We start from the raw sequence: 114,396 nt of genomic DNA, 5'->3' as shown, positions 1-114,396 counted from the left end.
AAGACCGTCAAAGACAGCCAAGCGGTTCATAATCGCATTGAAACCGACAGAAGATTATGATATTGTATGTCTTAACTTATGCGGGACTTGTATAAGGACAGCTCAAAAAAGCTGTCCTTTTCACCCATATGCGGATCAGAAAGAGGGAATGAGCATTGTTCTTACATGGCACAAGCAGACAAAACAAACTAGGTCATCTGGAAATCGGAGGTGTGGATGCCCTGTATTTAGCGGAGCATTACGGCACGCCTCTTTATGTTTATGACGTGGCTTTAATACGTGAGCGCGCTAAAAGCTTTAAACAGGCATTCATTGACGCGGATTTAAAAGCGCAGGTCGCATACGCGAGCAAGGCGTTTTCCTCCGTTGCAATGATACAGCTTGCTGAGCAGGAGGGGCTCTCACTGGACGTTGTATCCGGCGGAGAGCTGTTTACGGCGGTTTCGGCTGGTTTTCCGGCTGACCGGATTCATTTTCACGGCAATAACAAAAGCAGAGAAGAATTGAAAATGGCGCTCGATCATCAAATCGGCTGCATCGTCGTTGATAATTTTTATGAAATATCCTTACTCGCGGAACTGTGCAGCAAATCAGGGCGCACCATGGATGTGCTTCTGCGCATCACCCCGGGGGTAGAGGCGCATACGCATGATTATATTACGACCGGACAGGAAGATTCCAAATTCGGCTTTGATCTGCATAACGGGCAAATAGAAAAGGCGATTGAGCAAGTGCTGCAGTCAGACCATATCCATCTTCTCGGTGTTCACTGCCACATCGGATCACAAATTTTTGATACGGCGGGCTTTGTGCTGGCCGCAGAAAAAATCTTCGCAAAACTGAGTGAATGGAGAGAATCTTTCGGTTTCGTCTCTGAAGTGCTGAATTTAGGGGGCGGCTTCGGCATCCGTTACACGGAAGAGGATGAACCTCTTCATCCTGCCGTCTACGTTGAAAAAATAATCGAAGCGGTAAAAGAAAACGCAGCGCTGCATGCTTTTGACATTCCGGAAATTTGGATTGAACCGGGACGCTCGCTCGTCGGCGACGCCGGAACGACGCTTTATACCATCGGCTCGCAAAAAGAAGTTCCCGGCACCCGTAAATATGCAGCGGTTGACGGAGGCATGAGCGACAATATCCGTCCTGCGCTTTATCAGGCCAAATATGAAGCCGTTTCGGCAAACAGAATCGGAGAACACCACGACACGACGGTGTCCATCGCGGGTAAGTGCTGTGAAAGCGGAGATATGCTCATCTGGGATATAGATCTTCCGGAAGTGAAAGAAGGCGATCTTCTCGCCGTCTTCTGCACGGGAGCATACGGGTACAGCATGGCTAACAACTACAACCGCATTCCGCGGCCTGCCGTCGTATTTGTGGAAGACGGCGAAGCGCATCTTGTCATTAAAAGGGAAACTTATGAAGACATCGTAAAGCTGGATCTGCCGTTTAAGACGGGGGTCAAACAATAAATAAAAAAGAGACCGGGACAATGGAGTCCGGTCTCTTTTTTGTCTCAGCTGTTTGAAGAAGTTGATCCGCTGTCTCCTGTAAATACAGACACGATCGCATTCCAAATTGAAGCGAAGAAATCAATGACTTTTTGGATAAAGCTTTTGCCTTCATCGGATTGAATGAATTTTGTGATTTTGTCTTTTGCCTTATCGAGCTGATTGCCGACTTGGCCCCAATCAATCTTGGCATTTTTCATTTTATTAAACAATGAAACTAACTGGTCTTTTTGAGCGTCAGTCAGTGTAATGTTAAGGTTTGATGCCGCATCATCGACTTTTTTCTCGATTCCTTCTTTTGTATCGGGCACACCGTTTTTCGCGAAATCGTCTTTAATGTTTGCGATAAGCGCGGAGGCGTTTTTATCTCCGATTTTTTCCCCGAGATTTGAAGTTGTGACAAGCTCTTGGTTGGCGACCTGTTTTACGTCTTCTGAAATCGCTTTGTCTGATGACACTTCATACGCCTTAATGATTCCTGTCAATGCGGCGGTTCCTGATACCTCAAACGGCGCCGTCACGTATACTTTTGCATCTTTCACGCCTGCTGTCATCAGGGCGTTTAAGTACATCTCATCCGTAATGGAATCAATATTATGGGTTTGGACGTCAAGTCCGGACCCTTTCTTTTCCACCGTGATGGATGATGAAGAAATGGCTCTTGTGCCGATTTGGGCATTCGATATATATTTTCCCAGATATTCATGTTCTTCTTTATTCGTGACCGTCACCTTTGTCGCGTTATCAGGGACATTTAATTCGTCAAGCACTTTCTGACGGTCTGCGTTTGACAGATCTGCCCCCAGTGTGACGATAACATCTCCGACTGCGGCATCGGCCAGGCTGATTTTCGGTATTGTGCACAATACTGCGGCCGCCGCCAGCAATCCAATCCACATTTTTTTCAAAGCGGTTAACCTCCTTCTTTTCACAAATGCCGTTTTGAAGCGGTTTGTGAGGGACTGCGTGAAGCAGTTCCGTTACATAGACGGCTGTGAAGCTGTTCTGGTTTCATTTTCTTTCTTTGGAAGCGGGGAGATTCGTTTTCCGGCTGAAGGTGTGGTATAATAGCCGCGAAAAGAAGAGCAGACGCATCTTCCTTCAAAAGAATATCAAAAAGAAAGCCGGCTTACAATTGAAATTCATATTGAAGAAGGCTTTGACAAAAAACATATGGAAGTAGGAATGAGAATGAAAACTGGTTACATCGAAATGGAGAACGGCAGCAGAATCGAATTTGAACTTTATCCGAATGAAGCGCCTAACACAGTCGCTAACTTTGAAAACCTGGCGAATACAGGCTTCTACGACGGCGTTATTTTCCACCGCGTGATTCCGGGCTTTGTCAGCCAAGGCGGAGATCCGACTGGGACAGGCATGGGCGGAAGCGGAAAAACGATCAAATGTGAAACAGAAGGCAATCCGCATAAGCACGAAGCCGGTTCTTTATCAATGGCGCATGCCGGTAAAGACACGGGTTCAAGCCAATTCTTCATCGTACATGAGCCGCAGTCGCATTTAAACGGCGTTCATACTGTATTCGGAAAAGTGACAAGCGGTTTAGAGCACGCGAAAAACATGTCTAACGGAGACAAAATGAAAGAAGTCCGTGTAGAAGGTTAATGACGGAAAAACCCGCCTTTTGGAGGCGGGTTTTTTTATGTATATGAAAATTCTCATGTGTAAATCATGAAAAAATACATATATGAACTTCGGCAGTCACTCTGGTATAGTGTAAAAGACCGATTACAAGAATGAAAAGAGGTAAAAACGTTGGTTCAATTGGCAACCGTTTTATTTGTCATTATCATTATCGCACTTATTTTTTGGTTCAGGCTGAAAAAAGGAAACAGGCCGATTAAAGGCGGCGGCTTCGGCATCATTCTCCCGCTTTTGATTATCGCCGTCATTTTTTCATTGAGCATCAGCCAGCTCATGAATATCCCCGGAAAGCCGTTTCATCTTCCCGCTGTTTGGGAGCTCGCCATCGCCGGGCTGTTAGGCGCAGTATTTGGCTTCATCATGCTGTCGCAAACCGCATATGAAATCCGGGAAGATGGCTTTGTGTACTCTAAGCGGAATAAAAACTTTAAATATGTCATTATCGCGATTATTGCGATCCGTATCGTACTCAGTCAATATTTCAAAAACATTGACGCGACGGAATTTGCCGTTTTAACAATGGAGCTTGCTTTTGTGTATTTGTGCATTTGGCGGATCGGAAGCTTCGTAAAATACCGTAAAATCAGCAGATCCGGCTTATAAAATGAAAAAAACGGATGAGGTGCGGGGCTTATTTGCCCTCTGTGCGGGGATTCATGGTAAAATAAAAACGACCATGGCTAATGGGAGGAAATCACTTGAAATCAGAAAAAGAAAAAACTTCTAAAAAAAGCGCCGTACTTGATTGGGCGAAAGCCATTATCATCGCTGTCGTTCTCGCATTGCTCATCCGCAACTTTTTATTTGCTCCTTATCTCGTTGACGGAAGATCAATGGAACCGACGCTGCATGACCGCGAGAGAATCTTTGTCAATATGACGGTCAAATACATAAGCGACTTCAAACGCGGACAGATCGTCGTTCTGAACGGAGAAAATGAACATTATGTCAAACGGATTATCGGACTTCCCGGCGACACGGTGCAAATGAAAAACGACCAGCTGTACATCAACGGCAAAAAAGTGTCCGAACCGTATTTAGCGGCAAACAAGAAAAAAGCGAAGCAAGGCGGCTATGACCGGCTGACGGAAGACTTCGGCCCGGTGAAAGTGCCGGACGACAAATATTTCGTCATGGGTGATAACCGCAGAGAATCTATGGACAGCCGCAACGGCCTCGGTCTTTTTACGAAAAAACAAATCGCGGGCACATCAAAATTCGTCTTCTTCCCGTTTAACGAAATCCGCAAGACGAAATAAACCGTACGGCAGTTTTCTTTATGAGAAAACTGCTTTTTTTATATAAATTAATCTCCCCACCCACAAAAACAGAACATAAATTCGTATATCTATTTAATAGATAGAAAGTTTTACAGATACATGAAACATCTTCCCTTGACGAAACGTTATATGAATAACTCACGCAGGGAAGAACGGTTTTCTATTCATGAAAAAAAGGAATATGACATAGTAATGAATAGATTGATACGGCTGGAGGTAGAAAAATGGGAAGAATTAAAACAAAAGCAGCCATTTTACTTGTACTGCTGCTGTTATTGGCGGGCGGTTTTATGGTCATAAACGATATTGAGCTGAAAGACGTGCCGACGGCTATCGGACAAACCCTGTCTCAGGAAAAAGAAGAATATACAGTGAAAACATATAAAATTACGAAAATAGAAGGAACCGAATACCACGGCACGGCAGCAAACGGCACAAAAATCATTTTTAACGGCGACAAGCTGAAGCAGGATCTCTCCGATGTGAAAAAAGGAGATAAGATTAAAGCGTATTTCAGCAAATCAAACCGGATTGACGGCTTATTGAAGGTTGTTAAAGTAAACGAATAAGTAAAGGCGCCTTTTTTGGGAAAGGGGCGCTTTTTATTTTTTCTGAAAAAGCAGGTGCAAATTCATTGCGCCTGCCGCAAAGGATGTTATAATAGCGGATAAGGACAAAAAAATATTGATTGTATCCTTCGGGGCTGGGTGAAAATCCCGACCGGCGGTAATAAGGCGTTTTGCGCTTTACAGCCCGTGACCCGTATGCATCTGTATACGGTGGATTCAGTGAAAAGCTGAAGCCGACAGTGAAAGTCTGGATGGGAGAAGGATGAGAGAAGCTATGCAAAAATAATCTTACTGTATAGTCTTATTTCCTATGGATTAAAACTGGCAAAGCCCCGAACTGTGTAAACATTCGGGGCTTTTTTGACGCCAAATTGCGTGGAAGAAGGGAGGGATAACGATGGAAGAATATTATATGAATACGGCAATAGAGCTTGCCAGACGCGGTGAAGGGCAGACGCAGTCCAATCCCCTTGTCGGTGCTGTCGTCGTCAAAAACGGCCAGATCGTCGGAATGGGCGCCCATTTACAATACGGAGAAGCCCATGCGGAAGTGCACGCGATCAATATGGCAGGCAGTCACGCAAAAGACGCAGATATGTATGTGACGCTGGAGCCTTGCAGCCATTACGGAAAAACACCGCCATGCGCCGAACTGATGATAAAGTCGGGGATAAAAAGGGTATTTGTCGCTATGACGGATCCAAATCCGCTAGTCGCCGGAAAAGGCATCAGAATGCTGGAAGCAGCGGGCATCGAAGTGAAAACGGGAATTCTCAGGCAGCAGGCAGAAGAGCTGAATAAAATGTTTCTTCACTTCATGAGGACCGGACTTCCGTATGTCACCTTGAAAGCGGCCGCAAGCCTTGACGGGAAAACAGCGACTGAAACCGGTGACAGCAAATGGATTACTTCAGAGGCGGCAAGGCTTGATGCCCAGCAATACAGGAAATCGCATCAAAGCATTCTTGTCGGAGCAGGCACAGTCAAAGCCGATAATCCGAGTCTGACTTGCAGGCTCCCCGATGCGGTCAAGCAGCCGGTCAGAGTCATTCTCGATACAAAGCTGACCATTCCGGAAACGGCAAATGTGGTCACTGACGGCGCCGCGCCGACATGGATATTTACGGCCAAAGACGTTGACGTGCAAAAGAAAGAGCGGCTGACCGCACTCGGAATAAAAGTCTTTTCGCTTGAAACAGACCGCATTCACATTCCTGAGGTGCTCAGCATTCTCGCTGAAAACGGCATAATGTCCGTTTATGTGGAAGGCGGCGCATCCGTACACGGAAGTTTTGTCAAGGAAGGCTGTTTCGAGGAGCTTCATTTCTATTTCGCCCCTAAATTAATCGGAGGAACGCTTGCTCCCAGCTTGATCTCCGGTGAAGGTTTTCAATCAATGAAAGATGTCCCCCATTTACAATTCACACAAATCACCCAAATCGGGCCGGATATAAAATTGACGGCCATACCTAAAGACGGAAAGGATGGTGACGATGTTTACAGGAATCGTTGAAGAAACAGGCACGATCCAAGCAATCAAAAAGACAGGCCTTTCCATGGCATTAACCATTGCCGCTTCAAAAGTGACAAGCGATGTGAAACTTGGCGACAGCATCGCGGTAAACGGCATCTGCCTGACCGTAACCGGATTTTCTGATAATCAATTTACGGTTGATGTCATGCCGGAAACCGTAAAAGCCACTTCGCTGAACGGCTTGTCAAAAGGCAGCAAAGTCAATCTGGAAAGAGCGATGTCCGCCAACGGACGCTTCGGCGGCCACTTTGTATCCGGGCATGTGGACGGAACGGCGGAAATTACCCGGATCGAGAAAAAAAGCAACGCGGTTTATTACGATCTGAAACTTTCGCCTGAATTGACGAAAACGCTCGTCTTGAAAGGTTCAATTACGGTAGACGGGGTGAGCCTGACGATTTTCGGTTTATCAGACGAAATCGTGACGGTATCTGTTATTCCGCATACCATCTCAGAAACGATTTTTCAGACGAAAACAGTCGGCTCGACCGTAAATATTGAGTGTGACATGATCGGCAAATACTTATACCGCTTTTTGCACAAAACGGAACAAACGAAAAGCAATCAAACGATCACAGAAGCTTTTTTAAGCGAGAACGGCTTTTAGAAAGGAAGATCAATATGTTTCATCCAATAGAAGAGGCGTTAGAGGCGCTGAAAAAAGGTGAAGTCATCATCGTTGTCGATGATGAAGACAGAGAAAATGAAGGAGATTTCGTAGCGCTCGCTGAGCATGCCACACCTGAAGTGGTCAATTTTATGGCGACCCATGGGAGGGGCCTGATCTGCACGCCGCTTTCTGAAGATATTGCCGCCCGGCTGGATCTTCACCCGATGGTCGATCATAATACGGACTCACACGAAACCGCGTTTACGGTCAGCATTGACCACAGACTGACAAAAACAGGAATCAGCGCTCAAGAACGTTCTTTTACGATTCAGGCGCTGTTGAACGAGGAATCTGTGTCTGATGATTTTCAGCGTCCGGGCCACATTTTTCCCTTAATCGCAAAAAAAGGAGGCGTCCTGAAGCGGGCGGGCCACACGGAAGCAGCCGTTGACCTTGCAAAAGCATGCGGCTCTCAAGGAGCGGGCGTCATTTGTGAAATTATGAATGAAGACGGCACAATGGCCAGAGTGCCGGAGTTATCAGAAATCGCCAAACGCCACCGACTGAAAATGATTACGATAAAAGACTTAATAGAATACCGTTACAACATTACGACACTTGTGAACCGAGAAGTTGACATTACGCTGCCGACTGACTTCGGCACGTTCCGGGTTTACGGATATACAAACGAGGTTGACGGAAAAGAACACCTCGCCTTTGTTATGGGTGATGTCCCGTTTAGCAGCGAACCCGTTCTTGTCAGAGTGCACTCAGAATGCCTGACGGGCGATGTGTTTGCATCCCACCGCTGTGATTGCGGGCCTCAGCTACATGCCGCGCTTGCGCAAATTGCCGAAGAAGGCCGAGGCGTCTTATTGTATTTGCGTCAGGAAGGAAGAGGAATCGGTTTAATCAATAAGCTGAAAGCGTATCGATTGCAGGAAGAGGGGTATGACACGGTTGAAGCGAACGAAGCGCTCGGCTTTCTGCCTGACCTGCGCAACTACGGGATCGGCGCCCAGATTCTCCGCGATTTGGGGGTTCAGCATATGAAACTTTTAACCAATAACCCCCGGAAAATCGCCGGCCTTGAAGGATACGGACTGAGCATTTCAGAACGGGTGCCGCTTCAAATGGAGGCGGGTGAGCATAACAGGAATTATTTACAAACCAAAATGAACAAACTCGGACACTTGCTTCATTTCTAAAACAAATCTCACAAAAAAGGATGGATAACATATGAATATCATACAAGGTAACTTAGTAGGAACAGGACTTAAAATCGGAATCGTCGTCGGCAGATTTAATGAATTTATTACGAGCAAGCTGTTAAGCGGAGCGGAAGATACATTGCTTCGCCACGGTGTAGAATCAAATGACATTGACGTTGCTTGGGTGCCGGGAGCGTTTGAAATCCCGTTTGCGGCAAAAAAAATGGCGGAAACGAAAAAATACGATGCCGTTATTACACTCGGCACGGTGATCAGAGGAGCGACAACGCATTATGACTATGTCTGCAACGAAGCGGCAAAAGGCATCGCTCAAGCGGGCACGGCGACGGGCGTCCCGGTTATCTTCGGTATCGTAACGACTGAAACCATTGAGCAGGCGATCGAACGCGCAGGAACAAAAGCCGGAAATAAGGGAGCGGATTGCGCAGTATCCGCCATTGAAATGGCGAATCTAAACCGTTCATTTGAATAATTTGTTGAAAAGCGTTTAAAACAGCGGCGAAAATGATATAATGTGAGGAAACGGATCGCCTTTATTCATCCGTTTGCTAGGACATGAATGGACATTTTGGATATAGAGGGGTTTTTATGTTAATTCGTTATAAAAAATCGTTTGAAAAGATTGCAATGGGTCTTCTGTCATTTATGCCGAATGAAAAAGATCTCAAGCAGCTTCAGCAGACAATAAAGGACTATGAAACGGATACTGGCCGCCAGCTCTTTCTTTGGAAAGAGGATGAAGATATCGTCGGAGCGATCGGAGTTGAAAAAAAAGACTCAGAGGTTGAAATCCGCCATATCAGCGTGAATCCTTCTCACCGCCATCAAGGAATCGGAAAGCAAATGATGGACGCCTTAAAACGTCTGTTCAAAACGGAGGCACTCGTTCCGAATGAATTAACGCAAAGCTTTTTTGAACGCTGTCAACATCAAAAAGATCAGGATATTTCATATAATAACTGACAAATGCTCCCGGAATCTTCACGGTTTCGGGAGCTGTTTTTATGCAGAAAAAGCAGGGCTGTCCGTCAGCCTCTGCTTTTTTTTCTTCTCTCCATTTCCCGTTCGCGTTCCTTAATGACATCCGTCCTGTCCCGCAGGCGGTGTTTATGAATAAGAAAGGTATCTGATACGCCGGCCTGCCCCCATGTATAGCCTTTGCGGCGGCATTCGGCAAGACACGCTTCTTTCAGAGTGTCATCTGTAATCGGCAGCATAATACTTTTGTACGGCCGGCCGGCTTTTATATCGTCTGACAGCGATTCTATCAGCTCTATCAGCTTTGGATGGCTGAGGCCGAGAGAGCTGACAGCCTGTTTTTCAGCCCTCAGAATGCGTAAGCTGTTGGCGATCAGCCGTTTCGCCCCGGCTTCATTTCCCCTCCGCTGGTGATACAGAGCGACGGCTAGCTGAATCAGGCCGACCCAATGAATGCTCCGCTCCTCAGGCGGGCTTTCTTTCCAATATTCTTCTAACAGTTCATGACACTCAAAATAATCTCTTGATGCGTGAAATTCGGCCAAAAAGCCGATATAAGCTTTTGGATACAAGCCGCTTCCTCCTTTTGCTAAAACCAGTGTACCACAGCGTTATGAAAAGGAAAAAAAGAGCGGCTTGGTGTCTGAAACGTGAAGAACTAGCAGATATAAGATGCCCCTACGACAATAAGCAAAATAAACAGAACGACAATTAATGCAAAACCTCCGCCGAAACAAGCTCCGCCCATCTGAAATCAGCCTCCCTTTGTTTCATGTTTACACGGCTATCATATGTGCATCCGCCTTTAAAGGTATAGGCGTATACCTTCTTTTTTCAGTATTTTCTAAATAACGAAGCACAATTAGAAAAGTATTGGACGAGAGCATTTCGGTGGATTATACTAAAGGGTAGCCAGTTTTTCCGGCAATGAGAGTGATATTGAAAATGGTGAGATAATGGTAGAATATCAAGTGAAAATTGATACGTTTGAAGGCCCATTGGACCTGCTGCTTCATCTGATTAACCGTCTTGAAATCGACATATACGACATACCCGTGGCAACCATTACTGAACAATATTTATTATATGTACATACAATGCAAGTGCTTGAACTTGATGTCGCCAGTGAATATCTGGTCATGGCGGCGACGCTTCTCAGCATTAAAAGCAGAATGCTGCTTCCAAAACAAGAGGAAGAGCTGTTTGAAGATGAAATGCTTGAAGAGGAAGACCCTCGGGACGAACTGATTGAAAAGCTGATTGAGTATAGAAAATATAAAACCGCTGCGAAGGATTTAAAAGAGCGGGAAGAAGAAAGACAAAAGTCATTTACAAAGCCGCCGAGTGATTTAAGTGAGTATGCAAAAGAAATCAAACAGACGGAGCAGAGGCTGTCGGTGACCGTTTATGACATGATCGGTGCGTTTCAAAAGGTGCTTCAGCGTAAAAAAATCTCGCGGCCGAAAGAAACCACCATTACAAGACAGGAAATACCGATTGAAGACAGAATGAACGAAATCGTAAAAAGCTTAAAGACGGCGGGAAGAAGAATCAACTTTACGGAGCTTTTTCCTTCTCGGCAAAAAGACCATCTCGTCGTGACGTTTTTAGCCGTTCTGGAGCTGATGAAGAATCAGCAGATTATCATCGAACAGGAAGAAAACTTTTCAGATATATACATTACGGGGAGTGAATCCATTCATGGCGCTTGATATCGTGAATTGGAAAGCGATTGTGGAGGCCCTGCTGTACGCGGCGGGTGATGAAGGGCTGACCAAAAAGCAATTGGTGACGGTGCTTGAAATAGAAGAAGCGGAACTGGCCGGAATCATGGAAGAAGTGGCCGCCCAGTACAAGGAAGACGGCAGGGGCATTGAGCTGACCGAATATGCGGATACGTATATGCTTGCAACGAAAAAAGAATTCGTGCCTTATTTGAAAAAATTAATCGAGGTGCCGTCAAAGGGACTGTCACAGGCTTCTTTAGAAGTGCTGGCGATCGTTTCATACAAGCAGCCGATTACACGGGCGGAAATTGAAGATATCCGGGGCGTGAAGTCTGAGCGGATTCTGCACAGTCTCGTGTCAAAAGCGCTGCTGTGTGAGGTGGGACGCGCCGACGGTCCCGGCCGGGCGATTTTATACGGCACGACCCCGGTATTTCTTGAACAATTCGGCTTGAAAACACTGGACGAGCTTCCGCCTCTTCCTGAAAATGCGGAAGAAGACGTTCTCCAGGAGGAAGCCGACTTATTCTTTGAAAACTTCAACCAAACTTTTGAGGATATTAAATAATAACGGTTTTTCATCATACGATAATAGGGAAAGGCCATTGATGAATAACGCAAATTGACGAAGTACAAGAGAGGAAGGAAACGAACGGAAATGGGAAATTCGATTGTGAGGGCCCATACTGAAGAAACTGGTGAATTTTTAGCCGAGGTTGTCACGATGGTCAACAGTTATTTAAATCATACGACATTACCGGAAATGCAGGCTTCTGGAAAGGCGGATGAGGCATACTGCCGCGACGTGCTCAGTGTGCTGAGAAGGATGACGGTCTTTTGCGAAGGCGCCCAGGAAGCCTGCCGCCGGCTCTTAATGCAGGAGCCGTTTCATGAGGCGAGAGCGGAAAAAACGCTGTATAAAGTGTATCATCAGTGCGTGGAAGAATTTTTCATGCCGAAAAAGGATACGTGGTACGAAAACAGCCGCGCCGCTTATACAGGCCAAAGTGCGATTGAATTTTATCAGCATGTGCCCGATTCGCTGCGGAGCCTTCTGCTTTCACTGAGCAGTGAGTTTCTGCGCATGCGTGAAGAATTGGCGCAATATGAAGCATCAGGCTCGAATATGGTATCATCCAGATAAAAAACTCTCCCAAAAGGGAGAGTTTTTTTACGTAAAAGAGATGCAATTGGTATTCATAAGTCATGGACATGCGCATAAACTTGTACAAACCCACAACAAGGACGTGAGCATTCATGCGCTTTCTCAAAAAAGCTGCCGTATTTCTTTTGACTTTTGTTATTTTGTTTTCCATTACAGACGGAAATACGGCACATGCCCAAATACATGTCAGCGCAAAAAGCGCAATTATTATCGACGGTGCATCAGGCAGGGTGTTGTTTGCTAAGGACGAACACCATAAGCGGCGGATCGCGAGCATTACGAAAATCATGACGGCGGTGCTGGCGATTGAATCAGGGAAGATGGAAGAGATGGTGACGGTTTCGCCGAATGCCGTAAAAACGGAAGGCTCAGCCATTTATCTTCAGCCGGGACAAAAAGTGAAACTGAAAGATCTCGTTTACGGGCTTATGCTGAGGTCGGGAAATGACGCCGCTGCGGCCATTGCTGAATATGTCGGCGGAAGTCTTGACGGTTTTGTATTTATGATGAACCAAAAAGCCGAGCAAATCGGAATGAAAAATACAAAATTTCAAAACCCCCACGGGCTGGACGACCATGAAAATTTATATTCAACGGCGTATGATATGGCCCTTTTGACTAAATACGCGATGAAGATCAAGGAATACCGGACTGTTTCGGGCACCAAAGTGTATAAAGCGGAAACGATGGACCGGGTATGGAAAAATAAAAACAAGCTTCTGACAGGGCTTTATCGTTACAGCACAGGCGGAAAAACGGGTTACACAAAAATCGCGAAACGGACACTCGTTTCGACGGCTTCAAAAGACGGAACGGATCTTATCGCAGTCACCATAAATGATCCGGATGACTGGGATGACCATATGAATATGTTTAATTATGTCTTTGAGCACTATAAAACCTATATCGTCGCCAAAAAAGGCGGCATCCCGAAGCTGAAAAAGACGTTTTACGGAAAACACGCTTTTATTTCCCGGGATGTCAAGTATTTGTTAAAAGAGGATGAGATCGATGATGTGAAAATCAGCACAACCTTAATAAAACCGAAAAAAGCCTGGAAAAAGGATGCTTCTCTCATTCCCGATGTCGTCGGCCGGATGACTGTTATGCATGATGGGAAAGTGATCGCCAAGGTCCCCGTCTATTATGAAAACGAGCACCTTAAAAAACCGAAAAAGCATTTCATTGAAACGTTTACGAGCCTGTTTATGAGCGCGGCGGGCGGTTCAGCATGGTCAATTTAATCTGGGTCTGTCTGACGGTAATCGGACTGGTCTTTGCGATGTTTAACGGAACCTTGCAGGATGTGAATGAAGCGGTTTTTAAAGGAGCGAAAGAAGCGGTTACGATCTCGTTCGGATTAATGAGCGTCCTCGTGTTCTGGCTCGGCCTGATGAAAATAGCCGAGCAGTCCGGCCTTTTGGATATATTCAGCAGAATGTGCCGTCCGTTTATTTCTAAGCTGTTTCCTGATATCCCCCCTGATCATCCGGCAATGGGATACATCTTATCAAATCTCATGGCAAACTTTTTCGGGTTGGGAAACGCGGCGACGCCCCTCGGCATTAAAGCCATGGAGCAGATGAAAAAGCTGAACGGAGGCAAGTCTGAGGCCAGCCGTTCCATGATTACCTTTTTGGCGGTAAATACTTCGAGCATTACATTGATACCGACAACCGTCATTGCCGTCCGCATGGCTTATTCGGCGAAATCACCGACCGATATCGTCGGACCGACCATCTTAGCGACTTTAATTTCGGGTATCGGCGCGATTTTCATTGACCGCTACTTCTGGTACCGCCGCAAAAGAAAAGGGAGGTAAGCGAATGGAAATGGTGAATTGGCTGTCTTTAGCCATGATTCCGATTATTATCGCCGGTATATTGATATACGGCACGATCAAAAAAGTGCCGACTTATGAATCATTCGTTGAAGGCGGAAAAGAAGGAATTGAGATTGCGTTTTCCATCATTCCGTATTTGGTCGGGATGCTTGTGGCGATAACCGTATTCCGGGCCTCGGGCGCGCTTGATTTTGTCATGGGGCTCTGCAAGCCTTTCTTTACGGCGCTCGGCATTCCCGCAGAGGTCGTACCGCTTGCTCTGATCCGTCCGATTTCGGGTACGGCGGCGCTCGGCATGACGACGGATTTGATCGCCGTGTACGGGCCTGATTCATTTATCGGCAGACTGGCCTCGGTCATGCAGGGATCGACTGACACGACGCTGTATGTCCTGACTGTGTATTTCGGGGCGGTCGGCATCAAAAAAATGGGGGATGCTTTAAAGGTTGGTCTTCTTGCTGATTTGATCGGGGTGGTTGCATCAATCATCATAGTTACGTTATTATTTGGAAGCGCCTGATTGAGGCGCTTTTTATATATCAGAATAATGCTCCTTGAAAAAGCTTGTTTGTTCAAGGGGAAAAAAGTAAGATTATACTTGAGGTGAACGACATGGAAAGACTGCAAAAAGTTATTGCTCATGCCGGCGTGGCATCACGCAGAAAGGCAGAAGAGCTGATAAAAGAAGGAAAAGTAAAGGTGAATGGAAAAGTAATAACAGAGCTCGGCGTAAAAGTAACCGGTTCTGATCAGATTGAAGTAAACGGATTAAAGGTGGAGCGGGAAGAACCCGTGTACTTCCTGCTTTATAAACCGAGAGGAGTGATCTCAGCTTCTGATGACGATAAAGGGCGGAAAGTGGTAACCGATTTTTTCAAAGAAGTGCCGCAGCGTATTTATCCGATCGGAAGACTTGATTATGATACGAGCGGTCTTTTATTACTGACAAATGACGGCGAGTTTGCCAACAAACTCATGCACCCGAAATACGAAATTGATAAGACGTACGTCGCCAAAGTGAAGGGGATTCCTTCCAAGGAACTTCTGCGGAAGCTTGAGCGCGGCATTCAGCTTGAAGAAGGCAAGACAGCGCCGGCCAGAGCGAAAATGCTTTCTCTGGACAAAAGAAAGCAGACGAGCATTATTCAGCTGACAATTCATGAAGGACGGAACAGACAGGTCCGCCGCATGTTTGAGGCGATCGGTCATGACGTGCTGAAGCTCAAACGTGAAGAATACGCCTTTTTAGATTTAAGAGGCCTTCACACAGGAGACGCAAGAGAATTGACGCCGCATGAGGTGAAAAGGCTGCGGGCTTTAGCTGAACACGGTAAAAACGCTTTCTAATTTTCACATAACCTTCAAAAATTACAAAACGCGAAGATGATATAATTGAATGGATTTGCAGGCAGGGGAGGGGAGCAGTGTACAATGAACAAAAAACGGCGGCGTTTATTCATTCGGACCGGCATCCTTCTCATCTTACTCTGCGCGCTCGGATATACCGTCTATAATGCTGTTTACTCAAACGGCGAGCGTATATCTGAGGGGTCCAAAGCCCCGAATTTCGCGCTGAAAGATACAGAGGGCAGACTCATAGAACTGAGTCAGTTAAAAGGAAAAGGTGTTTTTCTGAATTTCTGGGGAACGTGGTGCGAGCCGTGCAAGCAGGAATTTCCCTATATGGAGAATCAATACAAGCATTTTAAAGACCTCGGTGTCGAGGTGATTGCGGTAAATGTCGGCGAATCAAAAATTGCAGTACATAATTTTATGAAAACATACGGCGTCAATTTCCCTGTTGCGCTTGATACTGACCGGCAAGTGCTGGACGCGTACAGCGTTTCGCCTATCCCGACGACATTTTTGATCAATCCCGACGGAAAAGTCGTGAAAGTGGTGACCGGCACGATGACAGAACGCATGGTTCATGACTATATGAATTTAATTAAGCCGGAGGCGTCTTCATGAAAAAGGCTAAATGTGAATGCGGACACGTGAATCCAGCCGGGACGGTATTGTGCGAGTCATGCGGAAAGCCGCTTGATGATCAACAGTCGCCGCTTGCCGATATGCGGTACGACGGCAGCGCAAGACGTTCGCAAACATATAACAAAACAATTGTAGATAAGGTATGGAATTTCTTTTCTTCCGTTAAAGTCGGAATATGGCTGATTGTCATTACTCTGGCGGCGTCGGCATTCGGCACGGTTTTTCCGCAAGAAGCTTATCTGCCGCCGGGCGCTCAGCCGGATACATATTATGAACAGCAGTACGGCACAATCGGCCAATTGTATTATCTGCTGGGGTTTCATCACCTGTACGGTTCATGGTGGTATATGCTCTTGATCGCATCAATCGGCGTATCACTTGTCATCTGCAGCCTGGATCGGGTGATTCCGTTGTACAGGGCGCTGAAAAACCAAGGCGTTCAGCGGAATCCGGTCTTTTTAAGACGGCAGCGTCTATACAGCCGGACAGAAACTGAGCTGAGCGGAGATACGGCTGATGGCATCAGAACACGATTGAAAAAAAAGCATTATAGAGTGCGGGAACAAGAGGGAAGTATTCTCGCAGAAAAGGGCCGTTTTTCAAGGTGGGGCCCCTACGTTAATCATATCGGCCTGATCATTTTTCTGATCGGAGCCATGCTGAGATTTGTACCCGGTATGTACGTCGATGAAACACTCTGGGTCCGTGAAGGCGAAACCGCCCAGATTCCCGGCACCGACGGCCAATATTACTTAAAAAACAACCGGTTCACCATGGAGACGTATAATAAAAACACTGAGAAAAAAGTATTCGCCGATGCCATTGACAGAGCCGGAAACGGCAAAGTCGCAAAATCCTTCACAACGGATGCGGTTTTGTACAAGAGGGAGGGCGACATCGTATTCGGTGAAAAGCCAAAGCTTAAAAGAGTCAAAGAAAACGATATCCGCGTCAATGAACCGCTGCGGTTTGACTCCTATTCTGTGTATCAGGTGGACTATAAAGAAAACCAGCTCGATCAGATGGTATTCCAGCTGATCGACCAAAAAACAAAACGGTCATTCGGCAAACTGAAGATCAATCTTCTTGATCCTGACACGGACTATGATCTTGGTAACGGTTACAAAGTGCAGATCGCCAGTTATCTTCCCGATTTTTATTTTAATAAGGACGGAGAACCGAGCACGAAAACAAAGGTCCCAAACAATCCGGCTTTCGTCTTTAAAGTCACGGCTCCTGACAAGCCGAAAGGGGAGAAAAGCTTTGTTGCGATTCAGCAGACTGTTGAAGGTTCCGCAAATAACAAGTACAAATTAAAATTCGACCATGTGGAAACGAAAAACATTACAGGTCTCACCGTCAGAAAAGATTTAACCTTATGGGTGCTTGCCGTCGGGGGCGCGATCTTTATGATCGGTGTCATTCAAGGGATGTACTGGCAGCACAGAAGGATCTGGATCAAAACCGGTGACAGCGAAGTGCTTGTGGCAGGACATACGAACAAAAACTGGTTCGGTTTGAAAAAGGATATCGGATATGTTCTTAGCGGGACGGAGATTAAAGAACCGGCCGATCAAAAAGAACTGGTCAAAAATCAGGCCTAATGAAAAAGGAGTGGTGTCATGGCGGAGCTGAGCGCAAATTTTCTTTATGCTGCCTTTTTGATTTATTTAATCGCCGTCCCGGTTTTCGGCGGCGCCATCCGGGGAACAAAAGGCGCAAAGGACGGTAAGGGCCGCTGGTCGGCTATCGGAATCACGTTAACCATTGTCGGATTTCTATGCCATCTCGCCTACTTCATTGCGAGATGGTCGGCAAGCGGACATGCGCCTGTCAGCAATATGTTTGAATTTACAACGTCATTCGGCATGATGCTTGTACTCGCTTTTATTATTATTTACTTTATTTACAGACTGCCGTCTTTAGGCATGTTCACATTGTCTGTCGCGCTTTTGCTGATCGCGTACGCAAGCATGTTTCCCGCCGATATTACGCCGCTTATTCCGTCATTGCAGAGCAATTGGCTGTACATTCACGTCACGACGGCGGCGCTCGGGCAGGCGATTCTTGCGATCAGCTTTGTAGCCGGCGTCATTTTCCTGTTAAAGCATGTCGACCAGTCCAGACCGGGCAAAAAAACGTTCTGGCTCGAGTTCATCATGTTTATTATCGTGACGACCGTGGCATTTATCGCCGTCACGTCTGCATTCCGGCTGGCGGACTACAAAGCCGAATTTAATTGGGTGGATAAAAAAGACGCCAAAAGCGTCATGATATATGATATGCCTGCGCTTGTCGGCCCGCATGAGGGAGAACTGCTTACAGAAGGCGCGATGAAGCCGTTTATTGAGCTTCCGGCTATTTTTTCAGGCAGAAAGGTCAATACGGTGATCTGGTCGTTTGGCGCGGGTCTCGTCTTATACGGCTCCCTCAGACTGATATTCAGAAAGAGAATCAGCGCTCTTTTAAGCCCGCTCGTCAAAAATGTGAATCTGGACTTGGTAGATGAAGTCGGCTACCGCGCCGTTTCTATCGGCTTTCCGGTATTTACGCTCGGCGCGCTTGTGTTTGCGATGATCTGGGCGCAGCTTGCATGGACGCGTTTTTGGGGCTGGGACCCGAAAGAAGTATGGGCGCTGATCACCTTTTTATTTTACGCAGCGTACTTGCACTTGCGGCTGTCGAGAGGCTGGCATGGCGAAAAGTCCGCGTGGCTTGCCGTCATCGGTTTCGCCATTATTATGTTTAACTTAATTTTTGTGAATCTCGTGCTTGCCGGACTTCATTCGTACGCATAGAGCCGAAAGCCGATACAGTTCTCAAGCAGCCGTACAGTTTGTTAAAATGATAGTAACAGAAGGAAAGCAGGGGGAAAACGATGGATCAAACAAATGAAACTAAAATATTAGTAGTAGATGATGAAGCCAGAATTCGACGCCTTTTAAGAATGTACCTTGAACGGGAAAACTATGTGATTGAAGAAGCGGAAAACGGTGATGAGGCCATTAAAATGGGGTTGGCATCAGATTATGATCTGGTGCTTTTGGATTTAATGATGCCGGGAACGGACGGAATAGAAGTATGCCGGCAGCTCAGAGAAAAAAAAGCGACGCCGATTATCATGCTGACGGCAAAAGGGGAAGAAGCCAACCGCGTCCAGGGGTTTGAAGCTGGCACGGACGATTATATCGTGAAGCCTTTCAGCCCGAGAGAAGTGGTGCTCCGGGTAAAGGCGCTCTTAAGAAGAGCTTCCCAAACATCCTATCTGACAGCCAATACGCCGACAAAAAATGTGCTCGTCTTTTCACATCTTTCCATCGATCACGATGCTCACAGAGTGACCGCGGACGGCACAGAGGTGAGCCTGACGCCGAAGGAATATGAACTGCTGTACTTTCTGGCAAAAACACCGGACAAAGTGTATGACAGAGAAAAACTTTTAAAAGAAGTGTGGCAGTATGAATTCTTCGGTGATCTCAGAACGGTTGACACTCATGTCAAACGGCTCCGTGAAAAATTAAACAAAGTATCCCCGGGAGCGGCGAAAAAAATTGTCACCGTCTGGGGAGTCGGATACAAATTTGAGGTAGGCGCTGAATGAAGTTTTGGAAAAGCGTAGTAGGAAAGCTTTGGTTTACCATTCTTTCACTCGTATTAATTGTTTTATTTATTTTAACGGTGCTGCTTCTGGAGTTTATAGAAAATTACCACGTAGAAGAAGCGGAAAAAGATTTAACGCAGCTTGCCGATAAAATTGCGGTCATTATAGAAAATCATGAAGACCAGCCGCTTGCCAGATCCATCACGTGGGAGCTGGCGGACAATTTAACGAGCATCGCGATCATTCAGGACGATAAGCATGTCTGGTATTCGCCCAATGACGATAATCATTTATCCTCTATTACATTGGAACAGATCAAACACGACCGGGATCTGCACAAGGCGCTGACAGATCGCAAAAAAGTAAGCAAACGCGCGGTGCCCAACAATGCCGGTTCGGATAACGAACGGCTGATCGTCGGAGTGCCGTATGAAAAAGACGGCAAAAAAGGCATGGTCTTTTTATCTCAGTCGCTGCTTGCCGTCAAAGATACGACGAAACATACGACACGCTATATTTTTCTTGCGGCGGGCATCGCCATCGTATTAACAACGTTTTTCGCTTTCTTCTTGTCCAGCAGGGTGACGTACCCGCTTCGGAAAATGCGGGAAGGCGCCCAGGATTTGGCGAAAGGAAAGTTTGATACAAAGATTCCGATTCTTACTCAAGATGAAATCGGGGAGCTTGCCATCGCCTTTAATCAGATGGGCCGGCAGCTCAATTTTCATATCAACGCGCTGAATCAGGAAAAAGAACAGCTGTCCAATATTTTAAGCAGTATGGCAGACGGAGTTATCACCATTAATATCGACGGCACCATTTTGGTGACTAACCCGCCGGCTGAACGCTTTCTGCAGGCCTGGTATTATGAGCAGAATATGAATATTAAAGAAGGCGATAACCTTCCGCCTGAGGCGAAAGAGCTTTTCCAAAATGCCGTGAGCACAGAAAAAGAGCAAATGATTGAGATGACGCTTCAAGGAAGGTCATGGGTTTTATTAATGTCGCCTCTTTATGCGGAATCACACGTCCGCGGCGCCGTAGCCGTGCTCCGTGATATGACCGAAGAGCGCAGGCTTGATAAGCTGCGTGAAGATTTCATTGCCAATGTCAGTCATGAACTCAGAACCCCGATTTCTATGCTGCAGGGATACAGCGAAGCAATAGTGGACGACATTGCAAGCACCGAAGAGGAGAAAAAAGAAATCGCGCAGATCATTTATGATGAATCCCTTCGCATGGGCCGGCTCGTCAATGATTTGCTGGATTTGGCCAGAATGGAATCCGGACATACGGGCCTGCATTATGAGACGGTGAATCTGCATGAATTTCTGGAGAAGATCTCCCGGAAATTCTCCGGTGTAGCGAAAGAAAAAGAGGTTTCGCTTACAGAAGACATTGCCGTGTCTCAGCCGGAGTGTGTTTTTGACGAAGACAAAATGGAGCAGGTGTTTACCAACCTTATAGATAATGCGCTGCGTCACACAGAGTCAGGCGGAAACGTTCATATCGCGGTTCAGACCGTGAAAGACGGTTTGAAAATCGATATTAAAGATTCCGGCTCGGGAATACCTGAAGAGGACCTGCCTTTTATTTTTGAACGTTTTTATAAAGCGGACAAGGCGAGAACAAGGGGCAGGGCAGGAACCGGACTAGGACTTGCCATCGTAAAAAATATTGTGGAAGCCCACGGCGGCTCAATTGCGGTGCACAGCAGCATTGACAAAGGAACGACATTTACATTTTATATTCCGACAAAAGTGCAGGATGGCGTCTGAAATTGACGAACAATCTTGTTCCATACGAAACACCCGCAGAACATGCGGGTGTTTTTGTTTATTTCTTCTTTAAAAAATTTAAGAATATGTTAATATAAATTCCCTTCCAAATTCCAGTTTCTCGTAATATAGTTGTAATGTAACTTTTCAACGCATTTTTACGACAAAAAAGTGAACGGAGGGGCTTCCCATGGAAGAAACCTTTCAGATATTATATGATTCATACCATCAAGATTTATACCAATTTTTATTTTATATGGTGAAAGATAAGACACAGGCTGAGGATCTGGCGCAGGAAGTGTATATCCGCGTCTTAAATTCTTATCATACTTTTGAAGGAAGAAGCAGTGAAAAAACATGGCTGTTGTCCATCGCGCGCCATGTGGCGATTGACTGGTTCCGCAAGCAGCAGACGATCAGACAGCGTATTATGGGTACGTTTGATTGGGATACACAAGATGTCAGAGATCAGCATTTGCTTCCGGACGAACTCGCCGTACAGCATGAAAATGTCCGGGAAATTTATACCGCGCTTGATCATTGCACTATAGATCAAAGAGCTGTTATTATCCTGAGATTTATTCAGGGATATTCCATTCAGGAAACAGCCGCCGCTCTTGGCTTCTCGGAAAGCAAAGTCAAAACGACCCAACACAGAGGGCTCAAAATACTTCGGAAACAGATGGAGCTTTTGAGGGAGGAGCTAATGGATGATGAAGTCATATTGGAACGAAGAAAGGGTAGAGGAGTTGTTAAGACAACTTCCGGCGGTTAGAGATCATCGTTCACCAGAGGCCATTTACCGGAATGTTGAAACGGGTAGACAGTACAGGAAAAAACCGGCCCGAAGCTGGGTTGGCCCCGCCGCCGCCGGCATCTGCGCATTGTGCATCGCTCTTATTATATCTCCTCACCTGATGACAAAAAATGATCTTACAGCTGACAGCGGTCAAGCTGAAAAAGCCAGTCAGTCAGCTGCTGTTAAGCCGGATCAGAAGACTTTTGTCGTTTCTAACGAAAACAAAAACAATTACATTACTTTGGCGTTTGCCGATTCAGATACATCCGCCGTCATTCCGGTCAGTTTTGAAAAAAAGAAGCCTGACGAATCGGTTTCAGAGGCATTCTCTGATGCAGAAAACTTAGAAGTGCCCGAATCTTTCCTTTCTGTTCCTCAGCTTTTGGACGGTGTGCAAGTAACCGCGGTTAAGAAAGATTTGCTTGTGCAGGTAAACGGACGGCTTTCAATCGAATCAGCTGCCGAAGCGGATTTATTGAAAAAGATGCTGGAAGAGACTTTGACCTGGAGTCCTTACGAGCGGATAAAATTGACAAAGATTCAAAACGGAGAAGGTCAGGATTTTTTTAAAGCTTCCGGCCTTTCGGCTGAGATGTCCGTACATAAGCAGGCCAACCGGGCGTATTTTTCTTACCGCGACAGTCTGGGACAAGAGTATCTCATCCCGTCTGAACAAACCTATTATTCAGTTTATCAGGCCATTGACGGGATGAAAACAACAGACGGGGACTCACAGACCGCGAGCGTTATAGAAGCAGATGCGATTGCATCGGTATCGGAAAGGGAATACGGCGAGCAGCTGCGGATCCAATTGTCCGAAAAACATAAAATTGAAGATTCGTTGGAAGGCATTTTAATGATTGAAGGGCTTCTGTTAACTGCGAAGGAATTCGGTTATTCTGAGGTGCTGTTCACACATGCACATACAAAGAAAATCGGCAATTATGATGTGACAAAACCGATCGCTGTGCCTGCCGCGCCTAATCCGCTTCCAAACCATTAAATGTAAAAAACCCAAAACATTCATATGTTTTGGGTTTTTTGTTTGTTACGGAAGGTCAATCAATTTAACTGAGACAATATCCTGAATGGAAGTCAGCTCATCGACGACTTTGTCATCTAAATGTTTATCAAAAGAAAGCATCATAATGGCTTCTCCGCCTTTTTCTTTACGGCCTACCTGCATGGTAGCGATATTGATATCGTTATCGCCGAGGATGCGTCCGACGCGTCCGATTACACCGGTCGTATCCTGATGCTGGATATAAACGAGGTGGCCGGCAGGATTTAAGTCAATATTAAAGCCGTTCAGTTCAACGATTCGTTCACCGAAGTGAGGGATATACGTAGCTGTTAACGTAAAGGTGCTCCGGTCTCCGGTCACTTTTACGCTGATGCAGTTATCATATCCTGTTTCATTGGAGGAAATCTTTTCGCTGAAGCTGATTCCGCGTTCTTTTGCTACACCGCCGGCGTTCACTTCATTGACAGTTGAGTCTACACGCGGTTTTAAGAAGCCGGACAGCAGGCTTTTTGTAATAAATGATGTTTCAAGTTTTGCGATGGTGCCTTCATATTGAATGGCAACATCCTTGACGGGTTCCTTCATACATTGTGACACGAGACTTCCGATTTTATCAGCAATTTGGTGATAAGGCTGAATTTTTTTGAATTCATCCTTCGTCATCGCAGGCAGATTGATCGCCGACATGACAGGCAGACCTTTAGCAAACTGCAGCACTTCTTCAGAAACCTGCGCCGCGACATTCAGCTGTGCTTCTTTCGTTGATGCGCCTAAGTGAGGTGTGGCGATCACTAACGGATGATCTGGGAGTTTTGACTCAACAGGAGGTTCCACTTCAAACACATCAAGCGCAGCGCCTGCGACATGCCCGCTTTCCAGCGCTTCCAAAAGCGCAGCTTCATCAATAATTCCGCCTCTTGCACAGTTGACCAGGCGGACGCCTTTTTTTGTTTTGGCAATGGTTTCTCTGTTAAGCAGACCTTTTGTTTCCTTTGTTAAAGGCGTGTGAACGGTAATGATATCCGCGCTTTCAAGCACTTCTTCGAATGTCCGGCTGTTCACGCCGATTTTGCCGGCTCTCTCCTCGGTTAAGAACGGATCGAATACATGGACAGTCATACCGAATGCTCTGGCGCGCTGGGCGATTTCGCTTCCGATCCGGCCCAGACCGATAATACCTAAAGTCTTTCCGTAAAGTTCCGCTCCGACAAAAGCCGTCCGGTTCCATTCCCTTGATTTGACTGAAATATTAGCTTGGGGAATGTGTCTCATTAATGAAGAAATCATCGCGAATGTATGCTCTGCCGTTGAAATGGTGTTTCCGTTCGGCGCATTTATCACGATAACTCCATGTTTTGTGGCCTCATCAATGTCGATGTTGTCTACGCCGACACCGGCTCTGCCGACGATTTTTAAAGAAGTCATCTTTTTAAACAATTCTTCGGTTACTTTTGTGGCACTGCGGACTAACAGGGCATCAAAGGTATGTAATTCATCTTCTGCATCCGCGACGTTTTTTTGAACAATTTCTATAAAGTCTGATTCCATCAGCGGCTTTAAGCCGTCATTGCTCATCTTATCTGAGACCAAAACTCGAAACATTGTTAGATTTCCTCCTAGTTTAGCTGACTAAATATCTGATAATTTATCATATTCTTAATTGAGTGTCAATGTGTATTGACGCAGTAAAGGAGAAAAGGAGGCCGATAATTCAGTTAAAATGGGCTTTATCAATATTTTATATAAAATTGAGCAGTTCTCTATACAATTACAATTTGATCATATATAATGTGAATAAATTCATAAGATCAATCTTCGGGGCAGGGTGAAATTCCCTACCGGCGGTGATGAGCGTCATGCTCTAAGCCCGCGAGCTGCTTCGGCGGCAGGATCCGGTGAGATTCCGGAGCCGACAGTATAGTCTGGATGGGAGAAGATGGAGGTTCAGCAGACGTTTTGATGCTTATATCTAACGTTTCTTTGCCAAGCCTTAGTAAGCTCCCGCTTTTTATTAAAAGCGGTTTTTTTATTGAGGTGCAAAAGAACCTTTCCTCTTTTCGAGAGATTTGATCGAAAAGGAGAGAGCATTGTGAAAGTAAAAAAATTAGTTGTCATCAGTATGCTTAGCAGCATTGCGTTTGTGCTTATGCTGTTAAATTTCCCGTTTCCGGGTCTGCCGGATTACTTGAAAATTGATTTCAGTGACGTTCCTGCAATTATTGCCATTTTGGTTTACGGGCCTGCGGCGGGGATTGCGGTTGAAGCGATTAAAAATATTCTGCAGTATATCATTCAAGGAAGCATGGCCGGCGTGCCTGTAGGGCAGGCAGCCAATTTTATCGCGGGGACGCTGTTTATTCTGCCGACGGCGTTTATGTTTAAAAAGCTCAAATCTGCTAAAGGACTTGCAGTGAGCCTGCTGGCCGGAACCGCAGCAATGACCGTGCTGATGAGTATTTTGAACTATATTCTCATCCTGCCAGCGTATACTTGGTTTTTACATTCACCGGCATTGTCAAACAGCCAACTAAAAACGGCGGTTGTGGCAGGAATTCTGCCGTTTAACATTGTAAAAGGCGTTATCATCACCATCGTCTTTACGTTCATCTTTACGAAGCTTAAACCTTGGATTGAACAAAAACGCAGCATCCAGACACAATAGCCGCTCCAAAGCGTCCGCTCTGTAAAACACAGGCGGGCGCTTTTTTGATTGTTTGATCACGCATAAAAATAAGACTCCGGCCGATAACAGCCGGAGTCTTATTCAAGAACTAAAAGCTCCTCTCACGGGGAGGGCTTTTTTATTCGTATTTCAGCGGGTCGCCTTCAAACGGCTCATCCGCAACTTTGATTGAATCAGTAGGGCATCCTTCAAATGCGTCAATCATATCTTCTTCCAGCACTTCCGGAACTTCGACGACACCTTTATTTTCGTCAAGTGTAACGAATGCAATGCCTTCATCATCATAATCATAAATGTCTGGTGCCGCAGCTCCGCAGGCGCCGCATGCAATACACGTATCTTTATCTACGATTGTGTACTTTGCCATGAAAAAAAACCTCCCAGATTGTTCGTGTTGGAACAAATGGTTTACCTTATATATTTTTTAAATATAACACCTATTCCTCTTACTTATTGTAATGATGTTAGTGTCAAATTTCAACAGAAAAATGATTGAGAATGCTTATCACATAAGGGATTCTCTTTAGCACTTCCCCCCAAAAGATGACTTTAAACGTCAAATTTATATGAAAATCTGTTAAAATAAAAAGAACCAAAAAACGAAACTTGTCACAGAAGAAATGTAGGTGTGTTTAGATTGGCGATAAACTACTTTGATACCGTGGTTCTCGACTGTCTGGACAAAATAGACGGCGAACGGACTCCGAGTGCTGTGTTTCATTTATTAAAAGGAAAAAAGTCGTCTCAAACCATTCAGGATGCCGGCTTGTTTCAGATTGCTAAATATTTCGGCATGGCTTCTCAGTGTGAACGCGGCGACATTGCGGATTCTATGCATAAACTCGCCGGGGACTCATACATTACAGCCGGAAAAGAAGAGGGAACGTGTAAAGTGACTGCACGCGGCGTTCAAAAGCTCGAACGGGCATTTGCCGAGCGGCCTTGGCCGAAGCATTGTCACGGCGCGAATTATCAAACGCCGGCCGTTACCTTGTGGAAGCGGCTTTCCCTGCTCATTCAAGTCCTGTCAAACAAAGAGCGCCAATGCAGTCAATATATCCCGGTTACAAACGATGTGCAGGTGCTGAGATGGGTCAAACGGTTCATGCGCAAAAACAGAGACGCCAAAGAGCTCTCCGTTCAAATGCATGACGCGCTGTTTCAGCTTCTGCAAGGCGTAAGTGAACGGCAGGCTCTTATTTTTGTCTATTCTTTAACATCTTTCGACAGAATCGGCAAAACGAATAAGCAGCTCGCTTCTCAGCTGAACGAAGACGAATGGTATGTGTCCGTCCAGTTTTGGGGAGCGGTACATTATGTTATTCAATCCCTTCCGCAATGTGCACATCCGGCTCTAGGCGAGCTGTTGTCCGATTTGCGGGCGGAAAGCGCGCTGACACAGTCTGCCAGAAAAACCTTGGAGCTTTTGGAAAAAGGGTTTCCGATTGAAAGAATCGCCGCGGTCAGAAATTTAAAAACCGCCACCATCGAAGATCATATTGTAGAAATATCACTGCATCAGCCTGCATTTTTTATAGAACAGTACATTTCTGAAGAGGACCAGCGTATGATAACGGCATTTGCAAAACAGCATCAAACGAATAAAATTAAACGGATTCGCGAAGGAATGCAGATGCGCTTCAGCTATTTTCAGATCAGGCTGGCGCTGGCAAAGACGGTGAAACAGCATGACTGAGCTCCATAAAGCTTTGTACCGGCACTTTGGTTTGCATTCGTTTAAAAAAGGGCAGGAAGAGATTATGACTAGCGTGCTCCAGAAAAAGGATACGATCGCCATGCTTCCGACCGGCGGGGGAAAATCATTATGCTATCAGCTTCCGGGTTACATAATGGACGGGCTCGTGCTGATTATTTCGCCGCTCCTTTCATTAATGGAAGATCAGGTGCAGCAGCTGAAAGCGAAAGGAGAAAAACGGGTTGCGGCATTAAACAGCATGCTGAATGCTGACGAGCGGCATTTTATTCTCAGCAACATCAGCAGGTACAAATTTCTTTATATGTCCCCTGAAGCCCTCTCGTCACCTTATGTGCTGAACCGTTTGAAAAACGTCCCGGTCAGTTTGTTTGTCATTGATGAGGCTCATTGCATATCAGAATGGGGGCATGATTTCAGGCCTGATTATTCAAAGCTCGGGCCCTTCAGGCAAGCACTCGGCAAGCCGCCTGTATTGGCGCTGACCGCAACAGCGACAAAAGAAACGCTCAGTGATGTGACGGACGTGCTCGGACTTGAGCATGCAGTGCGCCATCTATATTCTGTTAACCGGCCGAATATTCTTTTGACAGTTGAACACTTGGCTGATAATGCCGAAAAAATAAGCAGGATCACGGATCTCGTCAAAAAGCTTGAAGGCCCGGGCATCGTCTATTGTCCGACCAGAAAGTGGGCGGAAGAGCTTGCGGCTGAGCTGAACGAAAAAACGGGAAAGCGGACGGATTATTATCATGGAGGGATGGACACAGGCGACAGAATTTTAATCCAGCAGCAATTTATCCATAACCAGCTTGATTGCATTTGCTGTACCAATGCGTTCGGCATGGGTGTGGACAAGTCTGATATCCGCTTTGTCATTCACTTTTATCCTCCACAAACGGCTGAGGCCTTTATGCAGGAAATCGGCAGAGCGGGACGCGACGGCAGCCCGAGTGTCAGTATTTTGCTGAGAGCGCCTGGCGATACAGAGCTTCAGCAGCAGATTATTCAGACAGAAAGCTTGTCTGATTATGATCTGGAAGGCATTCTGGCCATCATCCGGGACGCCGGTACGAGCGATGAGCGAAAGCTTCGGGACGTTCTTATAAGTAAGGGCGTTCAGGAAACGCAGGCGCGAACGGCCATCCACCTGTATCTGCAGGGAAAAACCACAAAAGAGCAGCTGCAGGAAGAACTGACATACCGCGTGGAAAAGAAGCTGCATAAAATGAACCGCTTTTCGGCGTTATTGGAGCGGAAAGAATGTATAAGAAAAGCGCTGTTGGCATACTTTGATGAATCGTATGAGCCTGAAGATCAAACAGGACAATGCTGCAGCAGCTGCGGAGTTGATCTGGCCCCATACGAGCAAAAAGGAGAACAGAAAAACATGGAGCGGTTTGAAGATTGGAAGATGGAATTAGGCCGGATTTTCGGTTTAGAGTCTGCGGGTGAGTTGAGCTGAGACGGCAAAGCGAATTGATCCATCAGCTCTCAGACCGTGAGATTGTCATACAGCTTTATGTTACCCAATTGCTCATATTGGCGGCTTCAGCGGTTATTGGCTTTTTCTTTTTCACCGATGTTCACGATTTTTTAAAGCTTTGGCATATACGTGACGATAAAATCATATGGTACGGTGTAACTCTTGCCATCCTTGTCATTTTTGCCGATCTGGCGGTGATGAAATGGTGTCCTTCGCATTTATATGATGACGGCGGTATTAATACACTGCTTTTTAAGAACAGGCCGGTTTTGCACATTTTGTTTTTGACGCTTCTCATTTCGTTCAGCGAAGAGATTTTATTCAGAGGCGTCCTGCAGACACATATCGGTTTATGGGCCGCCAGCTTGATTTTCACCGTGCTTCATTTCAGATACTTGGCGAAGTGGCTTCTGTTTATTATGGTTGCGGGCATCAGTCTTTTGCTGGGGCTTATTTATGAATGGACCGGCAATTTATTCGTTCCGGTTACAGCGCATTTTATTATTGATGCGGTATTTGCCTGTCAAATCCGTTTTCAATATGTGAGGAGGGGTTTGCATGACGGAAATGTCAAGAGTTGAAAGAAGAAAAGCTCAGCTGCGTGCCGAGCAGCAGGTTGCCGCGGCCGCGGATGAACAAATTGAATATCTTGAAGACAGCCTCCCGACAAGACAATCTGTAAAAGAGGAGCGTAAAAAAAAGGAAGAGCAGGTGAAGGAAAAAACCAAAACAAAAACACCGCTGTTCACCTTCCTGACCGTCCTGTTTATTATTGTGACAATCGGTGTCTTTTTCGGTCTTCTGTATATGACGAACAGCAGCAGATTTGACCCGAAGGATTATGAAGATGTCTTCATAGATCACAGTGAAAGCGCGCCTGCCGTTACTCCGAAAGCGGACGTTCAGAAAGAAACATCCGAAACCGCTCTTTTAAAAGAGCCGGAAAAAAAGTCTGAGGCCAAAGAAAAAAAAGAAACGGCCGCATCTGAAAAAACGAAAGAAAAACCGATTGAAAAAACACCGAAAAAAACGGAAACGGCTTCAGAAAAACAGGTGGTGAAGCCGACAGAAACCGAATATGCGGAGGCCAAACAGCAGTCTCCGCCGGCTGTCCGTGAAAAAGCGGTTCCGGCTGCCGGCAGTGATCAAGCCGGAACCGTCCGGCAAAAAGTGCGGACCGTCCAGCATACTGTACAGCCGAAAGAAACGCTTTACCGCATTTCAATGAAATATTATAAAAGCCGGGCGGGCGAAGAAAAAATCCGCAGCTACAACGGGTTAAACGGAAACGACGTGTATACCGGCCAGGTTCTGAACATTCCGCTGTCCGAATAAATACATATTTTCACCGCAGCTTTCATATAGTGTACCAATGAAAACGGACAAGGTGTGAAGCGCATGGATTCTTTATGGAAGCAATTAGACCGATTTGCTGACGGACCGACGAAACAAATGCTTCAGGCACTGGTTAAAAGGAAATTAAAATACGAAAATTATGCCGCGCAATGCCGAAGATGGCAGTGGGCGTCCCTCGTTTGCTTTTCCCTGATGTGCGTACTGCTGATTTTTAAAAGCTTTAATGCCCCCCAAGCTTCTCCGCAGCTGATTCTGCAGGAAATATTAGGCCATACGGTTTATTTGTGCTGGATTATGGCTTCCGCTTTTGCGTATTGCACTTCTTATTATTTTAAAAAAAAGGAAGAAAAAGCTGAGGGTGAATTTCATAAACTGAGATGTGAAATTATCCAAAAAAGCACGGATTTATGGCCTCAGCCGGAAAAATGGCGGGCGAGAGAATCCGTTTTTCACTTGATGAAACATCGGTATGATATCAATCTTTATTTTGAAAGCAAATAAAAAGAGGCGTTTTCCGGAAAGGATAGAAACGTCTTTTTTTGTTTGTCCGTCTAATGTAAGACAATGACAGAATGGAGAGTGCATTTATGAAGCTTACAGCGGGAATTCTCGGCTCATTGGCGGGAGCGGCTGCAGTTATGGCGGCCGTCATGTACAAAACGGCAAACGGCAGCCATCTGAAAACACATACATTTACGCTTGATAAAATGAAAGGGATGAAGCCGCTCACCATCTTCTTTATATCTGACGTGCACCGCCGTTTAATTGATGAAAAGCTTCTCTGGGAAGCATCGGTTTATAAGCCGGATGCCGTTTTGCTCGGCGGTGATTTGGCGGAGGGCGGAGTTCCTTACGCCAGAATTGAAGAAAACATCAAGCGTCTGACGGCTCTTGCGCCTGTCATTTATGTGTGGGGAAATAATGATTACGAGGTCAGCCAGCAAAAATTGCTCTCTCTTTTAAGGGCATATAAAGTGATTCCGCTGAGAAATGAATCGGTTCAGTTTACTTATAAAGGGGAAACCGTTACGATCTGCGGCGTGGATGATATCCGGATGATGATGGATGATTACGAATCTGCGGTCAGACATACGGATGCAAACCAAGTAAATCTCCTGCTTTGCCATAACCCGGAAATCCATGAGCAGATGAATGAGTCTGACGGAATTGATGCTGTGTTCAGCGGCCATACGCACGGCGGCCAAATCCGTTTCGGCCGGTTCGGGCCGTATGAATTGGGAGGGACGGGAACGGTAAAGAAAGCGCATTACCTGATCAGCAACGGCTACGGCACGACAAAAGTTCCGCTGAGGCTCGGAGCGAAACCGGAGACGCATATGATTACACTGTGCGGACCTGATGAGCCGTTTTCCTGAAACAAACCCGGCCGTTCCGATAAAAAACGGCATTCTGCTTGTCTTCCCGCTGTACACGGTGTAAACTGATAACAAATTAAGAACCTATGACTCATTTATTCATATACTGTGTTATATGATTTGTGTGCAAGAAGAGGCAGGAGGGAACATTATGCGGCTTGAGCGTCTGAACTACAATAAGATTAAAATCTTTTTAACCCTCGACGATCTCACTGATCGGGGATTGACAAAAGAAGACCTCTGGAAGGACTCGTTTAAAGTCCACCAGTTATTTAAAGATATGATGAATGAAGCAAATACAGAGCTCGGCTTTGAAGCGAATGGTCCGATCGCGGTGGAAGTATATTCTCTTCAGGCACAAGGCATGGTTGTGATTGTAACGAAAAATCATGACGCGGACGCAGAAGATGACGAATATGACGATGATTATATCGAGATGCAGGTCAAACTTGACGAAAGTCCGGATATTATTTATCAGTTCCATTCGTTTGAAGATATCATTCAGCTTGCCGGGAGCCTTCATCGCATCGGGATTACCGGCGGAACCGTCTACCACTATGAGAACCAGTACTATGTAAGTCTTGAAGACCTCGGCTCCCGTTCTGCCGAAGGCGTTGTCGCGGTGCTGGCCGAATACGGGCATCCGGCGACGATCACGATTTACAGGCTCCATGAATACGGAAAACTCATCATGGACGGCAATGCTGTAGAGACCATCCAGAAACATTTTTCATAAAAAAGATGAAACGGCCGCTGTTTTCAGCAGCCGTTTTTTTTAGCGAAATAATGGAAAAATCATTGTCTTTCTCCTATGCACGGAGATATTGAAGGTGTATACTAGTCACTGAAAGGGAGCATGAGAGAAACAGAAGATTTTAGGAGGTTAACTCAAATGGCAGCCGATCGATTCACCGGTCATAATGAAGAAGACAAACATGATGTATTAAAATCAACCCAAACCGTAATACATAAAGCTCTGGAAAAATTGGGGTATCCAGAAGAAGTGTATGAACTGCTGAAAGAGCCGCTCAGATTATTAACGGTTAAAATTCCGGTTCGGATGGATGACGGGTCTGTGAAGATATTTACAGGCTATCGTGCGCAGCACAATGATTCCGTAGGTCCGACAAAAGGCGGTATTCGTTTTCACCCGAATGTAACTGAAAAAGAGGTGAAAGCACTTTCCATCTGGATGAGTTTAAAATGCGGCATTATTGATCTTCCTTATGGCGGTGGTAAAGGCGGAATTGTTTGTGATCCGAGAAATATGTCATTCAGAGAGCTTGAAAGACTGAGCAGAGGATACGTCAGAGCAATCAGTCAGATTGTCGGACCGACTAAAGACGTCCCGGCGCCTGATGTATTTACAAACTCGCAGATTATGGCTTGGATGATGGATGAATATTCAAGAATTGATGAATTTAACTCACCCGGCTTTATTACGGGAAAACCGCTTGTACTCGGCGGATCCCACGGCAGGGAATCAGCTACGGCAAAAGGCGTCACCATCTGCATTAAAGAAGCGGCCAAGAAAAAAGGCCTCGATATTCAGAACGCGCGCGTCGTCGTACAAGGTTTCGGAAACGCGGGCAGCTATCTGGCGAAATTTATGCATGACGCCGGCGCGAAAGTTGTCGGAATTTCTGACGCGTACGGAGGTCTTTACGATCCGGACGGTCTTGATATTGATTATTTGCTTGACCGCAGAGACAGTTTCGGAACAGTGACGAAGCTCTTCAATGATACCATTACGAATCAGGAGCTGCTTGAGCTTGACTGTGATATACTGGTCCCGGCAGCGATCGAAAACCAAATTACAGAAGAAAATGCTGACCGCATCAAAGCGAAAATCGTAGTAGAAGCGGCAAACGGACCGACGACACTGGAAGGAACGAAAATCCTGACAGACAAAGGAACGCTGCTGGTTCCCGATGTTCTGGCGAGTGCCGGCGGTGTAACGGTTTCTTATTTCGAATGGGTGCAAAATAACCAGGGCTTCTACTGGAGTGAAGAAGAAGTCGAAGAAAAACTGGAAAATATGATGGTAAAATCGTTTAATAATATTTATGAAATGTCCCAAAACCGCCGGATTGACATGAGGCTTGCGGCTTACATGGTCGGCGTGCGGAAAATGGCGGAGGCTTCGCGTTTCAGAGGCTGGATATAAACCAATCGTTTGCATAAACAAAAAAAATCTCCTATGATAATATAGGAGATTTTTTATATGAGTGGAAACTTATGATGGAAATGCCAAATCGCAGGAGTTGAAGGACATGACAGAAGAAAAAGCAATTATAATAGGCGGAGGTCCTTGCGGATTATCGGCGGCTATACATCTGAAGCAAATTGGCGTAAACGCCCTTGTGATCGAAAAAGGAAATGTCGTAAACAGCATTTATCACTATCCGACACATCAAACTTTTTTCAGTTCAAGTGAAAAACTGGAGATCGGCGATGTCGCCTTTATTACGGAAAACAGAAAACCGGTCCGAATACAGGCTCTCTCGTACTACAGAGAGGTTGTCAGAAGAAAAGAGCTTCGTGTAAACGCCTTTGAAACGGTGGAGCGCGTCACGAAACAAGAAGACGGCCGTTTTCTTGTTGAAACGTCAAAAGACCGCTATCTCACTCCGTTTTGTATTATCGCGACAGGATATTATGATCATCCGAATTATATGAACATACCGGGTGAAGAGCTTCCTAAAGTATTTCATTACTTTAAAGAAGGCCATCCTTATTTTGATAAAGATGTCGCGGTGATCGGCGGGAAAAACTCAAGTGTAGATGCGGCTTTGGAATTGGTGAAGTCCGGCGCGCGCGTTACGGTGCTTTACAGAGGAAATGAGTACTCCCCGAGCATCAAGCCGTGGATTCTGCCTGAGTTTGAGGCCCTCGTCAGAAACGGAACAATCCGGATGGAATTCGGCGCTTGTCTTGAAGAAGTGACGGAAGATGAGATCATTTTCCGCTCCGGCCGAAATGAGACGGTCAGGCTGAAAAACGATTTCGTATTTGCCATGACAGGATATCATCCCGATCACGGATTTCTTGAAAAAATCGGTGTGCAGATTGATGCAGAATCAGGCCGGCCGTTTTTCCGGGAAGAAACGATGGAAACAAATGTTGATGGTGTTTTTATTGCCGGGGTTATTGCAGCGGGAAATAACGCTAATGAAATTTTTATCGAGAACGGCCGTTTTCACGGCGGCTTGATCGCAAATGAAATTTCAAAACGGCTTGGTGCAGAGAGCATATGATCATTCATATGCTCTTTTTTTAGAAATTGGAAGATGTAAAAATATGAACAACATGGTACGATAGATATAGGAATATAAAGGAAAGAGGTTGCCTGATGTTTGCAATCATCTCTGCAGGAATTGCTCCCGGCATTGCGCTGTTAAGCTATTTTTATTTAAAAGATCAATATGACAATGAACCCGTACATATGGTGCTGAGGTCTTTTTTTCTCGGAGTTGTACTTGTGTTTCCGACCATGTTCATCCAGTATGTTCTTGAAAAAGAGCATGTAGGGGGAGGAAGCTTTTTCGTTTCGTTTTTGTCTTCGGGCTTCTTGGAAGAATCGGTGAAATGGTTTGTTTTGATGATCAGTGTGTACCCGCATGCTCATTTTGATGAGCATTATGACGGAATCGTTTACGGGGCCAGTGTGTCATTAGGCTTTGCGACGCTTGAAAATATCCTTTATTTATTCGGCCACGGTGTTGAGCATGCTTTCATCAGGGCGATTCTGCCAGTCTCCTGCCATGCGCTGATCGGGGTGATCATGGGGTTTTATCTCGGAAAAGCCCGCTTTTCGCAGAAAAAAGTCCGCGTGAAGTGGCTTGTGATTTCACTGGTCGTGCCTTCATGTCTGCATGGTTCTTACGATTTTATTCTTACCGCCCTCAATCATTGGGTATATTATATGCTGCCGTTTATGCTGTTTTTATGGTGGTTCGGGCTGAGGAAGGCAAAAAAAGCACGTTCCGTCAATATAATCCAAGTGTGAAGAAACCGCGCATCGCGTGCGGTTTCTTTTTTATGCCTTGACAGGGGATAAGAAGGAAACGTGCATAAAAATAACCTCGTGACAGACAATACGGATACACTTTAAATTTTGCTGGAGGAGGCTTGAAAAGATGAAGTGTAAAGGAGCGTTTATGGCTTGTCTCATTCTATTTTCATTCGCCGCCGCTATCTTCGATCATGAAACGGCCCATGCGTTTTCAAATCAAGTGATTCAAAGAGGCGCAACGGGTGATGATGTTATAGAATTGCAGGCCCGTCTGCAATATAACGGATTTTATAACGGGAAAATCGATGGTGTTTACGGCTGGACGACATACTGGGCCGTACGGAATTTTCAGGAGAAATTCGGCATGAAGCCGGTTGACGGCCTCGTCGGTGCGAAAACCAAGCAGGTGCTGATTTCAAAATCAAAATACTACCGCGAATATGTAATGGAGCAGATTCAAAAAGGGAATACGTTCACCCATTATGGCAACGTTCCTTTAAAAAACCAAACGAAACCGTCAGCCGGCGCCCAGAAGTCTGCTGGAACGAATAAGCCCGCTCAAAAACCGCAAAACAATACAGGCGGTCAGTCAAATCAAAAGCAAAATACGACAGCGGCCAATATGCCGGGCGGTTTCTCAAACAACGACATCAATCTTCTGGCGCAGGCTGTGTACGGGGAAGCGCGCGGTGAGCCGTTTGAAGGACAGGTTGCCATCGCCGCTGTTATTTTAAACCGTATTAAAAGCCCGTTATTTCCGAATACGGTGGCCGGCGTCATTTTCGAACCGCTCGCGTTTACCGCTGTTGCCGACGGCCAAATATATATGCAGCCGAATGAAAGAGCAAAAGAAGCAGTTCTTGATGCGATTAACGGCTGGGACCCTTCTGAAAACGCGCTTTATTATTTCAATCCTGATACGGCGACAAGCAAATGGATTTGGGGACGTCCGCAGATTAAACAGATCGGAAAACACATTTTCTGTGAGTAAAAGTACGAAAAATGAGGTGTTAACATGATTAGAGGAATCATTATCGCTGTTCTCGGTGTCGCGATCGCCGCAACCGGGTATTGGGGATATAAAGAGCATCAGGAAAAAGATGCGGTCCTTCTGCATGCGGAAAATAATTATCAGAGGGCATTTCATGAACTGACGTACCATGTAGATCAGCTTCACGATAAAATCGGGACGACGCTTGCAATGAACAGTAAAAAATCTCTGTCTCCGGCGCTCATTGATGTATGGAGAATAACATCTGAAGCTCATAACAATGTGAGCCAGCTGCCGCTGACTCTCATGCCTTTTAATAAGACGGAGGAGTTTTTATCCAATATAGGAGATTTCAGCTATAAAACATCGGTCCGGGATTTAGATCAAAAACCGCTTGATAAGAAAGAGTATACAACACTGAACAGCCTGTACAAACAGGCGGAAAACATTCAAAACCAGCTGCGCAGCGTTCAGCATCTCGTCATGAGCAAAAATCTGCGGTGGATGGATGTTGAGATGGCGCTCGCCTCTGACAAAAAACAAAGCGATAATACGATCGTCGACAGCTTTAAAACTGTCGAAAAAAATGTAGGCGCTTTTTCTGAAGACAGCACCAGCCCTACGTTTACAAGCGCAAACACAGAACGAAAAGGTTTTACGCATCTGAAAGGAAAACAAATTACAGAAAAAGAAGCAGTCAAAATCGCGCAAAGGTTTGCGCCTGATCATAATTATTCCATTAAAGTGGTAAAAAGCGGCCGGAAGACGAATCGGGACGTATACAGCATCCGCATGAAAGACGCCGACAGCAAGTCTTTTATCTATATGGATATTACCCAAAAAGGCGGACATCCGGTCTATTTAATTCAAAAGCGGGCCGTGAAGAAACAAAAGATCAGCCTCAATGAAGCATCTAACCGGGCCGTCGCGTTTTTAAAGAAAAACGGTTATGAAACAAAAAATCTCGAAATTGATGAAAGCGCGCAATATAACAACATCGGCGTCTTTTCTTTTATTCCCGTTGAGAAAAACGTCCGTATTTATCCGGAAGCCATCCGGATGAAGGTGGCGCTGGATGACGGTGAAGTCGTCGGCTTCTCCGCGCGTGATTATTTGGCGGCGCACCGCACGAGAACAATTCCGGCTCCGGCTTTATCGGCTGATGAAGCGAAAGCGAAGCTGAATAAAAATGTTGAAGTCCGGGAGACGCGGCAGGCATTGATCACGAATGAACTTGGCCAGGAAGTGCTTTGCTATGAAATGCTCGGGACGATCGGGAAAGACACATATCAAATGTTCATCAATGCGGACGATGGAAAAGAAGAAAAAATAGAAAAATTAAAAAGTGCAGAACCTATATATAAAGACCTATAAAAATAAAGGAGGAAAGGACTAAAAGTCTTTTCCTTTTTTTCATTACATGCTTTAATAAAAGCATAAATAATGAAAGAGTGAAGGCCCATGATAGCTGTCGGAGATTATATTTGGATTGAATACATAGAGAACAATGAGTTCAAAAAAGCGAGGAGTAAAGCAGTCAGTATTGAAAGCGGTGAACTGTACATCTCATATCCCGTCGATCTGGATACGGGACGGACGGTCTTTTTACACAAAGGGTTGGAGATAACAGCTGAATTTATGGGGAACGGCCAAGTGCCTTATCAATTTAAAACCATAATTAAAGGGAAGAAAAAAGATCCCATCCCGATGATCGGACTGGATATTCCCCCTAAGGAAGAAATGAAGCGGATTCAAAGACGCCGGTACGTCCGTGCAGACGCTGTATTGGATGTAGCCGTCAAAATGGAAGCGGAAAAAACCGCCTTTCAAACGGTTTCTTCTAATATGAGCGCCGGCGGAATTGCAGTTGTGCTGCCTGAACATATTTCCGCGGAACCGGGTGAAAAGCTGCATGTTTCGTTTTCTCTTTCCGAAAAGGAAAATACAGCGGATATAACGGCCGAGGCTGTTACCCAGCGGGTTTTTTATGATGAAAAGGCGGCGAAACGAAAAATGACGCTTGAATTTACAGACATCGACCCCGTGTCTCAGCAGCATATACTCCGATACTGTATGCGCGCGCAGCTGCAGCAGAGAAGAAACCGTCAGCCGGAATAAACTGCAGCGCACTTTTCCATACTAATCCTAATGGAGGTGCGCGTGTATGAAAACATTTGAACGTCTGCTGGTCAAATTGGTCTGCATTCAGCTCGTTATTTTGGGCGCGGTACAGTTTTTGCTTCATTATCAGCCTATTGAACCTTATATTTCGAAAGCTGTGAAATATGAAGGAGTGGATAAAATGGAGAAAAAAGAATGGATTGAAACGGTAAAGCGGTAAATCGTCTCAATTTTTTCGCCCCTTTTCGGACAGTTCATGATACAATCCATAGAGGAGTAAAGAGCAAGGAGAGAGATTATGGACAAGAAATTATCAATTGCAATCGACGGTCCGGCGGCTGCCGGAAAAAGCACCGTTGCTAAAATAGTGGCTGAGAAAAAATCATATGTGTACATTGACACGGGAGCGATGTATCGTGCCATTACATATACAGCGCTCAAGCAAAATGCCGATTTAACGGATGAAGCCGCGCTCACAGAGCTTTTGAAGCGTACGGAAATTGAGCTTGTATCCGCTCCGGAAGGACAAATCGTTCTGGTAAACGGTGAAGATGTAACAGAAGAAATCCGAAAAGACGAAGTCAGCAACCAAGTATCTATCGCTGCCAAGCATAAAGGCGTCAGAGAAGAAATGGTGAAAAGACAGCAGCAGCTCGGAGAAAAAGGCGGCGTCGTCATGGACGGCCGTGATATCGGAACTCACGTGCTGCCTGATGCGGAAGTGAAAATTTTCCTTTTGGCGTCCGTAGAAGAAAGAGCGAAGCGCCGATATGAAGAGAATAAGAAAAAGGGCTATGACGTGAATTACGAGACGCTCATTGAAGAAATTGCAAGACGCGATAAACTCGATTCAGAGAGGGAAGTTTCCCCGCTGCGCAAAGCGGATGACGCGGTTGAAATCGATACGACGTCACTGAGCATCCCTGAGGTCGCAGGAAAAATTCTGGAGATCGTTGAACAGAAATCACGTTAACATCGGGCGGAGCTCATTTTAATTTTTTTCAAAAGACAAGATGTTATTGCTTGACAAACCAGTCCTTTTATTAGAAGTTAATACTAATAAAACTTTTTATTGATCATTCAAAATCTTTTTTTGGATGATTCTTTAATACATATTCGGCTGGAAAGCGGACATTCACATGTTCAGCTTTCAAACCGTTTTAATTAAGCTGTGTAGGTTTGGACCAAGGAGGTTATTCAAATGACAGAGGAAATGAATCAAATTGATGTTCAAGTGCCAGAGGTTGGAGATGTAGTAAAAGGGATTGTGACAAAGGTAGAGGACAAGCATGTAGATGTCGAAATTATCAATGTCAAACAATCCGGGATCATTCCAATCAGTGAATTATCAAGTCTTCATGTAGAGAAAGCATCGGATGTCGTAAAAGTTGACGACGAGCTTGACCTGAAAGTAACAAAAGTGGAAGACGATGCTTTGATTTTATCTAAACGTGCCGTTGATGCTGACCGCGCTTGGGAAGACCTTGAAAAAAAATTCGAAACAAAAGAAGTGTTTGAAGCTGAAGTGAAAGATGTGGTGAAAGGCGGTCTCGTCGTTGATATCGGCGTTCGCGGCTTCATTCCCGCATCACTTGTCGAAGCTCATTTCGTCGAGGATTTCACTGACTATAAAGGGAAAACTCTCTCTCTTATCGTCGTTGAACTTGACCGTGATAAAAACCGTGTGATTCTTTCACACCGGGCTGTAGTGGAAAAAGAACAGACAGCCAAAAAGCATGATTTTCTCCAAACGCTTGAAGTTGGAAGCGTGCTTGAAGGAAAAGTGCAGCGCCTGACTGATTTCGGCGCGTTTGTCGACATCGGCGGAATCGACGGACTTGTTCATATTTCGCAGCTGTCTCATTCACACGTCGAAAAACCGTCTGACGTCGTGGAAGAAGGACAGGACGTAAAAGTGAAAGTATTGTCCGTAGACCGCGATAACGAGCGCATTTCTTTATCTATTAAAGAAACGCTGCCGGGACCTTGGAGCCGGATCGGCGAAAAGGTGAAGCAGGGAGATGTGCTTGAAGGAAAAGTGCAGCGCCTCGTAAGCTTCGGCGCCTTTGTGGAAATTCTTCCCGGCGTGGAAGGACTTGTGCACATTTCGCAAATTTCCAATAAACATATCGGAACGCCGCATGAAGTGCTTGAAGAAGGACAGACTGTTAAAGTGAAAGTCCTGGACGTTAACGAAAGCGAAGAGCGCATTTCCTTAAGCATGCGTGAGCTTGAAGAAGCGCCGAAAGCCGATCAGGAGGACTTCCGCCAATACCAGGCGAAAGAAGAGCCGAGCACCGGCTTCCAGCTTGGCGATTTAATCGGAGACAAGCTTAATAAATTAAAATAAATTGGTGATAAAACGTGACACGAGCAGAACGCAAAAGAGAACATATAAATCATGCGCTGTCTACCGGTCAAAGCCGGGAAACGGGGTTTGATGATATTACGTTTGTTCATGTCAGCCTGCCAGACCTTGCATTGGAAAAAGTGGATATCTCAACGAAAATCGGCGGACTCACAAGCAGTTCGCCGATTTTTATCAATGCGATGACAGGAGGCGGCGGACAGCTTACATACGAAATTAACAGATCACTGGCAAGAGCCGCGCGCAAAGCCGGCATGCCGCTGGCTGTCGGTTCGCAGATGTCGGCACTGAAAGATCCCGCTGAACGGTATTCCTACGAAATCGTCAGAAAAGAGAATCCGGACGGTTTAATATTTGCGAATTTAGGCAGCGAGGCGGACGCCGAGCAGGCGAAAAGGGCAGTTGATATGATTGAAGCAGACGCCCTCCAGATTCATTTGAATGTGATTCAGGAGATCGTCATGCCTGAGGGAGACAGAAGCTTTACGGGCGCCCTCAGCCGCATTGAGCGGATTGCTGATGGAGCGGGAGTGCCCGTTTTTGTCAAAGAAGTCGGCTTCGGCATGAGCAGGGAATCCGCACGGCGGTTATTTGATGCCGGGGCGGCAGCCGTTGATGCCGGCGGATACGGCGGGACAAATTTCTCTAAAATTGAAAATCTGCGCAGAGAGAAGGCGCTTCAATTTTTTAACACGTGGGGAATTTCTACAGCCGCAAGTTTAGCGGAAATCCGTTCGCTTTCCGCTGATCAATCCGTTATCGCATCTGGAGGGCTGCAAAGTGCGCTGGATGTCGCCAAATCGATTGCTCTCGGCGCATGCTGCGCGGGAATGGCGGGCACATTCCTGAAAGCTCTCACCTCAAAAGGAGAAGAGGGTCTTTTTGACGAGATGACGGCGCTTTTACAAGAGCTCAAAATAATTATGACCGTCCTTGGGTGTCAAACGGTCGCCCAATTGCAAAAGGCGCCTTTGGTTATAAAAGGTGACACACATCACTGGCTTTCTGAACGGGGAATTGACACATCCCGTTTCAGCAGACGTTAAAAGGCATGCGGACCCGCATGCCTTTTTTGCTTTACGATTTTCTTTTTCGGAATTCCCCGTTTTGCTCGAGGCTTGTCGCTCCTTTATGGTGAATCGAATCGTCGCGGTCCGATTCCACTCGGCGGGAGGCTTTCAGTTTTTTCTCCTGTCTGTCTTTTCCCATCATCATCCGCTCCTTTCAGGATAATTGGTTTAAAAAATGCGTTCCCGCTCCATACTGATCAAAGGAGGAGCGATTTATGGAACCGTTTTATTATTACTGGTCGATGTGGTTTTTATGGATACTTGCGACTTTTATTTTTGCCAAAACGAAAAGCCGTTTTTACGTATCAGTCTTTATTTTGACTAATATGATGGCAAGCATACATCAGATGACCGCTTATTTTACACTGAACGCGGCATATGTCATGTTTTTTGCTGCCGCATTTGTTTACGCGGGGAGTCTCGGCATGCATAAGCGGCTCCGTAATGTCCTGATTCATTTGACGGCTGCTGCAGCGTACAGCTTTATCTTTCTTTTTGCATTATATGATCCCGTTTGGTTTATCATAAAACCTGAGTGGGCGGCTGTCATACTGCTTACCGTTATTACGGTTTCTGTTGAGGGGCGATTTTCTGAGAGGCTTTGTCTTTTTGTTCTCGGCATGTGCCAGGGAGAGTTATTGTATTCGGCGGTCATTCACAAAATTGCAGGCGCGGCAGCCGTCGGCGGCTATCAATGGCTTTCAGGCTGCTCGGCGGGAGTGATTCTGCTTATCGGGCTGACTACCTATGAACAGCTTGCAGCGCGCATCAGCCAAAAAAGCAAAAAGCAGGGCAAAGGGGCCACCAAAATGTCTTGAAAACGGACGGAGACTGTTGCATGAATGCGAAACATTTCGAAGAATACATTGTGATCTCGGTGAAAACTGATATAATAAATGAGTTAAGCCCTTCTGTTGAAGGGTTCTTTTCATAGCGAAGATGATTTTTAATAACCGGTTGAACAATTTTTGTGAAAATGTAAGCGGCTGGATTGAAAGGAAGGGTACTATGGGTAAACCTGTCGTAGCCATTGTCGGAAGACCGAATGTGGGAAAATCCACAATCTTTAACCGGATTGCGGGTGAAAGAATTTCAATAGTAGAAGATACCCCCGGAGTGACGCGGGACCGGATATACAGTTCGGCGGAATGGCTGAATTATGATTTTAACCTGATTGACACGGGCGGAATTGACATCGGAGACGAACCGTTTCTGACACAGATCCGCCAGCAGGCCGAAATCGCCATGGACGAGGCTGATGTGATCATCTTTATGGTGAACGGCCGCGAAGGTGTAACGTCTGCGGATGAAGAAGTGGCAAAAATATTGTACCGGACGAAAAAACCGGTCGTATTAGCCGTTAATAAATTAGATAATACCGAAATGAGAGCGAACATCTATGACTTTTACGCGCTCGGTTTTGGAGAGCCTTATCCGATTTCCGGTACTCACGGTTTGGGATTGGGAGATTTGCTCGATGCTTGTGCCGAGCATTTTAAAAACATTCCCGAAACGAAGTATAATGATGATGTCGTTCAATTCTGTCTGATCGGCCGTCCGAATGTCGGAAAATCCTCTCTGGTCAATGCGATGCTCGGCGAAGAGCGGGTTATCGTGAGCAACGTGGCGGGAACGACGAGAGACGCTGTAGATACGGCATTCACTTATAACCAGCAGGAATTTGTGATTGTTGACACGGCGGGCATGAGAAAAAAGGGAAAAGTATATGAAACAACAGAAAAATACAGCGTACTTCGGGCATTAAAAGCCATTGACCGCTCAGACGTCGTCGGCGTGGTACTGAACGCTGAAGAAGGCATCCTTGAGCAGGACAAGCGGATCGCCGGATATGCCCATGAAGCAGGAAAAGCAGTCGTCATCGTCGTAAACAAATGGGATGCCGTTGATAAAGACGAACGCACGATGAAAGAATTTGAACAGAATATACGGGAGCATTTCCAATTTCTCGATTATGCGCCGGTACTGTTCATGTCGGCACTGACGACAAAGCGGATTCATACTCTCATGCCTGCGATTATTAAAGCGAGTGAAAACCACTCTCTCCGCGTGCAGACAAATGTCTTAAATGATGTCATCATGGATGCGGTCGCCATGAATCCGACTCCGACGCACAATGGCTCCCGTCTGAAAATTTATTATGCGACTCAAGTCGCTGTTAAACCGCCGAGCTTCGTTGTTTTTGTCAACGATCCGGAACTGATGCATTTTTCTTATGAACGCTTTTTAGAAAACCGAATCCGTGATGCTTTCGGATTTGAAGGTACGCCAATTAAAATATTTGCAAGAGCAAGAAAATAAAAAGGTGTGATACAGAGATGAAAAAAGTGGCAATGCTTGGAGCGGGAAGCTGGGGCACTGCACTTTCTTTAGTGCTGGCTGATAACGGACATCAGGTCATGATGTGGGGGCACCGTGCCGAATTGATCGATCAAATCAACGGGCTGCATGAAAACAAAGATTATCTGCCGGGGGTGGAGCTGTCAAGCTCTATCATCGGCACAGCTGATTTAAGCGAGGCTTTAACAGGAGCTGACTTCATCATTGTGGCGGTTCCGACAAAAGCCATTCGGGAAGTGCTGAAAAAGGCTCTGCCTTACATCCCGAAACAGTCGATCTTTGTTCATGTCAGCAAAGGAATTGAGCCGGATTCGCTTCTCCGCATTTCAGAATTAATGGAAGAGGAGCTGCCTGAGGAGTACAGAAAAGACATCGTTGTGCTTTCAGGGCCGAGCCACGCTGAGGAAGTCGGATTGAGACACCCGACGACTGTTACATCATCTTCAAAAAATATCGAGGCTGCAGAAGCGGTTCAGGATCTATTTATGAACCAGCATTTCCGTGTCTATACCAATCCGGATATGATCGGTGTTGAAATAGGGGGAGCGTTAAAGAACATCATCGCTCTGGCAGCGGGAATTACAGACGGATTGGGATACGGAGATAACGCAAAAGCGGCCCTGATCACCCGCGGTCTTGCTGAAATCGCCAGGCTCGGCACAAAGATGGGCGGAAACCCTCTCACCTTTTCCGGCCTGACCGGCGTAGGCGACTTAATCGTGACGTGTACGAGCGTCCATTCCCGCAATTGGCGCGCCGGCAACCTGCTCGGCAAAGGGTACAAGCTTGAGGCTGTCCTTGACAAGATGGGAATGGTTGTTGAAGGCGTGCGGACGACGAAAGCGGCGTATCAGCTTTCTCAAAAATACCAAGTGAAAATGCCGATTACAGAGGCGCTTCACCAAGTGTTATTTAACGGGCAGAAGGTAGAAACGGCCGTAGAATCTTTAATGGCCAGAGTGAAAACCCATGAGATGGAAGACTTGGTCAACACATTCGAAAACCGGGTGAAGTGACAATAACATGCCGTCTGCATATTCTGAAATGACGAAAGTCCAAAACGCGGAACTCTCCGGCTGAAATCGCTTAAAACATTTGCTGATTTAGGCAGAAGAGGATGCAGACGTACGCATCTACGCATACTATAGCATCGAAGTCCAAGAGAGTGTATCTCAGACGTATAGGTGAATATAGTCAACTTGACTGAAGCAAAGTCCCCCTCTTTGCTTCAGTTTTTTTTTGTTTTTTCAATAGATGGAAAACCTGTTGATCTTTTCAACATTTGTATATTAAAATGAAATATAACGCTTACAATGATGGGACGGGGGGCACGGACGTGAGTGTGGCATTGATGAAAATGTGGTTTGCGCTTGGTGCTATGGGATTAATGTTTGTTGCGGTGGCCTCTATTTATGTCAGCAGGTACAAAGTGAAAAACAAGCTGATCAAAGCAGCAGTTTCTTCGCTCGCTTATGCCTGTATGGTCATCTCGGGATTGATCGTGTTAATGGTCGTTTTCAGCGGGCCTGTCAATGAATAAGCAAAAAAGGGGGCGCGGAATGCATAAGATGAAAATGGCCGTCATAACGGCATTTGCGGTGCTTCTGCTGTCCGGCTGTCTGTATCCTGAAGCGGAAAAAACTGAAAATAAAGTATCTTACAAGCATCAGCTTCAGCAGGTTCAAGCGGCAGTGGATGAGTTTAAAAAAGCGAACGGCGGACTTCTGCCGATTCAGACCAAAGATATGAAAACACCGATCTATCAAAAATATCCGATAGATTTTAAGCGGCTCGCGCCCAGATATATAGAGGAGCCGCCGGCATCAGCTTTTGAAAGCGGAGGAATGTACCAATACGTGCTTGTCGATGTGGAAAATAAGCCGACCGTGAAGCTGATCGATCTCCAAATGGCGGAGGCAATCCGCGATATGAAGCTGCGTGTTAAAATGTATCAGGAAAAACATACATATCCGCCCTATGAGGATGCCGTTTCAAAAGGGCTGTTCACTTTAAATAAAAAGAAGCTCGGCATGAAAGACACTCCTTCAGTCAAAAGTCCGGTTTCAGGCACGTCTCTGCCGCTTTTAATCGGCGCTGACGGAGAAATCTATGCCGACTATCGCGTCGATCTCGCCCGCTGCCTGAAAGAAAACAAAAAGAAAATCAGACCGGGCGCGGAAATTCAGGATATTTTATGGAAAGAGACGCCTTTCGTCCCGGCCTTTTCAGTCACATACACCGTAAATGAAAAACAGGAACCCGTTTTTTTAGAAAGTAAAACGAAACAGGAATGAACCTTTCTCCCGCGCATACAAATAGGGAGAAAGGTTTTTTTGATTCCGATAGAAAAGATTGCCTGAAAATTTTCTAAAGATGTCATATTGAAATAGGACAACGTCATACACATATAGTGTCCTGTATTTGATTGAAGAATGGTGAATGAAAAATGATAAGGATAGGAAGTCCGGGAGGGGATCACTTGGAAAAGGTCGATATTTTCAAGGATATCGCTGAACGAACAGGAGGCGATATATACTTAGGAGTCGTCGGCGCTGTCCGTACAGGGAAATCTACATTTATTAAAAAATTTATGGAGCTTGTGGTGCTCCCGAATATCAGCAATGAAGCCGACCGAGCGCGGGCGCAGGATGAGCTTCCGCAAAGCGCAGCAGGAAAAACGATAATGACCACAGAACCAAAATTTGTTCCGAATCAAGCCATGTCCGTACATGTGGCGGAAGGGCTTGACGTCAATATCCGTCTTGTGGATTGTGTGGGATACACGGTTCCCGGTGCGAAGGGGTATGAAGATGAAAACGGCCCGAGAATGATTAATACACCATGGTACGAAGAACCGATTCCCTTTCATGAAGCGGCGGAGATCGGTACGAGAAAAGTCATCCAGGAACATTCCACAATCGGGGTCGTCATTACGACGGATGGCTCAATCGGTGATATTGCGCGGGGCGATTACGTAGAAGCGGAAGAAAGAGTCATTGACGAGCTGAAGGAAGTCGGCAAACCGTTTATTATGGTCATCAACTCGGTGAAGCCGTACCACCCGGAAACAGAAGCGCTCAGAGCTGAATTAAGCGCGAAATATGATATCCCCGTTCTCGCCATGAGTGTTGAAAGCATGAGGGAAACAGATGTGTTAAGCGTTCTCAGAGAAGCGCTTTACGAGTTCCCTGTGCTGGAAGTGAATGTCAACCTTCCGAGCTGGGTCATGGTGCTGAAAGAAAATCACTGGCTCAGAGAAAGTTACCAGGAGTCAGTGAAAGAAACCGTAAAAGATATCAAACGACTGCGCGACGTCGACCGGGTTGTCGGCCACTTCAGTGAATTTGAGTTTATCGAAAGCGCCGGATTGGCCGGAATTGAACTCGGCCAGGGTGTCGCAGAAATTGATTTATACGCGCCGGATCATTTATACGACCAGATTTTAAAAGAAGTAGTGGGCGTCGAAATCCGCGGGAAAGACCACCTGCTTGAATTAATGCAGGACTTCGCCCACGCGAAAAAGGAATATGATCAGGTTTCAGACGCGCTGAAAATGGTGAAACAGACCGGCTACGGCATTGCAGCCCCGGCCTTAACGGATATGAGCCTTGATGAACCGGAAATCATCAGACAGGGATCAAGATTCGGAGTAAGGCTGAAAGCGGTCGCCCCGTCCATTCATATGATCAAAGTGGATGTGGAAAGTGAATTCGCGCCGATCATCGGGACGGAAAAGCAAAGCGAAGAGCTTGTCCGCTACTTAATGCAGGACTTTGAGGATGATCCGCTTTCGATCTGGAACTCCGATATTTTCGGAAGATCATTGAGCTCGATCGTAAGAGAAGGAATCTCGGCGAAACTGTCGCTTATGCCGGAAAATGCGAGATATAAACTGAAAGAAACGCTTGAGAGAATTATAAACGAAGGCTCAGGCGGCCTGATCGCCATTATTTTGTAAGCTGAAGGACCTCTTCCTGAAACGGGGGGTCTTTTTTTGTCTTTTAGATACTGGAAATCAATCAAGGATTAGGAGGAAAAAAGCAAAAAAAGGAATATTTGTTCGGTAAAACACGCGAAAACCTTGACGAGCAAGGGATTGGGGCTTTAAAATGCTTGATATGGCTTTTTATATGTGTTACTCTACTTACAGAAAATCTTCACTTTGTTGGACAAACATTCCTCAAAGTGTCTGTTTTCTTTTGAAAAGCCGTTTACTTGTCTGTTCTTCCCTGCTTTGATTTTTTATAAGACAGGTTTAGAATCAGGCTGAACTGTGAAGAAATGATAATAAACTGCTGAATTGATACCCTTTTGGGAGGAGGTGAAAGGCATGAACAAGACAGAACTAATCAATGCGGTTGCAGAAGCAAGCGAATTGTCTAAAAAAGACGCTACAAAAGCAGTTGATTCTGTTTTTGATACGATTTTAGATGCACTTAAAAATGGTGATAAAATCCAACTGATCGGTTTCGGTAACTTTGAGGTGCGCGAGCGTTCTGCACGTAAAGGACGTAACCCGCAAACAGGTGAAGAAATCGAAATCCCTGCAAGCAAGGTACCTGCTTTCAAACCAGGTAAAGCTCTTAAAGACGCTGTTGCAGGAAAATAATTGTGAATATAGATCGTGTATGCATCTGATACATACACTTTGTTTCTTCACAGAAAAGCCCCTTGATAAAGGGGCTTTTCATATTTAAGCTGCCTCGGTCTCCGGGCAGGACTTTCGTTTTGCTTTTGGCGCGTCAAATGTGCTAGAATCGAAATTAAATGTATTCAATGGTGGAGGACACAGACAATGAAAGAAGTTAATAAAGAACAGATTGAACAGGCAGTTCGCCAGATTTTAGAGGCGATTGGAGAAGACCCGGACCGGGAAGGTCTTTTAGATACACCGAAACGCGTGGCGAAAATGTATGCGGAAGTATTCTCGGGGTTAAATGAAGACCCGAAAGAGCATTTCAAAACCGTTTTCGGCGAGGACCACGAGGAGCTTGTTCTTGTAAAAGATATCGCGTTTCATTCTATGTGTGAACATCATCTTGTTCCTTTTTACGGAAAAGCGCATATTGCCTACATTCCGCGCGGCGGTAAAGTGACAGGCCTGAGTAAATTGGCGCGTGCAGTGGAAGCCGTTTCAAAACGCCCGCAGCTGCAGGAGCGCATTACTTCAACGATTGCAGAAAGCATCGTAGACACCTTAGATCCCCACGGCGTCATGGTTGTCGTTGAAGCTGAGCATATGTGCATGACGATGAGAGGCGTAAGAAAGCCGGGGGCAAAAACGGTAACTTCCGCCGTAAGAGGTATTTTTAAAGATGACGCTGCGGCGCGTTCCGAAGTGTTAGAACATATTAAACGTGCGGATTAATTATGATAGAGGGTGCAGATATGAATTCAAAGCATTCAAGTGATTTTGTCGTCATTAAAGCGGTCGAGGACGGTGTGAACGTCATCGGTTTAACGAGAGGAACGGATACGAAATTCCACCATTCTGAAAAGCTGGACAAAGGTGAAGTGATTATCGCTCAGTTTACAGAGCATACTTCAGCCATCAAAGTGAGGGGCAATGCCCTCATCCAGACCGCTTACGGAGAAATGAACAGCGAAAAAAAATAAGCCGGCTGTTTCCCGCTTTTGCCAAATGCCCGCAAACGGCGGGAGAATACAGCCAATTTCTTTTTTTTATGCTATAATGATACCTGCGTATAATAATGACGAGTAAATCTCATACATATTAGAATAAATGTGAATTTGGGGACAAGGGTGATATTTTTGCAAGACATCTACGGAACTTTAGCGAATTTAAATACGAAATTAAAACAAAAGCTGTCTCATCCTTATTTAGCGAAACATATTTCTGCGCCGAAAATCGATGAGGATAAGCTTCTTCTTTTTCACGCTTTGTTTGAAGAGGCGGACATTAAGAACAACGACAGAGAAAATTACATAGTAACTGCGATGCTTGTCCAAAGCGCCCTTGATACCCACGATGAAGTGACAACAGCCAGAGCGTTAAAGCGAGACGAAAATAAAAACCGGCAGCTTACCGTACTTGCCGGCGACTATTTCAGCGGATTGTATTATTCGCTTTTATCTGAAATGAAGGATATCTATATGATCCGGACGCTCGCTACGGCAATTAAAGAAATCAATGAGCATAAAATCCGTCTGTACGATCGGTCTGTCAATGACTTGAACCAATTGATCGAAAGCATGGCGATTGTGGAAGCGGCCCTGTTTCACAGAGTGTCAGACCACTTTAATCTTCCGCGCTGGAAAGAGCTGGCGAGTGATTTTTTTGTGTATAAGCGGCTGATGAACGGCAATGCTATATTTCTCGATGTCATCGGCAATATTGTAAAGTCAGGGAAATCAAAGGCTGAAATACTGGAAGAAAGCTTCCGAAAGGCGAAGCAAAGCATTGAAACGCTGCTGCCGCTCAACTCACCAATCCAAAATCTAATGCTGAACCGGCTTAAAGCGATCAGCCAAGACAAAACATATCATCAGAAAGTGGAAGAAGGGTAATCAACATGCAGGAGTCAAAAGAACAGCGCGTACACGGCGTGTTTGAAAAAATCTATAAAAATTATGACCAAATGAACTCTGTCATCAGTTTTCAGCAGCATAAAAAATGGCGCGACAAAACGATGCAGATCATGAATGTGCAAGAAGGCGCAAAAGCGCTTGACGTCTGCTGCGGGACGGCTGACTGGACGATTGCCCTCGCAGAAGCTGCCGGAAAAAGCGGCGAAATCAAAGGGCTGGATTTCAGCAAAAATATGCTGAGCATCGGCGAGAAAAAACTAAAAGAGGGCGGTTACAGCCAAATTGAGCTTTTGCACGGAAACGCGATGGAGCTTCCTTTCGCTGATGATTCTTTTGATTTTGTCACCATCGGCTTCGGACTCAGGAACGTTCCCGACTATCTGACCGTGCTGAAAGAAATGCGGCGCGTCGTCAAACCGGGCGGACAGGTCGTATGCCTGGAAACATCCCAGCCGGAAATGATCGGTTTCAGACAGGCATATTTTCTTTATTTTAAATACATCATGCCTTTCTTCGGAAAAATGTTTGCGAAGAGCTATAAAGAATATTCTTGGCTTCAAGAATCAGCAAGAGAATTTCCCGGTATGAAAGAGCTTGCGCGTCTGTTTGAAGAAGCGGGCCTGACGAATGTCAAATACCATTCGTTTACCGGCGGAGTGGCCGCTACGCATATCGGCTGGAAATGATGAATATACAGATGTTTGGGTGAATGATATGAAATTTAAAATGGCCTATTCTTTTTTAAATGATGATATTGATGTGATCGAAAGGGAGCTTGAGCAGACGGTACGGTCTGACTATCCCTTGCTGAGTGAAGCCGGGCTCCATCTGCTTCAGGCAGGAGGCAAGCGGATCCGTCCTGTTTTCGTATTGCTTTCCGGCATGTTCGGCGACTATGACATTAATAAAATAAAATATGTTGCGGTGACGCTGGAGATGATTCATATGGCTTCCCTCGTCCATGACGACGTCATTGATGACGCCGAGCTGCGGAGAGGAAAGCCGACCATTAAAGCCAAATGGGACAACCGCATTGCCATGTATACCGGTGATTATATGCTTGCGGGCTCGCTTGAGATGATGACGAGACTGGATGAGCCGAAAGCCCACCGGATCCTGTCCAAAACCATCGTAGAAGTATGCCTCGGAGAAATTGAACAGATCAAAGATAAATATAATATGGAACAAAACCTCAGAACCTATTTACGCCGCATCAAACGGAAAACGGCGCTTCTTATCGCCGTCAGCTGCCAGCTCGGCGCCATCGCTTCGGGAGCTGATGAAAAGATTCATAAAGCATTATATTGGTTCGGCTATTACGTGGGCATGTCCTACCAGATTATTGATGATATCCTTGATTTCACTTCAACGGAAGAGGAGCTGGGAAAACCGGTCGGAGGAGATCTGCTGCAAGGAAACGTCACTCTGCCCGTTTTGTACGCGCTGCGTCAGCCTGAATTGAAAAATCAGCTGAAATTAATTAACAGCGAAACAACACAGGAGCAGCTCGCCCCCATTATTGAAAATATTAAACGCACAGATGCGATTGAAAAATCAATGGCCGTCAGTGACAGATACTTAAAAAAAGCGTTTGAAAAGCTGAATACGCTGCCGAGGGGACGTGCGCGTTCATCATTGGCCGCCATTGCCAAATATATCGGCAAACGGAAATTTTAAATCCTTTTACGAACAAGATGTGAACATTCTCTGCCCTGGATTGATTAATTGTCAGAAAGATGTTACGATTTCGGTGTGCAACTTGAAAGCCTATACATAATGATGGGGTGGAGAATCTTATGGAAAAAACTTTTATCATGGTAAAACCGGACGGCGTACAGCGCCAGCTGATCGGAGAGATTTTATCGAGATTTGAGCGTAAGGGCTTACAATTGGCAGGAGCCAAGCTGATGCAAGTTTCAGAACAGATGGCTGAAAACCATTATGCTGAACATAAAGGGAAACCGTTTTTCGGTGAGCTTGTGGAATTTATTACATCAGGACCCGTATTTGCAATGGTATGGGAAGGGGAAAATGTAGTAGAGATCACAAGACAGCTGATCGGAAAAACAAACCCGAAAGACGCACTGCCAGGCACGATTCGCGGTGACTACGGCATGTTTGTCGGCAAAAATATCATTCACGGTTCAGACTCCTTAGAAAGCGCTGAACGGGAAATTGACATTTTCTTTAAACAGGAAGAGCTTGTACCGTATCAAAAATTAATGGCCGACTGGGTGTACTAAGCCGTCAGCCTTTCTTTTTCTCTTGTTATGAAAAGGTTTACATATTTTAAGAAAGACAGAGGTTTCGCTGCCCTGTCTTTTCATTTCTCACAAATCAGCCTGCGGGCTGATTTTTTTATTGAAATCATACAAATTAGAAAGAAAACAGGCTATACTAGGACAAAAGACAGCGAGATTGGGAGAGAAGCGATGGAGTCTTACGACATTTTTATCACCAAGTGGAAGAAAATAACCGGTGTTGATTTATCTTTATACAAAGAAGCACAAATGAAAAGGCGGCTGACGTCCCTTTATGAAAAAAAGGGATTCAAAGATTTTCAGGAATTTGCCGCCGCTTTGGAGAAAGACAAGCTTTTATTAAATGAAACATTGGACAGGATGACAATCAATGTTTCTGAATTTTACCGAAATTATAAACGATGGGAAGTTCTTGAAACCTCAATTCTTCCGTTAATAAAGCATAACAAACCGTTAAAAATATGGAGTGCGGCCTGTTCAACGGGGGAGGAACCCTATACCTTGGCCATGATTCTCAATCAGCAGGCGGGTTTGGCCGGATATGATATATTGGCGACAGATATTGATGAAAAGGCGCTCGGCAAAGCCAGGCGGGGTATCTATCAGGAGCGGTCTCTGCAAGAGGTGCCGGCTTCCATAAAAAGCCGCTATTTCACCAAGCAGGCTGACAACAGCTATCAAGTAAAACAAGAGATTCAGAAAAACATCCGGTTTAAGCGGCATAACCTGCTTGCCGACAGCTATGAACAGGATTTTGATCTGATCGTCTGCCGCAATGTTTTTATTTATTTTACTGAAAAAGCGAAAGAAGAGCTGTATGTGAAAATGGCGGACAGCCTGAAAAAGAACGGAATCCTGTTTGTCGGAAGCACAGAACAAATTTTCAGCCCGGAAAAATTCGGCCTTGAAAGCACCGATACATTTTTTTATCAAAAAAGATAGAAGACATTTTATGAAAACTTGTGTTATAGTTTTACTTAAAAGCGTTAATGTGATGAAGGGAGAAGAACGAAATGAGATACTTAACAGCCGGAGAATCACACGGTCCGCAGCTGACGACCATTATAGAAGGTGTGCCTGCGGGGCTTTATATAACTGAGGAAGACATTAATTTTGAGCTTGCCAGACGCCAAAAAGGGCACGGGCGCGGACGGCGCATGCAGATTGAAACGGACAGAGCGAAGATTACGAGCGGCGTGCGGCATGCCCGGACACTCGGTTCACCCATTGCGCTCGTTGTAGAAAATAAAGACTGGACCCACTGGACAAAAATTATGGGTGCCGCACCGATTACAGAAGAAGAAGAAAGTGAAATGAAACGCCAGATCTCAAGACCGAGACCGGGGCACGCGGATTTAAACGGCGCCATTAAGTACAATCACCGCGATATGAGAAATGTGTTAGAACGATCTTCCGCGCGTGAGACAACGGTTCGCGTGGCTGCCGGAGCCGTCGCTAAAAAGATTTTAGCGGAGCTTGGCATTACAGTGGCCGGACATGTTTTGCAAATCGGCGGGGTAAAAGCCGAGAAGACCGCCTACACATCCATTGAAGATCTCAAGCGGGTAACGGAAGAATCACCGGTCAGATGCTACGATGAAGAAGCAGGCCGGCAAATGATGGCAGCCATTGATGAAGCGAAGGCAAACGGCGACTCAATCGGCGGAATCGTTGAAGTGATTGTCGAAGGCATGCCGGTCGGTGTCGGAAGCTATGTCCATTATGACCGTAAACTGGACAGCAAGCTCGCCGCTGCCGTTCTGTCGATCAATGCTTTTAAAGGGGTCGAGTTCGGCATCGGTTTTGAAGCGGCCGGCAAAAACGGCAGTGATGTTCATGATGAAATCGTGTGGGATGAAGAGAAAGGCTACACACGCGCCACAAATAGGCTCGGAGGATTAGAAGGCGGTATGTCGACAGGAATGCCGATTGTCGTCCGCGGTGTTATGAAACCGATCCCGACTTTATATAAGCCGCTGAAAAGCGTTGATATTGAAACGAAAGAGCCGTTCTCAGCGAGCATTGAACGTTCAGACAGCTGCGCGGTTCCTGCGGCAAGCGTCGTGGCTGAAGCGGCAGTGGCCTGGGAAATCGCAAATGCCGTCGTAGAACAATTCGGCCTTGACCAGATCGACCGCATTAAAGAAAATGTTGAAAACATGAAGAAACTATCGAGGGAATTCTAATGAAGGAGCTTGAGGTTCGGACGGCTTCCTCCGCATATCCCGTGTATATCGGTGAAGGCATCAGGAAACAGGCCGCTGCACTTTTGACTTCACTGAACAGGCCGCTGACAAAAATCCTGCTCGTCATCGACGCTGAAGTCGACCGGCTTTACGGTGATGAGATGTTCCGGCTTCTAAACGAAACATGGCCCGTAAAAAAAGTGATCGTCCCGAGCGGAGAAGAAGCGAAGTCTCTGAAAGAGTATGAACGGATTCAATCGGAAGCGATCGCTTTCCATATGGACCGCTCTTCATGTATGATCGCCTTCGGAGGCGGTGTGACGGGTGATTTGGCCGGCTTTTGCGCAGCGACTTTTATGCGCGGAATTGATTTCATCCAAATGCCGACGACACTGCTTGCCCATGACAGCGCGGTCGGCGGCAAGGTGGCCGTCAATCATAAACTCGGAAAGAATTTAATCGGAGCGTTCTATCAGCCGAAAGCGGTGATTTATGATACGGAGCTTCTGAAAACCCTGCCGGAACAAGAGCTGAGATCGGGTATGGCTGAGGTGATAAAACATGCGTTTATCGCCGATCACGCTTTTTTAGAAAAGCTTCTCACGCTTGATACGTTAAACGGACTGACAAGCGCTGAGCTGAATGAAATGATTTATAAAGGAATCTCAATCAAATCGGCCGTTGTGCGTGAAGACGAAAAGGAAGAGGGGATAAGAGCTTTTCTGAATTTCGGACATACGCTTGGCCACGCCGTTGAGGCGGAATACGGCTACGGCCGGATTACACATGGAGATGCGGTCGCCCTCGGCATGCAGTTTGCCCTTTACGTGAGTGAACAAGTTGCGGGATGCAAGATGAACAGAAAAGAACTCACGCAATGGCTGATTGGGCTCGGCTACCCGGGAAGCATCAGACAAGATATTGCAACATCGGTTCTCTCCGCCCGGATGATGAATGACAAAAAAACGCGCGGAGGCATGACTCAGTTCATCGTATTGAAGGAATTAGGCGAAGCGCAGGACTGTATGCTTTCAAAAGATGAGCTTGAAAATTTGCTGAACAAATGGCGAATGGAGGAAACAGCATGATGATACGCGGCATTCGCGGAGCAACAACGGTGGAACAAGACACCGAACAAGAAATTTTAGAAAAAACACAGCAGCTGCTTGAAAAAATCATTGAACAAAATGGATGCAAGCCGCAAGACGTCGTGCAGATCCTGTTATCCGCCACGCCAGACATCCATTCCGTATTTCCGGCAAAAGCGGTCCGCCGCCTTTCCGGGTGGCAGTACGTCCCGGTAACGTGCATGCAGGAAATGGATGTCGCAGGCGCTTTGAAAAAGTGTATCCGTGTCCTGATGACGGTTCAGACGGATACGCCTCAAGATGAAATCAAGCATGTCTATTTAGAAAAAGCCGTTGTGTTAAGACCGGATTTATCATTGACAAAAAATACTGACATGTAATACGATAAAAAAAGCTTAGAAATACACAAGAGTGTGTATAAAGCTTAGAAGTCAGTTGATGAAACAGTTGAGTTTAGAATAGGGTAGCAGAGAATGAGTTTAGCTGAGCTGAGATAAACACGTTTTTATTCTGCCCAAAAGAAGCCTTTCTTTTGGGTTTATTTCTTATACGCAAGACCCCTCTCACTCCTCATCTCATTCTCCTTACCGTAAGGAGGAGAATCATGAATTTACAATCGGATGTTTCTTTATTTTTAAAGGACAGTCTGACACACCGCACCATTCCAATCGCAGAGACTTTTACGGTCGATACGATCACACCCATTCAGATGGTTGAAAAACTGGACAGAAACATTACGTATTTGCTGGAAAGCAAGGATGAGTCGTCAAGCTGGTCAAGATACTCTTTTATCGGTCTCGATCCTTTTATCACGATTAAAGAGAGTCATCACACATTCACTGCCGCTGATCCGAAAGGGCTTACGCTGTTTGAAGCCGGAGATTTAAAAGCCGTGCTTGACTGGATGAATGAAAGCTTCCGCATTAAAACGCCAGAGCTTGATATCCCGTTTTCGGGAGGGGCGGTCGGTTATCTGAGCTATGACATGATTCCTTTAATTGAGCCTTCCGTGCCAAGCCACGCAAAAGAAACAGATTTAGAAAAATGCATGCTGTTTGTCTGCCGGAAAATCATCGCCTACGACCATGAAACGAAACAAGTGCATTTCATTCAATATGCGGCGCTTAACGGCCGGGAGACGGAAGAAGAAAAAAGGGCCGTTTTTAAAGAAAATTGCGCTGAGCTTCGCGAGCTTATCGGTATTTTGACAGAACCGAAAGATATGAAAGAGCCGTTTTTTTCAAAAGGTACATTTAAAACACCGAGCTTTGCCAATGTGACATCCAATAATACGAAAGAAGAGTTTATGGCCGGCGTTAATAAACTGAAAGAATATATAAAAGCGGGAGATATTTTTCAAGGAGTGCTGTCGCAAAAGTTTGAGATCCCGGTATCCAGACATTCCTTTGAGCTGTACAGGGTGCTCCGCATCGTCAACCCTTCACCTTATATGTACTATATTAAACTGCCGGACAGAGACATTGTCGGGAGTTCGCCTGAACGCCTGATCCGTGTGCATGACAGACATCTGGAAATACATCCGATCGCCGGAACGAGAAAAAGGGGAGCCGGAAAAGAAGAGGACGAACGCCTGAAAAAAGAGCTGATGAATGACGAAAAAGAAAAAGCTGAACATTACATGCTTGTCGATCTGGCGCGCAATGATATCGGCAGAGTCGCGGAGTATGGTTCCGTAACCGTTCCGGAATTCACGAAGATCGTTTCTTTTTCACATGTGATGCACATCATCTCCGTTGTAACCGGCCGTTTAAAACAGGGGGTCCATCCGGTTGATGCACTGATGTCGGCATTCCCGGCAGGAACACTCTCGGGCGCTCCAAAAATCCGCGCCATGCAGATTTTAAATGAATTAGAACCGACTTCCAGAGAAACTTACGGCGGATGTATCGCTTATATCGGATTTGACGGTTCGATTGATTCGTGCATCACCATCCGCACCATGAGTGTCAAAAACGGTACGGCGTCGGTGCAGGCGGGCGCGGGAATAGTCGCTGATTCCGTCCCGGAAGCCGAATATGAAGAGAGCTGCAACAAAGCGGGGGCGCTTTTAAAAACGATTCAAATCGCAGAAGACATCTTTTCTGGCGGGGAGGAGAAGACGGATGAACAAATTTCTGCAATCGTGCGTTAATGGCGGCACGCTGAAAACCGGAGAAGCCGAAAAGCTGATGGAAATGATGATGAGCGGAGACATGTCGCAGTCTGAAATCGGCGGAATCTTATCGGTATTAGCCCACCGCGGCGAAACGGCGGAGGAGCTCGCCGGATTTGTAAAAGTGATGCGGGCCCGTGTGCAGACGGCAGATGGCCTGGAGGATGTCGTTGATACGTGCGGAACAGGCGGAGACGGGATTTCTACGTTTAACATATCAACGGCAGCAGCGATTACAGCCTCTGCCGCCGGAGCCAAAGTTGCCAAGCACGGAAATCGTTCCGTGTCGTCTAAGAGCGGCAGCGCGGATGTGCTGGAAAAACTGGGTGTTTCCATTCAAGCCACCCCTGACAGTGTCAAACACAGTATTGAGACGAAGCAAATGGGTTTTTTGTTTGCCCCGCTGTTTCATTCGTCAATGAAGCACGTCGCCGCCGTGAGAAAAGAGCTGGGCTTCCGAACCGTGTTTAACCTGCTTGGCCCGCTCAGCAACCCGATGCAGGCGAAACGGCAGGTGATCGGCGTCTATTCATCTGAAAAAGCGCGCCTGATGGCAAGCGCTTTGGAACAATTTGAAGTCAGGCACGTCATGCTTGTGTCGGCGCGTGACGGGTTAGATGAACTGTCCGTCACAGCACCGACCGATGTCATTGAGCTGAAAAACGGTGAACGTCTGGAATATGCGGTATCACCTGAACAATTCGGTTTTAAAGAAGGTTCGCTGAAAGATATTCAAGTGAGCTCAGCGGAAGAAAGCGCGCATCTCATTCAGAATATTTTTGCAAATGAAGCTCCGTCGTCCGCTCTGCACATTACAGCCTTAAATGCGGGAGCGGCCATTTATACGGCAGGTCTCGCAAACGATCTGAAAGAAGGAGCAAACATCGCTTTAGAAACGATTCAAAACGGAGATGCCAAAAGGCAGCTCGAACGTCTGAAACAGAAAGAGGAAGAATTATATGCTTGATCAAATCATTCAGCAGAAAAAAGAAGAAATCAAATCCATTGTGCTGCCGGAAACCTGTCAAATTGAACGGAGATCTTTTAAGGAAGCGCTCCTGAATCCGAATCGTTTTATCGGGCTGATCGCTGAAGTGAAAAAAGCGTCGCCGTCTAAAGGACTGATTAAAGAGCATTTTGTTCCGGAAGAGATTGCGGCGGATTATGAAGCAGCCAAAGCCGACGCCCTTTCTGTTCTGACGGATACCCGTTTTTTTCAGGGAAGAAATCACTTTTTGACAGATGTTAAAAAAAACGTTTCTCTTCCCGTATTAAGAAAGGATTTTATTATTGACTCCCTGCAGGTGGAGGAATCGTACCGGCTCGGTGCTGATGCGATTTTGCTGATCGGTGAAGCGCTGGAACCTTCAAAGCTTCATGAGCTTTACCTGGAAGCACGTGAGAAGGGCATGGACGTTCTTGTGGAAGTCCATGATGAAACCGTGCTTGAACGAATTTTACAGGTGTTTCAGCCGGACATTCTCGGCATTAACAACCGGGACTTAAAAACGTTCCGTACTTCGGTTTCGCAAACGGAAAAAATAGCGCAGTTTGTGCCGGACGGCTGTCTGCTGGTCAGTGAAAGCGGGATCGGCTCTTTGGCTGACCTGCAATTCGTCAACAAGCACGGGGCGCAGGCTGTATTGATCGGAGAATCCTTAATGAGAGAGGATTCACAGCAAAAGGCGATCCGAGGGCTGTTCGGGGAGTGAGGGTATGAAAAAGCCTGAATTAAAGTACTGCGGAATACGATCGAAGCGTGATTATGAGCTTGCGGCAGCCTCAGAAGCGGATTACCTGGGATTTATTTTTGCCGCAAGCAAACGGAAGGTCACCCCGGCTGATGTCCGGAAATGGAAACAAGAGATCCGGACAGACAAGAAACATGTCGGAGTTTTTGTGAATGAAACGATAGAAAACATCGCGCAAACCGCTTCTGATCTGTCCCTTGACGTTATCCAGCTTCACGGTGATGAATCGCCTGAGGATGCCCGCCGTCTCCGTCCTCTTGTGCGTTCTGAGATATGGAAAGCGCTCCATCACGGAGAAAGCACGCTCCGTCAGATGGCTCAATTTGCATCTGCCGTCGACGGCTATGTCATTGATTCTTCAGTCAAAGGCATGAGGGGCGGCACGGGAATCGCGTTTTCGTGGAAGCGTGTCCCTTTGTACCGGGAGCAGGCTCAAAAAGCAAACAAGCGCTGTTTTATTGCGGGCGGCGTTAATCCTGAAACGATTACCGGCTTACTGAAATCACGCCCGTGCGGTATAGATCTTGCCAGCGGAATTGAAAAAAACGGACAAAAGGATCAAACACTGATCCGGCTTTTAGAAGAAAGGATGAACCATTATGTATCCATATCCAAATGAAATCGGAAGATACGGCGAATTTGGCGGCAAGTTTGTCCCTGAAACATTAATGCGGCCCCTCGAAGAAATCGAAACGGCTTTCAAAGAATTAAAGAATGATCCCGTTTTTCATGCCGAATATCAAAAACTATTGTTTGATTACTCAGGCAGACCGACGGCATTAACGTTTGCAGACAGGGTGTCGGAGTATTTGGGCGGGGCAAAAATCTATCTGAAAAGGGAAGATTTAAACCATACCGGTTCCCATAAAATAAACAACGCGTTAGGCCAGATTCTGCTTGCCAAAAAGATGGGCAAAACGAAAATCATTGCCGAAACCGGTGCGGGACAGCACGGTGTTGCCGCCGCGACAGCCGCCGCAAAATTCGGTTTTGAGTGCACGGTTTTTATGGGTGAAGAGGACGTTGCGCGCCAGTCGCTGAACGTATTCCGCATGAAGCTGCTCGGCGCAAAAGTGGTGCCGGTATCAAGCGGAAACGGCACGCTGAAAGATGCGACGAATGAGGCGATCAGATATTGGGTCCAGCATTGTGAAGATCATTTCTACCTAATCGGTTCTGTTGTAGGCCCGCATCCGTATCCTTACATCGTTCGCGAGTTTCAGAAAATCATCGGCGAGGAAGCGAAAGAACAGCTCCGCAAAGCCGAAGGAACGCTCCCGGATAAGGTTGTTGCATGTGTCGGCGGCGGAAGCAATGCGATGGGCATTTTTCAGGCCTTTTTAGACGAAGATACTGAGCTGATCGGCGCCGAGGCTGCCGGAAAAGGAATTGATACACCGCTGCATGCGGCAACGATCGCAAAAGGGAGGCTCGGGGTGATTCACGGTTCGATGACCTATTTAATACAAGATGCATACGGGCAGATTATCGAACCGTATTCCATTTCAGCAGGCCTTGATTACCCGGGGATCGGGCCGGAGCATGCCTATCTGCATAAAAGCGGCCGTGTAACGTACGAAAGTGTGACAGATGATGAAGCGATCGCCGCGCTGCGTCTGCTTTCTGAAACAGAAGGCATACTTCCGGCTATTGAATCTGCACACGCTTTAGCAAAAGCGTTTGAAATGGCAAAAGACATGGATAAAGATAAAATCATTCTCGTCAGTTTGTCGGGAAGAGGAGATAAAGACGTTCATACGCTGATGAATGTTTTGGAAAACGAGGTGGAGACACATGTTTAATCTGCATGATTCTGAAAAACTATTTATCCCTTTTATTACAGCTGGCGATCCGCTTCCTGACATTTCAGTTGAACTGGCAAAGTCATTGCAGAACGCAGGCGCCTCAGCCCTTGAAATCGGCGTCCCTTACACAGATCCGCTCGCCGACGGCCCGGTTATTCAGCGGGCTTCAAAACGGGCTCTGGAAAACGGAATGAATATCGTTAAAGCCATTGAACTTGGCGGCAAAATGAAAAAAAACGGCGTTCATATTCCAATTATCCTCTTTACGTATTATAATCCTGTGTTACAATTAGAAAAAGAACACTTTTTCGCTTTACTGCGGGAAAACGACATAGACGGTCTGCTTGTTCCGGATCTTCCGTTAGAGGAAAGCGCCCTTTTACAAAAGGCATGCAAAAAGGAGAACATCGCTTATATCTCGCTGGTTGCGCCGACAAGTGAAAACCGACTGAAAATAATTACTGAACAGGCCGGCGGCTTTGTGTACTGCGTATCCTCTTTAGGAGTGACAGGCGTACGCAGAGAATTCGATCCGTCTGTATACTCTTTTATCCGAAAAGTGAAAGAATTCAGCTCCGTTCCGGTTGCGGTCGGTTTTGGCATTTCAAGCCGCAGACAGGTTGAGGAGATGAATGAAATATCAGACGGTGTCGTTGTCGGAAGCGCGCTCGTTAAAAAAGTAGAAGAGCTTGAAACAAAGCTTGTGAACCCCGGCACAAGAGCCGATGCGCTTCTTGAATTTGAAGACTACGCAAAGACGTTCGGACGACTGTACAGTGTAAAATGAGGTGACTGGATTTGCAGATTAAAGAACAGCTGCGGCAGCTGAAACCGTATCAGCCGGGCAAACCAATAGAAGAAGTGAAAATGGAATACGGGCTTGAGAAAGTAGTGAAGCTCGCTTCTAACGAAAATCCGTTCGGCTGTTCACAGGCCGCTAAAGATGCGCTGCATCAGGAGATTGAGCAGCTCGCGCTGTATCCCGACGGTTACAGTGCCGCTTTGAGAACGCGGCTCAGTGAGCATCTGCAGGTCAGTGAATCTTCGATCATTTTCGGCAACGGCTCAGATGAGCTTGTGCAGATTATCTGCCGTTCTTTATTAAATGATCAGACAAACACGATTACCGCCGCTCCGACTTTTCCGCAATACAGACACAATGCGGTGATTGAGGGCGCTGAAGTGCGTGAAGTGCCGCTCCGCAGCGACGGTGCTCATGATTTGGATCGGATGCTGGAAGCAATTGACAGCAAGACGAAAGTCATATGGGTGTGCAATCCGAATAATCCGACGGGGACGTATACTTCGGAACGGGAATTAATTTCCTTTTTAGACAGAGTTCCTGAGGAAATCCTCGTTGTACTTGATGAAGCGTACTATGAGTATGTCACCGCCGAAGATTACCCTGAAAGCATTCCGCTTTTAAAGCAATATCCGAATGTCATGATCCTCCGCACATTTTCTAAAGCGTACGGACTTGCCGCGCTGCGCGTCGGATACGGCATTGCGGACAAAGCGCTGATCCGCCAGATTGAGCCGGCGAGAGAGCCGTTCAATACGAGCAGAATCGGTCAGGCTTCGGCACTGGCTGCGCTTGATGACCAGGCATTTATTAAGGAATGTGTCGAAAAAAATAAAGCCGGTCTTAAGCAGTATTATGATTTTGCCGAAACCCACGGTTTAACATGTTATCCTTCACAAACCAACTTTGTGCTCATTGATTTTAACCGCCCGGCAGATGAACTGTTCCAGGCCCTGCTGGAAAAAGGCTATATCGTCCGCTCGGGGCAGGCGCTCGGATTTCCGACAGCGTTAAGAATTACGGTCGGTACGAAAGAGCAAAATGAGGAAATTCTGACAATTTTAGCTGAAATATTATAAGAGGTGATCAAGCATCACCTCTTTGCTCTATTAAACTAGATGAAAAAGGAAATGAGTGAAATGAAGGATACTATATTGCTTGCGGGGATCGGGCTGATCGGCGGATCGATCGCATTGGCCATCAAAAAGGAGCATCCGCATAAACGGATTATCGGTGTGGATATTTCGGAAGAACAGCTCACTGCCGCGCTGAAGCTCGGGATTATTGACGAGCGGGCCGGCTCATTTACGGAAGGGGCGCAGCAAGCATCAGTTATCATTATCGCCACGCCCGTCGCCCAAACGCTGAAAATGCTTGATATGCTGGCCGCCTCGGGCATCACCCATGAACTCTTGATTACGGATGTGGGCAGCACAAAACAGAAAGTCGTCCGCTACGCCGACAAAGTGCTTCCGGCTCACTATCAATTTGTCGGAGGCCACCCGATGGCGGGGTCTCATAAATCAGGGGCAGCTGCCGCAAAAGAATTCTTATTCGAAAACGCGTTTTACATTTTAACACCGGGAAAATCAACTTCTAAACAGTCAGTAACGCATCTGAAGGAGCTTCTGAAAGCGGCAAACGCCCACTTTGTGGAGATGACGCCTGAGGAGCATGACGGCGTGACGAGCGTCATCAGTCATTTCCCTCATATCGTTGCTGCCAGTCTCGTACATCAGGCTCACCGTTCTGAAGAAGATTACCCGCTTTTGAAGCGTTTCGCGGCCGGCGGTTTCCGGGATATTACAAGAATAGCCTCCAGCAGTCCGGCGATGTGGAGAGACATTCTCCTTCACAACAAAGATAAACTGCTTGACCGCTTCAAAGAGTGGAAACGGGAGATTGACACGATCGAATCTTACGTAGAAAATGAAGATGCGGACAACCTGTTCGGTTACTTTAAAAAAGCGAAGGATTACCGCGACGGCCTGCCGATCCGTCAAAAAGGGGCGATCCCGTCCTTTTATGACCTTTATGTTGATGTACCCGATCATCCGGGGGTCATTTCGGAGGTTACGGCGATATTGGCTGATGAACAAATCAGCATCACCAACATCCGCATTATCGAAACGAGAGAAGATATTAACGGAATTCTGAGAATCAGTTTCCAGACGGATGATGACCGCAAGCGGGCGGAAATCTGCATTCAATCCCGCGCCAAATATGACACATTTTACGCTGACTGAGGTGGAAAACATTGAAAAGAGAAAAAGTGACATCTTTAAACGGTGAAATTCATATTCCGGGGGATAAATCCATCTCCCACCGTTCTGTTATGTTCGGAGCGCTTGCAGAAGGAACGACAACGGTAAAAAACTTTTTGCCGGGAGCCGATTGCCTGAGCACGATTGCCTGCTTCAGAAAAATGGGTGTCTCCATTGAACAGAACGGAAGTGATGTAACGATACACGGGAACGGCATTGACGCACTTTATGAGCCTGACAGCCTTCTTGATGTCGGAAATTCCGGCACGACCATCCGCCTGATGCTCGGCATTTTAGCCGGACGCCCATTTCACAGTACGGTAGCGGGCGATGAAAGTATTGCAAAGCGCCCGATGAAGAGGGTGACGGAGCCTTTAAAACAGATGGGTGCCGTGATTGACGGAAGAGCGGACGGAGAATTTACGCCGTTATCTGTAAGAGGCGGACAATTAAAAGGCATCGATTATGTGTCTCCCGTTGCAAGCGCGCAGATCAAATCTGCCGTGCTGCTTGCCGGATTACAGGCAGAAGGAACGACGACCGTTACCGAGCCTCATAAATCAAGAGATCATACAGAACGGATGCTGAACGCATTTGGCGCTGAGCTTGCGGAAACAGAGACGAGCGCTTCCGTAACTGGCGGTCAGCGGCTTCGGGCAGCTGATATTTTCGTACCTGGGGATATCTCTTCAGCGGCCTTTTTCCTCGCGGCCGGGGCTGCCGTTCCCGGAAGCCGGATTGTGCTGAAAAATGTCGGCCTGAACCCGACGCGCACAGGGATTATTGATGTCTTAAAGCAGATGGGGGCTTCACTCGAAGTCATTCCATCAGAAGCGGACAGCGCGGAGCCGTACGGAGATCTTGTTATCGAAACGTCAGCTCTGAAAGCAGCAGAAATCGGCGGAGAAATCATTCCCCGTTTAATTGACGAGATACCGATTATCGCCCTTTTGGCAACGCAGGCTGAAGGCACAACGGTCATTAAAGACGCGGCGGAGCTGAAAGTGAAGGAAACGAACCGGATCGACACCGTTGTATCAGAGCTCCGGAAAATCGGCGCAGACATTGAAGCGACTGAAGACGGCATGAAAATCCGCGGCAAAAAGACACTCGCGGGCGGCGTCAGTGTATCAAGCCACGGCGACCACCGCATCGGCATGATGCTCGGTATCGCCTCATGTCTGACGGAAGAGCCGATTGACATTCGTGATACAGATGCGATCCACGTCTCCTATCCGACATTCTTTGAGCATTTAGATCAATTAGCCAAAAAAGCCTGAAGACGATTCTTCGGGCTTTTTTCTTCGTGTGTCATAAAGTCTTGAGCTTTGACATAGCTTGTCTTAAACAGGAAAAATAACAGGAAGGGGGGATGCGTTTTCGTTACAGAAACAGCCGGATTAAACCGCGCTGTTTGCGTATAAAGATGGCGTCCCCTTTTTTGCCGTTTTCCTCCTCGCCATTTTTTGATAAACTATAATGCCGGGTGAAGCATCTTATTTGCGGGCAGACCCTGTCTGAATTATGATAAGAATAACCCGAATAAACCCTTTTCATTGGTTGATGAGGTATAGGAAAAGAAAGGACCGGTCTGATTTGAATACATTGATTCAAGATGCCATAAAATTAGTTGAAGCAGGTGAAACCGAAAAGGGACTCGAAGCGCTTTCAAAAGCTGAAACGCAGCTTCATGACGAAGACAAAGCCATTGCAGCCCAGCTCTACTATGAATGGGGAAACGCAGAGAAAGCGTTAACGCTGATCAGTGATCTGCATGACCTTTATCCGGATGAGTCTGAGCTGACGAATTTTTACGCCGAATTGTTAATAGATATTGATGAAGAAGAAAAAGCTCTTGAGGTGCTGGAGACGATATCACCAGAAGACCCGTCTTACGCGGAAAGCCTTCTTTTGATGGCTGATCTGTATCAGATGCAGGGCTTATTTGAAGTAAGTGAGCAAAAGCTGTTACAGGCGAAAGCAATGTTAAAAGATGAACCTGTTATTGATTTTGCTCTGGGAGAATTGTACTTTACCCAAGGGTCATACGCAAAAGCCGTTCCCTATTACGAAGAGACGGCAAAAGAGCGGAACGAAATCGGCGGTGTAAATGTTCATCAAAGGCTGGCCGAGTCATTGAGCGCGGCGGGTGAATTTGAAGAAGCGATTTCATGGTATGAAAAAGCGGCAGCAGAACATACAGAACCGAATACGATTTTCGGGTACGGCTTCACAGCCTATCAGGCGGGAATGGTCAAAACCGCCATTAAGCAGCTTTCTGATTTAAAAGGGCTTGATCCTTCTTATTCATCGCTTTATATGCCGCTTGCAAAAAGCTACGAGGCAGAGGGCATGTATGAAGATGCATTAAAAACCGCTAAAGAAGGTATTACTTACGATGAATACAATAAAGAGCTTTTTCTCTATGCGGCGAAAATGGCGTTAAAGCTCGGGAACGAAGACGAAGGCAAAAAGCTTCTTCAGGAAGCGCTGGCGCTCGATCCAGGTTATGTGGAAGCGCTCCATACGCTTTTAGCCGTCTATCATAAAGAAGAAAGCTATGAAGAGATTATTGATCTGATTCAGGAAGTCCGCGGCTACGGCGAAGAAGATCCGAAATACAATTGGTATTTGGCGGGCGCCTATACGGGTCTGGAGCAATATGACGAAGCGAAAAAAAGCTTCGAAGCTGCGTACCTCCATTACCGGGAGGATCGGGATTTCTTATATGAATACGCTCACTTCTTATTGGAAGAGGGTCTCCAGAAAGAAGCGCTGCCGCTTTTAAAACAAGTGCTTTCAATGGATGGAACAAACGAAGAGCTTGAAGAAACAATCTTACGGATAGAGGACGAATTTTTGAGATAAGCAGGATTTTGGACCATGCTTGCTGAATGTATAAGTGATGTCAGATTATACGATCGATAGAGGAGGGAATTACATGCAGACCCCTGTTTCTGTCAATGAAAAAAAGGATTTTATCCGTTGGTTTTTAAATCATTATCAGCTTAAACGCCGGGAGTGCGTCTGGATTTTAAATTATTTAATGAGTCATGATACATTAATGGAGAAGGTCCATTTTGTAGAACAAGCTGAATTTTGCCCGAGAGGCATTATCATGTCTACTCATTGCGTTGATGAGGTGCCGTTTAGGTTTTACAAAGAAAATGTCATGACCACGGACGCAGAAAAATCTTTTCACGACATCCGGCTTAATAAGCAGCAGGATTTATTTATCCAGCTGAATTTCCGTTCGGCTTACAGCTCGCCTGAATATGCTGCTGTTCTTGAATTAAATCCGCATCTGCCGAAAGAACTGTTTGAAAATAAACAGGATCAGGGGATGGCCGAAAAAATATTAGAACATGCCATATCCACTTTCCAGCGGGAAAAGCTGCTTAAAGATATCGACGAGGCGCTGGACCGCCACGACAAAGAAACATTTGAAAAGCTTTCCCGCCAATTGAATCAGCTCACATAAATGACAGCCTTGCAGAATATGCAAGGCTTGTTGCGTAAGGAGGAGGAACCAGACATGAGATGGAGGGCCGCTGATGCCGATGTCTATTTGCAATCTGCGGATTACATTGATACCGCTGTCATTCCGCTAATTTCCATAACATCTGCAGGAGGCTTAAAAGAGGCCGTTGAACAGGGGGAGAGCACCCAATTGCTTTCTGAAGAGCTTGAGCGCCAGTTGAAGGGACGGGTATATTTATTCCCCTCTTATACATATGTTGATATAGATCAATCACAGATCGCCCTGCTGCAAAAATTCAAAGAAGAGGTGATGACCAGCTTCCGGCATGCCTTGTTTCTGACGGCAGACGAAAAATGGAAGGACTCTGAAATAGGATCTGATGTCATCTACATACCTGCAGTCCCGTTTGAACATATGAAAGACTCTTTAAAGAGAAAAATAGCGGATGATAAGTGCGGGGAAATTTTGAACGTTTTGTTACAGAAGTGGAACAATTCCTAAAAACTCCAGACATCCCGCAAAACAGCCATTTTGCCTCTGTTGACCTTGCTGAAAGATTCATATATTATGAGGGTGTCAAATCTCAGAATTATTTTCTATTTTAGTTAATTTTTGGTCAATCTTTTAGGGGGGGAAGAGATGGGCGGAAAACAAGATATATCAAGAAGGCAATTTTTAAACTATGCGCTTACCGGCGTGGGGGGATTTATGGCCGCCAGTGCGCTTATGCCTATGGTCCGTTTTGCGCTGGACCCGGTATTAAAACCGACCGGAGATCAAAAAATGGTGCAGGTTGTCAGCGTCGATGAACTGACGAAGGAGCCGAAACGGTTTGACTTTAAAATTCATCAGGTCGACGCCTGGTACGAATCGGAAGAATCCAGGTCAGCCTGGGTCTACAAGCATGGCGATGAAATTATAGCGCTTTCGCCGATCTGCAAGCATTTAGGCTGCACCGTAAACTGGAACAATGATCCTAAAAATCCGAACAAATTCTTTTGTCCCTGCCATTACGGGCTGTATGAAAAAGACGGCACGAACGTTCCGGGCACGCCGCCGCTCGCGCCTCTTGACCGTTATGAGCAAAAAGTAAAGGACGGCTTTTTGTATCTTGGAAAAGCAAAGCCTAGGGGGGAAGGGTGACATGCTGAACAAAATTTATGACTGGGTGGACGAACGTCTCGATATTACGCCGATGTGGCGGGATATCGCCGACCATGAAGTGCCGGAACATGTGAATCCAGCTCACCATTTCTCGGCTTTTGTCTATTGTTTCGGAGGATTGACGTTTTTTGTAACCGTTATCCAAGTGCTGTCCGGGATGTTTTTAACGATGTATTATGTGCCGGATATTAAAAACGCGTGGGAATCTGTGTATTATTTGCAGAATGAAGTCGCTTTCGGACAGATTGTAAGGGGTATGCATCATTGGGGGGCAAGTTTAGTCATCGTGATGATGTTTTTACATACGCTGCGGGTTTTCTTTCAGGGAGCTTATAAAAAGCCTCGGGAATTGAACTGGATCGTCGGTGTTCTGATCTTTTTTGTGATGCTTGGTCTCGGTTTTACAGGGTATCTGCTTCCGTGGGACATGAAGGCGCTGTTTGCGACAAAGGTAGGTCTTCAGATTGCGGAGGCGACGCCGTTGATCGGAGCGCAGGTGAAAACCCTTCTTGCCGGCCACCACGATATTGTCGGCGCCCAAACGCTGACGAGATTCTTTGCGATTCACGTGTTTTTTCTCCCTGCCGCTTTGTTTGCGCTCATGGGCGCCCACTTTGTCATGATTCGCAAGCAGGGAATTTCAGGACCGCTTTAATACAGATCTGATATAAAAGGGAGGGGATGACATGCACCGGGGGAAAGGAATGAAGTTTGTAGGAGATTCAAGGATTCCGGCTGGAAAAAAACCGAATATACCGAAAGACTATTCAGAGTATCCGGGAAAGACAGAGGCGTTCTGGCCGAACTTCCTGCTGAAGGAATGGATGGTCGGAGCCGTTTTCCTCGTCGGATTTCTCGTTTTGACGATTGTGCACGAGCCGCCTTTGGAACGGGTTGCGGATCCGACCGATACGGGATATATACCGCTGCCGGATTGGTATTTTCTATTTTTATACCAGCTTTTAAAATATGAATATGCCGCGGGGAGCTACACCGTTATCGGCGCGATGATTATACCGGGGCTTGCCTTCGGGTCGCTTCTTTTGGCTCCGTTTCTCGACAGGGGATCTGAAAGAAGGCCGTGGAAGCGTCCGGTTGCGGTCGGCATGATGCTTTTGGCGCTTTGCGCTACGGTCTTTTTAACGTGGCAGTCAGTCGCGACGCATGACTGGGCGAAGGCGGAGGAGCAAGGGAAAATCAAAAAAGAAGCCGCCATTGATACCGAATCAGACGGTTATAAAGTATTTAAAGAACAGGGCTGTATTTCCTGTCACGGGGATAATCTTCAAGGCGGAGGCGCCGGTCCGTCCCTGGTCGATAACGGGCTGAGCCCGGAAGAAATTAAAAAGATCGCCGTCAAAGGGAAAGGGCAGATGCCAGCCGGTATTTTTAAAGGGAATGATAAACAGCTTGATCAGCTGGCGAAGTTCATTTCTGAAACGACCTCAAAATAACGTATTGTGAAGCGGACAATAGCAGGATATACTTTTATGAAAAGAGCTGACCGGATGTCAGCTTTTTTTGCATGATACATATTTTTTAAGGACTGAGAGTTGATGGTATTGAGGTGGATTTCTTATCTTTTAGGACGGCGCGGCATGCTTCTGCTTGCTCTTGCCGTTAATTTTATCGGTACCGCGTACGGCTATTATTGGTATTTGCCGCAGCTTGCGGACACGCCGTTCCGTTTTCTGATATTTGTGCCTGACAGCCCGACGGCGACATTTTTCTTCCTGTTCGTGCTTTTGGCATTTCTTATGAGAAGAAACGCGCCGCTGTTTGAAGCGCTTGCGCTTGTAACCCTTGTAAAATACGGGCTGTGGGCGGTCGGAATGAATATCTTTGTGCTGATTAAAATGGGGCAGATGCCTTGGGAAGGGTACATGCTGATTGCTTCACATTTCGCCATGGCGGTTCAAGGTGTTTTATACAGCCCGTATTTTCGGTTCCGGTTATGGCATCTTGCCGTTGCCGCTGTTTGGACGCTTCATAATGACGTCATTGATTATCTTTTCGGCATGATGCCTCGCTATTCAATGCTTAGTGCTTATATGCAAGAGATCGGCTATGCCACATTCTGGCTGAGCCTGTTTTCACTCGGTCTTGCATACGTTTTGGTGATTTCCAAAAGGCGGATAAAGCTTGACTTACACTGATAGAATCTTGGTCTAACCTTGTCCCGCTCTTCATATTCTGTAAAGAGAAGGAGTGGGAGGGACCTCTATGAAACGAAAGCTGACAATCTGTCTTTTGCTTGCTCTTATGTGTTTCATCACAACTGCTAAAGCTGAAGGTGAGGGCGGTCTCAAGGAACTGAACGACCTTTCGGATACCGTTTTCCAGATGACGAGGCATTCGCAGTATGATGAGGCCCTGCAAGTGCTTGGCTACTTTAAGAAAAAAATGACACACGTAAACTCACTGACCGGCGCCGAAGTCAGGCAGGTGACTCTGGGCTGTAATGATTTAGAGCGCGCCTTGAAACAGGCGGATGCCTCAGATTCCGAAAAAATTCGCGCAGCCGCTCAGTTCAGGCTTGTAATGGATGCGATGGAAGACCACTCCGATCCGCTGTGGGGTTCGCTTGAAAGACCGATTATGGCGACATTCAGCGCCTTAAAAGAAGATGTCAGCGGGAACGGAAGTGAGAATTTCAATGAAAAGTGGAATGAATTTATATCATTATATGATTTAATTTATCCCAGCCTGACAATGGATGTGTCGGCCGGCCAGCTTGATACGGTGGCGAAACATATCGAGGTGATTGAGCAGGAAGGGTTTCAGCAGATGACAAAAGGAACAAAGCTTGAGCGTCTGACGCTTCTGCAGCAGGATTTAAAACGTGTATTTGACAAGGTGGAGCGGGATGACGCTGATCCTTCGCTGCTCTGGGTCATTCTGACAACAGGCGGTATCATTATTACTGCGCTGACATATGTCGGCTACCGAAAATACAGAGCGGAAAAAAAGAAAGAGAAAAAGCGTGAATATCCTAAGTCTAAATAAACACAAATTGCTGTAAAGGAGCTAAAGCCAGTGAAAAAACTCATCCAGCAATTGGTTTCAAAACACCTCCCGCAGCCGATCAGAGGCAGAAAAGGGGCGACTGATGAAGGGCCGCGGAACCTCGCGCGTGACTTCCAGAATCCTGATATGCTCGTTCCGCCTTCAACGGATGCGGGAACGGTTCAAAACTTGAAATTCTCTTTTTCTGATACGCATATGAGGCTTGAAGACGGCGGATGGTCGAGAGAAGTGACGGTCAGGGAACTGCCGGTGTCCAAAAACATCGCGGCGGTGAACATGAGACTGAAACCGGGAGCTGTGCGGGAACTTCATTGGCATAAAGAAGCCGAATGGGGATACGTGATAAACGGAGAAGTCCGTTTAACCGCAGTCGACCAAAACGGGCGGAATTTTATTGACAACGTCAGCGAAGGGGATTTGTGGTATTTTCCTTCCGGCATCCCTCATTCCATTCAAGGGATGGAGCAGGGCAGTGAGTTTCTGCTTGTCTTTGATGACGGCTCTTTTTCAGAAAACAGCACCTTTTCTGTAACGGACTGGTTTGCCCACACCCCGCGCAGCGTGCTGGAGGCGAACTTCGGTGTTCCCGGATATGACTTGGCCTACATTCACAAGAAAGAGCGTTACATGTTCCAGCTGGAACCGCCTCCCCCGATTGAACAGGCAGCCGTTTCTTCCCCGGAAGGCACCGTTTTGGAGCCGTTCAGCTACAAGCTCTCCCGGCAGGAGCCTCTTGTTACCAGCGGGGGAAGAGTCAAGATCGTCGATTCAAAAACGTTTAAGGTGTCAAAAACGATTGCCGCCGCTCTTGTGGAAGTCGAACCCGGAGGCATGAGAGAATTACATTGGCATCCGAATACGGACGAGTGGCAGTATTATCTTTCAGGAGAAGCGAAAATGACGGTGTTTGCGGCGGAGGGAAGAGCACGGACATTTAACTATCAAGCGGGTGACGTAGGATATGTTCCTTTTGCGATGGGGCATTATGTCCAGAATATCGGTGACACCGTGCTTCGCTTTCTGGAAATTTTCAAAAGCGACCGTTTTGAAGACGTCTCCCTAAACCAATGGCTGGCACTAACGCCGCAGCGCTTCGTCGAACAGACGCTCAATGTCAGTCCGGCATTCGCCCGCCGATTGAAAAAGAAAAAATCACCGGTTGTCAAATGGAAACACGAACAGTAAAGGCGGCAAAAGCCGCCTTTTTATTATCGTCTGATCGGATTTTTATTTTCATCAAGCGTAAATCCTTCTCCGAGTACATCATGGACGTCGCTTACGGCAACAAAGGCGTGCGGGTCAACAGAAGTGATGACGCTTTTCAAAAGCACAATTTCGTTTTTCGGAACGACGCAGTAAAGAACGTCTCTGTCTTCTTTAGTGTATGATCCCTGTCCTTTTAAAACGGTGACGCCGCGGTCCATCTCATCTATAATCTTTTGCTGGATCAAATCGTTTTTCGAAGAAATAATCGTTGCCCCTTTTGCCGCATAGCCGCCTTCCTGTATAAAATCAATCAATCGCGCAGCGACAAAAACGGCTACAAGCGTGTACATCGCTTCCTTGTAAGAAAGATACGTAAACAAAGAAAGCAAAATGACGCAGGCATCAAAGGCAAACATCGTCCGGCCCATCGGGATTCCGAAAAACTTATTAATCAGCCTGGCGATGATATCGACCCCGCCCGTCGTGCCTCCGTATTTAAAAATAATGCCGAGACCCGCGCCGATAAATACACCCGCGAACAAGGCCGCCAGAGCTAAATCATGCGACAGCGGCATATGAATTTCGTAACGCTGAAAAATACTCAGAAAAACTGAGAGAGAGACGGTGCCGATCAGGGTATAGACAAACATCGTCCGGCCGAGCATGCGCCAGCCGATGAAAAAGATAGGAATGTTTAATACCAGGTTGGAAATAGAAGGGCTGATGTGGAATAACGCATATAAGAGCAGCGTAATGCCGGTAAATCCGCCTTCCGCCAAATTGTTCTGCATATTAAAGTGAACCAGTCCGAATGAAAAAACAGCGGCGCCGATTAAAATAAAGCAAATATTTTTGATTCTGATTTCTCCAAGCATTGCATCAAACCCCTTTTCCTTCCATTAGATTGCGTAAATATTATAGTGGATACAAAAGAAAACAGCAAACTGCCGTTTTTAACATTTGTCAAATGTACTTGAATTAGCTAACATGGAAGAGATGACAGGAGGTATTCGCACAGTGAGTGACAAAACGATGAAAGACTTACAAGCTGAGGTCGATGAATATATCGGCCAATTCAAAGAAGGCTATTTCAGCCCGCTTGCCATGATGGCCCGTCTCACCGAAGAACTGGGCGAACTTGCAAGAGAAGTCAACCATTACTATGGGGAAAAGCCGAAGAAAACGACGGAAAATGAGAAAAGCATGGAAGAGGAAATGGGCGACGTGCTGTTCGTCCTGATCTGCCTCGCCAACTCCCTTGATATTTCATTGGAGGAAGCTCATAACCGCGTGATGCATAAATTTAATACACGGGATAAAGACCGCTGGACGAGAAAAGAAGAAGGAAAGTAGGAGAAACCATGTCAAATGAAACCATTAAAGTCGTAATCGCCGGACCGAGAGGCAGAATGGGCCAAGAGGCCGTAAAACTTGCTGTCCGCACGCCACATTTTGAGCTTGTCGGCGCCATTGACCATACATACGATCAGCAAACATTGCGGGAAGTGATGTCAGCTGATTCAGATGCTCTTATTTATACGGATATCCGCGCATGTTTCCAAGAAACAAAACCGGATGTGCTGATCGATTTAACAACGCCTGAAATCGGCAAAAAACATACGAAAGCCGCTCTTGAACACGGCGTCCGTCCTGTTGTAGGAACGACCGGATTTTCCGAAGCGGATTTAGAGGAGCTTCAAGCCTTGACTGAAGAAAAAGGAATCGGCGCCATTATCGCTCCGAACTTTGCATTGGGCGCGGTGCTGATGATGAAATTCTCACAAATGGCCGCCAACTATTTTGAAGATGTAGAAATCATTGAGCTTCATCATGATCAAAAACTGGACGCACCGAGCGGAACGGCGCTGAAAACAGCGGAAATGATCTCAAGCGTCCGTACAGAAAAGCAGCAGGGTCATCCTGATGAAAAAGAAATCCTGCCGGGCGCCCGCGGTGCTGAATTAAACGGCATCCGCCTTCACAGCGTGCGTCTGCCGGGCCTTATCGCCCATCAGGAAGTCATGTTCGGCATGGACGGCCAAACGCTGAAATTGCGTCATGATTCCTATAACCGGGCTTCCTTTATGTCAGGAGTGAAGCTGTCAGTAGAGCAAGTGATGAAAATCGACCAGCTTGTGTACGGTCTCGAAAATATTATCGACTGAATCGGCAAGGGGGAGAATATCAAATGAAAATCGCTTTGATTGCTCACGATAAAAAAAAGCAGGATATGGTTCAGTTTACGACCGCATATAAAGATATATTGAGCCGCCATGAGTTATACGCGACGGGCACGACAGGCTTGAAAATCCAGGAAGCGACCGGATTGTCCGTTGAACGTTTTCAATCCGGCCCGCTCGGCGGAGATCAGCAAATCGGGGCATTAATTGCGGCGAATGCTCTTGATCTCGTCATTTTTCTGCGGGATCCGTTAACTGCGCAGCCTCACGAACCGGATGTATCGGCGCTGATCCGGCTGTGTGACGTATATGCGATCCCGCTGGCCACAAATATGGGAACAGCGGAGATTCTCGTCCGTACGCTGGACGGCGGGGCGTTTGATTTCCGCAATCTCGTGCGCGGAGGAGAGCCTAATGTCTGAACACGTTGATATTCTTGCGTTCGGCGCCCATAGCGATGATGTCGAGATTGGTATGGGCGGCACAATCGCAAAATTTACGGGGCAAGGAAAAACTGCTGTGATATGCGATCTGACCGAGGCCGAGCTGTCATCTAACGGAACGGTAAGTATAAGAAAAGAAGAAGCGGCGGAGGCCGCCCGAATTCTCGGCGTGAAAGAGAGAATCCAGCTTACGCTTCCTGACCGCGGGCTTTTGAAAAGTGAGGACAGCATCCGCCGGATTGTCAGTGTCATCAGAGCATGCCGGCCGAAAGCCGTTTTCATGCCTTATCCGAAAGACCGCCATCCAGATCACGGCAATGCGGCGGCATTAGTCGAAGAGGCGGTATTCTCAGCGGGAATTCATAAATATAAAGATCACCGGGAACTGCCGGCTCACAAGGCTCAAAAAGTTTACTATTATATGATTAACGGATTTCACCGTCCGGACTTTGTAATCGACATAACGGAAACCATCGATCTGAAAAAAGAAAGCCTGCACGCCTATCAAAGTCAGTTTATTCCTACGGCGCAGTCAGTGAACACACCGCTGACAAACGGTTATATCGAAATGGTGGAAGCGCGGGAAAGACTGTATGGCAAAGAAGCCGGGACGGGGTATGCCGAAGGTTTCTTTTCAAAACAGCTTCCCGTTTTGAATGATGATGTTTTTGGGGGCGGACAATGAGACCATTAAAAATAGGGATTACATGCTACCCGAGTGTCGGAGGCTCGGGTATTATTGCGACGGAACTCGGCAAGCTGCTTGCGGAAAAGGGGCACCAGGTTCATTTTATCACATCAAGCATCCCGTTCAGATTAAATACATATCATCCGAATATTCATTTTCATGAGGTGGAGGTCAACCAATACGCGGTATTTAAACATCCGCCTTACGACCTTTCACTGGCGAGCAAAATCGCTGAGGTTGCTGCAAGGGAAAATCTTGATATCATCCACGCGCACTATGCGCTCCCGCATGCAGTATGCGCTTATCTCGCCAAACAGATGCTAAAGCGCGACATCGGCATTGTTACGACGCTTCACGGTACGGACATTACCGTTTTAGGGTATGATCCGTCATTAAAAGATTTAATCCGGTTTGCCATTGAAGCGTCCGACAGAGTGACCGCTGTATCAACCGCGCTTGCCGGGGAAACTTATGATCTAATCAAGCCGGATAAAAAAATTGAGACCATTTACAACTTTATTGATGAACGTGTTTATCTTAAGAAAAATACAGAGAGTATAAAAGAGAAGCACGGTATTTCGCCGGATGAGAAAGTCGTCATCCATGTTTCCAACTTCAGAAAGGTAAAACGCGTGAAGGATGTGATCCGTGTTTTCCGTAATATCGCAGCCAAAACAAAGGCGAAGCTTCTGCTTGTCGGCGACGGACCGGAAAAGTGCGTCGCTTGGCAGCTTGTCGAGAAATACGGCCTGCAGGACCAAGTGCTGCTCCTCGGAAACCAGGACAGGGTGGAAGAGCTGTATTCCATCAGTGATCTTAAGCTCCTTCTTTCTGAAAAAGAAAGTTTCGGGCTCGTGCTTCTGGAGGCGATGGCCTGCGGCGTGCCGTGCATCGGAACGAATATCGGCGGAATACCGGAAGTGATTAAAGATCAAGTAAGCGGTTTTCTGGTGGAAGTCGGCGATATTCAAGCGGCTTCTGAAAAAGCGCTTGCCGTTTTAGAAGACAAACAGCTCAGCAAACGTTTGACTGACCATGCGCTGAAAATGGTGGAGACCGCCTTTTCTTCGCAACGAATCGTCAGTCAGTACGAACGGATTTATGATGAATTGGCAGGACCGGAGTGATCTTATGGAACAGGAATTTGTCAAAGCCCTCCCCATCCTTCACCATCTGATAAAGGCGGGCCACCAGGCCTACTTTGTCGGGGGAGCCGTCAGAGACAGCTATATGAAACGAAAAATAGGTGATGTGGACATCGCGACAAGCGCTTCGCCGGATGAGGTGGAGCGCCTCTTTGAGCGGACCGTCGATGTCGGCAAAGAGCACGGCACCGTAATCGTCTTATGGGAAGATGAAACATATGAAGTCACCACCTTCCGCGCCGAATCAGAATATAAGGACTACCGGCGCCCTGAAGCCGTCCGGTTCATTACATCTTTAGCAGAAGACTTAAAGCGGAGAGACTTAACGATTAATGCAATGGCGATGTCTGCCGAAGGAGAATTGCTTGATTATTTCGGAGGCGTTCATGATATCGCGCAAAAGCTGATCCGTACGGTGGGGAACCCTGAAGACCGTTTTCGGGAAGACGCTCTGCGGATGATGAGAGCCGTCCGGTTTATGAGCCAGCTCGGCTTTCTGTTAGAGAAAGAAACAAAAGAGGCCGTCATAAAAGACAGGGAGCTTTTGGCGCACGTATCAGTAGAACGAAAGACCGTCGAGTTTGAAAAGCTGCTTGTTGGCGCATCTTCAAAAGAAGCGATTCAAACAATGGTGCAGACAGGTCTGATACAAGAGCTGCCCGGCCTTTCCGGTTATGAGAAGCAAATGCTTGAAGCGAGCGGATATCCGTTTTCCTCCTTAGATGCGCGCGAAGAACGCTGGGCAGCGCTGTTATTATTTCTCGGTCTTTGTCCGAAAAGCGCCGAACCGTTTTTAAAACAATGGAAACTGCCGGGAAAAGTCATAAAAAAAGCGGTGCAGATCATAAGCGTTTATCCGGCGCAGCTTGAAGCCCAGGCGATGTACCGGTCTGGAGATGCGCTGTTTTCAGCCGTTAAAATCGAAATGCTGAAAAAGCATAAGACGGTTGATGAACAAAAGCTGAAAGAGATTCGGAGCCTGTATGAGCAGCTGCCGATCAAAAGCCTTCGTGATCTCGACATTTCAGGCGCTGATCTGATGGAGCTCAGAAACCGCCGTGCGGGTAAATGGATTGCCGAAGAACTTAGCCGGATTGAAGAAGCGGTATTGGCAGGGAAGCTCTCCAACCGAAAACATGACATAAAGGAGTGGCTCGCATCATGGGATCAACATTAAGAACCCGATTAATTGATTTATTTTCTGAGGCGGGTGACGGCTTTATCTCCGGGCAGAAAATAAGTGACGCGCTCGGCTGTTCGAGAACAGCCGTTTGGAAACATATAGAAGAACTCCGCAAAGAGGGCTATGAGGTTGAGGCGGTCAGACGAAAAGGGTACAGGCTCATCAAAAAACCGGGGAAACTCAGTGAATCTGAAATCCGCTTCGGGCTGAAAACAGAGGTTATGGGCAAACAGCTGTATTACCGGGACGTCCTGCCGTCCACCCAAAAAACCGCCCATGAACTGGCCAATGACGGCGCGCCGGAAGGAACACTCGTAGTTGCCGATAAACAAACGGCAGGCAGAGGAAGAATGTCCAGAGTGTGGCATTCTCAGGAAGGAAACGGGATATGGATGAGCCTCATCCTGAGACCGGAAATTCCTTTGCAAAAAACGCCGCAGCTCACCCTGTTATCTGCCGTTGCGGTTGTTCAGGCTATCGAATCCTTTACCGGTGTACAGCCCGCTATTAAGTGGCCGAATGATTTAATGATTCACGGCAAAAAGGCCGTCGGAATCTTAACTGAGCTGCAGGCGGAAGAAGACCGTGTCCGTTCGGTCATTCTCGGCATCGGAATCAACGTGAACCAGCGGGAAACCGATTTTCCCGGCGAGCTTCAGGATATTGCGACAAGCCTCAGCCTGGAAGCCGGCGAAAAAATTGACAGAGCGGGTCTGATACAAGAGATTCTGCTGACTTTTGAAAAACGCTATCAGGATTATCTGAAGCACGGCTTTACACCGATTAAGCTGTTATGGGAAAGCTACGCGGTCGGATTGGCGAGTGAGCTCAGAGCGAGAACGCTGCAAGGGACGTTTTACGGGAAATCGCTCGGCATTGATGATGAGGGGGTCCTTCTTTTGGAAACGAAAGACGGCATAAAGAAGATCTATTCTGCCGATATTGAGCTCAATTAATCTTAGTTGGTACAAGCCTCGTGAATTTGGTATACTTCCTATGGGCAGTATCATAATGAACTGCACCTGATCAGCAGAACAGAGATTACGAAAAGTCTGCCTTGATCCAAAAAAGGACTGGGACAGAGGGATGACATTCGCTGAACGTTAAACAAGTGGGAATCCTTCTTATTTTACAGAAGGCTTTTTTGCTTGCGAAGAATTGGCGGATCATCTCCTCACCGTTTAGAGGAGGAGAATCAGAATGAAAACAAAACTGGATTTCATGAAAATGAAGGAAAACGGAGAGCCGATCGTGATGCTGACCGCTTACGATTATCCGCAGGCAAAACTGGCGGAACAGGCTGGAGTCGACATGATTTTAGTCGGGGATTCGCTCGGAATGGTCGTGCTCGGACTCGATTCAACCGTCGGCGTAACGGTCAGTGACATGATTCACCATACAAAAGCGGTAAAACGCGGGGCGAAAAATACGTTTATCGTAACCGACATGCCGTTTATGTCTTACCACCTTTCAAAAGAAGATACATTGAAAAATGCCGCGGCCATTATTCAGGAAAGCGGAGCGGACGCGTTAAAGCTTGAGGGCGGAGACGGCGTTTTCGAATCCATCCGCGCGCTGACACTCGGCGGAATCCCTGTCGTCAGCCATTTAGGCCTTACACCGCAGTCTGTCGGAGTGTTAGGCGGATATAAAGTGCAGGGAAAAGATGAGCAAAGCGCGAAAAAGCTCATCGAAGACAGCGTGAAATGCGAACAGGCGGGAGCGATGATGCTCGTGCTTGAATGTGTGCCTGCTGAACTGACCGCAAAAATAATAGAAGAAGTATCCATTCCCGTCATCGGAATCGGAGCCGGCTCAAAAGCTGACGGCCAAGTTCTTGTTTATCATGACGTCGTCGGCCACGGCGTGGACAGAACACCGAAGTTCGTGAAGCAATATGCCAAAATCGACGGCGCGATTGAATCTGCGCTCAGCGGTTATGTGCGTGATGTGAAAGAACGGGTTTTCCCGGAAGAAAAGCATTCTTTTCAGATCAACCAAACTGTGCTGCAAGGCTTGTACGGAGGAAAGTAAACGATGAAACAACTGACAGAAACTCAACAGCTGAAAGAACTGATTGCGCAATACCGCTCAGAAGGCCGGACGATCGGGTTCGTCCCGACAATGGGTTTTCTTCATGAAGGACATCTGACGCTGGTTGAAAAAGCAACCAAAGAAAACGATATTGTCGTGATGAGCATCTTTGTCAATCCGACTCAATTCGGACCGGGCGAGGATTACGAAGCATATCCGCGTGATTTAAACCGCGATGCCCGGCTAGCAGAACAGGCGGGGGCAGATGTATTGTTTACGCCGTCTGCAAGTGACATGTATAAAGGCGAGCAAAATGTTGCCGTGCATGTAAAAAGAAGAACTGACGTGTTATGCGGCGCCTCCCGCATCGGTCATTTTGACGGAGTGGCCACTGTGCTGACGAAGTTTTTCAATCTCGTTAAACCGACCCGCGCCTATTTCGGCCTGAAAGATGCCCAGCAGGCAGCAGTTGTGGACGGATTGATTGAGGATTTCTTTATGGATATCGAATTGGTTGCGGTGGATACGGTCAGAGAAGAAGACGGACTTGCCAAAAGCTCTCGCAACGTCTATCTGACTGAGCAGGAACGAAAAGAAGCGCCGATGATCTATAAAGCATTGCAAAAAGGTGCCGAACTGGTCAGAGACGGTGAAAGAAATCCGGAAACCGTCATAAAAACCGTCACCGATATCATCGAAAACACAAGCGGCGTCATTGATTATGCCGAATTGTACGCTTATCCGGAGCTGACTCCGCTTAAAACATTAAACGGCAAGGTCATTCTGGCCTGCGCCGTTCAATTTTCTAAAGCAAGACTGATTGATAATATCATTATTGATATTGATGAATGGGAGAGATCATAATATGTACCGCACTATGATGGCCGGAAAACTGCACCGCGCTACCGTGACGGAAGCCAATTTGAACTATGTCGGCAGCATTACGATTGATGAAGATCTTTTGGATGCCGTCGGAATGCTCGTTAATGAAAAAGTTCAAATCGTCAATAATAACAACGGAGCGAGACTTGAAACGTATATTATTCCCGGTAAGCGGGGGAGCGGCGTGATCTGTTTAAACGGAGCTGCTGCCCGCCTCGTCCAACCAGGAGATAAAGTCATTATTATTTCTTATCAAATGATGTCTGATCAGGAAGCAAAAAGCCATCAGCCGAAGGTGGCGGTTTTGGACGATCAGAATAAAATCGAGCAGATGCTGGACCAGGAGCCGGCGCACACGATTTTGTAAAAGAGCCCCCTTCATGGGGGTTTTCTTTTAAGATTCAGGGGCAAAAGCTGTTTTTCCGCTCCATTTCTCAGCAAAACGTGTTACACTTTTCTCGTATGCAAGAATTGAGGTGTCCATTTTAATGAACAAGCAACGGTTCGTTGTCATAGATGTCGAAACAACAGGAAATTCGCCGAAAAAGGGCGATAAAATCATTCAAATCGCAGCGGTTGTCATTGAAAATGGACAAATAACTGAGCGGTTTTCAAAATATATCAATCCGAATCAGGCCATTCCGCCATTTATTGAACAGCTGACCGGAATTTCATCCGGTATGGTTGAAAATGAACTGCCGTTTGAAGCGGTCGCAGAAGAGATTTTTCATCTGCTTGACGGCGCGTATTTTGTTGCCCACAATATTCATTTCGACCTCGGATTTGTCCGGCATGAACTGAGCGAAGCGGGCTATGAGCTGCCGGATTGTGAAGTGCTTGATACGGTTGAGCTTTCGCGTATTGTTTTTCCGGGGCTTGAAGGGTATAAGCTCGGTGAATTGTGCACGGAGCTGAATATTGTGCATGACCGGCCTCACCGCGCAGACAGTGATGCGGAGGTTACGGGGCTGATCTTTTTAGACATTTTACATAAACTGAAACATTTGCCTTTGCCGACGTTAAAGCAGCTTAGAAGGCTTTCACAGCATTTTATCAGCGATTTGACGCTGCTTTTGGATTCTTTTATACATGAAAGCAGACCGGCGGCAGAAGAAAGCTGCATTCCATACGGGTCTTTTTCAATTAAAGAGCCCGAACAAATTCGGGCTTCCCGTCCGGTGAGTGCTGCCATTGATCTTGAAAAATGGAACGATGAAAAAGAACAGCTCTTATCTGACATCATCCCCCGCTATGAAAAGCGGAAAGGGCAGCTTGCGATGATGGATGAAGTGCTTGGGGCCTTCTGCAACCGGGAGCATGCGCTGATAGAAGCGGCGCCCGGCATCGGAAAAACAATCGGTTATCTCGTTCCGGCTGTCTTATTTGCTAAAGCGGAACAAACTCCCGTCATTATCAGCACGTACTCTACTCTTTTGCAGCAGCAGATCATGTCTAAAGATATTCCGCTTTTGGAGCGTATGTTTCCATGGCCGGTTAAGGCCGCTGTTTTAAAAGGGAAATCGCATTATCTGTGCTTGCGCAAGTTTGAACATATTCTGCATGAGGAAGATGACAACTATGATGCGGTTCTGACGAAAGCACAGCTCCTCGTCTGGCTGACAGAGACTGAAACGGGCGACGCCGCCGAGCTGAATCTTCCTTCAGGCGGCAGATTGCTGTGGGAGCGCATGTCTTACGATGAGGATTCTTTTTTGAAAAAAGGGAAGGACTCTGCTGCCGGATTTTATGAACGGGCTAAAGAAAAAGCGCAGGCCGCAGATCTGATTATCACCAACCATGCTTTGCTGTTTGCAGATCAAAGCAGTGAAACAAAAAAACTGCCCGCAAGCGGAACGGTCATCATTGATGAAGCGCATCATTTCGAACGAGCCGCAAGCGAGCATCTAGGGCGGAGAGCTTCGTACATCGGGCTGCACACAAAGCTCAGCCGAATCGGAATATTAAAAGAACACGGGCTGTTAAAGCGGATGAGAAAACTGTTTTATACGTATGAATTGCCGGCCGAAAGTTTTTTTGACGCCGATGAGTGGATGAAGCATATTCAATCTGAAAGTGACGCATTTTTCAGTTCGGTGCATTCTTTTGTCAAACGAAGAAAACCTAAAGACGATCTGAACCGTCTCGTCTATAGTCTGAATCATAAAAGCCAGGATAAAGGCCTTTACATGATAACGGACGGAGCGGAGCGGCTTTGCGCGATGCTGGATCAGCTGCTCGACGTGTTTTCAGTACAGGAGAAACTGTTGCATCAAAAGCTTGATGAGATGAAGAGCGGAGCGGCTTTTTTAGCGGCCGAGTATGTAAAATGCATCAGAGGGCTGAAAGAATATCGCGATACGTTCAGCAGACTGCTGTTTGAAAATGATGAGAAAGAAGCCGTTTGGATTGAAATTGATGCCAAGGGCGCAAAAAACGCCGTCAGCATCTATGCACAGCCGCTGGAGCCCGGTGAAATGCTGGCAGACCAGTTTTTCGCCCGTAAAAAAAGCGTAGTGCTCACATCAGCGACCTTAATGGTGGAGCAGTCTTTTCAATTTATGATTGAAAGGCTCGGACTGTCGGATTTTTATCCGCGCACCAAAAGCATCCCGTCTCCTTTTTCTTATGATGATCAGATGAACGTCATCATTCCGAAAGAGATGAAATCCCTCAAATATGACGGAGAGCGGGAAGTCATTGAGCATATTGCCAAGTATGCTGAAATCATGTCAAAGGGAAAACAGCCGAAGATCCTTATCCTGTTTACGTCTCATGATATGCTGAAAAAAGTGTATCAGGAATTGAAACTCAGTATGGAGATCTCAGGCATTCAGCTTCTCGGCCAGGGCATCTCGGGCGGAAGTCCCGGTAAATTAATGAAAACCTTTAAAACGGCAAGCCGGGCGATTTTGCTCGGGACGAATCATTTCTGGGAAGGCGTTGATTTTCCGGGGGATGAATTGTCAACCGTCATGATTGCAAGGCTTCCTTTCCGGGCGCCTGATAATCCGCTTCATGCCGCAAAATGTGAATTCGCCAAGAAGCAGGGGAAAAACCCGTTTCAGACGATTTCTCTGCCTGAGGCCGTGTTAACGTTCAGACAGGGAATCGGGCGCCTGCTCCGTACGGCGGGAGACAAAGGAACGATCGTTCTTTTAGATCAGCGTGTAAAGACGGCGGGATACGGACGGCTGTTTCTTGATGCGCTCCCGACTTCATCCCTTTTGGAACTGACGGATGCCGAACTCGGGGATTACGTCAGCCAAACGGAATAAAAGCCGCATAAACGCGGCTTTCGTGGTGTGGGATGAGGAATTGTTTATATGGTAAAAGCGGGTTCATGCCGCCTTGTGATTTTATTATGCCGCGCATGCATCCCGTTATGACTAACAAAATTTGTTCGACCGATGGAGGGTATAAAAATGGAAAGCAAAATTGAGATTCTTTCTACAATTAATGTGGAGCATTCAGATGATTTATATAAAATCGTCGATACATTAAACCGGACTTTGAAAAGAGATAATCTGATGTTCGGACTGGCGCTTGACGAAGAAAATCAAAATGAAGCGGTCTTCACCATTTATCGCACATAGGTGAAAAAGATGAGAAAAAAAGCGTTAATATTTACAGCCGTATTTGGTATTATTTTTTTAGCGGTTCTTTTATTTTCGGCCAGCATTTTTAAATCTGCAATGGCTCAAAAAGAGGAAGGCCACGACACAGCAGCCGCAGCCGCTAAAGAAAAAACGGATCTGACAGATGCTGAGAAAGTGGAAACCTTTGTCGGTAAACAGAAGTATTACGTTGTGTCCGGAACGGATAAACACGGAAAAGACATGTATGTATGGGTCCCGGCCGACAAAAAAGCAAAAATTCTCTCGAAAAAAGCCAGTGACGGCATTTCAAGCAGCAAGGCTGCCAAAATCGTTCAAGACGCAGGGCTTGTTTCAAAGCTGAATGACGTTCACCCGGCGAGAGAAAACGATGTTCCATTATGGGAAGTGACCTACATCAACAAAAACGGGCAGTATAGTTTTAGCTATGTGGACTTTACAAGCGGCAAGATTCTCAAAAACATCACACCGTGAGACGTATTAGGGGGAGTTCAAGTTGAAATTGGCAAAAAGAGTATCCGCATTAACACCGTCTGCAACACTTGCAATTACCGCAAAAGCGAAAGAGCTGAAAGCAGAAGGCCATGATGTCATCGGCCTCGGAGCAGGAGAACCTGATTTTAATACGCCTCAGCACATTATAGATGCCGCGGTGCGTTCCATGAATGAAGGCCATACAAAATATACGCCTTCAGGCGGTCTGCCAGCCTTGAAAGACAGCATCGCTGAAAAATTCAAAAACGACCAGGGGATTGAATATAAACCGTCAGAAATCATTGTCTGCACCGGAGCGAAGCACGCCCTATATACATTATTTCAGGTCATTCTCGATGAAGGAGACGAAGTGATTATACCGACTCCTTACTGGGTAAGCTATCCTGAGCAGGTGAAATTGGCAGGAGGACGTCCCGTCTATGTGGAAGGACTGGAGTCCAATCAGTTTAAAATTTCACCGGAGCAGCTGAAGCAGGCACTCACTGAGAAAACAAAAGCAATCATTATCAACTCACCGAGCAATCCGACAGGTGTCATGTATACGAAAGAAGAGCTTAGTGAACTCGGAAAAGTGTGTCTGGAGCATGACATTCTGATCGTTTCTGACGAAATTTATGAGAAGCTTACATACGGAGGAAAAAAACACGTCTCAATCGCACAGCTTTCCGTTGAATTGAAAGAACAGACGGTCATCATCAACGGCGTGTCGAAATCCCACAGCATGACGGGCTGGAGAATCGGTTATGCAGCGGGATCTGAGACGATTATTAAAGCGATGACGAGCCTTGCGAGCCACAGCACGTCAAATCCGACGTCTATCGCTCAATACGGCGCCATTGCGGCATATAACGGACCTGCTGAACCGCTGGAAGAGATGAGACAGGCATTTGAGCACAGACTGAATACCATCTATGCTCAGCTCAGCGAAATTCCCGGATATACCTGTGTCAAGCCTGAAGGGGCATTTTACTTGTTCCCTAACGCCAAAGCGGCAGCAGAAAACTGCGGATTCAAAGATGTTGATGAATACGTGAAGGCGCTTCTGGAAGAAGAAAAAGTCGCCATCGTACCGGGCTCCGGCTTCGGCTCACCGGACAACGTCCGTTTATCTTACGCAACGTCACTTGATCTTTTAGAAGAAGCGGTCGAAAGAATCCGCCGCTTCACGGAAAAACATAGCTGATTCTGAAAAAGCGGCTTTTGAAGCCGCTTTTCATCTGCATTGACCCCGTAAGAGTAGAACGGGTATAATAAAGTGATGAAAAAAGAGATTCAGGCAGATTCCTGAATGTCTTTCTTGTTCTGGAGGGAAAGATTTTGAAAACAACAATCAACCAAGTGTATAAACACACAGGCGAGGAAGTAACGATTGGAGCTTGGGTCGCAAATAAACGCTCAAGCGGTAAAATCGCATTTTTACAGCTGAGAGACGGTACAGGCTTCATTCAGGGAGTTGTCGTCAAAGCTGAAGTTGAAGAAAACATCTTCCAAATCGCGAAATCAGTGACGCAGGAAACGTCACTTTACGTAAAAGGGATTGTAAAAGAAGACGAGCGTTCACCGCTTGGCTATGAGCTTGCAGTCACATCCATTGAAGTCATTCACGAAGCGACAGATTATCCGATTACACCTAAAGAGCACGGCACGGAATTTTTAATGGACCACAGACATTTGTGGCTCCGTTCGAAACGCCAGCACGCGATTATGAAAATCCGCAACGAAATCATCCGTGCGACTTATGAATTTTTCAACAAAGAAGGTTTCGTGAAAGTTGATCCGCCGATTTTGACAGGAAGCGCTCCTGAAGGCACGACTGAGCTGTTCGCGACAAAATATTTTGATGAAGACGCCTTCTTGTCTCAAAGCGGCCAGCTGTATATGGAAGCTGCTGCAATGGCGCTGGGAAAAGTATTCTCATTCGGACCGACATTCAGAGCGGAAAAATCAAAAACGAAACGCCATCTCATCGAATTCTGGATGATTGAGCCTGAAATGGCATTTGTTGAATTTGAAGAAAACCTTGAAGTTCAGGAGAATTATGTTTCTTACATCGTACAAAGCGTGCTGGAACATTGTAAGATCGAGCTGAACACACTGGGAAGAGACACGTCCAAATTAGAACAAATCAAAGCGCCTTTCCCGCGCATTACGTACGATAAAGCGATCGAGTTCCTGAAAGAAAAAGGATTCGACGATATTGAATGGGGAGATGACTTTGGTGCGCCGCATGAAACAGCGATTGCAGAAAGCTATGACAAACCGGTGTTTATCACTCATTATCCGACTTCATTAAAACCGTTTTATATGCAGCCTGCCAAAGATCGTGACGATGTCGTGCTATGTGCCGATTTAATCGCTCCGGAAGGCTACGGGGAAATCATCGGCGGATCTGAACGCGTTCACGATATGGATTTATTGGAAGAAAGATTAAAAGAACACGGTCTGGATTCAGATGCTTACAAATGGTATGCTGAACTCAGACAATACGGTTCTGTTCCGCACTCAGGCTTCGGCCTCGGACTTGAGCGGACAGTGGCTTGGATCAGCGGAGCGCCTCACGTGCGTGAAACGATTCCGTTCCCGAGACTTCTGAACCGTCTGTATCCGTAATAGTTTTAAAAAACGAAGTCTCCTGCAAGGGAGACTTTTTCTAAGTAAAGGGGAAAGCTCCCGGAGATAACCTTTTACAGTAAGAGGTGTAAGGATGAAAAAACAGCAATTTATAGATATGCAGGAACTCGGCATTTCAAGCATTCCCAACCTGCTGCTGACACATTACCGGCAGCTCGGGCTGAATGAAACCGAATTGATTCTGCTTTTAAAGATTAAAATGCATTTGGAAAAGGGTTCTTATTTTCCGACGCCGTTTGAACTGCAGTCAGGGATGTCCATTTCTGCTGAAGAATGTACAAGCTGCCTGAGAATGTTCATTCAAAAAGGTTTTCTGTTTATTGAAGAATGTGAAGACCATAACGGCATAAAGTTCGAAAAATATTCTCTGCAGCCTTTATGGGCGAAGCTGTATGATTACATGCAGCACTCACAAAATGAAACGCAGGAAAGAACGTCAGAAAGAGAACAAAAAAGCCTGTACACCATCTTTGAAGAAGAGTTTGGAAGACCGCTGTCTCCGCTTGAATGTGAGACGCTGGCCATATGGCAGGACCAGGATCAGCATGACGCGATTCTGATTAAACATGCGCTAAAAGAAGCTGTCTTATCAGGAAAGCTCAGTTTTCGCTATATTGACCGGATTTTATTTGAATGGAAAAAGAACGGCTTCAAAACGGTTGAGCAGGCGAAGGCGCACAGCCAAAAATTCCGGCGTGTTCAGACGAAACAAAATGAACCGCAAAAAGAGTATACGAGACAGGTGCCTTTTTACAATTGGCTGGAACAGTAACTTGAGAAGGGGAGAAACGTGTTAAATTTAAAGCAGATTGAATATTGTCTTGATAAAATCGGTGATATGTTTCCGCACGCAGAATGTGAACTTGTCCATTCAAATCCTTTCGAACTGGTTGTGGCAGTCGCTTTATCTGCGCAATGTACGGATGCTCTCGTTAACAGAGTGACAAAAACGCTATTTCAAAAATATAAACGGCCTGAAGATTATCTTGCCGTCCCGCTGGAAGAACTTCAGCAGGATATTAAATCAATCGGACTGTACCGAAATAAAGCCAAAAATATTCAAAAACTGAGCAAAATGATCATCGAAGAGTACGGCGGAGAAGTGCCAAAAGACCGGGATGAGCTTGTGAAGCTGCCGGGTGTCGGACGGAAAACGGCAAATGTGGTCGTATCCGTTGCTTTCGGCGTACCGGCAATCGCTGTGGACACTCATGTGGAACGGGTCTCGAAAAGGCTAGGCATCTGCCGCTGGAAGGACTCTGTATTGGAAGTAGAGAAAACATTAATGAAAAAAGTGCCCAAAGAGGATTGGTCTGTCACACATCACAGATTAATATTTTTCGGGCGGTATCATTGTAAAGCGCAATCTCCCCGCTGTGCGGAATGTCCTTTGCTTTCGTTATGCAGGGAAGGGCAAAAGCGTGACAAAAAAGGGCTGGTGAAACGGTGACGGCGATTAATATTCTGGCAGGCTATGAAACATACTTGCGCAGTCTTAAAGATATGGACAGCTTAGAGGTCAAAGCGGCTTTGCGCCGGCATCCGCTGTATATGGATTTCAGCAGTCAGCCAAAAGTGAAGCCGTGGACGGAAAGGAGCGAATATGTTCCGTTTCTTTTTCAGATTTGGAACGAAACGAAAGAAGCGCTTCTTCCCGTTTTTCAAACAAGGAAATCGAGGTGTGATCAAAATGATATGCTGAAGGGGATTGCCTGTCTGATTGCCGCGTTTCATTGGACGGCAGGGGAGCGGGTCACATCACTTGATTGGTCTGTGCTTGAAACCAAGCATTTTCCCGCGGAGCCGATTAATTGGGCGGAGAGAGTGGCGTTTATTTTAACAAAACCGACTCAATTTCACTCATTTATTCAGCTTGACGAATTGATGACGGAGATGACAAAACAATATCATAAATATGAAGCTATGAACAAATCATAAAAACCTCCTTATAAGAAAAGGAGGTTTTTTTGTATGAAAAAAATCCTTCACCTGTTTGAGGTGAAGGATTTCGTCCGCTAATGAGCGGGATTTGACTGGATGGTTGACGAATTGGACTGCCCGTTGACATTTGAAGATGAGTCTTGGTTTTTGTCCTTCTGACCGCTGTCAGGTTTTTTCGAACCGTCTGAACCGGTATCGGAACCATTATCAGAGCCGTTATCTTGCTGTCCGTTGTTATCCGTCCCGTTACCAGGCTGATTCGGATTGTTATTATCCGTTTGATCCTGATCGGATTGGTCCGGATTTTTATTCGGGTCATCGGTTGGTGATTGATCCGATCCGTCTGACGTATCTGTTTGATTATCGTCTGTTTTCGAATCATCGGTTTGGGTCTTGTCTTTATCCTTATCATCAGGTTTCTGTTCATCGTCAGTCGCTTTATCTTTATCTGCATTGTCTTCTTCATCTTTTGGAACTTTGAAAGATGCTGATGCCGTATCGCTTTTTCCGTCATCATTTTCCGCTGTCACCTGGAAGCTGTATGTGGACCCAGGGGTGACATTTGAGACGACGGCTTCTTTTGCCGAACTGTTTTGAATGTCACTGTAGCTTCCGCCGTCAATGGATTGTTTGACATTGAATGTTGCATCGCCGTCATAATCCCAGCTTAAAGTTAATGATTTTTTATCTTTGTCGTATTTCACTTGTAAGCCAGTCGGTTTATTGGCTTTTTCTTTCGCGTACGTTTTAGAAACGGCAGTAGGTTCCGTTCCTTTCACGAAGTACTCCGTCACTTTTTTATCATCCGGCGTATTCGGTCCGGCTAAAGCGGCAGGATTCGAGCCTTTCTCAACTGTTTCTTTTACGACGCTGTCAGGCTGCTTGAAGCTTCCTTTACCGTCATCAACGTATGAGATCAGCTTTTGGAAAATCCGTTTTGCGACTTGCTGGTCTGTCGATGACAGTGATTTTTTGCCTGCTTTGTTGCCAGACTCAACACCGGTCCAAACCGCCGCTGTATATTGAGGGGTATAGCCGACAAACCATGAGTCTGGGACTCCGCCTGGAGCAATGTTATATTTTTGAATATCATCTTTAGTAAAGTTTGTCGTACCCGTTTTACCGGCGACTTCCACATTCGGTACTTGAGCCAGTTTACCCGTTCCTGACTGCACCACTGTTTTAAGCATATCGGTGATCATGAATGCCGTGTAATCGCTCATAGCACTCTTCGGTTTCGGTGTTAAATCAAGCTTAGTGCCGTCATTGAATTCAATCGATGTGACTGCGTGCGGTTCATTGTACGTTCCGTTATTTCCGAACGCACTGTAGGCGCCTGCCATGGTCATAGTAGATACACCGCGGTTTTCATCCCCAAAACCGCCGATAGAATAGGGCTCATATACTTGATCTTTGTTTAAACCTAATCCCAGGTCGTTTGCAAAGTCCACGGCATTATCCTTTCCAACTGCTTGGAACGCTTTTAAAGCAGGGATATTACGTGAGTCTGCGAGGGCCTCTCGCATTGATATCTGGCCTCTGTATCTATTGTCATAATCATGGATCGGTGTGCCGTTAGAGTACGTATATGCAGAATCGTCAATCTGCTCATACGTCGACCATTTTTTATTTTCAATGACCGGTCCGTAATCAAGAATCGGTTTTATCGTTGAACCTGGCTGGGTTTTACCTTGTGTTGCATAATTGAATCCCCCGGTAGTTCTATTTCGTCCTGCTCCGATGGCGCGGATTTCTCCGTTTGTCGTATCAAGGAGCGTGACGCCGCCCTGCATGCCTTCGGTAAAGCCGGCTGTGTCACCGTTCATCAATTGATCAAGATAATCTTGTGCTTTTGTATCAAGGGTCGTGTAAATTTTTAATCCGTCAGTTGAAATATCGACGTCTTTCTTTTCTTTTGTCTCAATTTCTTTCATGACTTCTTCGACAAAAGCGCTGTATTTATTTGTGTCCTTTTTATCGTATTCCTTTTGGCTGACGACGCCTTCATCTTTCATGGACACTTTCTTCGCTTTTTGGTATTCAGAATTTGAAATGAATCCTTGTTTTTCCATCAAGCTGAGAACGATGTTCCGGCGTTTTTCGGAAGCCTTCGGATTTTTAACCGGGTTATATCCGGTCGGGCTTTGCGGCATTCCGGCAAGCGTTGCCGCCTGTTCAACCGTAAGCTTGCTCAAATCTTTTACGCCGAAGAATTCTTCAGCCGCTTTGCCGACGCCATAGGCGCGCGGTGAGAAATAAATTCTGTTTAAATACATTTCTAAGATTTCATCTTTAGAATAATGGCGCTCCAGCTGCAGTGAAAGCCACACTTCCTGTGCTTTCCGCTTAATCGTTTTTTGATGGGTCAAAAGCGAGTTTTTCACAACCTGCTGGGTGATCGTGCTTCCTCCCTCTGAACCGAAACCATCCGTAAAGTTGGCGACCAAGGCGCCGCCGATCCGGATCGGGTCTATTCCGTGGTGCTTATAAAAACGGGCGTCCTCTGTTGCGATAAATGCTTCTTTCACAACATCGGGTATATCTTTAATCGGGACGTAGGTTCGTTTTTCGCCGCCCACTTCCGCGATTTCTTTGCCGTTTTTATCGTAAATTGTTGAAGAGTAAGGCGTTTTCAGCTTGGCTTCGTCCAAAGACGGCGCACCGGAAACTAAAACGGCAAATGCCGCGGCTCCGCCGACTATGCCAAGGACAAACAGAATAACCAAAGACAGCACAATCTTTTTGAATAAACCGCCTTTACGCTGTTTCTTTCCTTTTTTCGGTGAAGAAGACTTGGGGCTTTTCGTCTGCCTAGCCTTGCGGCGTTCTTCACGGCTCTTAAATTGATCTGACATAACATCTCAACCTTTCGTTAATCAACCTTTCGCTCAGTCTACTGTCCCTGCGAAAAATAAAGCTGTTCAATAATACTAATATAATCAATTCTCGGTGAGTATCCAAGGGAAATCGGAAAGGAAGCATCTTCTAATTCGTCTTTGCGAATCGATTTTCTGCCGTTGTTCTCCTTTCTCTCCCAAAAGACAAACAGCTTGTCGGCCTCGAGGAAATAAACCTTTTCGAAAGCGGATATAATAACAAAACAAATGCCGTCTTGCCTGACCACCTGCTTCATGTGCTCAATTTGATGGTCATGAAAATTCTGCAGGGGAAATGCCGTTTTGTTTTTTGTTTCTTTTGCTTCGAAATCAATGTAGCGCCCTTTATAAATCCCATTGTAATCGGTTGTCGAAGACTGCTTAAAATAAGCTTCCTTAATGACTGCGGCGCTTCTTTTCGGATAATGGACGTTTACAATCTGGACGGGAGTCGGCTTTTTGTGAATAACCGCAATTTGGTTAGCCAGATAATACTTATTCGTTTCATTCAGGTCGTCTTCGAGGGTCATGCCGCGATTACTGTATGAATGGGACCGTTTCTGGCTGTTTTGGGATGAAACCGTTTTGTTCGGCTGAAAAGTTTTTCCATTCGGATACCGAATCACTTTTTCCATCCTCCTTATCAAACTCATAGTGACGGAAGTGAATGAACGTGCATAAACGACAGACCGTAACCGCCATTCTTCATCAGATCGAAAAAGAGACGAAAATAAAAAATGCCGATAACATTTCTAGGACAAATGCCTATAAAGCATATTATGACCGCCATCCTGAAATCAAATGGCCGCTTTTGGCATCTTTTGTGTCCCGCAATGCGGGCTGGTCGATGACTGATTTAAGAGGCGTCCTTTATCAGGAGGGTCTTGACAGCAGGCAGAAGAACTGGTTTTTCCTTTCGTATGAGAGGGCGAATTGGCTGATTTTTTCTGATGCCTATCCTCAGCTTCTGATCTACCAGTGGTCAAAACAGATCGGCGAACCTCTTTTCTGTCATCTCCCTTATTTCCGCGTCTCGGCTTTCATGCAGGAAGAATGGCTCCGCTTTTGGCGTGACGGAGATACGGAACGGCTCATGTATGCTCTTATTATAAATGAACAAAACACTATCCAAGCACCTATTATACAAAATCCTTCGTTTAAAAAGAATGTTTTTGGTACGATTCCTTTTTATTTAAGTGATTGGTTTCACTTTAACACGGTGATATTCCCCTCATTTGACGGATGTTTATACGGAATTTCCGTCAAACGGTTTTCAAAAACAGAAGAAAGAATTACGCTCGGAAAACAGCTTGCCCGTCTTTTGTTCAGTCCTGATCTTCACGCTTCTTTTTACCGTTTTCTCGATACCGTTCCTCATACCGGCTCGCGCTTTGATATGGAGAAAATGATCGGCATCAAAAAAAGAACGTCACCGATGCTGAGGACAACTTATCCGATTGTTGCCCACTCATTAGACGGCAAAAAGGCGGATTGGTTTCAAAAAAGGTTAAGGAAAGGGGCTTTTTTACAGGAGAAAATGCCGAAACAGCTTGAACTGACGGACTGGTATTTACAGAAAAGGCGGGAGCTTCACGCGCTTTTCGCGGTTAAAGAGTGGCTTAAAAAATAAAAAGCCCGAAACCGTTCGCTGCGGTTTCGGGCGGTGTCTTACGTAGAAGGGCGGTTTGGGCCGCCTAATTTTTTATCAAGCGTATCAGTCGTTTTTGATTCGTTTTTTTGTTGTTTACCTGCATTTTTCGGTCTCGTTTTCATACGGCACCTCCTCAACTGTATCGTTTGCATTAACGTGCCGGTTCATACAAAGTTTGCGGCACTTTTTTGTCGAAAAGTCCGTCTTTTAGGTTAATCTCTGTTTGTTTGCCGAACTGCTTCTAGTTTTGTCAGGTGCGGAGGAGAGCGGTATGAAAACGAGAATTATATCAGGAGAGACGCAAGTGACAAAAGGGAGGAACATGAATGTCTGTTTACACGAGTAAGGCTGATATTCTCCGTCTGCTTTCTGATATCGAAGTCCGGATTTCTGCCGCTGAAAAGACGCTTACACAGGCAGTTAAGTCCTGTCAGGCGGAAGCTGAAGAAATCAGGCAGGACCGGCTTGCCCGCATTGAAGAAGAGGCCCGCGAGCTTCATGTTTGTATTGATGATCTGTTTTTGACTGACCGTCGTAAAAAGGATTTGCCGAGAGCCTGCCGGATCAGCTGATTTTATGTGAAAACTTTGGTACGATATGTACTGAGGTGAGTCCGTTTGCAGACACAGTCGTTATTGAAACTGACAGTACAAATGATAGAGGCGGCTCTTGAAGCCGACAGAAGATATCAGGAAGGAAAAGAAACCGGCCGTTCATATGATTTTTTTGATGTGATTAAACCCGATGTTGAAAAAAAAGACCGGCTTTGCGCGATTTGGACTGAAGCAGCGCTTGCGTTTATTCAGGAAAACCGTCCGAAATACGTTCATCACGCCCAAATTCAGGCCGTTTCAGAAAATTTCGGAGAGCTGATGCTCCAATCATATGTTCATCATATTCATAAAAAAAGATACAAGGATCTAACTGAATCTGTTTTATATACGCTTCGTATATTGAGAGATGAAATTGAAAAAGAAGGCAGCTGAAACAGCTGCCTTCTTTTATATAAAGGGGTCGGGTATGTTATTCATACGCCGGGTTTTCTGCTCCACTTGCTTCGAGAACCTTCATACTGTTACGAAATTCGGTTGCGGTGAGATGGCCTTGAATATAGAGGAACTTGGCAAAGTCCATCAGTTTATCTGCACAATCTGTTTCATATTTTTTCACTTCTGCAAAACGTTTTCTTAAGTATGATACGTTCATAATGGTGCATCCCCTCTCATGTATGTTGAGATTATGTTAACATAACGATTCGACTTTTTTCTGTTTTTAAAAAATTAAGACTTTCGACAGCATTTGACAAAGATGAGGCTTTCCGAAAGCACATAACCAAGGCGGGATTCATACATATATAGAAGAAACTAAGCGAGAGGCACAGGGGGAATGTCATATGCAATGGAGAGCGCAGCCGTATCAAAATATGTACCAGCAGCCGGCGGGATATTTCTATCCGCAGCAGATACAGCCGCTGCAGCAGCCGAATCAGCAGCAGATGCAGCCATTACAGCCGCAGCCGTATCCGCAGCAAATACAGCAGCCATTGCAGCAGCCGCCGTATCATCAGCAAGGGCAGTTTCCGCCTCAATTTTATCCGAATCAGGAATACGGTCATATGCAGCAGCCGTACACTCCCGCCCCGCCTCAGGCAGGCATGCCCGGGGGGCCGCCGGGATTTGTGAATCCTTACCCCGTTCCCAGACCGAATCAGCAGCAGCCTTCCCAATTCTCAGGGATACTCTCACAGTTTAAAAAGACAAATGGACAGTTTGACTTTAATAAAATGATAGATACAACGGGGCAGATGGTAAGCGCCGTAAACCAGGTCGGATCGCTGGTGAAAGGATTTACCAGTATCTTTAAATAAAAAGCATGAATGATGTCTATCATTCATGCTTATTTTTTAGGTAAAAAGATGGTAAGCGTCTGCTCATTCCAGGATGTTTCCATATCTTCTTCACGCACCTCATAAGGGAGGACGACGGTTCTTGTCATGCTTGAAGACACATGGGATGAATGGGCTTGCTTGTGATCGTGCCGGATTGTTACGTGGAGGTAGCACCCTTTCGTTTCCACCAGCATATCCCCGTCACGGAACGTCGGAGGGACGCTGATGTCAACCGCAAGGCCCGAGGACTCTTCTCTGACGTCAATCGTTACTTGTGCTTCAGTAAAAGCAGAATTGACAAGATGCTGAAAACCCTGCATCAATTCTGAGAAGGGGCCTGAGTGAAAAAATTGATCCATCGCATGGCTGAGGATGTCTTCATTTCTTTCCAAATAACGTTTATCGTCTTCATTTTGTTCCATAGGATCACCGCCTTTTTACAACAGACTATGCACTGTTATCCCGTATGGTTAAGAATTGAAGGAAAAAAGAAAGTATGGTTAAATAGTGGAGAATAAACTGGTAACGGACTCACATTTAGGAAGGGGAGCACAACACATTGCTGAAAAAATTATTCGGATTGGGAGACAGCCGGAAAAAGCCGGCCGAGGAAGTGATTTTTTCTCCGGCTGACGGAGCGGTGATGGATTTGGCTTCAGTGCCGGATCCCGTATTTTCACAAAAAATGATGGGGGACGGGATCGCCATCGAACCTGCAAACGGAGATATTGTTTCACCGGCTGAGGGAGAAGTGATTCAGCTGTTTCATACAAAACACGCAGTCGGCATCCGCACCCTTTCCGGAGCGGAACTTTTGATACATGTCGGTTTGGATACCGTCAACATGAACGGAGAAGGCTTTGAAGCACACGTAAAAGAAGGGGACAAAATCAAGACAGGCGACCTGCTTTTAACCTGCGATCTGGATTTAATAAAAGAAAAAGCAAGCAGCACCGTCATCCCTATGGTCATTATGAACGGCGATGCCGCGGAGCCTTTGCAATTTGCAGGCGCAAATGAAGCGAAAAAAGGACAAACAGAGCTTTTTACAATAAAAATGAAGTAGGCAGGGGCTGATTCCCTGCTTTTTTCTTGTAAAGTATTTTCATCTAGCCAGGCAAACAAATATTCGGTAAACTGTACCTCATAAAGAGGTGTGAACGATGAAGAAAAAATCACTGAGCGAACTGATTCAGGAATTAAAAGATCACGAAAATATTGTGCATTGGCATGAAGAGGAACCGCGGGAGGCCAAAACCATGCCAATGCCCGATCAAGTGGACCCGAAGATCCGGGCGGCTCTCGAAAAGAGGGGAATCGAAAGGCTCTTTACCCATCAATACTCCGCTTTCCAGACGATTCAAAACGGAGAAAGCATCGTGGCCGTCACACCGACGGCCTCCGGAAAAACTTTGTGCTATAATCTTCCGGTTCTCCAGTCTATTGCGGAAGATTCCACAAGCCGCGCGCTTTATTTATTTCCGACAAAGGCGCTTGCGCAAGATCAAAAAAGCGAACTGAACGAAATCATAGATGAGATGGGCATGGACATCAAAAGTTTTACTTACGACGGCGATACCTCTCCGGCCATCAGGCAGAAGGTCAGAAAGGCCGGACACATTGTGATTACAAATCCCGATATGCTTCATTCAGCCATTCTTCCCCATCATACAAAATGGGTGAGTCTGTTTGAAAACCTGAAATATATCGTCATTGATGAATTACATACGTATCGCGGCGTATTCGGCAGCCATGTGGCAAACGTCATCCGCCGCTTAATGAGGATCTGCGCCTTTTACGGAAGCACGCCGTCATTTATCTGCACATCCGCAACAATCGCCAATCCGAGGGAATTGACGGAGCAGCTGACGGGAAATCCTGTCAGGCTGATTGACGACAACGGAGCTCCAAGCGGAAGAAAGCACTTTGCTTTCTACAATCCGCCGATTGTGAATAAACCGCTGCATATTCGAAAAAGCGCCACCGTGGAAGTGAACGAGCTAGCCAAAACATTTCTGAAAAATAAGATCCAGACGATTGTTTTTGCAAGAAGCCGCGTCAGGGTTGAAATTATTTTAAGCCACATTCAGGAAATCGTAAAAAAAGAAATCGGCGCGAAGTCTGTCAGAGGCTATCGCGGCGGATATCTTCCGAAGGAAAGAAGAGAAATAGAGCGGGGATTAAGAGACGGCAGTATTCTCGGTGTTGTCAGCACAAATGCGCTGGAGCTCGGCGTTGATATCGGCCAGCTTCAGGTCTGCGTGATGACGGGATACCCGGGCAGTGTTGCGAGCGCGTGGCAGCAGGCGGGCCGGGCCGGACGGCGGCAGGGGGAGGCGCTGATTGTGATGGTCGCGAACTCTGATCCGATTGACCAATATATTGTGCGCCACCCTGATTATTTCTTTAAACGCTCGCCTGAATCTGCACGGATTAATCCTGATAACCTCATTATACTGGTCGATCATCTGAAATGCGCGGCGTATGAGCTGCCTTTCAGAGCAGATGAAACATTCGGAGAAAATGAGGCAAAAGACATTCTCGAGTATTTAGAAGAAGAAGGGGTGCTTCATGAAAATCGTGAACGATATCACTGGGCGAGCGATTCATTTCCCGCTTCAAACATCAGTCTTCGTTCGGCCTCGCAGGAAAACGTGGTCATCGTGGACCAATCAGAGACGGCCGATGTGAAAATTATCGGAGAAATGGACCGCTTCAGCGCGATGACGCTTCTTCACGATGAAGCGATTTATCTTCATGAAGGGGTGCAGTATCAGGTTGAAAAGCTTGATTGGGAGCACAAAAAAGCATACGTGCGAAAAGTCGATGTCGAATATTATACGGATGCCAATTTAGCGGTGCAGCTGAAAGTGCTGGAAATCGACAGAACGGACAGCAGAAGGGAAACGGCCATCCATTTCGGGGACGTGACCGTGAATGCCCTTCCGACGATATTTAAAAAAATAAAAATGACGACATTTGAAAATATAGGATCAGGACCGATTCATCTTCCTGAAGAAGAGCTGCATACAAGTGCAGCCTGGCTTGAATTAAAAGAGACGGATTCTGAGATCGGCGAAAAAACGCTTGAGCAGCTGCTTTTAGGCATTGCTCACGTCCTGCAGCATATCGTGCCTGTATACGTCATGTGCGACCGAAATGACGTGCATGTCGTGCCGCAGATCAAAGCGGCTCATACGGGACTGCCGACAATCTTTTTGTATGATCATTATCCGGGCGGAATCGGACTTGCTGATGAAGTATATAAACGATTTGATGAAATCAATGAAGGGGCTATGCGTCTGATCAGACAATGTCCATGTCAAGACGGATGTCCTTCCTGCATCGGCTCCGAAATAGAGGGAATAGATGCAAAGAAAGCGATTCTCCGGCTCTTGAATTACGTGTAAAAGAAAAGGGGGACGAAAGATGTCCTTGAAAAATAAATTAAAGCGGATGAAAAACCACCTGAATATTCCGGAAGCTGAAATAAAGCCTGCTGCTTCTTCGCTTTCGGACCCGGATATTGAAGTCCCGTTTAAAGAAGAATGGGAGGCATTCGGAGTTAAACCTTTCTTCTTTGAAGATGAATACTGTCTTATCCGCGAAACCGTTTATCCGCTTTCGCACCGCCACGGACGGTACAGCTTCAGTGAACTTGATGACGTCATGGCGTTATGGAATAAAGGCGGTTTGACGCATACTTTATCAGCCGAAGGATACGAAAAGAGCCAGCTGTTTTTCTTTGATACTGAAACGACCGGACTCGGCGGCGGGGCCGGCAATATGATTTTTTTGCTCGGTCATGCAAGGGTATATGAAGACCGTGTCACAGTCAAACAGCATCTGCTTCCCAAGCCGGGAAACGAAGCGGCTCTTTACCAAAGCTTTTTAAGTGAGGTTGACATTACGTCCCTTGTTACGTATAACGGCAAAGCCTTTGATTGGCCTCAGGTCAAAACAAGACACACATTGCTGCGGGACAGACTTCCGAAACTTCCTGAATTCGGCCACTTTGATCTTCTGCACGGGGCGAGACGGCTTTGGAAACATAAACTGGAGCGTGTATCGCTTTCGGCGGTTGAAAATGAAGAGCTTGCCTTTAAAAGGGACGAAGACACGCCCGGGTATTTGGCGCCGATGCTGTATTTCCAATTTTTAAAGGCGGAGGATCCCGATCTTTTAAAGGGAGTGCTCCTGCATAATGAACAAGACGTGCTCTCCCTTATTGCTCTATACATCCATATGTCAAAAAAGATTTTTGCATCTGCTGATCAGACGTCGGAACATCAGGAAGCCTACGCCATGGCGAAGTGGTTTATCGCCCATAAAGAAACCGATCGGGCTGTTTCACAGCTGGAAGCGCTGCAAGGCAAAGCCTTTGAAGATTCGGATCGGGCCCTTTTTGATTTAGCAATGCTTTATAAAAAACAAAACCGCAGGCAAGACGCCGTGCCCCTTTGGGAGAAACTGACGGGCTCTGATCTTCACATATGCAGACATCAATCAGCGGTTGAGCTGGCGATCTATTTTGAGCATCATGCAAAAGATTTCAAAAAAGCTCTGCAGGCCGCGCAGCTGGCCGCAAAAGACGGGGAAATATCGGAAAAAGAAGCCGAGAAACTCCATGTGAGAATTGCCCGGCTGAAGAGGAAATATTCCTCTTGAAATATTGCCCGGGAAAGCGCAAAAGCCGAGCTGTTTCGCCAAAAATATTTTTTTCTGAATCAGCATCGATTTTGTTGTAGAATGGTGCCGCATCCTGTAAAATAGCGTTAGTTATTTATAGGGGAGAGTTGGTATGTATAAAGGTGTTTTTTACTTGTTCTTTGTCGTGGTTTTTTTGATTGCGTTTGTATTTTCGAATTTTAAAGACAGTCTGCTGATGCACTTCTAAATTGGGTGATTGAATTAGAACATGCACCCGCTTATCTTCATAACCTAACAGTGTAATAAAAGTTAATGGAGAGGGGATTTAGCATGTTCCATCATCATCATCATCATCATTGCTGCAGACCAAACGTAATGCCGCCGATTGTTCATCCGACTAATTGCTGTGAACACCATTGTTTTACTAACACGGTTGTGCCGCATATTCATCCGCAACATACAACTAACGTAAATCACCACAACTTTGAGCACGTTCATTACTTTCCGCACACTTTTTCAAATGTTGACCCGACAACTCACCAGCATTTTCAGTGCGGAAGCCCTTGCTGCGATCATTAGTATTGAACGTTTAAGCATGGTCGGTAAGGATATCAGCAAATCAAAATGGGGCCCGATGGGAGCCCCATTTTTTAAAGCAGGTGATCAATTGAAAGTATTAGCCGTAACGGGGTACAAGCCGTTTGAACTCGGTATCTTTAAACATGATGACCGGGCGCTTGTTTATATAAAAAAAGCGATAGAAGCCAGACTCAGAAGCTTTCTTGACGAAGGCTTGGAATGGATTCTCATATCCGGACAGCTGGGGACGGAACTATGGGCGGCAGAAACGGCGTACGATCTCAGGGAAGAGTATCCGGAATTAAAGGTTGCTGTAATCACGCCGTTCTACGGCCAGGAAGAAAAGTGGAAGGAACCGAATAAAGAAATGTATGAATCTGTGCTTGCACAGGCAGATTATGAGGAGAGCCTGACGCATCGGCCATATGAAAGCCCGCTTCAATTCCGGCAGAAAAACGCGTTTTTTATTGAAAAGTCAGATGCGCTTTTGCTTTTATATGATCCTGAAATGGAAGGATCGCCGAAATATATGCTGCAGCAGGCGGAAAAACGCCGTGAAAAAGACGGTTATCCGATTTATTCGATTACGATGGACGATCTCCGGGCTGCCGTTGAAGAAGAAGACTTCTTTACATAACATGTCAGAGAACATTTGACAACGGGACGTGTTTCTGAATAAAATATAACATGATGATTCACGATACGAGGTGAAAAAGATGCTTGCTGATAAAGTAAAGCTTTCTGCGAAAGACATTTTGGAAAAAGAATTTAAAACAGGCGTTAGAGGTTACAGACAAGAAGACGTTGACAAATTTTTAGATATGATTATTAAGGATTATGAAACCTTCCATCAAGAAATTGAAGAACTTCAGCAGGAAAATCTGCAGCTGAAAAAACAGCTTGAAGAAGCAAGCAAAAAACAGCCGGTGCAGTCGAATACGACCAACTTTGACATTCTGAAAAGGCTGTCCAACCTTGAGAAACATGTATTCGGCAGCAAGCTTTACGACGAATAAGACAGATGCACTTGTCAAATGAGACAAGTTGCTTTATAATGAACAAGTGTTCTTAACGTTCGGGTAATCGCTGCAGATCTTTGAATCTGTAGAGGAAAGTCCATGCTCGCACGGTGCTGAGATGCCCGTAGTGTTCGTGCCTAGCGAAGAAATAAGCTAGGGCAGCCTTGATAGGCTGACGGCAGGAAAAAAGCCTAAGTCTCCGGATATGGCTGAGTATCCTTGAAAGTGCCACAGTGACGAAGTCTCATCAGAAATGTTGAGAGTGGAACGCGGTAAACCCCTCGAGCGAGAAACCCAAATTTTGGTAGGGGAACCTTCTTGAAGGAACTGAACAGATAGAAGGACAGAATGCTTTCTGTAGATAGATGATTGCCGCCTGAGTACGAGGTGATGAGCCGATTGCAGTACGATGGAACAAAACATGGCTTACAGAACGTTAAACATTTATTGATATGACAAATTAGAGCTCTCCTTTAAAGGGGAGCTTTTATCTTGAATGAAATGAAAGCTGAAAAGAGACAGGGTGATACGATGAAGAAGTACACACTAATCGCGACGGCGCCGATGGGAATTGAAGCGATTGTCGCCAAAGAAGTGCGTGATTTAGGCTATGAATGCAAAGTAGACAACGGAAAAGTCATATTTGAAGGGGACGCGCTCGCGATCTGCCGCGCTAACTTATGGCTGCGGACGGCTGACCGCATCAAAGTACAGGTCGCCGAGTTTCAGGCAAAAACGTTTGATGAGCTGTTTGAAAAAACAAAAGCGATTGACTGGCGCGCATACATTCCGGAAAACGCAAAATTTCCCGTTATCGGAAAGTCCGTGAAATCAGTGCTTGCCAGTGTGCCTGACTGCCAGCGGATCGTCAAAAAGGCGATAGCGGAAAAGCTGAAACTGCAATCAAGAAACCAAAATGAATGGATTGAAGAAACGGGTCCCGAGTACAAGGTGGAGATTTCGCTTTTAAAAGATAAAGCCGTCATCACGCTGGATTCATCGGGAACAGGCCTTCATAAACGGGGATATAGGGTTGACCAGGGCGGAGCCCCGATAAAAGAAACGCTCGCTGCCGCTTTAGTTCTGTTAACCAACTGGACGCCTGACCGTCCGTTCGTCGATCCGTTTTGCGGTTCCGGCACGATAGCGATTGAAGCCGCCTTAATCGGGCAAAACATTGCTCCCGGATTTAATCGTGATTTTGTTTCGGAAGACTGGGAATGGATCGGAAAAGAACTGTGGGACAAAGCGCGTCTTGAAGCGGAAGAAAAGGCGAACTATGATCAGCCGCTGCAGATTTTTGCCAGTGATGTGGATCACCGGATGGTCAACATCGCCAAAGAAAACGCAGAAGAAGCGGGGCTTGGAGACCTGATTGAATGCAAGCAAATGCGGGTGCAGGATTTTACGACGAAACTCGAATTCGGCGTAATCGTCGGAAACCCTCCGTACGGCGAACGGCTCGGCGAAAAAAAGGAAGTCGAGCGGATGTATAAAGAAATGGGCCGGGCATTTGAATCTCTTGATACTTGGTCTATCTACATTTTAACGTCAAATGAACAATTTGAAGAGGTTTACGGAAGAAAAGCGACAAAAAAGCGCAAGCTCTTTAACGGTTTTATCAAAACGGATTATTATCAGTACTGGGCTAAAGTGAGGCCGCAGCGGAAAAAGCCGCAACAAAGAGAAGACGCCTGAAACAGCGTCTTCTCCGGCATCTTTACATTTATTCTGCCATTACCAGCGGTGCGCTTTTGCATTGCTCCGTAAAATAATGTTGGTCTGGGACATTTCGGTGTGGCCGTTCACCTGCGATTTAGAGCGTTTCGGCCGCGTCCAATTGTGATGAAACAATTCAGAATGCTGATCTAATCGATCTTTATAACTCATGTAACCATCACTCCCGGATAGAATAAATTTGTGAAGATGGATATTCGATCGAATATCTGTTGTAGTTTGTGCAGGTCATGTGCCAATCATTCAGGAAGCATGTATAGAAAGTGAAGCATCGGCATAGAATGATGATTATTTCTATTTGAGAGGTGATCTATTTTATGCTGAACAGCGAGCACTTCAGTAAGATACAAAAGGCGCTGGCCGCAACTTCTTCCCAGCTGCAGGAAGTTGGAGCGGAGTTCGATCCTTCCGCCATGACTCACGCACAGGAAGATCTTGAAAATGCAGTAAAACATACACATTCAACAGACCATCCGTTTTTATGTTCGCATATCTTTAATCGGAAATGAAAATCAAAAAACTTGGCGCGGCCAAGTTTTTTTGTTGTATTGAAAAGGGTTAAATGATATTATAGATGGTCTGAATGCCGAATAGTTAGGGGTTGGAGTTGGGTGACAACATCACGTTTGCCTTTTGCTTTAACAAAAGAAAAGAATTTTTACGAAGAATTGAACAATTGGATTGGTGACGTGTTTTACGATATCCTTCCCGAAAAAGGCTTTGACCTTCGGGATGAGCAGGTATTTATGGCGTTTCAGCTTGAACGGGCATTTAAAGAAAAAAAGGTCATGTTCGCTGAGGCAGGAGTCGGTACGGGGAAAACGCTGGTGTATCTGCTGTTTGCCATCAGCTATGCCAGATATACGGGGAAACCGGCGATTATTGCATGCGCCGATGAAACGTTAATTGAACAGCTTGTCAAAAAAGAAGGCGACATTTCCAAGCTGACAGAGCATTTGGATTTACAGATTGATACTCGGCTGTCAAAATCCCACGAGCAGTACCTGTGTCTGAAAAAGCTTGAAAAAACGATGCAGCGTTCTGATGATGAAAAGTGGCTGGATCTTTATGAGTCGCTGCCTTCATTCGTGCACGAATCACAAGCGATGCAGCGCTTTTATCCGTACGGAGACCGCAAGCAGTACGCTGATTTGACGAATGAAGAGTGGTCAAGCGTAAGCTATGATTCCTTCCAGGATTGTTTAACATGTGATATGAGACATAGATGCGGTTTAACCCTTTCAAGAGATCATTACAGAAAATCAACGGACCTGATCGTTTGCTCCCATGATTTTTACATGGAACATGTATGGACGGAAGAATCACGCAAGAGGGAAGGGCAGCTGCCGCTTTTGCCGGATCACAGCGCCGTCGTGTTTGATGAAGGGCATCTTCTGGAATTCGCCGCGCAAAAAGCGTTAACCTATCGCGTGAAGCAATCAACGCTTGAGCTGTTTTTAGAGCGCCTGCTTCAAAATGACATCAGAGAAGAATTTGCCGAACTGATTGAAGATTCCCTTGCTGCAAACGATGAGTTTTTCTACGTGCTTTCAGAGGAATCGAAGGAAATCACCGGCTCTCACCGATTGGACATCCAAAACGACCAGCGCGTGAAGCGTGCGGCTGATGAACTGTGCCGTCTGCTCGATAAAATAGGCGAAGCGCTCGTATTTGAATCGGAAATGTATACGATCGATAAGTACGAGCTGTCAGTCGTAGAAGAATACGTCGAACAAATGGCATATTCCCTTTCACTGTATCAAAAGGACGCCATCAGCTGGCTTGAAACGCAGGATACGGACTCAACATTTGTCGTTATGCCGAGAACTGTAGCCGAAGTGCTTGGAGAAAAGGTCTTCTCTAAAAAGATCCCTTATATTTTCTCATCAGCCACTCTTTCTGAGGGCGGTTCATTTGATTATATTGCAGACAGTCTCGGAATCCGCGATCCTTTATCATTTACTGTTGAGTCACCGTACGATTACGAGGAGCAAATGTCAGTTTCTCTTCACGGTGATATGACGTCTGAGCAGAAAACGGCCCGAACGATTGATACGATTAAGGAGAATGAAGGCCGCACCCTCGTTCTTTTCCCTTCCTTTGAAGACATGAAGGAATTTAAAGAACAGGCTGCCGCATGGGAGCTGCCGTATCCGATATATTACGAAGGTGACGAAGAGATCAGTAATCTGGTCGAAAAATTCCAGCGGGATGAAAAATCCGTGCTTTGTTCCGTCCACTTATGGGAAGGTCTTGACATTCCGGGTGACTCGCTTCGAAATGTGACCATTTGGGCATTGCCGTATCCGCCTCATGATCCCGTGTTTACCGCAAAGCGGAACGGGGCGAAAAAAGATCCGTTTGAGGAGGTTGATCTGCCGTACATGCTGCTGAGAGTCCGGCAGGGAATCGGCCGCCTGATCCGCTCCAATCAGGACAGCGGAACCATATCTATTTATGCGGGCGGAGAAAGTGAACGGGTTTTGTCCGAGATCAAAAAGGTCTTGCCTGTTACACCGAAAATCGTATAAAAACAAGTGCTGCAGGATTTTTATCCTGCGGCTTTTTTAAATTCTGGAAAACCAACAAGTTGACTTTATCACAGCGTTCCATTAGCCTGTAATTGATAGTGAAAAGGGAGGGAACGGATATGGATATACATACATATGAAAAAGAGTTTTTTGATCTGTTAAAAAGAGTATCCCATTATGAAGAAGCCATTGCGCTTATGCATTGGGATTCAAGGACGGGAGCCCCGAAAAAAGGCTCCGATGACCGTGCGGAAAGCATCGGACAGCTGTCGGCTGACGTTTTTCAAATCCAGACATCCGACCGGATGAAAGAGCTGATTGACATCCTTCTCGCGCATGCAAAAGAGCTCTCTGAAGATACAGTGAAAGCGGCGGAACTGGCAAAAAAAGATTATGACCAAAATAAAAAAATTCCTGAAGAAGAGTATAAAGAATACGTCATTTTGACATCAAAAGCTGAAACGGCTTGGGAGGAAGCAAGGGCGGCCTCCGATTTCTCCATGTTTGCTCCTTACCTTGAGAAGCTGATTGATTTTAATAAGCGGTTTATTTCTTATTGGGGCTATGAGGATCATCCGTACAACGCATTGCTCGATATTTTCGAACCGGGTGTTACGGTAAAGGTGCTGGATCAGCTGTTTTCTGAATTGAAGGAAGCGATCATTCCCTTAGTCAAAAAAGTGACGGCATCCGGCAATAAACCGGACACCGCCTTTATAACAAAAACGTTTCCGAAAGAAAAACAAAGAGATCTCTCCTTGTACTTCTTAAAAGAGCTCGGGTATGAGTTTGACGGCGGCCGCCTGGATGAGACGGTGCATCCGTTTATGACGACAATCAACCGGGGCGATGTGCGGGTGACGACCAGATATGACGAAAACGATTTCCGCACCGCGATTTTCGGAACGATTCATGAATGCGGACATGCAATCTACGAGCAGAATATTGACGAAGCGCTGAGCGGGACAAATTTATCTGACGGTGCATCCATGGGAATTCATGAATCCCAATCGTTATTTTATGAAAATTTTATCGGCAGAAATCAACATTTCTGGACCGCATATTATGAAAAAATGATTGAGGCTTCGCCTGATCAATTTCAAGATGTAAAAAAAGAGGATTTTGTCCGCGCCGTCAACGAGGCGAAACCGTCCTTTATCCGAATTGAAGCGGATGAGCTGACGTACCCGCTTCACATTATTATCCGTTATGAAATTGAAAAAGCGATTTTCAGTAATGAAGTGTCAGTGAAGGAACTGCCTGCATTGTGGAATCAAAAATATCATGATTATTTAGGTATTACGCCGCCGTCTGATGCAAAAGGTATTTTGCAGGACGTTCATTGGGCTGGCGGAGATTTCGGTTATTTCCCTTCCTATGCGCTCGGATATATGTATGCGGCTCAGCTGAAGAATACCATGCTTGACGATCTGCCTGAATTTGATCAATTAATCGAACGGGGCGATTTTGAGCCGATCAAACAATGGCTGACAGAAAAGGTTCATCAGCATGGGAGACGCAAACTGCCGCTTGACATTATTAAAGATGCAACGGGAGAAGAGCTGAACGTTCAATACCTCATTGAGTATCTTGTCGGCAAATATTCGAATTTATTTCTATAAACGAAACACCCGGTGTATACCGGGTGTTTTTCTAAAAGACGAATAATAAAGGCGGATTATCTGGAAAAAGTTCGTAATTATTTAAATTTCTCTATGCAAAATAAGCAGATCTTGTTATAATTTGATTAATATCATATGAACACTCATATAATCGCGTGGATATGGCACGCAAGTTTCTACCGGTCACCGTAAATGTCCGACTATGAGTGAGCAATGGAACGGCTTTAATTCGGCCGTTACGTGTAGACATTCGGCATTGCTTGCTCTTTTTATTGAGAGCGGGCAATGCTTTTTTATTTTCTATAAGCGGGGGTAATCATTGTGGAAGCATTAAAACGAAAAATAGAAGAAGACGGAATCGTTCTTTCTGACCAAGTGCTGAAAGTGGATTCTTTTTTAAACCATCAAATTGATCCGGTTCTTATGCAGAAGATCGGCCGGGAATTTGCGCGCCGTTTTGAAAAAGACGGTATCACAAAAATCGTCACAATTGAATCTTCGGGCATTGCGCCTGCGGTGATGGCCGGCCTTGAACTCGGCGTTCCCGTCATTTTTGCGAGAAAAAGGAAGTCTCTCACGTTAACGGATGATCTGCTGACGGCATCCGTTTATTCTTTTACGAAAAAAACAGAAAGTCAGATTGCCGTCTCAGGCAGTCATCTTTCTAAAGATGACCGCGTGTTAATCATTGACGACTTTTTAGCGAACGGACAGGCGGCAGAAGGGCTTTTATCCATCGTAAAACAAGCAGGCGCAGCGGTTTGCGGGATCGGCATTGTCATTGAAAAGTCATTTCAGCCGGGAAGAGACGGACTTGTGAAAAAAGGATGCCGTGTCGAATCACTGGCGAGAATTCAATCGCTTAAAGACGGAAAAGTGACATTTGTACAGGAGGTCCGTTCATGAAAAACAGCTATGCCAAAACTCTTTCCCTCGGTATCCAGCATGTCCTTGCCATGTATGCCGGCGCCGTTGTCGTTCCCTTAATTGTAGGAGCGGCGCTGGGACTGAATGCAGAACAGCTGACATACCTCGTTTCAATTGACATTTTTATGTGCGGGGCGGCAACGCTGCTTCAAGTGTGGAGAAATAAATATTTCGGCATCGGCCTGCCCGTTGTGCTCGGCTGTACGTTCACCGCGGTGGCTCCGATTATTTCCATCGGCAAGGAATACGGGATTTCTGCCATTTACGGAAGCATTTTGGCATCGGGTCTGCTTGTCATTCTGCTGTCTTTTTTCTTCGGCAAGCTCGTCGCTTTTTTTCCGCCCGTTGTAACCGGATCTGTCGTAACGATTATCGGGATGACCTTGATGCCGGTTGCAATGAATCATATTGCCGGCGGGGAAGGCAGCAAGGATTTCGGTGATCCGGCTAACCTTGCCCTCGGATTTACGGTGCTTGTCATCATCGTGCTGCTTTATCGGTTTACAAAAGGATTTTTGAAATCCATTTCGATTTTAATCGGCATTGTCATCGGGACGGCCATCGCTTATTTTATGGGCAAAGTGCAATTTGACAATGTGGCGAACGCTGACGCAATTCAAATGATTAAACCGTTTTACTTTGGGACGCCGACATTTCATGCGGCACCGATTATTACGATGTCCATCGTTGCCATTGTCAGCCTTGTGGAATCAACCGGCGTCTATTTCGCTTTAGGTGATCTGACAAACCGGCGCCTGTCTGAACGTGATTTAGCAAAAGGCTACCGCGCGGAAGGCCTTGCGGTATTCATCAGCGGCATTTTCAACGCATTTCCGTACACGGCCTATTCCCAAAACGTCGGCCTCGTGCAGCTGACGGGAATTAAGAAAAACGCGGTCATCGGTGTTACGGGCGGACTTTTAATGCTTTTCGGCCTTTTTCCGAAAATCGCAGCTTTCACGACTATCATCCCATCTTCGGTACTGGGCGGAGCGATGGTGGCCATGTTCGGCATGGTCATTTCCTACGGTATTAAAATGCTCAGCCAAATTGACTTCAAAAAGCAGGAAAATCTTCTGATCGTCGCGTGTTCCGTCGGATTGGGACTCGGCGTAACCGTCGTTCCTGATATGTTTAAGCACCTGCCGTCTTACTTAAATCTTTTGACCACAAACGGAATCGTCGCCGGCAGTTTTACCGCTGTCCTTTTGAATATTGTTTATAATATGATTCCTAAAACGAAAAAAACCCTTGATGTGACAAGGGTTCAAGAGGGTTAGTTATCCGTTTTTCTTAAAAAAATAACATTTTAATAACATTTCTTTATGAAATCCCGAGATCGAGGATGCTTCCGAAAGTTTGCTGAACTTTTTGCGAGGCATCCTCTTTCATTTTATTTGTAACATGCCTAAAGGACAAATGTTCAAGATACTCCAATGTTATTTAGTCGTTAATCCAACCTTCAAATATCCCAGTCCATGTACCATTACTTTCCTGTCTAGCTTCTTTCAAGTATAGTGTCACTCCCATGAAAACTGTTGTGTTAGGAATGCTCCATCTAGATGGATATCCAGTAAGAGGAACTCTTTTTAAATATGCTTGTGGTGTTATTACTTTTTGTTCCTTTTCAACGCTGACTGTGTTAGATGTTGCTGAAGCAGCGGTTGCAAATGCAGGTGCAGCAGAAACAAGCAGAGCAAGAGACAAGGCGGAACCAGTTAAGATTTTTTTCATTTTAAACACTCCTTTTCTTTTTTTTGATACAACTGTATTATTACATATTATGTTGAAAGTGTCCATGTTCATTTTTATTAACTTTTTGTGAACATACTAATAATTTACTTAAATCGTGGTTAATGAAAGGGTGATAGAATAAGCACCATCATATAAATATCAAAAAAGATAGTTATAACCCCTGAAAAGAGGATAAATTTCTAAAAAAATAAAAGGTTTAAAAGAATCCATTGATGAAAAAGGACAATTAAACTTAAAAGAGTGAGGGAACTTTGGCTGAAGTGAAATGCACCTTTTCTAAAGGTGCAAACGATCGAGAAATTGAATGTTTTGAGAAGAAACTAAATGTTTCGTTCCACGATGACGATAGAGTTTTTTTGAAACTGCATCATAACGGGGCCAGAATATTTGCTGTGCTGATTTATGGCAGAAATGCACGCAGGGGCTTCATATACTTAATGTGGAAGAAATTGAAAAATGTTTTTTGAAGACGGAGTATATTACAATTGCACATCTTTTGATGGCTGCTATTTGTTAATTGACAAAACAAAAATTTCTGCTGATCGGAACTATCTATGGATTCTTAACCAAATTGAATATGAACGAATGCACCTTAATTTTGAAATTTTTATAGATCGGAATATTTTATCTCAGGGCTCAAATTTTTTGGGAGTGAAATATCTATCCCGCTGAGAATTATTACAGAACTCACCAGAATGATGATTAATTCTTTAAACTCTTCTATTTTAGCTATTGCTTCTAACCATCTTTAGGCATGAGCAGTACAACCTTTTCTTTTTCTTCGGATAGGTAACTGAGACGCTTCTCTGAACCTAGTACAAACAGCAGGCTGCCGCTCAAGTGACTTCACCTTCAAAACTGTTGTATGATAAGTTCGGAAGAAACTAAGAATACTGCTGTATTTCGGGAAATGAGGGGTTGCATGACATTTACGGAGCGGGCGTTAGCCATTATTAAACAGATACCTGAAGGAAAAGTGATGACGTATGGGCAAATTGCCGGTCTTGCGGGAAGTCCGCGGGGAGCGAGGCAGGTTGTGAGGATTCTTCACTCCATGAGTAAAAAGCATCGTCTCCCTTGGCACAGGGTCATCAATGCGAAGGGGGAAATCGGATTGAAAGATGAAGAGATGTTTTCTGTACAGAAGCTGTCCCTTGAGGCTGAGGGGGTAGAGGTCACGTCAGATGGACGGATCGATCTCAATTTATACGTCTATGATCCGAATATGTAAAAAACCTGCCGTATAACGGCAGGTTTTTCAGTTATATGCTCCGAGCCGGTCAGAAAGGTTTTGCCGGATATAAGGCCATTCCTCCCGGAGG

At 46.0% G+C, this 114,396-nt stretch carries 127 protein-coding genes, 1 other RNA gene, 1 pseudogene and 3 riboswitches (1 of these 132 only partly in view); of the genes and pseudogenes, 115 read left to right on the top strand and 14 right to left on the bottom strand.

Features of this window, described 5'->3' with window-relative positions; genetic code table 11:
• Together Y79_RS0119350 and lysA are read left to right on the top strand one after the other, a co-directional pair.
• A protein-coding gene (locus Y79_RS0119350; RefSeq protein WP_016939153.1) for a spore germination protein crosses the window boundary here: on the top strand, nt 1–32 show its 3' portion. Its footprint begins 1,450 nt before the window's first position; the window shows 32 of its 1,482 coding nt (coding positions 1,451–1,482); the start codon falls outside the window, past its left edge; its stop codon occupies nt 30–32.
• 123 nt (nt 33–155) lie between these two features.
• Nucleotides 156–1,475, top strand: a complete 1,320-nt coding sequence (lysA, locus tag Y79_RS0119345) for a diaminopimelate decarboxylase (RefSeq protein ID WP_016939152.1) — start codon at nt 156–158, stop codon at nt 1,473–1,475.
• A gap of 44 nt (nt 1,476–1,519) precedes the next feature.
• On the opposite strand, the gene Y79_RS0119340 is transcribed toward lysA, so the two are convergent.
• Complete coding sequence (locus Y79_RS0119340) at nt 1,520–2,422, bottom strand: DUF1002 domain-containing protein (protein WP_016939151.1); 903 nt, start codon at nt 2,420–2,422, stop codon at nt 1,520–1,522.
• Between the two features lie 283 nt (nt 2,423–2,705).
• Between Y79_RS0119340 and Y79_RS0119330 the strand changes: the two genes are divergently transcribed.
• The 9 genes from Y79_RS0119330 (at nt 2,706) to ribT (ending at nt 9,364) form a co-directional block, all read left to right on the top strand.
• Nucleotides 2,706–3,137 carry a peptidylprolyl isomerase gene (locus Y79_RS0119330; protein WP_029575380.1) on the top strand — a complete coding sequence of 144 codons (432 nt, stop codon included), beginning with the start codon at nt 2,706–2,708 and terminating at the stop codon, nt 3,135–3,137.
• Nucleotides 3,138–3,287: 150 nt separating this feature from the next.
• Nucleotides 3,288–3,779, top strand: a complete 492-nt coding sequence (locus Y79_RS0119325) for a CcdC protein domain-containing protein (RefSeq protein WP_016939148.1) — start codon at nt 3,288–3,290, stop codon at nt 3,777–3,779.
• Between the two features lie 80 nt (nt 3,780–3,859).
• Nucleotides 3,860–4,435 (top strand): signal peptidase I, encoded by a 576-nt coding sequence (gene lepB, locus Y79_RS0119320; RefSeq protein WP_032864909.1) that lies wholly within the window; start codon nt 3,860–3,862, stop codon nt 4,433–4,435.
• A gap of 245 nt (nt 4,436–4,680) precedes the next feature.
• Nucleotides 4,681–5,025: a hypothetical protein gene (locus Y79_RS0119315; RefSeq protein ID WP_016939146.1), complete on the top strand. Its 345-nt coding sequence runs from the start codon at nt 4,681–4,683 to the stop codon at nt 5,023–5,025.
• A 120-nt stretch (nt 5,026–5,145) separates the two neighbouring features.
• Nucleotides 5,146–5,292: riboswitch (FMN riboswitch) on the top strand.
• 130 nt (nt 5,293–5,422) lie between these two features.
• A complete protein-coding gene (gene ribD / locus Y79_RS0119310) occupies nt 5,423–6,538 on the top strand; it encodes a bifunctional diaminohydroxyphosphoribosylaminopyrimidine deaminase/5-amino-6-(5-phosphoribosylamino)uracil reductase RibD (RefSeq protein ID WP_016939145.1) in 1,116 nt (371 codons plus the stop codon).
• A complete protein-coding gene (gene ribE / locus Y79_RS0119305) occupies nt 6,519–7,166 on the top strand; it encodes a riboflavin synthase (RefSeq protein ID WP_016939144.1) in 648 nt (215 codons plus the stop codon). The genes ribD and ribE overlap by 20 nt, the downstream gene beginning before the upstream one ends.
• Nucleotides 7,167–7,180: 14 nt before the next feature.
• The gene (locus Y79_RS0119300; RefSeq protein ID WP_016939143.1) at nt 7,181–8,377 is read left to right on the top strand and encodes a bifunctional 3,4-dihydroxy-2-butanone-4-phosphate synthase/GTP cyclohydrolase II; all 1,197 of its coding nucleotides are present in this window, start codon (nt 7,181–7,183) and stop codon (nt 8,375–8,377) included.
• 31 nt (nt 8,378–8,408) lie between these two features.
• Complete coding sequence (gene ribH, locus Y79_RS0119295; RefSeq protein ID WP_003153372.1) at nt 8,409–8,873, top strand: 6,7-dimethyl-8-ribityllumazine synthase; 465 nt, start codon at nt 8,409–8,411, stop codon at nt 8,871–8,873.
• Between the two features lie 116 nt (nt 8,874–8,989).
• A complete protein-coding gene (gene ribT / locus Y79_RS0119290; protein WP_003153373.1) occupies nt 8,990–9,364 on the top strand; it encodes a GNAT family N-acetyltransferase RibT in 375 nt (124 codons plus the stop codon).
• A gap of 65 nt (nt 9,365–9,429) precedes the next feature.
• Here the strand turns inward: ribT and Y79_RS0119285 are convergent, their stop codons facing one another.
• Together Y79_RS0119285 and Y79_RS1000000121095 are read right to left on the bottom strand one after the other, a co-directional pair.
• Entirely contained in the window at nt 9,430–9,951 is a 522-nt protein-coding gene (locus Y79_RS0119285; RefSeq protein ID WP_016939142.1) for a DUF309 domain-containing protein, read from the bottom strand.
• A gap of 86 nt (nt 9,952–10,037) precedes the next feature.
• Nucleotides 10,038–10,127 carry a YjcZ family sporulation protein gene (locus Y79_RS1000000121095; RefSeq protein ID WP_016939141.1) on the bottom strand — a complete coding sequence of 30 codons (90 nt, stop codon included), beginning with the start codon at nt 10,125–10,127 and terminating at the stop codon, nt 10,038–10,040.
• Between the two features lie 208 nt (nt 10,128–10,335).
• Here Y79_RS1000000121095 and Y79_RS0119275 point away from each other — a divergent pair, with 208 nt between their 5' ends.
• From Y79_RS0119275 to Y79_RS0119210, 14 genes are all read left to right on the top strand, one after another.
• Nucleotides 10,336–11,091 carry a segregation/condensation protein A gene (locus tag Y79_RS0119275; protein ID WP_016939140.1) on the top strand — a complete coding sequence of 252 codons (756 nt, stop codon included), beginning with the start codon at nt 10,336–10,338 and terminating at the stop codon, nt 11,089–11,091.
• Nucleotides 11,081–11,674 carry an SMC-Scp complex subunit ScpB gene (scpB, locus tag Y79_RS0119270; protein ID WP_016939139.1) on the top strand — a complete coding sequence of 198 codons (594 nt, stop codon included), beginning with the start codon at nt 11,081–11,083 and terminating at the stop codon, nt 11,672–11,674. Before Y79_RS0119275 ends, scpB begins: the two co-directional genes overlap by 11 nt.
• A gap of 90 nt (nt 11,675–11,764) precedes the next feature.
• Nucleotides 11,765–12,250, top strand: a complete 486-nt coding sequence (locus tag Y79_RS0119265; protein ID WP_016939138.1) for a DUF3907 family protein — start codon at nt 11,765–11,767, stop codon at nt 12,248–12,250.
• 113 nt (nt 12,251–12,363) lie between these two features.
• The gene (locus Y79_RS0119260; RefSeq protein ID WP_016939137.1) at nt 12,364–13,515 is read left to right on the top strand and encodes a D-alanyl-D-alanine carboxypeptidase family protein; all 1,152 of its coding nucleotides are present in this window, start codon (nt 12,364–12,366) and stop codon (nt 13,513–13,515) included.
• Entirely contained in the window at nt 13,503–14,093 is a 591-nt protein-coding gene (locus tag Y79_RS0119255) for a nucleoside recognition domain-containing protein (protein ID WP_003153385.1), read from the top strand. The genes Y79_RS0119260 and Y79_RS0119255 overlap by 13 nt, the downstream gene beginning before the upstream one ends.
• A gap of 4 nt (nt 14,094–14,097) precedes the next feature.
• A complete protein-coding gene (spmB, locus tag Y79_RS0119250) occupies nt 14,098–14,634 on the top strand; it encodes a spore maturation protein SpmB (protein WP_003153387.1) in 537 nt (178 codons plus the stop codon).
• A 92-nt stretch (nt 14,635–14,726) separates the two neighbouring features.
• The gene (rluB, locus tag Y79_RS0119245; protein WP_016939136.1) at nt 14,727–15,461 is read left to right on the top strand and encodes a 23S rRNA pseudouridine(2605) synthase RluB; all 735 of its coding nucleotides are present in this window, start codon (nt 14,727–14,729) and stop codon (nt 15,459–15,461) included.
• A gap of 84 nt (nt 15,462–15,545) precedes the next feature.
• Entirely contained in the window at nt 15,546–16,085 is a 540-nt protein-coding gene (gene resA / locus Y79_RS0119240; RefSeq protein ID WP_016939135.1) for a thiol-disulfide oxidoreductase ResA, read from the top strand.
• On the top strand, nt 16,082–17,710 hold the full coding sequence (resB, locus tag Y79_RS0119235; RefSeq protein ID WP_016939134.1) for a cytochrome c biogenesis protein ResB: 1,629 nt from the start codon (nt 16,082–16,084) through the stop codon (nt 17,708–17,710). Before resA ends, resB begins: the two co-directional genes overlap by 4 nt.
• 18 nt (nt 17,711–17,728) lie before the next feature.
• On the top strand, nt 17,729–18,904 hold the full coding sequence (ccsB, locus tag Y79_RS0119230; RefSeq protein WP_016939133.1) for a c-type cytochrome biogenesis protein CcsB: 1,176 nt from the start codon (nt 17,729–17,731) through the stop codon (nt 18,902–18,904).
• Nucleotides 18,905–18,984: 80 nt separating this feature from the next.
• Nucleotides 18,985–19,707 (top strand): DNA-binding response regulator ResD, encoded by a 723-nt coding sequence (gene resD, locus Y79_RS0119225; RefSeq protein WP_003153397.1) that lies wholly within the window; start codon nt 18,985–18,987, stop codon nt 19,705–19,707.
• Nucleotides 19,704–21,485 (top strand): ATP-binding protein, encoded by a 1,782-nt coding sequence (locus Y79_RS0119220; protein ID WP_016939132.1) that lies wholly within the window; start codon nt 19,704–19,706, stop codon nt 21,483–21,485. Before resD ends, Y79_RS0119220 begins: the two co-directional genes overlap by 4 nt.
• A gap of 190 nt (nt 21,486–21,675) precedes the next feature.
• Nucleotides 21,676–22,260, top strand: coding sequence for an RNA polymerase sigma factor SigX (sigX, locus tag Y79_RS0119215; RefSeq protein ID WP_016939131.1), 585 nt, complete (start codon nt 21,676–21,678; stop codon nt 22,258–22,260).
• Complete coding sequence (locus Y79_RS0119210; protein WP_475647894.1) at nt 22,196–23,287, top strand: sugar dehydratase; 1,092 nt, start codon at nt 22,196–22,198, stop codon at nt 23,285–23,287. The genes sigX and Y79_RS0119210 overlap by 65 nt, the downstream gene beginning before the upstream one ends.
• 45 nt (nt 23,288–23,332) lie before the next feature.
• Here Y79_RS0119210 and serA read toward each other — a convergent pair whose 3' ends face one another.
• A complete protein-coding gene (gene serA / locus Y79_RS0119205; RefSeq protein ID WP_016939129.1) occupies nt 23,333–24,910 on the bottom strand; it encodes a phosphoglycerate dehydrogenase in 1,578 nt (525 codons plus the stop codon).
• A gap of 205 nt (nt 24,911–25,115) precedes the next feature.
• Nucleotides 25,116–25,250: riboswitch (FMN riboswitch) on the top strand.
• Nucleotides 25,251–25,397: 147 nt separating this feature from the next.
• Here serA and Y79_RS0119200 point away from each other — a divergent pair.
• Nucleotides 25,398–25,970, top strand: a complete 573-nt coding sequence (locus tag Y79_RS0119200; protein WP_015240114.1) for an ECF transporter S component — start codon at nt 25,398–25,400, stop codon at nt 25,968–25,970.
• 139 nt (nt 25,971–26,109) lie between these two features.
• Here the strand turns inward: Y79_RS0119200 and Y79_RS0119195 are convergent, their stop codons facing one another.
• Nucleotides 26,110–26,358 carry a ferredoxin gene (locus tag Y79_RS0119195; RefSeq protein ID WP_003153403.1) on the bottom strand — a complete coding sequence of 83 codons (249 nt, stop codon included), beginning with the start codon at nt 26,356–26,358 and terminating at the stop codon, nt 26,110–26,112.
• Nucleotides 26,359–26,628: 270 nt separating this feature from the next.
• Between Y79_RS0119195 and Y79_RS0119190 the strand changes: the two genes are divergently transcribed.
• From Y79_RS0119190 to fni, 17 genes are all read left to right on the top strand, one after another.
• Nucleotides 26,629–27,687, top strand: a complete 1,059-nt coding sequence (locus tag Y79_RS0119190; RefSeq protein ID WP_016939128.1) for a YpbB family protein — start codon at nt 26,629–26,631, stop codon at nt 27,685–27,687.
• Complete coding sequence (locus Y79_RS0119185) at nt 27,680–29,170, top strand: RecQ family ATP-dependent DNA helicase (protein WP_016939127.1); 1,491 nt, start codon at nt 27,680–27,682, stop codon at nt 29,168–29,170. Before Y79_RS0119190 ends, Y79_RS0119185 begins: the two co-directional genes overlap by 8 nt.
• A gap of 14 nt (nt 29,171–29,184) precedes the next feature.
• Nucleotides 29,185–29,772, top strand: coding sequence for a CPBP family intramembrane glutamic endopeptidase (locus Y79_RS0119180; protein ID WP_016939126.1), 588 nt, complete (start codon nt 29,185–29,187; stop codon nt 29,770–29,772).
• Nucleotides 29,750–30,526: a LysM peptidoglycan-binding domain-containing protein gene (locus Y79_RS0119175; RefSeq protein ID WP_016939125.1), complete on the top strand. Its 777-nt coding sequence runs from the start codon at nt 29,750–29,752 to the stop codon at nt 30,524–30,526. Before Y79_RS0119180 ends, Y79_RS0119175 begins: the two co-directional genes overlap by 23 nt.
• 63 nt (nt 30,527–30,589) lie before the next feature.
• Nucleotides 30,590–31,048: a YpbF family protein gene (locus Y79_RS0119170; RefSeq protein ID WP_016939124.1), complete on the top strand. Its 459-nt coding sequence runs from the start codon at nt 30,590–30,592 to the stop codon at nt 31,046–31,048.
• Between the two features lie 86 nt (nt 31,049–31,134).
• Nucleotides 31,135–31,923, top strand: coding sequence for a metallophosphoesterase (locus Y79_RS0119165; RefSeq protein ID WP_016939123.1), 789 nt, complete (start codon nt 31,135–31,137; stop codon nt 31,921–31,923).
• Between the two features lie 151 nt (nt 31,924–32,074).
• Nucleotides 32,075–32,659: a genetic competence negative regulator gene (locus tag Y79_RS0119155; RefSeq protein WP_016939122.1), complete on the top strand. Its 585-nt coding sequence runs from the start codon at nt 32,075–32,077 to the stop codon at nt 32,657–32,659.
• Nucleotides 32,660–32,815: 156 nt separating this feature from the next.
• A complete protein-coding gene (gudB, locus tag Y79_RS0119150) occupies nt 32,816–34,090 on the top strand; it encodes an NAD-specific glutamate dehydrogenase (protein WP_016939121.1) in 1,275 nt (424 codons plus the stop codon).
• 106 nt (nt 34,091–34,196) lie between these two features.
• Nucleotides 34,197–35,180, top strand: coding sequence for a YpdA family putative bacillithiol disulfide reductase (locus Y79_RS0119145; protein ID WP_016939120.1), 984 nt, complete (start codon nt 34,197–34,199; stop codon nt 35,178–35,180).
• Between the two features lie 95 nt (nt 35,181–35,275).
• Nucleotides 35,276–35,932, top strand: coding sequence for a glutamic-type intramembrane protease PrsW (gene prsW, locus Y79_RS0119140; RefSeq protein ID WP_016939119.1), 657 nt, complete (start codon nt 35,276–35,278; stop codon nt 35,930–35,932).
• A 130-nt stretch (nt 35,933–36,062) separates the two neighbouring features.
• Nucleotides 36,063–36,929, top strand: a complete 867-nt coding sequence (gene sleB, locus Y79_RS0119135; protein ID WP_016939118.1) for a spore cortex-lytic enzyme — start codon at nt 36,063–36,065, stop codon at nt 36,927–36,929.
• A gap of 24 nt (nt 36,930–36,953) precedes the next feature.
• Nucleotides 36,954–38,303 (top strand): germination protein YpeB, encoded by a 1,350-nt coding sequence (gene ypeB, locus Y79_RS0119130; protein ID WP_016939117.1) that lies wholly within the window; start codon nt 36,954–36,956, stop codon nt 38,301–38,303.
• 87 nt (nt 38,304–38,390) lie between these two features.
• Nucleotides 38,391–39,047, top strand: a complete 657-nt coding sequence (locus Y79_RS0119125) for a flagellar brake protein (RefSeq protein ID WP_016939116.1) — start codon at nt 38,391–38,393, stop codon at nt 39,045–39,047.
• A 46-nt stretch (nt 39,048–39,093) separates the two neighbouring features.
• Nucleotides 39,094–39,270: a YpfB family protein gene (locus Y79_RS1000000121420; RefSeq protein ID WP_016939115.1), complete on the top strand. Its 177-nt coding sequence runs from the start codon at nt 39,094–39,096 to the stop codon at nt 39,268–39,270.
• A gap of 78 nt (nt 39,271–39,348) precedes the next feature.
• Nucleotides 39,349–40,023, top strand: a complete 675-nt coding sequence (gene cmk / locus Y79_RS0119115; RefSeq protein WP_016939114.1) for a (d)CMP kinase — start codon at nt 39,349–39,351, stop codon at nt 40,021–40,023.
• A gap of 228 nt (nt 40,024–40,251) precedes the next feature.
• Nucleotides 40,252–41,400, top strand: a complete 1,149-nt coding sequence (rpsA, locus tag Y79_RS0119110) for a 30S ribosomal protein S1 (RefSeq protein WP_016939113.1) — start codon at nt 40,252–40,254, stop codon at nt 41,398–41,400.
• A gap of 14 nt (nt 41,401–41,414) precedes the next feature.
• Entirely contained in the window at nt 41,415–42,464 is a 1,050-nt protein-coding gene (fni, locus tag Y79_RS0119105; RefSeq protein WP_016939112.1) for a type 2 isopentenyl-diphosphate Delta-isomerase, read from the top strand.
• 31 nt (nt 42,465–42,495) lie between these two features.
• Here the strand turns inward: fni and Y79_RS1000000121090 are convergent, their stop codons facing one another.
• Entirely contained in the window at nt 42,496–42,627 is a 132-nt protein-coding gene (locus Y79_RS1000000121090) for a YpzI family protein (protein WP_003153429.1), read from the bottom strand.
• A 76-nt stretch (nt 42,628–42,703) separates the two neighbouring features.
• Between Y79_RS1000000121090 and Y79_RS0119095 the strand changes: the two genes are divergently transcribed.
• The 35 genes from Y79_RS0119095 (at nt 42,704) to Y79_RS0118920 (ending at nt 74,582) form a co-directional block, all read left to right on the top strand.
• Entirely contained in the window at nt 42,704–43,306 is a 603-nt protein-coding gene (locus Y79_RS0119095; protein ID WP_016939111.1) for a YphA family membrane protein, read from the top strand.
• 190 nt (nt 43,307–43,496) lie between these two features.
• Nucleotides 43,497–44,807, top strand: coding sequence for a ribosome biogenesis GTPase Der (gene der / locus Y79_RS0119085; protein WP_016939109.1), 1,311 nt, complete (start codon nt 43,497–43,499; stop codon nt 44,805–44,807).
• 17 nt (nt 44,808–44,824) lie between these two features.
• A complete protein-coding gene (locus Y79_RS0119080; RefSeq protein ID WP_016939108.1) occupies nt 44,825–45,862 on the top strand; it encodes an NAD(P)H-dependent glycerol-3-phosphate dehydrogenase in 1,038 nt (345 codons plus the stop codon).
• Between the two features lie 320 nt (nt 45,863–46,182).
• Entirely contained in the window at nt 46,183–46,386 is a 204-nt protein-coding gene (locus tag Y79_RS0119075) for a DUF2768 domain-containing protein (RefSeq protein ID WP_003153435.1), read from the top strand.
• 19 nt (nt 46,387–46,405) lie between these two features.
• Nucleotides 46,406–47,140 (top strand): hypothetical protein, encoded by a 735-nt coding sequence (locus tag Y79_RS0119070; protein WP_016939107.1) that lies wholly within the window; start codon nt 46,406–46,408, stop codon nt 47,138–47,140.
• Nucleotides 47,141–47,325: 185 nt separating this feature from the next.
• Complete coding sequence (gene spoIVA / locus Y79_RS0119065) at nt 47,326–48,804, top strand: stage IV sporulation protein A (protein WP_003153438.1); 1,479 nt, start codon at nt 47,326–47,328, stop codon at nt 48,802–48,804.
• A gap of 372 nt (nt 48,805–49,176) precedes the next feature.
• Nucleotides 49,177–49,455 carry a non-specific DNA-binding protein Hbs gene (hbs, locus tag Y79_RS0119060; protein WP_003153447.1) on the top strand — a complete coding sequence of 93 codons (279 nt, stop codon included), beginning with the start codon at nt 49,177–49,179 and terminating at the stop codon, nt 49,453–49,455.
• 186 nt (nt 49,456–49,641) lie between these two features.
• Complete coding sequence (gene folE, locus Y79_RS0119055; protein ID WP_016939106.1) at nt 49,642–50,214, top strand: GTP cyclohydrolase I FolE; 573 nt, start codon at nt 49,642–49,644, stop codon at nt 50,212–50,214.
• A 20-nt stretch (nt 50,215–50,234) separates the two neighbouring features.
• A complete protein-coding gene (gene mtrB, locus Y79_RS0119050) occupies nt 50,235–50,462 on the top strand; it encodes a trp RNA-binding attenuation protein MtrB (RefSeq protein ID WP_003153449.1) in 228 nt (75 codons plus the stop codon).
• Between the two features lie 156 nt (nt 50,463–50,618).
• Nucleotides 50,619–51,374 (top strand): heptaprenyl diphosphate synthase component 1, encoded by a 756-nt coding sequence (hepS, locus tag Y79_RS0119045; RefSeq protein ID WP_016939105.1) that lies wholly within the window; start codon nt 50,619–50,621, stop codon nt 51,372–51,374.
• Between the two features lie 5 nt (nt 51,375–51,379).
• Complete coding sequence (menG, locus tag Y79_RS0119040; protein WP_016939104.1) at nt 51,380–52,081, top strand: demethylmenaquinone methyltransferase; 702 nt, start codon at nt 51,380–51,382, stop codon at nt 52,079–52,081.
• 28 nt (nt 52,082–52,109) lie between these two features.
• Complete coding sequence (gene hepT / locus Y79_RS0119035; RefSeq protein ID WP_016939103.1) at nt 52,110–53,072, top strand: heptaprenyl diphosphate synthase component II; 963 nt, start codon at nt 52,110–52,112, stop codon at nt 53,070–53,072.
• A gap of 119 nt (nt 53,073–53,191) precedes the next feature.
• Nucleotides 53,192–53,638, top strand: coding sequence for a nucleoside-diphosphate kinase (gene ndk, locus Y79_RS0119030; protein ID WP_003153455.1), 447 nt, complete (start codon nt 53,192–53,194; stop codon nt 53,636–53,638).
• Between the two features lie 189 nt (nt 53,639–53,827).
• A complete protein-coding gene (locus Y79_RS0119025) occupies nt 53,828–54,598 on the top strand; it encodes a CheR family methyltransferase (protein ID WP_016939102.1) in 771 nt (256 codons plus the stop codon).
• A gap of 71 nt (nt 54,599–54,669) precedes the next feature.
• A complete protein-coding gene (gene aroC / locus Y79_RS0119020; protein ID WP_016939101.1) occupies nt 54,670–55,842 on the top strand; it encodes a chorismate synthase in 1,173 nt (390 codons plus the stop codon).
• A complete protein-coding gene (gene aroB / locus Y79_RS0119015; protein ID WP_016939100.1) occupies nt 55,842–56,930 on the top strand; it encodes a 3-dehydroquinate synthase in 1,089 nt (362 codons plus the stop codon). The genes aroC and aroB overlap by 1 nt, the downstream gene beginning before the upstream one ends.
• Nucleotides 56,927–57,310 (top strand): chorismate mutase, encoded by a 384-nt coding sequence (aroH, locus tag Y79_RS0119010; RefSeq protein ID WP_016939099.1) that lies wholly within the window; start codon nt 56,927–56,929, stop codon nt 57,308–57,310. The genes aroB and aroH overlap by 4 nt, the downstream gene beginning before the upstream one ends.
• 224 nt (nt 57,311–57,534) lie before the next feature.
• Nucleotides 57,535–59,082, top strand: coding sequence for an anthranilate synthase component I (gene trpE, locus Y79_RS0119005; protein WP_016939098.1), 1,548 nt, complete (start codon nt 57,535–57,537; stop codon nt 59,080–59,082).
• Nucleotides 59,054–60,070: an anthranilate phosphoribosyltransferase gene (gene trpD, locus Y79_RS0119000; RefSeq protein ID WP_016939097.1), complete on the top strand. Its 1,017-nt coding sequence runs from the start codon at nt 59,054–59,056 to the stop codon at nt 60,068–60,070. The genes trpE and trpD overlap by 29 nt, the downstream gene beginning before the upstream one ends.
• Nucleotides 60,063–60,815 carry an indole-3-glycerol phosphate synthase TrpC gene (trpC, locus tag Y79_RS0118995; RefSeq protein WP_016939096.1) on the top strand — a complete coding sequence of 251 codons (753 nt, stop codon included), beginning with the start codon at nt 60,063–60,065 and terminating at the stop codon, nt 60,813–60,815. The genes trpD and trpC overlap by 8 nt, the downstream gene beginning before the upstream one ends.
• Before the next feature lie 4 nt (nt 60,816–60,819).
• Nucleotides 60,820–61,473 carry a phosphoribosylanthranilate isomerase gene (locus Y79_RS0118990; protein ID WP_016939095.1) on the top strand — a complete coding sequence of 218 codons (654 nt, stop codon included), beginning with the start codon at nt 60,820–60,822 and terminating at the stop codon, nt 61,471–61,473.
• On the top strand, nt 61,454–62,656 hold the full coding sequence (gene trpB / locus Y79_RS0118985) for a tryptophan synthase subunit beta (RefSeq protein WP_016939094.1): 1,203 nt from the start codon (nt 61,454–61,456) through the stop codon (nt 62,654–62,656). The genes Y79_RS0118990 and trpB overlap by 20 nt, the downstream gene beginning before the upstream one ends.
• Nucleotides 62,649–63,446: a tryptophan synthase subunit alpha gene (trpA, locus tag Y79_RS0118980; RefSeq protein ID WP_016939093.1), complete on the top strand. Its 798-nt coding sequence runs from the start codon at nt 62,649–62,651 to the stop codon at nt 63,444–63,446. The genes trpB and trpA overlap by 8 nt, the downstream gene beginning before the upstream one ends.
• 11 nt (nt 63,447–63,457) lie before the next feature.
• Nucleotides 63,458–64,540 (top strand): histidinol-phosphate transaminase, encoded by a 1,083-nt coding sequence (gene hisC / locus Y79_RS0118975; RefSeq protein WP_016939092.1) that lies wholly within the window; start codon nt 63,458–63,460, stop codon nt 64,538–64,540.
• Between the two features lie 51 nt (nt 64,541–64,591).
• Nucleotides 64,592–65,707 carry a prephenate dehydrogenase gene (locus Y79_RS0118970; protein ID WP_029575377.1) on the top strand — a complete coding sequence of 372 codons (1,116 nt, stop codon included), beginning with the start codon at nt 64,592–64,594 and terminating at the stop codon, nt 65,705–65,707.
• 11 nt (nt 65,708–65,718) lie between these two features.
• A complete protein-coding gene (aroA, locus tag Y79_RS0118965; protein ID WP_016939090.1) occupies nt 65,719–67,005 on the top strand; it encodes a 3-phosphoshikimate 1-carboxyvinyltransferase in 1,287 nt (428 codons plus the stop codon).
• 316 nt (nt 67,006–67,321) lie between these two features.
• A complete protein-coding gene (locus tag Y79_RS0118960) occupies nt 67,322–68,593 on the top strand; it encodes a tetratricopeptide repeat protein (protein WP_016939089.1) in 1,272 nt (423 codons plus the stop codon).
• Nucleotides 68,594–68,666: 73 nt separating this feature from the next.
• Nucleotides 68,667–69,206, top strand: a complete 540-nt coding sequence (locus Y79_RS0118955; protein ID WP_016939088.1) for a ReoY family proteolytic degradation factor — start codon at nt 68,667–68,669, stop codon at nt 69,204–69,206.
• 54 nt (nt 69,207–69,260) lie between these two features.
• Nucleotides 69,261–69,707, top strand: coding sequence for a YpiF family protein (locus tag Y79_RS0118950; RefSeq protein ID WP_016939087.1), 447 nt, complete (start codon nt 69,261–69,263; stop codon nt 69,705–69,707).
• A gap of 138 nt (nt 69,708–69,845) precedes the next feature.
• A complete protein-coding gene (locus tag Y79_RS0118945; protein ID WP_003153484.1) occupies nt 69,846–70,349 on the top strand; it encodes a Rieske (2Fe-2S) protein in 504 nt (167 codons plus the stop codon).
• A 1-nt stretch (nt 70,350) separates the two neighbouring features.
• Nucleotides 70,351–71,025: a menaquinol-cytochrome c reductase cytochrome b subunit gene (gene qcrB / locus Y79_RS0118940; RefSeq protein ID WP_003153485.1), complete on the top strand. Its 675-nt coding sequence runs from the start codon at nt 70,351–70,353 to the stop codon at nt 71,023–71,025.
• 31 nt (nt 71,026–71,056) lie between these two features.
• Nucleotides 71,057–71,824: a menaquinol-cytochrome c reductase cytochrome b/c subunit gene (locus tag Y79_RS0118935; protein WP_016939086.1), complete on the top strand. Its 768-nt coding sequence runs from the start codon at nt 71,057–71,059 to the stop codon at nt 71,822–71,824.
• Between the two features lie 102 nt (nt 71,825–71,926).
• On the top strand, nt 71,927–72,526 hold the full coding sequence (lhaT, locus tag Y79_RS0118930) for a lipoprotein heptaprenylglyceryl N-acetyltransferase LhaT (RefSeq protein WP_016939085.1): 600 nt from the start codon (nt 71,927–71,929) through the stop codon (nt 72,524–72,526).
• A gap of 67 nt (nt 72,527–72,593) precedes the next feature.
• Nucleotides 72,594–73,376 carry a sporulation protein YpjB gene (gene ypjB, locus Y79_RS0118925; protein ID WP_016939084.1) on the top strand — a complete coding sequence of 261 codons (783 nt, stop codon included), beginning with the start codon at nt 72,594–72,596 and terminating at the stop codon, nt 73,374–73,376.
• A 30-nt stretch (nt 73,377–73,406) separates the two neighbouring features.
• On the top strand, nt 73,407–74,582 hold the full coding sequence (locus tag Y79_RS0118920; RefSeq protein ID WP_016939083.1) for an oxalate decarboxylase family bicupin: 1,176 nt from the start codon (nt 73,407–73,409) through the stop codon (nt 74,580–74,582).
• 23 nt (nt 74,583–74,605) lie between these two features.
• Here Y79_RS0118920 and Y79_RS0118915 read toward each other — a convergent pair whose 3' ends face one another.
• Entirely contained in the window at nt 74,606–75,478 is an 873-nt protein-coding gene (locus Y79_RS0118915; protein ID WP_016939082.1) for a YitT family protein, read from the bottom strand.
• A 142-nt stretch (nt 75,479–75,620) separates the two neighbouring features.
• Here Y79_RS0118915 and Y79_RS0118910 point away from each other — a divergent pair, with 142 nt between their 5' ends.
• The 18 genes from Y79_RS0118910 (at nt 75,621) to Y79_RS0118825 (ending at nt 91,836) form a co-directional block, all read left to right on the top strand.
• Nucleotides 75,621–75,956, top strand: coding sequence for a nucleotide pyrophosphohydrolase (locus Y79_RS0118910; RefSeq protein WP_003153495.1), 336 nt, complete (start codon nt 75,621–75,623; stop codon nt 75,954–75,956).
• 8 nt (nt 75,957–75,964) lie between these two features.
• Nucleotides 75,965–76,768, top strand: coding sequence for a 4-hydroxy-tetrahydrodipicolinate reductase (dapB, locus tag Y79_RS0118905; RefSeq protein ID WP_003153497.1), 804 nt, complete (start codon nt 75,965–75,967; stop codon nt 76,766–76,768).
• 23 nt (nt 76,769–76,791) lie between these two features.
• Nucleotides 76,792–77,205 carry a methylglyoxal synthase gene (gene mgsA / locus Y79_RS0118900; RefSeq protein WP_016939081.1) on the top strand — a complete coding sequence of 138 codons (414 nt, stop codon included), beginning with the start codon at nt 76,792–76,794 and terminating at the stop codon, nt 77,203–77,205.
• Nucleotides 77,198–77,911 (top strand): bacillithiol biosynthesis deacetylase BshB1, encoded by a 714-nt coding sequence (gene bshB1, locus Y79_RS0118895; protein ID WP_016939080.1) that lies wholly within the window; start codon nt 77,198–77,200, stop codon nt 77,909–77,911. The genes mgsA and bshB1 overlap by 8 nt, the downstream gene beginning before the upstream one ends.
• Nucleotides 77,908–79,041 carry an N-acetyl-alpha-D-glucosaminyl L-malate synthase BshA gene (bshA, locus tag Y79_RS0118890; RefSeq protein ID WP_016939079.1) on the top strand — a complete coding sequence of 378 codons (1,134 nt, stop codon included), beginning with the start codon at nt 77,908–77,910 and terminating at the stop codon, nt 79,039–79,041. Before bshB1 ends, bshA begins: the two co-directional genes overlap by 4 nt.
• 4 nt (nt 79,042–79,045) lie before the next feature.
• On the top strand, nt 79,046–80,236 hold the full coding sequence (locus tag Y79_RS0118885; RefSeq protein WP_016939078.1) for a CCA tRNA nucleotidyltransferase: 1,191 nt from the start codon (nt 79,046–79,048) through the stop codon (nt 80,234–80,236).
• A complete protein-coding gene (locus Y79_RS0118880; RefSeq protein ID WP_016939077.1) occupies nt 80,221–81,198 on the top strand; it encodes a bifunctional biotin--[acetyl-CoA-carboxylase] synthetase/biotin operon repressor in 978 nt (325 codons plus the stop codon). Before Y79_RS0118885 ends, Y79_RS0118880 begins: the two co-directional genes overlap by 16 nt.
• Before the next feature lie 244 nt (nt 81,199–81,442).
• The gene (gene panB / locus Y79_RS0118875) at nt 81,443–82,276 is read left to right on the top strand and encodes a 3-methyl-2-oxobutanoate hydroxymethyltransferase (protein ID WP_016939076.1); all 834 of its coding nucleotides are present in this window, start codon (nt 81,443–81,445) and stop codon (nt 82,274–82,276) included.
• A 3-nt stretch (nt 82,277–82,279) separates the two neighbouring features.
• Nucleotides 82,280–83,140, top strand: coding sequence for a pantoate--beta-alanine ligase (gene panC, locus Y79_RS0118870; RefSeq protein ID WP_016939075.1), 861 nt, complete (start codon nt 82,280–82,282; stop codon nt 83,138–83,140).
• Between the two features lies 1 nt (nt 83,141).
• The gene (gene panD / locus Y79_RS0118865; RefSeq protein WP_016939074.1) at nt 83,142–83,525 is read left to right on the top strand and encodes an aspartate 1-decarboxylase; all 384 of its coding nucleotides are present in this window, start codon (nt 83,142–83,144) and stop codon (nt 83,523–83,525) included.
• Between the two features lie 121 nt (nt 83,526–83,646).
• Nucleotides 83,647–86,433 carry an ATP-dependent DNA helicase DinG gene (dinG, locus tag Y79_RS0118860; RefSeq protein ID WP_016939073.1) on the top strand — a complete coding sequence of 929 codons (2,787 nt, stop codon included), beginning with the start codon at nt 83,647–83,649 and terminating at the stop codon, nt 86,431–86,433.
• A gap of 147 nt (nt 86,434–86,580) precedes the next feature.
• Nucleotides 86,581–86,751 (top strand): YpmA family protein, encoded by a 171-nt coding sequence (locus Y79_RS1000000121085; RefSeq protein WP_003153512.1) that lies wholly within the window; start codon nt 86,581–86,583, stop codon nt 86,749–86,751.
• 9 nt (nt 86,752–86,760) lie between these two features.
• On the top strand, nt 86,761–87,246 hold the full coding sequence (gene tseB / locus Y79_RS0118850) for a cell wall elongation/penicillin-binding protein regulator TseB (RefSeq protein ID WP_016939072.1): 486 nt from the start codon (nt 86,761–86,763) through the stop codon (nt 87,244–87,246).
• A 22-nt stretch (nt 87,247–87,268) separates the two neighbouring features.
• Nucleotides 87,269–88,450, top strand: coding sequence for a pyridoxal phosphate-dependent aminotransferase (locus Y79_RS0118845; protein ID WP_016939071.1), 1,182 nt, complete (start codon nt 87,269–87,271; stop codon nt 88,448–88,450).
• Between the two features lie 134 nt (nt 88,451–88,584).
• On the top strand, nt 88,585–89,877 hold the full coding sequence (asnS, locus tag Y79_RS0118840) for an asparagine--tRNA ligase (RefSeq protein WP_016939070.1): 1,293 nt from the start codon (nt 88,585–88,587) through the stop codon (nt 89,875–89,877).
• Nucleotides 89,878–89,971: 94 nt separating this feature from the next.
• Nucleotides 89,972–90,670 carry a DNA replication protein DnaD gene (gene dnaD, locus Y79_RS0118835; protein ID WP_016939069.1) on the top strand — a complete coding sequence of 233 codons (699 nt, stop codon included), beginning with the start codon at nt 89,972–89,974 and terminating at the stop codon, nt 90,668–90,670.
• Between the two features lie 18 nt (nt 90,671–90,688).
• Complete coding sequence (gene nth, locus Y79_RS0118830) at nt 90,689–91,348, top strand: endonuclease III (protein WP_016939068.1); 660 nt, start codon at nt 90,689–90,691, stop codon at nt 91,346–91,348.
• Nucleotides 91,345–91,836, top strand: a complete 492-nt coding sequence (locus tag Y79_RS0118825; protein WP_016939067.1) for a YpoC family protein — start codon at nt 91,345–91,347, stop codon at nt 91,834–91,836. The genes nth and Y79_RS0118825 overlap by 4 nt, the downstream gene beginning before the upstream one ends.
• A gap of 77 nt (nt 91,837–91,913) precedes the next feature.
• Here the strand turns inward: Y79_RS0118825 and Y79_RS0118820 are convergent, their stop codons facing one another.
• A complete protein-coding gene (locus tag Y79_RS0118820; RefSeq protein WP_016939066.1) occupies nt 91,914–94,694 on the bottom strand; it encodes a transglycosylase domain-containing protein in 2,781 nt (926 codons plus the stop codon).
• A gap of 38 nt (nt 94,695–94,732) precedes the next feature.
• On the bottom strand, nt 94,733–95,341 hold the full coding sequence (gene recU / locus Y79_RS0118815) for a Holliday junction resolvase RecU (RefSeq protein ID WP_029575375.1): 609 nt from the start codon (nt 95,339–95,341) through the stop codon (nt 94,733–94,735).
• Nucleotides 95,342–95,382: 41 nt separating this feature from the next.
• Between recU and Y79_RS0118810 the strand changes: the two genes are divergently transcribed.
• Nucleotides 95,383–96,345 (top strand): DUF2515 domain-containing protein, encoded by a 963-nt coding sequence (locus Y79_RS0118810; protein WP_032864901.1) that lies wholly within the window; start codon nt 95,383–95,385, stop codon nt 96,343–96,345.
• A 38-nt stretch (nt 96,346–96,383) separates the two neighbouring features.
• Here the strand turns inward: Y79_RS0118810 and sspM are convergent, their stop codons facing one another.
• Nucleotides 96,384–96,488 (bottom strand): acid-soluble spore protein SspM, encoded by a 105-nt coding sequence (gene sspM, locus Y79_RS0118805; RefSeq protein ID WP_016939063.1) that lies wholly within the window; start codon nt 96,486–96,488, stop codon nt 96,384–96,386.
• A gap of 204 nt (nt 96,489–96,692) precedes the next feature.
• Here sspM and Y79_RS0118800 point away from each other — a divergent pair, with 204 nt between their 5' ends.
• The gene (locus Y79_RS0118800) at nt 96,693–96,938 is read left to right on the top strand and encodes a DUF5446 family protein (protein ID WP_016939062.1); all 246 of its coding nucleotides are present in this window, start codon (nt 96,693–96,695) and stop codon (nt 96,936–96,938) included.
• Nucleotides 96,939–96,983: 45 nt separating this feature from the next.
• Nucleotides 96,984–97,352 carry a YppE family protein gene (locus Y79_RS0118795; RefSeq protein ID WP_016939061.1) on the top strand — a complete coding sequence of 123 codons (369 nt, stop codon included), beginning with the start codon at nt 96,984–96,986 and terminating at the stop codon, nt 97,350–97,352.
• Between the two features lie 37 nt (nt 97,353–97,389).
• On the opposite strand, the gene Y79_RS0118790 is transcribed toward Y79_RS0118795, so the two are convergent.
• Nucleotides 97,390–97,572, bottom strand: coding sequence for a YppF family protein (locus Y79_RS0118790; RefSeq protein WP_003153532.1), 183 nt, complete (start codon nt 97,570–97,572; stop codon nt 97,390–97,392).
• Between the two features lie 187 nt (nt 97,573–97,759).
• On the opposite strand from Y79_RS0118790, the gene Y79_RS0118785 reads away from it, so the two are divergent.
• Entirely contained in the window at nt 97,760–98,233 is a 474-nt protein-coding gene (locus tag Y79_RS0118785) for a YppG family protein (protein WP_016939060.1), read from the top strand.
• Nucleotides 98,234–98,262: 29 nt separating this feature from the next.
• Here Y79_RS0118785 and Y79_RS0118780 read toward each other — a convergent pair whose 3' ends face one another.
• Complete coding sequence (locus tag Y79_RS0118780; RefSeq protein ID WP_016939059.1) at nt 98,263–98,676, bottom strand: Hsp20/alpha crystallin family protein; 414 nt, start codon at nt 98,674–98,676, stop codon at nt 98,263–98,265.
• A gap of 137 nt (nt 98,677–98,813) precedes the next feature.
• Between Y79_RS0118780 and Y79_RS0118775 the strand changes: the two genes are divergently transcribed.
• The 9 genes and pseudogenes from Y79_RS0118775 to Y79_RS0118745 all read left to right on the top strand — a co-directional run bounded on the left by Y79_RS0118775 (nt 98,814) and on the right by Y79_RS0118745 (nt 106,200).
• Nucleotides 98,814–99,320 carry a PTS sugar transporter subunit IIA gene (locus Y79_RS0118775; RefSeq protein ID WP_016939058.1) on the top strand — a complete coding sequence of 169 codons (507 nt, stop codon included), beginning with the start codon at nt 98,814–98,816 and terminating at the stop codon, nt 99,318–99,320.
• Nucleotides 99,321–99,417: 97 nt separating this feature from the next.
• The gene (locus Y79_RS0118770; protein ID WP_016939057.1) at nt 99,418–101,664 is read left to right on the top strand and encodes a DEAD/DEAH box helicase; all 2,247 of its coding nucleotides are present in this window, start codon (nt 99,418–99,420) and stop codon (nt 101,662–101,664) included.
• A 19-nt stretch (nt 101,665–101,683) separates the two neighbouring features.
• Nucleotides 101,684–102,922, top strand: a complete 1,239-nt coding sequence (locus Y79_RS0118765; protein WP_016939056.1) for a ribonuclease H-like domain-containing protein — start codon at nt 101,684–101,686, stop codon at nt 102,920–102,922.
• A 121-nt stretch (nt 102,923–103,043) separates the two neighbouring features.
• Nucleotides 103,044–103,151, top strand: a pseudogene (locus Y79_RS1000000121360) (hypothetical protein); the annotation flags it as partial.
• A gap of 83 nt (nt 103,152–103,234) precedes the next feature.
• Nucleotides 103,235–103,483 carry a spore coat protein CotD gene (gene cotD, locus Y79_RS1000000121080; protein WP_016939054.1) on the top strand — a complete coding sequence of 83 codons (249 nt, stop codon included), beginning with the start codon at nt 103,235–103,237 and terminating at the stop codon, nt 103,481–103,483.
• A gap of 88 nt (nt 103,484–103,571) precedes the next feature.
• Complete coding sequence (locus Y79_RS0118755) at nt 103,572–104,120, top strand: SLOG family protein (RefSeq protein ID WP_029575374.1); 549 nt, start codon at nt 103,572–103,574, stop codon at nt 104,118–104,120.
• 79 nt (nt 104,121–104,199) lie between these two features.
• Nucleotides 104,200–104,499 (top strand): cell division regulator GpsB, encoded by a 300-nt coding sequence (gene gpsB, locus Y79_RS0118750; protein WP_003153541.1) that lies wholly within the window; start codon nt 104,200–104,202, stop codon nt 104,497–104,499.
• A gap of 55 nt (nt 104,500–104,554) precedes the next feature.
• An RNA gene (rnpB, locus tag Y79_RS1000000121075) (RNase P RNA component class B) lies at nt 104,555–104,936 on the top strand.
• A gap of 97 nt (nt 104,937–105,033) precedes the next feature.
• Nucleotides 105,034–106,200: a THUMP domain-containing class I SAM-dependent RNA methyltransferase gene (locus tag Y79_RS0118745; protein WP_029575373.1), complete on the top strand. Its 1,167-nt coding sequence runs from the start codon at nt 105,034–105,036 to the stop codon at nt 106,198–106,200.
• Nucleotides 106,201–106,239: 39 nt separating this feature from the next.
• Here the strand turns inward: Y79_RS0118745 and Y79_RS1000000121070 are convergent, their stop codons facing one another.
• Entirely contained in the window at nt 106,240–106,392 is a 153-nt protein-coding gene (locus Y79_RS1000000121070) for a YpzG family protein (protein WP_003153548.1), read from the bottom strand.
• Between the two features lie 164 nt (nt 106,393–106,556).
• Here Y79_RS1000000121070 and Y79_RS0118735 point away from each other — a divergent pair, with 164 nt between their 5' ends.
• The 5 genes from Y79_RS0118735 (at nt 106,557) to pbuX (ending at nt 112,599) form a co-directional block, all read left to right on the top strand.
• Nucleotides 106,557–106,748 carry a hypothetical protein gene (locus Y79_RS0118735; protein WP_016939051.1) on the top strand — a complete coding sequence of 64 codons (192 nt, stop codon included), beginning with the start codon at nt 106,557–106,559 and terminating at the stop codon, nt 106,746–106,748.
• Between the two features lie 102 nt (nt 106,749–106,850).
• A complete protein-coding gene (locus Y79_RS0118730) occupies nt 106,851–108,770 on the top strand; it encodes an ATP-dependent DNA helicase (protein ID WP_016939050.1) in 1,920 nt (639 codons plus the stop codon).
• A gap of 119 nt (nt 108,771–108,889) precedes the next feature.
• Nucleotides 108,890–110,392, top strand: a complete 1,503-nt coding sequence (locus tag Y79_RS0118725; RefSeq protein WP_016939049.1) for a carboxypeptidase M32 — start codon at nt 108,890–108,892, stop codon at nt 110,390–110,392.
• Between the two features lie 123 nt (nt 110,393–110,515).
• Nucleotides 110,516–110,615, top strand: a riboswitch (purine riboswitch).
• Nucleotides 110,616–110,713: 98 nt separating this feature from the next.
• Nucleotides 110,714–111,298, top strand: a complete 585-nt coding sequence (xpt, locus tag Y79_RS0118720; protein WP_016939048.1) for a xanthine phosphoribosyltransferase — start codon at nt 110,714–110,716, stop codon at nt 111,296–111,298.
• Nucleotides 111,295–112,599, top strand: a complete 1,305-nt coding sequence (gene pbuX, locus Y79_RS0118715; RefSeq protein WP_016939047.1) for a xanthine permease PbuX — start codon at nt 111,295–111,297, stop codon at nt 112,597–112,599. The genes xpt and pbuX overlap by 4 nt, the downstream gene beginning before the upstream one ends.
• A gap of 163 nt (nt 112,600–112,762) precedes the next feature.
• Here pbuX and Y79_RS0118705 read toward each other — a convergent pair whose 3' ends face one another.
• Nucleotides 112,763–113,053, bottom strand: coding sequence for a hypothetical protein (locus Y79_RS0118705; protein ID WP_016939046.1), 291 nt, complete (start codon nt 113,051–113,053; stop codon nt 112,763–112,765).
• 943 nt (nt 113,054–113,996) lie between these two features.
• On the opposite strand from Y79_RS0118705, the gene Y79_RS0118695 reads away from it, so the two are divergent.
• Nucleotides 113,997–114,305 (top strand): MGMT family protein, encoded by a 309-nt coding sequence (locus tag Y79_RS0118695; RefSeq protein ID WP_016939045.1) that lies wholly within the window; start codon nt 113,997–113,999, stop codon nt 114,303–114,305.
• The last annotated feature ends 91 nt before the right edge of the window (nt 114,306–114,396 follow it).

The sequence above is a fragment of the Bacillus siamensis KCTC 13613 genome, from assembly GCF_000262045.1.
GTDB lineage: Bacteria > Bacillota > Bacilli > Bacillales > Bacillaceae > Bacillus > Bacillus siamensis.
This window is presented reverse-complemented; position numbering and strand designations above follow the sequence as displayed.

Bases quoted from the DNA above. Each gene is read 5' to 3' on its own strand.
- Y79_RS0119330 (WP_029575380.1), top strand. From the start codon at position 2,706: ATGAAAACTGGTTACATCGAAATGGAGAACGGCAGCAGAATCGAATTT.
- lepB (WP_032864909.1), top strand. From the start codon at position 3,860: ATGGGAGGAAATCACTTGAAATCAGAAAAAGAAAAAACTTCTAAAAAA.
- Y79_RS0119315 (WP_016939146.1), top strand. From the start codon at position 4,681: ATGGGAAGAATTAAAACAAAAGCAGCCATTTTACTTGTACTGCTGCTG.
- ribD (WP_016939145.1), top strand. From the start codon at position 5,423: ATGGAAGAATATTATATGAATACGGCAATAGAGCTTGCCAGACGCGGT.
- ribE (WP_016939144.1), top strand. From the start codon at position 6,519: ATGTTTACAGGAATCGTTGAAGAAACAGGCACGATCCAAGCAATCAAA.
- Y79_RS0119300 (WP_016939143.1), top strand. From the start codon at position 7,181: ATGTTTCATCCAATAGAAGAGGCGTTAGAGGCGCTGAAAAAAGGTGAA.
- ribH (WP_003153372.1), top strand. From the start codon at position 8,409: ATGAATATCATACAAGGTAACTTAGTAGGAACAGGACTTAAAATCGGA.
- ribT (WP_003153373.1), top strand. From the start codon at position 8,990: ATGTTAATTCGTTATAAAAAATCGTTTGAAAAGATTGCAATGGGTCTT.
- Y79_RS1000000121095 (WP_016939141.1), bottom strand. From the start codon at position 10,127: ATGGGCGGAGCTTGTTTCGGCGGAGGTTTTGCATTAATTGTCGTTCTG.
- Y79_RS0119275 (WP_016939140.1), top strand. From the start codon at position 10,336: ATGGTAGAATATCAAGTGAAAATTGATACGTTTGAAGGCCCATTGGAC.
- scpB (WP_016939139.1), top strand. From the start codon at position 11,081: ATGGCGCTTGATATCGTGAATTGGAAAGCGATTGTGGAGGCCCTGCTG.
- Y79_RS0119265 (WP_016939138.1), top strand. From the start codon at position 11,765: ATGGGAAATTCGATTGTGAGGGCCCATACTGAAGAAACTGGTGAATTT.
- Y79_RS0119260 (WP_016939137.1), top strand. From the start codon at position 12,364: ATGCGCTTTCTCAAAAAAGCTGCCGTATTTCTTTTGACTTTTGTTATT.
- Y79_RS0119255 (WP_003153385.1), top strand. From the start codon at position 13,503: ATGGTCAATTTAATCTGGGTCTGTCTGACGGTAATCGGACTGGTCTTT.
- spmB (WP_003153387.1), top strand. From the start codon at position 14,098: ATGGAAATGGTGAATTGGCTGTCTTTAGCCATGATTCCGATTATTATC.
- rluB (WP_016939136.1), top strand. From the start codon at position 14,727: ATGGAAAGACTGCAAAAAGTTATTGCTCATGCCGGCGTGGCATCACGC.
- resA (WP_016939135.1), top strand. From the start codon at position 15,546: ATGAACAAAAAACGGCGGCGTTTATTCATTCGGACCGGCATCCTTCTC.
- resB (WP_016939134.1), top strand. From the start codon at position 16,082: ATGAAAAAGGCTAAATGTGAATGCGGACACGTGAATCCAGCCGGGACG.
- ccsB (WP_016939133.1), top strand. From the start codon at position 17,729: ATGGCGGAGCTGAGCGCAAATTTTCTTTATGCTGCCTTTTTGATTTAT.
- resD (WP_003153397.1), top strand. From the start codon at position 18,985: ATGGATCAAACAAATGAAACTAAAATATTAGTAGTAGATGATGAAGCC.
- Y79_RS0119220 (WP_016939132.1), top strand. From the start codon at position 19,704: ATGAAGTTTTGGAAAAGCGTAGTAGGAAAGCTTTGGTTTACCATTCTT.
- sigX (WP_016939131.1), top strand. From the start codon at position 21,676: ATGGAAGAAACCTTTCAGATATTATATGATTCATACCATCAAGATTTA.
- Y79_RS0119210 (WP_475647894.1), top strand. From the start codon at position 22,196: ATGATGAAGTCATATTGGAACGAAGAAAGGGTAGAGGAGTTGTTAAGA.
- serA (WP_016939129.1), bottom strand. From the start codon at position 24,910: ATGTTTCGAGTTTTGGTCTCAGATAAGATGAGCAATGACGGCTTAAAG.
- Y79_RS0119195 (WP_003153403.1), bottom strand. From the start codon at position 26,358: ATGGCAAAGTACACAATCGTAGATAAAGATACGTGTATTGCATGCGGC.
- Y79_RS0119185 (WP_016939127.1), top strand. From the start codon at position 27,680: ATGACTGAGCTCCATAAAGCTTTGTACCGGCACTTTGGTTTGCATTCG.
- Y79_RS0119175 (WP_016939125.1), top strand. From the start codon at position 29,750: ATGACGGAAATGTCAAGAGTTGAAAGAAGAAAAGCTCAGCTGCGTGCC.
- Y79_RS0119170 (WP_016939124.1), top strand. From the start codon at position 30,590: ATGGATTCTTTATGGAAGCAATTAGACCGATTTGCTGACGGACCGACG.
- Y79_RS0119165 (WP_016939123.1), top strand. From the start codon at position 31,135: ATGAAGCTTACAGCGGGAATTCTCGGCTCATTGGCGGGAGCGGCTGCA.
- Y79_RS0119155 (WP_016939122.1), top strand. From the start codon at position 32,075: ATGCGGCTTGAGCGTCTGAACTACAATAAGATTAAAATCTTTTTAACC.
- gudB (WP_016939121.1), top strand. From the start codon at position 32,816: ATGGCAGCCGATCGATTCACCGGTCATAATGAAGAAGACAAACATGAT.
- Y79_RS0119145 (WP_016939120.1), top strand. From the start codon at position 34,197: ATGACAGAAGAAAAAGCAATTATAATAGGCGGAGGTCCTTGCGGATTA.
- prsW (WP_016939119.1), top strand. From the start codon at position 35,276: ATGTTTGCAATCATCTCTGCAGGAATTGCTCCCGGCATTGCGCTGTTA.
- sleB (WP_016939118.1), top strand. From the start codon at position 36,063: ATGAAGTGTAAAGGAGCGTTTATGGCTTGTCTCATTCTATTTTCATTC.
- ypeB (WP_016939117.1), top strand. From the start codon at position 36,954: ATGATTAGAGGAATCATTATCGCTGTTCTCGGTGTCGCGATCGCCGCA.
- Y79_RS0119125 (WP_016939116.1), top strand. From the start codon at position 38,391: ATGATAGCTGTCGGAGATTATATTTGGATTGAATACATAGAGAACAAT.
- Y79_RS1000000121420 (WP_016939115.1), top strand. From the start codon at position 39,094: ATGAAAACATTTGAACGTCTGCTGGTCAAATTGGTCTGCATTCAGCTC.
- cmk (WP_016939114.1), top strand. From the start codon at position 39,349: ATGGACAAGAAATTATCAATTGCAATCGACGGTCCGGCGGCTGCCGGA.
- rpsA (WP_016939113.1), top strand. From the start codon at position 40,252: ATGACAGAGGAAATGAATCAAATTGATGTTCAAGTGCCAGAGGTTGGA.
- Y79_RS1000000121090 (WP_003153429.1), bottom strand. From the start codon at position 42,627: ATGGGAAAAGACAGACAGGAGAAAAAACTGAAAGCCTCCCGCCGAGTG.
- Y79_RS0119095 (WP_016939111.1), top strand. From the start codon at position 42,704: ATGGAACCGTTTTATTATTACTGGTCGATGTGGTTTTTATGGATACTT.
- der (WP_016939109.1), top strand. From the start codon at position 43,497: ATGGGTAAACCTGTCGTAGCCATTGTCGGAAGACCGAATGTGGGAAAA.
- Y79_RS0119080 (WP_016939108.1), top strand. From the start codon at position 44,825: ATGAAAAAAGTGGCAATGCTTGGAGCGGGAAGCTGGGGCACTGCACTT.
- Y79_RS0119070 (WP_016939107.1), top strand. From the start codon at position 46,406: ATGCATAAGATGAAAATGGCCGTCATAACGGCATTTGCGGTGCTTCTG.
- hbs (WP_003153447.1), top strand. From the start codon at position 49,177: ATGAACAAGACAGAACTAATCAATGCGGTTGCAGAAGCAAGCGAATTG.
- folE (WP_016939106.1), top strand. From the start codon at position 49,642: ATGAAAGAAGTTAATAAAGAACAGATTGAACAGGCAGTTCGCCAGATT.
- mtrB (WP_003153449.1), top strand. From the start codon at position 50,235: ATGAATTCAAAGCATTCAAGTGATTTTGTCGTCATTAAAGCGGTCGAG.
- menG (WP_016939104.1), top strand. From the start codon at position 51,380: ATGCAGGAGTCAAAAGAACAGCGCGTACACGGCGTGTTTGAAAAAATC.
- hepT (WP_016939103.1), top strand. From the start codon at position 52,110: ATGAAATTTAAAATGGCCTATTCTTTTTTAAATGATGATATTGATGTG.
- ndk (WP_003153455.1), top strand. From the start codon at position 53,192: ATGGAAAAAACTTTTATCATGGTAAAACCGGACGGCGTACAGCGCCAG.
- Y79_RS0119025 (WP_016939102.1), top strand. From the start codon at position 53,828: ATGGAGTCTTACGACATTTTTATCACCAAGTGGAAGAAAATAACCGGT.
- aroC (WP_016939101.1), top strand. From the start codon at position 54,670: ATGAGATACTTAACAGCCGGAGAATCACACGGTCCGCAGCTGACGACC.
- aroB (WP_016939100.1), top strand. From the start codon at position 55,842: ATGAAGGAGCTTGAGGTTCGGACGGCTTCCTCCGCATATCCCGTGTAT.
- aroH (WP_016939099.1), top strand. From the start codon at position 56,927: ATGATGATACGCGGCATTCGCGGAGCAACAACGGTGGAACAAGACACC.
- trpE (WP_016939098.1), top strand. From the start codon at position 57,535: ATGAATTTACAATCGGATGTTTCTTTATTTTTAAAGGACAGTCTGACA.
- trpD (WP_016939097.1), top strand. From the start codon at position 59,054: ATGAACAAATTTCTGCAATCGTGCGTTAATGGCGGCACGCTGAAAACC.
- trpC (WP_016939096.1), top strand. From the start codon at position 60,063: ATGCTTGATCAAATCATTCAGCAGAAAAAAGAAGAAATCAAATCCATT.
- Y79_RS0118990 (WP_016939095.1), top strand. From the start codon at position 60,820: ATGAAAAAGCCTGAATTAAAGTACTGCGGAATACGATCGAAGCGTGAT.
- trpB (WP_016939094.1), top strand. From the start codon at position 61,454: ATGTATCCATATCCAAATGAAATCGGAAGATACGGCGAATTTGGCGGC.
- trpA (WP_016939093.1), top strand. From the start codon at position 62,649: ATGTTTAATCTGCATGATTCTGAAAAACTATTTATCCCTTTTATTACA.
- Y79_RS0118970 (WP_029575377.1), top strand. From the start codon at position 64,592: ATGAGTGAAATGAAGGATACTATATTGCTTGCGGGGATCGGGCTGATC.
- Y79_RS0118955 (WP_016939088.1), top strand. From the start codon at position 68,667: ATGCAGACCCCTGTTTCTGTCAATGAAAAAAAGGATTTTATCCGTTGG.
- Y79_RS0118950 (WP_016939087.1), top strand. From the start codon at position 69,261: ATGAGATGGAGGGCCGCTGATGCCGATGTCTATTTGCAATCTGCGGAT.
- Y79_RS0118945 (WP_003153484.1), top strand. From the start codon at position 69,846: ATGGGCGGAAAACAAGATATATCAAGAAGGCAATTTTTAAACTATGCG.
- qcrB (WP_003153485.1), top strand. From the start codon at position 70,351: ATGCTGAACAAAATTTATGACTGGGTGGACGAACGTCTCGATATTACG.
- Y79_RS0118935 (WP_016939086.1), top strand. From the start codon at position 71,057: ATGCACCGGGGGAAAGGAATGAAGTTTGTAGGAGATTCAAGGATTCCG.
- lhaT (WP_016939085.1), top strand. From the start codon at position 71,927: ATGGTATTGAGGTGGATTTCTTATCTTTTAGGACGGCGCGGCATGCTT.
- ypjB (WP_016939084.1), top strand. From the start codon at position 72,594: ATGAAACGAAAGCTGACAATCTGTCTTTTGCTTGCTCTTATGTGTTTC.
- Y79_RS0118915 (WP_016939082.1), bottom strand. From the start codon at position 75,478: ATGCTTGGAGAAATCAGAATCAAAAATATTTGCTTTATTTTAATCGGC.
- dapB (WP_003153497.1), top strand. From the start codon at position 75,965: ATGTCAAATGAAACCATTAAAGTCGTAATCGCCGGACCGAGAGGCAGA.
- mgsA (WP_016939081.1), top strand. From the start codon at position 76,792: ATGAAAATCGCTTTGATTGCTCACGATAAAAAAAAGCAGGATATGGTT.
- bshB1 (WP_016939080.1), top strand. From the start codon at position 77,198: ATGTCTGAACACGTTGATATTCTTGCGTTCGGCGCCCATAGCGATGAT.
- bshA (WP_016939079.1), top strand. From the start codon at position 77,908: ATGAGACCATTAAAAATAGGGATTACATGCTACCCGAGTGTCGGAGGC.
- Y79_RS0118885 (WP_016939078.1), top strand. From the start codon at position 79,046: ATGGAACAGGAATTTGTCAAAGCCCTCCCCATCCTTCACCATCTGATA.
- Y79_RS0118880 (WP_016939077.1), top strand. From the start codon at position 80,221: ATGGGATCAACATTAAGAACCCGATTAATTGATTTATTTTCTGAGGCG.
- panB (WP_016939076.1), top strand. From the start codon at position 81,443: ATGAAAACAAAACTGGATTTCATGAAAATGAAGGAAAACGGAGAGCCG.
- panC (WP_016939075.1), top strand. From the start codon at position 82,280: ATGAAACAACTGACAGAAACTCAACAGCTGAAAGAACTGATTGCGCAA.
- panD (WP_016939074.1), top strand. From the start codon at position 83,142: ATGTACCGCACTATGATGGCCGGAAAACTGCACCGCGCTACCGTGACG.
- dinG (WP_016939073.1), top strand. From the start codon at position 83,647: ATGAACAAGCAACGGTTCGTTGTCATAGATGTCGAAACAACAGGAAAT.
- Y79_RS1000000121085 (WP_003153512.1), top strand. From the start codon at position 86,581: ATGGAAAGCAAAATTGAGATTCTTTCTACAATTAATGTGGAGCATTCA.
- tseB (WP_016939072.1), top strand. From the start codon at position 86,761: ATGAGAAAAAAAGCGTTAATATTTACAGCCGTATTTGGTATTATTTTT.
- dnaD (WP_016939069.1), top strand. From the start codon at position 89,972: ATGAAAAAACAGCAATTTATAGATATGCAGGAACTCGGCATTTCAAGC.
- Y79_RS0118820 (WP_016939066.1), bottom strand. From the start codon at position 94,694: ATGTCAGATCAATTTAAGAGCCGTGAAGAACGCCGCAAGGCTAGGCAG.
- Y79_RS0118810 (WP_032864901.1), top strand. From the start codon at position 95,383: ATGAACGTGCATAAACGACAGACCGTAACCGCCATTCTTCATCAGATC.
- sspM (WP_016939063.1), bottom strand. From the start codon at position 96,488: ATGAAAACGAGACCGAAAAATGCAGGTAAACAACAAAAAAACGAATCA.
- Y79_RS0118800 (WP_016939062.1), top strand. From the start codon at position 96,693: ATGTCTGTTTACACGAGTAAGGCTGATATTCTCCGTCTGCTTTCTGAT.
- Y79_RS0118790 (WP_003153532.1), bottom strand. From the start codon at position 97,572: ATGAACGTATCATACTTAAGAAAACGTTTTGCAGAAGTGAAAAAATAT.
- Y79_RS0118785 (WP_016939060.1), top strand. From the start codon at position 97,760: ATGCAATGGAGAGCGCAGCCGTATCAAAATATGTACCAGCAGCCGGCG.
- Y79_RS0118780 (WP_016939059.1), bottom strand. From the start codon at position 98,676: ATGGAACAAAATGAAGACGATAAACGTTATTTGGAAAGAAATGAAGAC.
- Y79_RS0118770 (WP_016939057.1), top strand. From the start codon at position 99,418: ATGAAGAAAAAATCACTGAGCGAACTGATTCAGGAATTAAAAGATCAC.
- Y79_RS0118765 (WP_016939056.1), top strand. From the start codon at position 101,684: ATGTCCTTGAAAAATAAATTAAAGCGGATGAAAAACCACCTGAATATT.
- cotD (WP_016939054.1), top strand. From the start codon at position 103,235: ATGTTCCATCATCATCATCATCATCATTGCTGCAGACCAAACGTAATG.
- gpsB (WP_003153541.1), top strand. From the start codon at position 104,200: ATGCTTGCTGATAAAGTAAAGCTTTCTGCGAAAGACATTTTGGAAAAA.
- Y79_RS0118745 (WP_029575373.1), top strand. From the start codon at position 105,034: ATGAAGAAGTACACACTAATCGCGACGGCGCCGATGGGAATTGAAGCG.
- Y79_RS1000000121070 (WP_003153548.1), bottom strand. From the start codon at position 106,392: ATGAGTTATAAAGATCGATTAGATCAGCATTCTGAATTGTTTCATCAC.
- Y79_RS0118735 (WP_016939051.1), top strand. From the start codon at position 106,557: ATGCTGAACAGCGAGCACTTCAGTAAGATACAAAAGGCGCTGGCCGCA.
- Y79_RS0118725 (WP_016939049.1), top strand. From the start codon at position 108,890: ATGGATATACATACATATGAAAAAGAGTTTTTTGATCTGTTAAAAAGA.
- pbuX (WP_016939047.1), top strand. From the start codon at position 111,295: ATGAAAAACAGCTATGCCAAAACTCTTTCCCTCGGTATCCAGCATGTC.
- Y79_RS0118705 (WP_016939046.1), bottom strand. From the start codon at position 113,053: ATGAAAAAAATCTTAACTGGTTCCGCCTTGTCTCTTGCTCTGCTTGTT.
- Y79_RS0118695 (WP_016939045.1), top strand. From the start codon at position 113,997: ATGACATTTACGGAGCGGGCGTTAGCCATTATTAAACAGATACCTGAA.